Below are 111,379 nucleotides of genomic sequence, written 5' to 3' on the forward strand. Positions count from 1 at the left end.
GCACCGAGCCACCAGCGGCGCACGGATCGGACAAGGTCGCACCGTGCGAGTCCGGCGACCCCCACGACCACACCGGACAAGCACGCTGTACCCCCCGAGCAACACCGCGCCCACCGAGCAACACCGCACCCGCCGAGCAACGCCGCGTCACACACCTGGCGACTCCAGGGTGCCGTGCCTAGGGTGGCGAGGTGAGCACTCCCCGCGTGTACGTCATCCACGAGAACCCCGAGTGGTTCCCGCCGCTCGCCGCTGCCTTCGAGGCCGAGGGGGTCCCCGTCGAGGAGATCCTCCTCACCGAGGGCCAGATCGACCTTGCCGCCGATCCCGAGCCGGGCGTGTACTGGTCACGGATGTCGGCGAGCTCCCACACCCGCGGGCACGAGCACAGCAAGGAGTACACCCGCGCGGTCCTCGGCTGGCTCGAGCGGGCCGGCCGGCAGGTCGTCGGCGGCAGCCACGTCCTCGAGCTCGAGGTCTCGAAGGTCGCCCAGCACGGACTGCTCCGGAACGCTGGGTTCGACGTCCCCCGCACCACCGCCGTCTTCGGGCGCACGACGCTCAAGCAGGCGGCCCACGACTTCACCGGCGGCCAGGACGTGCCCTTCATCACGAAGCACAACCAGGGCGGCAAGGGCCTCGGCGTCCGTCGCTTCGACTCGCTCGCCGAGTTCGACGCCTACGTCGACAGCCCGGAGTTCGAGGAGCCGGTCGACGGCATCACCCTGCTGCAGGAGTACCTCACCGCCCGCGAGCCGTTCATCACCCGCGTCGAGTTCGTCGGCGGCGAGTTCGTCTACGCCGTCCGCGTCGACACGAGTGCCGGCAGCTTCGAGCTCTGCCCGGCCGACGCGTGCGAGGTCCCGCAGGTCATCGCGGGTGCGGTCTGCGACGTGCCCGGCACCGAGGCCGTCGGCGCACCTCCGGCGTTCAGCGTCCGCACCGAGGTCACGCCCGAGCACCCGCTCGTCCAGCAGCTCCGCACGTTCCTCGCCGATCAGCGCATCCAGATCGCGGGCGTCGAGTTCATGGAGACGACCGACGGTCGCACGGTCGTCTACGACATCAACACGAACACGAACTACAACCCCGCCGTCGAGGAGACCGCGCCGGCCTCCGGCCCGCGCTCCATCGCGCGGTACCTCGGTGGCCTGCTGGAGACGCAGTACGCGGCGCACCTGACGGCCTGAGAACGCAAGACCCACCGGACTGGAGGCGCGGTGCGGGCCCGCCCCGCGCCTCCAGGCCGTCAATCCCCACCTCCCCAAGGAACTCACCCCGTGCGATTCGGATACTGGACCCCGCTCTTCGGCGGCTGGCTGCGCAACGTCGACAACGAGCACATGCCGGTCACCTTCGACTACGTCAAGCGACTGGCGCAGCGCGCCGAGCGCATCGGCTTCGACCTGACGCTCGTGCCGGAGCTGAACCTCAACGACATCAAGGGCACCGCGGCACCGAGCCTCGAGGCGTGGGCGCTCGCCGCCGGGATCGCGGCGACGACCGAGCGCCTCGAGATCATGGCGGCGATGCGGCCCGGGTACCACCTGCCCGCCGTCACCGCGAAGCAGGCCGCGACCATCGACGACATCTCCTGCGGCCGGTTCACGTTCAACGTGGTGAGCGCGTGGTGGGCGGAAGAGGCCAAGCAGTACGGCGGGATCTTCTCCGAGCACGACGACCGGTACAAGCGCACGGCGGAGTTCGTCGAGGTCATGAAGGGGCTCTGGCGGGAGACGCCGTACTCCTTCCACGGCGAGTACTACGACATCGAGAACAGCCACCTCGAGCCGAAGCCCCGGGTCACCCCGCGCATCTACGCCGGCGGGGAGAGCGAGGCCGGCAAGGCGGCGATCACGGGCTACGCGGACGCGTACGTGACCCACGGCGGCACGGTCGAGGAGCTCCGGACGAAGATCGCCGAGATGAAGCAGCGCCGGGTCGACGCCGGGCTGCCGCCGTTCGAGGCGTTCGGCATGGCCGCCTACGTCATCGTCCGCGAGACCGAGGAGGAGGCGCAGGCCGAGCTCGCCCGGATCACGGACGTGCAGCACGGCCACGCGTACGAGTCCTACCAGGACTTCATCTCGAAGTCGCAGCTCGAGCACGTCCCGTCGCTCGAGGACTACTCGGTGTCGAACCGCGGCCTCCGCCCCGGCTTCGTCGGCACGCCCGAGCAGGTCGCCGCGCGGATCCGGGAGTTCGAGGACGCCGGGGTCGACACGCTGCTGCTGCAGTTCTCGCCGCAGCTCGAGGAGATGGACCGGTTCGGCGAGCAGGTCATCCCCCTGGTCCGCCCCGCGGTGACGGTGCCGTCCGGGGCGGGCGCCTGATGGGGGCGACCGAGGACGACTGGGCGTTCGAGACGCGGCAGATCCGCGCCGGCTACAAGGCCGACCCGGGATGGGGAGCCAACGTCCCGCCGATCGCCCAGAGCGCCGCCTTCGTGTACCCGTCGGGTGAGGACGCCGCCGCCCGGTTCCTGCTCGACGCACCGGGGCACACCTACTCGCGGGTGAACAACCCGTCCGCGGCCGCGCTCGAGCGTCGGATCGCCGACCTCGAGGGCGGTGTCGGCGCCCTCGCACTCGCGTCCGGGCAGGCGGCGACGTCGCTCGCGGTGCTCGGACTCGCCCGTGCTGGCGACCACGTGGTGTCGAGTACGTCCCTGTACGGCGCGACCTACACGCTGTTCCACTCCACGCTGGGCGACCTCGGCATCTCGTTCACCTTCGTGCAGGACCCGACGGACCTCGACGAGTGGGCCGCGGCGGTCCGACCGGAGACGAAGGCGTTCTTCGGCGAGTCGATCCCGAACCCGCGCGGCGACGTCCTCGACTTCGAGGGGGTGGCCGGCGTCGCGCACGAGCATGGCGTCCCGCTCATCGTCGACAACACGATCGCGACCCCGTACCTCGTCCGGCCGATCGAGCACGGTGCGGACATCGTCGTGCACTCGGCCACGAAGTACCTCTCCGGGCACGGCAGCGCCATCGCCGGGCTCATCGTTGACAGCGGGAACTTCGACTGGGCGGCACACGCCGAGCGGTACCCGCAGCTCACGACGACCGAGCGGTCCGGGTTCGCGGGCACGAACTTCGCGTCGAAGTTCGGCCGTCGCGCGTTCATCCAGCGCACCCGGTCGAAGCTGTCCGCCGACCTCGGACCGGCGATCGCACCCTTCAACGCCTTCCTGGTGCTGCAGGGCATCCAGACGCTCTCGCTCCGCATGGAGCGGCACGTGTCGAACGCCGCCGCGGTGGCCTCGTGGCTCGACGCGCACGACCAGGTGCTCGGCGTGCACTACGCCGGACTGCCGACGTCGCCCTGGCACCACCTGGCCGAGCGGTACGTGCCGGCGGGACCGTCCGCCGTGCTCGCCTTCGACCTCGACGGCGGCGTCGACGCCGGACGGCGGTTCGTCGCGGCGCTCGAGCTGTTCGACCACGTCTCGAACATCGGCGACGTGCGCTCCCTCGTCGTGCACCCCGCGTCGACGACGCACGTGCAGATGACCTCGGCGGAGCGTGCGGCCGCGGGCGTCGGCGACGGGCTGATCCGCCTGTCGATCGGGCTGGAGCACGTGGACGACATCCTCGCGGACCTCGCGCGCGGCTTCGCGGCTGCGTCGGGATAGGTTGGGGGCATGACCACGTTGGCCGCACCGACCCGCGTGCGGACGCGCGCCCCCGGGAAGATCAACGTCTACCTGTCGGTCGGCGCCCTGCAGGACGACGGCTACCACGACGTGGCGACGGCGTACCAGGCGGTCTCGCTGTACGAGGACGTCTCGGCGGAACCGGCCGACGACTTCTCGGTGACCTTCACCGGATCCATCGACACGCGCGCGGTGCCGGTCGACGAGTCGAACCTCGCGATCCGTGCCGCCCGGCTCGTGGCCGACGCCGCCGGGTACCGCGGGGGCGTCCGGTTGACCATCGACAAGCAGGTCCCGGTCGCCGGCGGGATGGGCGGGGGATCCGCCGACGCCGCCGCGACCCTGCTCGCCGTCGACACGCTGTGGGGGACGGCGCTCGGGCGTGAGGAGCTCCTCCGGCTCGCCGCGCAGCTCGGCGCCGACGTGCCGTTCGCATTCGCCGGCGGCACCGCGGTCGGCACCGGTCGCGGCGACGAGCTGAGCCCGGCCCTGGCCAAGGGCGAGTTCCACTGGGTCCTCGCCCTGAGCGACGCCGGCCTGTCGACGCCGGCCGTGTACCGCGCCCTCGACGAGCACCGCGAGCGCTACCGCGCGGACATCGCCCCCGCGCCGACGACGCCCGTGGTCGAGGCGAACGTTCTGCAGGCCCTCCGCGCCGGCGACCCCGACCTCTTGGCGGACTGCCTGCACAACGACCTGCAGGCCCCGGCGATGCGCCTGCAGCCCACGCTCGCGACGACGCTCGAGATCGGCGAGAAGGCCGGTGCCCTCGCCGGACTCGTCTCGGGCAGCGGGCCGACCGTGGCGTTCCTCGTCGCCGACCGCGACGCGGCACTCGAGGTGCAGGTCGAGCTCAGTGCCGCCGGCATGGTCGCGGTGCGCGCCGCCGGTCCCGTGCACGGCGCCCGCCTCCTGCACTGACGGGCAGGCGCTCGGGCACGCGCTCGGCGTCGATCAGCTGCGGACGTACTCCGTGATGACGACGGTGCCGGTCTTCCAGTGCTCCTTCGCGGTGAACCCGTGCTCCGCGAGCACCGCGGCGGTCTCGGGCTCGATGTTGCGCGCCTTCACGGTCCCGCCGACGAACCACACCGTGTCGATGTCGCCCAGGCGGCTCGGGATCGTGGTGGCGAGGTCGCCCGTCTGGTTCCAGAGGACACCCGACTCGGTACCGAGCTTGCGGACGCCGAGGTCCGTCATGCCCGTGAACGCCGTCGGGTACGAGATGCGGATGATGTCGGCCGTGGTGCCGGGGTGGCCGTAGACGCTGCCGAACACGACGCCCTCGTCGGCGTCGGCGCGGTTGCTGCTGCGCTCGGCCGAGATGATCGCGGCGGCACGGGCCCAGGTGGAGTCCTGCTTCGCGAGGGGCTCCTTCACGGCGACGGCCGTCGGGACGGACAGCACGAGGACCGCGGCGACGACGGTGGCGAGCAGGGCCTTCGGACGGACGAACGTCAGCGCGAGGGCGATGAGCAGCGCGACGAACGGCAGGCTGAGCGAGGCGTACTTCGGGGAGTACAGGTGCTTGCCCATCGCCGTGGCGAGGACCAGCGCGGCGGTCGGGATCACGACGAGCGGCAGGGCGACCCGGACGGCCTGAGCGCGCACGAGGGTCCGGACGGTCGCGGACCGTCGGTGTGCCTCGACCAGGACGAGCACCGTGCCGACGAGCATCAGGGCCCAGGCGCCGGCGGCGTACACGTCGACACCGCCGAACCACGCCGTCGCGAACACCTGGGCGACGGTCCGTTCCCCGATGCCGGCGATCCACGCGACCTGCTTCGACTGCGACGCCACCTCGACGACGAGGGGCGAGACGGCCACGGCGGCGATCGCGGCCGCGATCGCCCAGCGCACGACGACCCCGCGGGTCACGAGTGCCGGGCCGAGGGCGGGGCCACCGCGGGACACCGTTGCGCGGCGCACGGCGGAGCGTTGGGCGAGGAGCGTCCACAGCAGGGTCACGGCGTGCGCGACGACGGCGAGCGACAGGTAGACGTTGAAGGTGACCGAGACGAGCGCGAGTGCCCCGTAGGCCGCCCACCAGTGCAGGCTGCGCCCGGTGCGGGTCCGGCGGACCGCGGTCAGGCCGACGAGGGTGAGGCAGGCGGCGAGGGTCGTGATCGTGGCGTAGGGGCGCCCCTCGGACGCGGCCCACTGCACCCGCGGCAGCGCGATGAACACGAGACCGGCGGTGATGCCGAGCCGGCGCCCGCCGAGTCGACGGCCGAGGGCGACGAGGAGTCCAGCCGCCACCCCGATCGCGAGGGCGCTCGGGAAGCGGAGCGTGAAGGGCGTGTACCCCACGAGCCAGAACCAGACGTGCATCAGCGCGTAGTACAGGCCGTGCACGGCGTCGACGCTGTGCAGCTCGGCCCAGAGCTGGGGCCAGCTCCTTGTGGCGCTCGTCACCGTGGCGGCCTCGTCATACCAGAGCGACGGCACCCAGGCGAACGCCGCACCCACGAGGACGCCGAACGCGCCGACCGTCAGCTCCGGCGTGCGGACGACGGCGGCACCGGCGCTCGACGCGAGGCCGCGCAGGCGCGTCCGGAAGCGGGCACGGACCGGCGCGATCCCCGGGGAGCGGGGAATGCTGATGGTGCCGGTCCGTGGTGCAGTCACGGTGAGGACGGTATCCGTGGCGGCTGAGCAGGTGCCCGGCGTCCCGGCAGGCGAGACTGAGAGTTCCCCATACCGGTATCGTGCCGAGGACCATGACGAAGCTCCGCATCCGCGACGCCGCGCGGTACCTCGGCGTCAGCGACGACACCGTCCGACGGATGGTGGACGCCGGTGTGTTCATCCGGTCGACGGACGGCTCCGGCCGGACGGTCGTCGACGGTCGCGAGCTCGCGACGCACATCCGCGGGACCGCCGCCCAGCTCGACGACCCGTCCGGTGCGAGGAGCTCGGCCCGCAACCGGTTCGTCGGGATCGTCACCGACCTCGTCGTCGACGGGGTGATGGCGCAGGTCGAGCTGCAGAGCGGCCCGCACCGCGTCGTGTCCCTGATGAGCGCCGAGGCCGTCCGCGACCTCGGGCTCGAGGTCGGCACCGTCGCGGTGGCCTCGGTCAAGGCGACGATGGTGTCGGTCGAGGTGCCGGCGGAACCGGCCGACGCATGACCGACGACCGACGCCGGCTGCTGTCGCGCACCGCAGCGCTCGCGGGTGCCGGTGACCGGGCCGTCCGGGCGCTGGCCGAGGCGAGCGTCCTCGTCGTCGGGGCCGGCGGCCTCGGCGCACCCGTGCTGACCTACCTCGCCGGGTCGGGGCTCCGCCGCGTCAGCATCGTCGACCTCGACGTCGTCGACACGTCGAACCTCGCACGGCAGACGCTCTTCGCCCGGGCGGACGTCGGCCGTCCCAAGGCGGAGTGCGCGGCCGAGCGCGTCCGTGGCGTCGACCCGGAGCTCGAGGTGGTGGCGATCGCCGAGCCGTTCCGCCCGGAGCACGTCAGAGGGCACGACGTGGTCGTCGACGCCGCGGACAGCGTCGAGGTCACCCGGGCGATCTCGGACGCCTGCGCCGCGGCCGGGATCCCGTTCGTCTGGGGGACCGTGCTCGGGACCGACGGGCAGGTGTCGGTGTTCCACGACGCCGGCCCGGAACCGATCGACTTCCACGACCTGCACCCGGACGCCCTGCCGGACGAGGGGTCCTGCGCGCTCGACGGCGTGCTCCCCGCGCTCTGCGGTGCCGTCGGCAGCGTGATGGCGGCGCAGGTGACGGCCCTCGTCGCCGGCATCGGGGAACCGTTGACCGGTCGCGTGCTGACGGTCGACGCCCGGCGCTGGCGGTGGACCGAGAGCACGCTCCGCCGCGGCCCCGGGTCCCGCCGCCCGGCCCCGACGGTCGACGACGCCCCGCCCCGGATCGCACCGGCCGCCCTCGCCGCGCGACTCGGCCGGTCGGCCGACGGAAGCGCGAACGACGGCAGCACGAGCGACGGCAGCACGAGCGACGGCAGCACGAGCGACGGCAGCACGGACGACAGCCGGTCGGCCGACGGCCGGTCCGGCGCGACCGTCCTCGTCGACGTGCGCACCCCGGCCGAACGGGCCACCGGCATCGTCCCCGGCAGCCTCCGTCCGGAGGACCTCCCCGCGGACGACGACCGGCCCCTCGTGGTGGTGTGCGCGAGCGGCGTCCGCGCGACCGCCTGGGCGCGCACCGCCCGCGCCGCCGGGCTCGACGCGACCGTGCTCGACGGTGGCATCCAGGCGTGGCAGCGCGAGGGACTGCCGATGACCATCCCCGCATCGGCCGCAGATGCGGGTACGATCGGGGAATGACGACGCACGTGCGGAACGCCGCCCTCCTGTTCGCCGCTGCCGCACTCGCGGCCGTCGGCCTCGCGGGATGTGCGACGACCGGCACGGCCGCCCCGAGCGCGAGCGCGCGCACCGCGTCGTCCGGCAGCGCGTCGGCGGGTCCGACCGGCACGATCACCGTCTTCGCGGCGGCGTCGCTCCAGAAGACCTTCACCACCCTCGGCGAGCGGTACGAGGCCGCGCACCCGGGGACCACGATCACCTTCTCGTTCGCCGGGTCGAGCGACCTCGTCAGCCAGATCCAGAACGGCGCCCCCGCCGACGTCTTCGCCTCGGCGGACGAGGCGAACATGCAGAAGCTCGTGGGGACCGACGTCGCCGACGGCGCCGCGCACGACTTCGCCACGAACGTCCTCGAGATCGCCGTGGCACCCGGCAACCCGAAGGGGATCACCGGCCTCCGGGACCTGACGGCGTCGGACGTGCAGCTCGTCACGTGCGCGACCCCGGTGCCGTGCGGCGCCGCGACCGCGAAGGTCGAACGGGCGAGCGGCGTCGACCTCCGCCCGGTCAGCGAGGAGCAGTCCGTGACCGACGTCCTCGGGAAGGTCGAGTCCGGGCAGGCGGACGCCGGACTCGTCTACGTCACCGACGTCGAGGGCGCAGGCGGCAAGGTCGACGGCGTGCGCTTCGACGCCGCGTCGAAGGCCGTGAACACCTACCCGATCGGTGTCCTGCGGGACGCGGCGAACCCGCGCCTCGCCGAGTCGTTCACCGCGTACGTCCGCTCCGACGCCGGCCGGGAGGTCCTCACCGCCGCCGGCTTCGGCGCCCCCTGACCCGTGCCCGAGGCGACCGAGCCGACCGGTGACGCCGGCCGCACCCCCGACCGAGCGGTCCGCGCCGCCGGGCCGCGGGCGGTCCGCGCCGTCCGGACGCCGGTGCCGTGGTGGCTCCCGCTCCCGGCGGTGCTCGGCGGCCTGTTCGTCGTGGTCCCGGTCCTCGCGATGGTCGGCCGCGTCGACTGGGGCTCCTTCGGCGCACTCGTCACCTCGCCCGCGTCGCTGACGGCCCTCGGGCTGAGCCTCGGCACCGCGGCCGCCGCGACGGGGATCGCGTTCGTGCTCGGGTACCCGCTCGCCGTGCTCTTCGCCCGGTCGACGTCGCGGTGGATCGGCGCGGCCCGGGCACTCGTCCTGCTGCCGCTCGTGCTCCCGCCGGTGGTCGGGGGACTGGCGCTCCTCGCGGCGTTCGGTCGACTCGGCGTGGTCGGCGCGTGGCTCGACGACCACGGCCTCCGCATCGCCTTCACCACGACCGCGGTCGTCATCGCCCAGACCTTCGTCGCGATGCCGTTCCTGGTGTCGTCCATCGAGGGGGCGCTGCGCGTCGGCGGCGACCGGTTCGAACGGGTCGCCGCGACGCTCGGCGCGTCCCCGACCCGGACGTTCCTGACCGTGACGACACCACGCGTACTGCCGGGGATCCTCGCCGGCCTCGTCCTCTGCTTCGCCCGCGCGCTCGGCGAGTTCGGGGCCACCCTGACCTTCGCCGGCAGCCTGCAGGGCGTCACCCGGACGCTGCCGCTCGAGATCTACCTGCAGCGCGAGATCGACCCGGACACGGCGGTCGCGCTGGCCCTCGTGCTGGTCGTCGTCGCCCTCGTGGTCATCGGCGCGTCCGTGGTCCGCACCCGGACGGTGATCGCATGACGAGCGACCACCCGGGACACGGCGGCCTCCGCGCCCACGTCGTGGTGCCGGACCGCGGCGTCGACGTGCGACTCGACGTCGCCCCGGACGAGTGCGTCGCGCTGGTCGGTCCGAACGGCGCGGGCAAGTCCACCGTCGTCGAGACCCTCGCCGGCCTGCTGCGGGTCCGGTCCGGCGCGGTCGTCCTGGGCGGGCGCGACCTGACGGGCGTCCGCGCGCACCGTCGCGGCGTCGGCCTCGTCGCGCAGCGCGCCGACCTCTTCCCGCACCTGTCGGTCGCCCGCAACATCGCCTACGGACCGCGAGCGACCGGTTCCGGCGGCCGGGAGGCGCGACACCGGTCCGACGCGGCCCTCGCCGCCGTCGGCGTGGCCGGGTTGGCGGACCGCGCCCCGGGGACGCTCTCGGGCGGACAGGCCCAGCGCGTCGCGATCGCCCGGGCACTCGCCACCGACCCCGTGCTCCTGCTCCTCGACGAGCCCACCTCGGCGCTCGACGTCGACGCCCGCGCCGAGGTCCGGACCGCCCTGGGCACCGCCCGCACCGGTCGACCGACGGTCCTCGTCACGCACGACCCGCTCGAGGCCGTCGGCCTCGCGGACCGCATCGTCGTGCTCGCGGGTGGCCGGGTGGTCGAGCAGGGACCGACCGCCGCCGTCCTCGGTCGTCCGACCAGTGCGTTCGCGGCGTCCTTCTCGGGGCTGACGCTCGTCGGCGGCACCGCCACCCGGGGTGGGATCGCACCGGTCGACGGCGGCGAGCTCGTCTCGACGACGCACACCGTGCCTCCCGGGTTGCCCGCCCTCGCCGCCTACCACCCGACGGTCGCCGTCGTGACCCGCGACGGCGCCGGACCGACGCGCCGGGTGACCGCGCTCGAGCCGCGGGACGGACTCGTCCGGGTGCGGGCCGGTGCCCTCGTGGCCGACGTCACCGTGGCGGTCGCGGCGACCCTCGGACTCGTCCCCGGGGACGTCGTGCGCATCGCCGTGCCGCCGGACGAGCTGACGGTCTACCCGCCCGCCTGACCCGACGCTCTGCGCGGGACGGACCGGTTCAGCCGCCGGCGAAGGGCGGCATCACGTCGACGACCGCCACGCCGTCGAGCCGGGTCGACCGGTCGCGCGTGGTCACCCCGTCGACGAGGTAGGAGCACCGTTCCTGCAGTGCCCGCCAGCCGTCGGGGTCTTCGGCCGTCACCGACCGCAGCGCGTCGTCGAGCGCCGAGGCCCGCACGGTGACCTCGTCCGCGCCGACCGCAGCACGGGCCGCCGCGAAGAACCGGATCGTCGTCACGCTCAGCCCCCGATCGCGCTCATGCCGCGGGTGGGGTGCACGAGGTCGTCGCTGTCGTCGCCGTGGTCGCGGGGCTTCGCCCACATCGCCCGACGCCAGAGCTCGGCGACCTCGTCGTCGGAGGCACCGGCGCGCATCGGACCGAGGACGTCGGTCTCGTCGTCCGAGAACAGGCAGCTCCGGACGTTGCCGTCGGCGGTCAGGCGGGTGCGGGTGCAGTCGGCGCAGAACGACTCGGTGATGCTCGCGATGATCCCGATCGTGCCGAGTTCGGCACCGACACCGCCGTCGGCCGTCCGCGCGAGCACGCGGAAGCGCTCGGCGGGAGCACCGTCGCGGGGTGCCTCGTCCGGCACCAGGGCGAACGTGTCCGACAGCATCGCGCGGGTCTCGGCCGCGGTCACCATCGACGTGCGGTCCCAGGCGTGGTCGGGGTCGAGCGGCATCTGCTCGATGAACCGGAGCTCGTAGCCACGGTCGAGGCACCACTGCATGAGGTCGGGTGCGAGGTGGTCGTTCACGCCGCGCAGCAGCACCGCGTTCACCTTGATCGCGAGACCCGCTGCGCGAGCGGCCTCGAGCCCGGCGATGACCTTGTCGAGGAACGGGCGCCGGGTGACGGTGGCGAAGACGTCCGGGTCGACGGTGTCGAGCGACACGTTCACGCGTCGGAGGCCGGCGTCGTACAGCGCGGCCGCGCGGTGGGCGAGCCCGATCGCGTTCGTCGTGAGCGAGAGCTCGGGGGCGTCGGGCAGGGCCGCGCAGCGGGCGATGACGTCCACCAGGTCGTGGCGGAGCATCGGCTCGCCGCCCGTGAACCGGACCTTGCGCACGCCGAAGCGCTCGGAGCCGAGCCGGACGAGGCGCTCGATCTCGGCCGCGGTCATCAGCGCGTCGTCGGGGGCGAACGGCAGGCCCGCCGCCGGCATGCAGTAGGTGCACCGGAGGTTGCAGCGCTCGGTCAGCGACACTCGCAGGTCCACGGCGCGCCGTCCGAACCGGTCGAGCAGGCCGTCGGAGGAGCCGAGCAGGGTCGCTGGTGCCATGGGCGTCAGCGTACGTCCTCGGCGGCCCCGGCACCTGACGACTGCGCGATCGCGCGTTCCCGGAAGGCGAGCCGGCGACCCCAGCGCCCCCAGTCGGCACGCCGGGTGCGCACCAGCGTGACGACCACGATGACGGCGATCGCGCCGGCGAGCCACCACCGGTAGGCGTCCGCCGACGGCCACACCCCGCGCAGGGCGATCGCGAGTCCGATCGACAGCCACTCCCAGCGGCCCGAGAGCACCACGAACGGGATGAGGAGCAGGGCGTACCAGGGGTAGCGCGGGGTCACCGCGAGGAACGTGACGCCGATCATGAGGACCTCGCCGGACCAGGGACGCGACGGGTCGGACAGGCGCCAGGCGACGAAGGCCGCCGCCAGCACGAGCAGGCCGACCACGATCGTCGCCGCGTCGCCGTGGAACACGAGCGAGACGAGGGCGAAGCGGGAGCCGTCCTCGTAGCCCTCCTCCGACAGGTACCCCGGCAGGTAGCCGAGGACGTCGAGGCCGGTCGACAGCACGTACGGCACGTAGAGCAGACCGAAGAACGCGATGCCCACCGGGATCGCCCACCAGTGCCGCCACCGGCCGAGGAGGGGCGGGTACACGATCGCGGGGATGAGCTTCGTCGCCGTCGCCGCGCCGAGGGCGATCCCGCCCCAGATCGGCCGACCGAAGACGACGAGCACGGCACCGGCGGTCGCGAGGGCGGCCCCGAGTGCGTCGACGTGCGAGTTCGTCACCGCCTCGGAGGCGACGAGCGGCGACCAGGCCCAGAGCGCCGCCCACCAGGTCGGACGACCGAGCTTCCGCAGCACCGCGACGAGCCCGACGGTGACGCCGAGCGACACGACCAGCCCGGCGACCTGGAACGGCATGTACTGGGCGGTGGCCGGTACGAACGCCCGGACGAGGGCGAACCAGAGCTGGGCCATCGGCGGGTAGATCGTCACGACGTCCGGCCGGTTGATCGCGACGCAGTGCCCGTCGGCACCGTCGCCGAGCCCGCGGAAGCGCGGTTCGAGCGGCTTGCACGTGCCGTCGACCTTGTCCGGGAACAGCCAGTCGGGGCGCAGACCGGACAACGCCGTCGACTGGGGCGTGTGCGCGTACGGTGAGATCCCGGCGTGCTGCACGATGCCGTCCCAGGCGTAGCGTGCAGAGTCGGTACTGGTGTTCGGCGGCCCGGCGATGGCGGCGAGCCCCACGACCAGACCACCTCCGACCACCAGCCATGTCATCCACTTCGCCGGCACGAACCGCAACGCGAGCACCGCCGCGGCGAACACCGCCCAAGCGATCAGGGTCCACGCAACGAATGGGGAACGATGACCGGACCGGAGGAACCCCAGATGCGTGACGCCGAAGGCGATGACGCCCGCAAGGGCGAGCACGCCGACCACGGCCAGCACGGTCGGCAGGAGTCGGCCGGGGCGACGTCGTTCACTCATGGTCCGTCGAGGCTATCCATGGTCCGCGGGCTGCTGCTGGATGCACGATCCGTGATGGCGTCCCCGAACCGGAACGCGCGGTCGGCGGTCGTGCTCGGGCGGCTGCTCGGCATCGCCTTCCTGGTCTGCTTCGGGACCGGTGTCTTCAGCTACTTCCTGCAGGAGCCGCTGTCGTGGATGCGCTTCCCGACCCGGCCCGTGCAGCTCTACCAGATCACGCAGGGCGTGCACATCACGGCGGGCATCGCGATCATCCCGCTGCTGCTCGCGAAGCTCAACACGGTGATGCCGGCGCTCCTGCAGACCCCGCCGGTCCGCGGGCCGCTGCACCTGCTCGAGCGGCTGTCGATCGCGGTGTTCGTCGCGTCGGCGATCGTGCAGGTGACCACCGGCCTGCTGAACACCTACCAGTGGTACCCGTGGCCGTTCCCGTTCAAGCAGGTCCACAACGCGCTCGCGTACGTGCTCATCGGGTCGCTCGTGCTGCACATCGGCGTGAAGCTCCGCCTGATCACCCGGTACTGGCGGAAGCGGGACTCGTACGACGAGCACGGACGCTTCGTGGTCGATCCCGACGCGGGGAGCGAGCTGCTCCCGCCGGTCCTGGCGCAGCCCGCCGCATCGGCTCCGGGCGCGCAGCCGGGCACCCGGTACCCCCGCGGCCTCACCGGCCGCGTGCTCCGCTGGGTCGACGGCGTGCCGGCCGGACCGCCCGTCGGCCCGCCGTCCGACGCGGCGGAGCCGAGCCGCGCCTCCCGGACCACCGCCGGGCAGGCGGACGGACGCCGCCAGCGGGTCGCACGTCGCGGGTTCTTCGCCGGGGTCGCCGCGGCGACCGTCGGGGTCGTCGCACTGACCGCCGGACAGTCCTCGGTGCTCGCCGAGCCGTTCAACGTCTTCGGTGCCCGGCAGCGGCACCGCGGTCCGAACGACCTGCCGGTGAACCGCACGGCCCGCGCAGCCGGCGTGTTGGCCACCGCCACCGCGGCCGACTGGACCCTGACCGTCGTCGGCCACGACGTCAGCCGCACCTTCTCGCGGGCGGAGCTCGTGGCGCTCGGCGGGGCCGTCGCCCGGCTCCCGATCGCCTGCGTCGAGGGCTGGAGTCAGATGGCGACCTGGAAGGGCGTGCGGATGGTCGACCTGCTCGCGGCCGTGCAGGCGGCGCCGGGATCGCACGTGCGGGTGACCAGCCTCGAGCGGCACGGCGGCTACCGGATCATGGACATGGGCCCCGAGTACGCCGAGGACCCGACCACGCTCATCGCGCTCGAGCTGAACGGCGCGACGCTCGACCTCGACCACGGGTTCCCGGCGCGGATCATCGCTCCCGGACGACCCGGAGTGCTGCAGACGAAGTGGATCGAGGAGATCGAGGTGATCGCATGAGGGCCGCACGCATCGTGCTCGTCGTGGTCGGCGTGCTCGTCATCGCGTTCGGGGCGTACGTCCTCGTGACGACCGTCCGGCCGAACCGGATCTGGGGGCTGGCGACCTGGCTCCTCGGGGCCGTGGTCCTGCACGACGCGATCCTGTCGCCGTTCGTCGTCGGCGCGGGACTGCTGCTGCGCCGGACCGGGCGGACGATACGGGCGTGGGCCCTCGTCGTGGTGCAGGCGGTCGTCGTCCTCGGGAGCGTGCTCGCCCTGGTCGTCCTGCCCGAGATCGCGGCCAAGGCGCACGGGCAGAAGAACCCGACCGTGCTGCCGTTCGACTACGGTGCCCGGCTGCTCATCGTCGAGGGGGTGCTGCTGCTCGTCGTGGTGGCGGTGCTCGTGGTCGCAGCGCGGCGTCCGGCCCGACCCCGCGTGACCACTGGTTGAACCGACAACCTTTCGGTAGGGTGGGAGCATGACCGACGACACCCCGTGGCTCACCCGCGACCAGCTGCGCGCGTGGATGAAGCTCGTCGCGGTCATGGAGCTCCTGCCCGCAGCGCTCGACCAGCAGCTCCAGCGTGACGCCGACCTGACGCACTTCGACTACATGGTCATCGCGATGCTCTCGGAGACCGACTCCCGGACGCTCCGGATGTCGGCGCTCGCCTCGGCGACGAACGCCTCGCTGCCACGGCTGTCGCACGTGGTGTCCCGGCTCGAGAAGCGCGGACTCGTCTCGCGCTGCCCCTCGACCGACGACCGGCGGGCGACCGACGTGCGGCTCACGGACGCCGGCTACGCGACCATCGTCGACGCGGCGCCGGACCACGTCCGGACCGCTCGCCGCATGGTGATCGACGCGCTGAGCGACGAGCAGGTCGGGCAGCTCGACGGCATCGCCGCGGCGCTCCTCAGCCGGCTCGACCCCGAGGGGCGCTTCGCCGCGCTGACCTACCCGCGCGACGACGACGGTCCGGCCATCTGCGAGGCCAGACTGACCGGCACGGCGACCGACTGACGCCACCGTCACGCACGCCTGCGGGCCGCGGGCGTTGCAATAGGCTCGCGGCATGACCGAGTCCGCCGCGCCGTCCGACACGTACTCCTACCTCGGACCCGCCGGCACCTTCACCGAGGCCGCGCTCAAGCTCGTGGACGCGGCGGCGGGCAAGCCCTGGCGGAGCGTGAACAACGTCGGCGAAGCGCTCGACGACGTCGTCAGCGGCCGGTCGATCGGCGCCGTGATCGCGATCGAGAACAGCGTCGACGGCGGTGTCAGCGCGACGCAGGACGCCCTCGCGCGGATCCCCGGCGTCCGCATCGTGGGGGAGTACCTCGTCCCCGTCGACTTCGTGCTCGTCGCCCGGCCCGGCACCGCGCTCGCCGACGTCCGGACCGTGAACGCCCACCCCGTCGCGTACGCCCAGACCCACCACTGGCTCGAGGCGAACGTCCGCGGACACGGGCACATCCCGGCGTCCTCGAACGTCGCCGCCGCGGCCGCCCTGCTCGACGAGCACCCCACCGCCGACGCCGCGGTGGCGCCCCCGGGGATCACCGACCACTACGCGCTCGAGGTGCTGGCGTCGTCCATCGGGGACAACGCCTCGGCGGTCACCCGGTTCGTGCTCGTGTCGAAGACCCTGGCGCTGCCCGCCCCGACCGGCGCCGACAAGACGAGCGTCATCGTCGAGCTGCCGGCCGACCACCCCGGCGCCCTCGTCGACATGCTCGAGCAGTTCGCGACGCGGGGGATCAACATGGGGCTGCTGTCCTCGCGGCCCATCGGCGACGAGCTCGGGCGGTACCGGTTCGTCATCGACCTCGACGGGCACGTGCGGGACGAGCGCGTGGCCGACGCCCTGCTCGGGTTGCGGCGGTTCAGCCCGCGCGTGACGTTCCTCGGGTCGTACCCGCGGGCCGACGGGGTGCGCCCCGAGGTGCCCGCCCGCTACTCGGACGTCGCGTTCGTCGAGGCGCGCGACTGGTTGCGCGCGATCGTGTCCGGCGAGCCCCAGGCGGACTGAGCCGCGCGGCGGCCACGGCGCCACCCGGGCGCCGCCTCAGCGCCCGTGCTCGCGCGGCGGTTCGCCCTGCTCACGCACAACGCAAGTCACGCCAAACCGTGCCACAGCACGGTTCGGCGTGACTTTGGTTGTGCGCTCCGGCCAAGGGCCGGAGGCGACCGCGCGCCGGGCGTCAGCGCCGGCGACCGCGCGCCGGGCTCGGCTCGACGTCGGGGACCCGCACGTCGAGCGACCCGGGGTCGATCCGCGCCCGGAACGCGACGATCTCGCCCACCGGGTCGCCGTCGATCTCGAACTCGTCCGGCTTCGACAGCCGCAGCGTGAACTCCTCGCCGCGCATGTACCGCAGCGGGCGCTCCTGCTTCGCGGCCGTGGTGATCCGGCGGCCGATCAGCGTGTCGGACAGGGCCGACCGACGGAACGACCGCAGGATCGCGTTCTCCCAGAAGACCCGGGCGCCGATCCGGACCCAGCCGAAGAAGCCGCGCGGGCGCATCACGACGATGTCGAACACCCCGTCGTCGATCTCGGCGTCGGGCAGGAGCATGGCGTTGGCCTGCAGCATGCCGCAGTTGCCGACGATGACGGAGTGCGCCCGGACCGAGCCGTTGCGCGCCGACTCGTCCAGCCGGTACTTGAACTCGAAGCCGTCGGCGTCCCGAACCGAGCGGAGCAGCGAGTCGAGGTACGCGAGCCACCCGACGCGCTTCTTCAGCTCGGGCCGGGTGTTGGCGATCATGCGGGCGTCGAGCCCGAGACCGGCCATCACGACGAACCCGTACTTGTCGCGGGACCCGTCCGGACGTTCGACGCCGAGGAGCCCGAAGTCGATCGGCCGGTCGTGCCCGACGAAGATCGCCTTCGCCATCCCGCCGAGGTCGTCCAGCGGCAGCTTCATGTTGCGCGCGAGGAGGTTGCCCGTGCCACTCGGCAGCAGCGCGAGCGAGGCGTCCGACCCGTGCACCACCTCGGCGACGGCACGGACGGTGCCGTCCCCACCGGCGGCGGCGACGACGTCGGCTCCGGCCTCGAGCGCTGCGCGGGCCATCCCGCCGCCCGGGTCCTCCTCGGTCGTCTCGAACCAGAGGGTCTCGGCCCAGCCGGCCTCCTGCTGGTGCTTCTCGACGGTGCGCTTGAGGGTCGGCAGGTGGACCTTGACCGGGTTGTAGACCACCGCGGCCGTCCGCTGCTCGGTCTGGAGGGCGTCCTGGCCCGCAGACGCGGTCTCCGATGGGGTCGACATGCTCCAACGGTACCGATCGGATGCTGCGAGGGGATGCCGGGATCGACCCGTCGCGGGCCTGGAGGCGCGGGGCGGGCCCGCACCGCGCCTCCAGGCCGTCTCGCACCCACCTCGGACCCGCCTCGCACCCGGCCCGCAACCGGCGCTGGCTAGGATGATCCGGTGATCGATCCCCAGCTCCTGCGCGACAACCCTGACGTCATCAAGGCCTCGCAGGAGGCGCGCGGCGCCTCCGTCGCCGTCGTCGACGAGGCCGTCGCCGCCGATGCGGCCAGGCGGAGCGCGATCACCTCGTTCGAGTCCCTCCGGGCCGAGCAGAACGCCTTCGGCAAGACCGTCGCGAAGGCCCCGAAGGACGAGAAGGCCGCGCTCGTGCAGCAGGCCCAGGCGCTCGCCGCGCAGGTGAAGGAGGCGCAGGCGACCGTCACCGCAGCCGAGGAGTCCTTCAACGCGGTGGTCCGGAGCATCCCCAACGTCGTGCTGCCGGACGTGCCGAAGGGCGGCGAGGACGACTTCGTCACGCTCCGCACCGTCGGCACGAAGCCCGAGTTCGACTTCGAGCCGAAGGACCACGCCGACCTCGGCGAGCACCTCGGCATCATCGACATCCCGCGTGGCGTGAAGGTCTCCGGCTCGCGGTTCTACTTCCTGCGCGGCCTCGGCGCCCGGCTCGAGATCGCCCTGATGTCGCTCGGCCTCGACCGCGCGATCGCCGCCGGGTTCGAGCCGCTCATCACCCCGACGCTCGTGCGCCCCGAGACCATGGCCGGTACGGGCTTCCTCGGCGACCACGCGGCCGAGGTGTACCGGCTCGAGGCCGACGACCTCTACCTGACCGGCACGAGCGAGGTCGCCCTCGCCGGCTTCCACGCCGACGAGATCCTGTCGTTCGACGACGGCGACGGCCTGCGCTACGCCGGCTGGTCGACCTGCTACCGCCGCGAGGCGGGGTCGGCGGGCAAGGACAACCGCGGCATCCTGCGCGTGCACCAGTTCAACAAGCTCGAGATGTTCGCGTACGTCCACCCGGACCAGGCCGAGGCCGAGCACGCCAAGCTCGTCGGGTACCAGGAGCAGATGCTGCAGGACCTCGGGCTGCACTACCGCGTGATCGACGTGGCCGGCGGCGACCTCGGCACGAGCGCCGCGCGCAAGTACGACATCGAGGCGTGGGTCCCGACGCAGGGCACCTTCCGCGAGCTCACCTCGACGTCGAACTGCACGACCTTCCAAGCGCGTCGCCTCGACATCCGGTACCGCACCGAGAGCGGGAAGACCGCGCCCGTCGCGACCCTCAACGGCACGCTCGCGACCACCCGGTGGATCGTCGCGATCCTCGAGACCCACCAGCAGGCCGACGGCTCGGTCGTCGTGCCCGAGGTCCTCCGTCCGTACCTCGGCGGCGTCGAGGTGATCGAGCCCCGATGAGCACGCAGGGTCGGTTCGTCGACGGCGCGGCCGGTGCGGGAGCGCCCGCCCGCACGAAGCGCTGGCTGGTGGCGCTCGACATCGACGGCACCACCATGCGCGAGGACGGGGTCGTCACCGACGCCGTGATCGCCGCACTGCACGCTGCCGAGGCCGCCGGGCACGAGGTCATGCTCTCCACCGGTCGCAGCGAGGGCATGACCGTGCCGCTGCTGGACACGCTCGGCATCGAGCCGAAGTACCTCGTCTGCGCGAACGGTGCGCTCACCCTCGCGCGCCGCCCAGACGGTTCCTACGAGCGGGTGCACGTCGAGCAGTTCGACCCGAGCGAGGTCCTCCGGACGATCCACGGTGCCCTCGAGAACGCCGCGTTCGGCGTCGAGGACCAGACCGGCCACTTCCTGCTCTCCGGCAACTTCCCGGACGACACGATGACCGTCGCCGGGGAGCACGTACCGTTCGAGCAGCTGCTCGGCGTCGAGGCCACCCGCGTCGTCGTCATCTCCCCGGGTCACGACACCGAGGACTTCCTGCAGGTCGTCGAGCAGATGGGGCTGCACAAGGTGTCCTACTCGGTCGGCTGGACGTCGTGGCTCGACATCGCACCCTTCGGTGTCACCAAGGCCACCGCGATGGAACGCGTGCGCGAGTGGCTCGACATCCCGCGCTCCCGGGTCTTCGCCGCCGGGGACGGCCGCAACGACATCGACATGCTGCGGTGGGCGTCGACCTCCGGCCGCGGGGTCGTCATGGGCCAGGCGCCCGACGACGTCGTCGACGCGGGCAACGAGATCACCGGTGGCGTGACCGACGACGGCCTCGCGGCCGCGCTCGACTCCCTGCCGCGCTAGCCCGGTAGACTTCCCGGGACGCGATCACGTCTCGCCACGTGGTCGCGTCGCTGGAGGGTTGTCCGAGCGGCCGATGGAGCCTGTCTTGAAAACAGGTGGGCAGAGATGTCTCGTGGGTTCGAATCCCACACCCTCCGCCATGGACACACGCCTGCGGCTCATCAGCGTCCACGACGCTGGGACGCTCGCTGCCGTGGTCACCGCGAGTGCCGAGCACCTGCGGCCGTGGGAACCCACGCGTGCGCGGTCGTACTTCACCGAGGCGGGGCAGCACGACGTCATCGTCCAGGCGCTCGCCGCCGAGCGCGCCGGCACGTCCGTCCCGTTCGTGATCGAGTCGGGTGACGGTGAACTGCTCGGCCGGATCACACTGAGCGGCATCACCCGCGGAGCGCTGCAGTCGTGCGCGATGGGCTACTGGATCCGCGCCGATCGGCTCCGTCAGGGACACGCCTCGCGAGCGGTCCGGGCCGCGGCGGCCCATGCGTTCGAGGTCCTCGGTCTCCACCGGGTCCAGGCCGAGACACTGCCCGAGAACCTGGGCTCCCAGCGGGCGCTGCTCGCTGCGGGGTTCGAGCGCTACGGCCTCGCGCCCGAGTACCTCCGGATCGACGGGGCGTGGCGGGACCACGTCATGTTCCAGCTCCTCGCCACAGGCGCGCGGGGCACGTGACGACGCCGGGTGATCCGGTACGCTCGCGAGAGCTTGCTGGTGTGGGCGCGGGAGCACGAGGTGCGGGTTCGAGGGTGGGGCGCTGTGCGGCTTGGGAGACGTGATCGGGGCGGAACGCCTCGCGCCCTGCGGCGGATCGTCGCCGTCGGGCTCGCGATCGCCCTGGCCGCCGGGGTCGTGGTCGGGGTCGACGCGATCGCCGGACCGCCGGAGACCGCCGTCGGGTCCGCGGCACCGCGGCTGACGGTCGTGCAGGTCACCGCGACCAGCACCGCCACCGCGACCGGCACCACGGTCCGCACCGCGGTGACCGTCGAGAACACCACCACGGTGCGGAAGCCGGCGGTCGACGCCTGGCTCGCACTGACGGCCGGGAGCCGCAGGTACACCCTCGGTCACGTCGCGGTCCGGTCGCTCGCACCGGGTGCGAGTGCCACGCTCCGGGCGACGCACACTGCTCCGCAGCGCGTGCCGGCCGGGACGTACGCCGTCCTCGCCTGCACCGGGGTCTTCTCACTGCCCGACTGCCGGGCCTCGGCTCGGAGCGTCACGACGACGCGCACGACCGGCGCACGCCCCGAGACCGGCGTGATGCTCGACGTCGCTCGCGCGTACTACCCGGTGCCGCTCATCGAGCGGTACATCGACCTGCTCGCCGACCACGGCGGCCGCTTCCTGCACCTGCACCTCACCGACGACCAGAACGTCGGGATCGAGAGCGCGGTCCTCGGGCAGACGCTCGCGGACGCCGACCTCGACCACGGTGTCTGGACGAGTCGGGTCACCGGGCGACCGTTCCTGAGCGTCGCGCAGGCACGGGCGATCTCCGCGCACGCCGCGCGCCGGGGCATCGCGATCGTGCCCGAGGTCGACACCCCGGGCCACATGGCTGCCGCGTTCGCCCTCCTCGAGGCCCGGCACGGGAAGGCGTTTGTCGACCGGCTCCGGGCGGGTGCGAGCGAACTCGACACGTCGGCGCCGGAGAGTTCCGCGCTGGCGGCCCGAGTCATCGCCGAGGTCACCCGGACGTTCCCGTCCAGCCGGACCGTGCACATCGGCGGGGACGAGTGGGGCGATGACGTCACCGCCGCACAGCGGGTGCGCTGGCTGAACACGATGGCCGCCGCGGCCGGCGACCGGCAGGTCTGGGCCTGGAACGACGGGATCGACCGGACGGCCATCGGCCGGCTGGACCCCCGCATCCACGTCACGTACTGGAGCTTCGACGGCGACACCGAGGACCAGGCGGAACGGCGCGAACGGCGGGAGCGGCGAGCGTCGGCGCCCGACCTGGCCGCGGCCGGGATCGACCTGCTGAACTACGACTCGTACTACCTCTACGAGGTGCCGACGGACCTGGACCCGGCCGACAGTCGGTACGCGGCCGAGGATCTCCGTGCGCACTGGTCACTCCGCGACTGGGACGGGGACTCCGGGAAGCGCCTCGCCGCTCCGATGTCCGGTGCGGCCGTCGCGATCTGGGGCGAGGACCTCGAGCACCCGCCTGGCGCGGCACTCCTGCGCTGGAGCACCCCGCACGTGGTCGCGATGCTCGAGACCGCCGCGCGCTAGGACTCCGCTCGTGCGGCGAGCCCGGTCACGACGTCGTGCACCACCCGGGCGGCACGGGCCGCCGCGTCGTCCAGGTGTTCCTTGAACTCGTCGCCGTCCGGCGCGCACAGGTCGCTGATGCACCGCACCGACACGAACGGCATGTCGTGGACGTGGGCGAACTGCGCGATCGCCGCTGATTCCATGTCGACCGCGGCGACAGACGGGAACGCGGTCCGGAGCGCGCGGGCACGACCCTCGGTGACGAAGATCTCGCTCGAGCCGATCGTCGCGGCGCGGAGGCGGTCCCCGGTGTCCGACGCGAGGGCGAGCGACACGAGCCGGTCGTCGGGTGCGTACCCGGTCGGCATGCCCGGGACCTGGCCGAGCGCGTAGCCGAACGCCGTGGCGTCCGCGTTGAGGTTGACGTAGCGGTCGCCGACGATCACGTCGCCGATCTCGACGCCGCGCATCAGCCCACCTGCGGTGCCGACGCTGATCACCGGGATGCCCGAGCCGAAGTCGTGGAAGGCGTGCGCGACCGCGGAGGTGGCGTTCGTGAAGCCGATCCCGCTGCGTCGGACCGCGACCGTCGCACCGGCGACGTCGAGCAGGTGGTGCTCGTCGTGGCCGCCGACCGGACCGTCCAGGATGGGGACGCCACCGAGGAGGCCGGCGAACGCCGAGACCTCTTCGCTCATGGCGGCGATGACGATCGCGACCGGGGGAGGGAGTTGCACTGATCGATCCTCGCACGCCGCGCTGACCGTCGGGACACCGGTGCGCGTACCGTGCTCGGTGCACGCGGAGACGAGGGAGCGGTGTGGTCGAGGTCGTCGAGTACCGGGCGGAGTGGCCGCGGCGCTTCGTGGTGCTCCGGACCGCGTACACCGGTGCTCTCCTCGCCGCGGGTGTCCCGCACCGGATCGAGCACGTCGGGAGCACCGCTGTCCCCGGGCTGGCCGCGAAGCCCGTGATCGACGTCGACGTGGTCGTCGACGAGTCCGCCGTGCCCGCTGCCGTCGAGGCGCTCGCCGCGATCGGGTTCGTGCCCCGCGGCGATCTCGGCATCCCCGGTCGTCAGGCGTTCCGGACGCCCGAGCGCTTCGCCCCGAGCAACACCTACGTGGTCGCAGACGGGTCGCTCGCGCTCCGGAACCACCTGGGCGTGCGCGATGCCCTGCGCGCGGACGACGGCCTCCGCGACGAGTACGCCGCCGTGAAGCGCCGGGCCGCGGCCGAGGCGTCGGACATCGACGCGTACCTCGTGCAGAAGTCCGCCGTCCTCGACCGGGTGCTGCGCCGGGCGGGGTTGTCAGCGTCGGAGCGCGCCGCGATCGCAGCCGACACCGCGGGGATCACCAGCCGCGGCGCACACGGGTGACCCGCGGTGCCCGCGGCTGACCCGAGGCGTGGGGCGGGCCGCATCCTTCCGCGGGCGTGACCGTTCCGGTTCACCGATCGCGGGTTTCGTGAACCGGAACGGTCAGCGGTCCCGCAGAGCGCCCCGTCCCGCGGAACACCCCGTCCCGCGGTGGTGACGAGGCAGTGCCCCGGACTGTCCGGCTCCCCGCGCGTCGTCGTCGGCGTGCGGAGTCGGCGAGTGCCCGGCGTGCGGAGTCGGCGAGTGTCCGGCGTGCGGAGTCGGCGAGTGTCCGGCGTCCGGAGTCGGCGAGTGCCCGGCGTGCGGATTCGGCGAGTGCCCGGCGTGCGGATTCGGTCAGCGCCCGGCGTGAGAGCCGGCCAGTGTCCGGTGTGCGGAGCCGGCCGGCACAGCATCAGGCGGTCGCCAGCGCCGGGTAGAGCGCAGCGAGCGGGGCGCTCAGGCCGGCGCGGACGTCGCGGCTGATCTGGTCGGCGAGGACCTCGTGCTCGCCGGCCTCGAGGGCGTCGTAGATCGCCGCCACGATGTCCGCCGGGTCGGCCTTGTCGACGTCGAGGTCGGCGGTCATGCCGGTGTCGGTGTAGCCGAGGTGCGCCCCGACGACCTGGGTGCCCTGCGGGGCGAGCTCGAGCCGCAGGGAGTTCGTGATCGACCAGAACGCGGCCTTCGAGGCGGAGTAGCCCCCGGCCAGCGCGATCCAGCTGAGGACCGAGTGCACGTCGACGAGGGCGCCTCCGGCCAGTGACGGCGCGAAGGCCTTGGCGACCCGCAGCGCGCCGAAGACGTTCGTGGCGAAGACCCGCTCGACGTCGTCGACCGAGGTCTCGAGGAGCGGCGCGGAGCCGCCGATGCCGGCGTTGTTCACGACGATCGTGGCGTCTGCCGCCGCACGTGCGGCGGCGTCGACGCTCGCCTGGTCGGTGACGTCGAGGACGAGCGGCACGATGCGCTCGTCGTCCCAGGTGCGCGGGGAACGGGCTGTCGCGTAGACCTTGGCGGCACCACGGTCGAGGGCCTGCTGAACGAACGCGGTGCCGAGGCCTCCGTTCGCTCCGGTGACGAGGACGACGGCGTCGGTGAGGGTGGTCATGGGTTCTCCTGTCGAAGGTTGAGTACGGAAAGTGAACCTAGCACGATTGTCTGGATTCCGAACCCAGGTAGGATGGACCCATGCTCGGCATCCTCGGCGGCGACGAGCGCTGCCCCATCGCGCGGTCCCTCGACGTCCTCGGCGAGAAGTGGACGCTCATGATCGTCCGCGACGCCCTCGCCGGCGCGACCCGGTTCAGTCAGTTCCAGCAGAGTCTCGGGATCCCGCGCGAGGTCCTCACGGCGCGCCTCGGGTCCCTCGTCGAGGGCGGTGTCCTCGAGCGTCACGCCTACAAGCCGGACGGCGGCCGCGTCCGTGACGAGTACCTCCTCACCGACGCCGGCCGGGACCTCTCGCTCGTGCTCCTCGCCCTCGGCGGCTGGGCGGACCGGCACCGGCCGTGCGAGCGGTCGTCCGACCTGCGCTTCGTCGACGCGGGCACGGGCGACACCGTCGAGTCGGCCGCGGTCGTCCCCGCGACCGGACGCATCGTGCCGCGCGACCAGCTCGCGGCGGCACTGGGCTGACCGCGCTGCTCCGCACGCGCTCTGCGACGACGCGCGCGTCGATCGACGCGCGCGATGTCGGCGGTACGGTGCGGTCCGTGGACGGGACCGCCGTCGGACGGGAGGCGCGGGTCGGGCCCGCACCGCGCCTCCCGGACCGCAGGCGGGTGCGTCAGCGACGCACGTCGCACCCGCAGCTCGCGCCGAGCACCAACTCGGCGGGGACGAGGTCCCGGTGCCACTGGTTGTCGAGGTCGAGTCCGAGCACCCTGTCGACCGCGGCGACCGCCATCGTCTCGATCGGCTGCCGGACCGTGGTGAGCTGCGGGTTCGTCCAGTCGGACTCGGCGGCGCCGTCGAACGACACGATCGCGACGTCCTCCGGCACGCGGAGCCCGAGCTCCCAGAGGGCCCGCATGAGCCCGATCGCCTGCATGTCGGAGCTGACGAAGACGGCACGCGGGCCGGCGCCGTCGCCGAACATGCGGAGCCCGGCCTCGTACCCGCCGCGGCGGGTGAAGTCGCAACGGACGATCGGGCCGTCGGGGCGACCGGCATCGCGGAGTGCCCGCATCCAGCCCTGCTCGCGCAGCTCCAAGCCGCCGGCGTGGCCCATCACGAGCCCGATCGACGGGTAGCCGTGCTCGATGAGGTGCCGCGTCCCGTCCTGGGCGCCGCGGAGCGCGTCCACGCCGATGCTCGCGTAGTCGGGGACCTCGAAGAAGGTGTTGAGGAGGACCATCGGGATGCCCGGGTCGGAGACGGTCGACAGGTCCGGGCGCGTCATGATGCTCGTGACGATGATCCCGTCGACCTGCCGGGCGGAGAGCGTGCGGAGCCGGTCCCGTTCGCCGGCCGCGTCACCGTCGCTGTTCGCGAGCAGGACGTCGTAGCCGCGCGCGGTCGCCGCGTGCGTGACCGCGACCGCGAGCTCGGACCAGAAGGGGTTGTCGAGCTCGGGGACGATCAGGCCGAGCATCTTCGAGGACCCGGTGCGGAGGGCCTGGGCGCTGGCGTTCGGCCGGTACCCGAGCACGCGGATGGCGTCGCGGACCCGGGCGGCGGTCGCGGCCGCGACGGGGCGGGGGCCGTCGTGCACGACGTAGCTGACGACCGAGGTGCTGACGCCCGCGTACCGGGCGACGTCCGCGCGCGTGACCGCCCTCGGGGTGGTCGGGCTGGTCACGGACGCCTCCTCGATGGCGTTCGGGTGCCGGTCCACACGGACCGGCACCCGAACGACGGTTGTTGCTGGAATCCTAGACGGCAGCGGTCGGACCCCCGGCACCGGTCGCGCCGCCGGACGCCGCCGCGCCGGACGTCGTCGCGTCGGCCGGGGTCGGGGCGTCGCCGAAGTCCGGGACCTCGAGGCGGACCCCGCCCTGCAGTGCGGACTGGTGGGCGACGATCCCGGGCAGGGTGAACCGGGCGGCGGTCCAGGCGTTCACCGGGGGCAGGGTCCGGTCGACGACGGCGCGGACGAAGTCGTCGGCGAGGAACTGGTGGCTGCCCTCGTGTCCGGTCGGCACCCCGGCGTACTCGGCCGGCAGACGGTCGGTGTCGTGCACGGCCGCGTAGCCGGAGACGAACGCGTCGCGCAGCGAGGGGTCGACCCCGGCGAGGCGCGGGTCGTCCAGCTCCATCGTCGCCTGGGTGTCGATCTGGTCGCTGATGTCGTGCGAGTCCTCCTTGTCCTGCCACACGCTGACCTTGGCGAGCTGCTCGAAGCTGGCCTCGGTGCCGAAGTAGCGGAACCGCGACTCGCGGATGTGCGACGGGTACCCGACACGGCGCATCTCGTTGATCCGCATGACCCCGCCGTTGTCGAGCTCGAACAGGGCGGTGGCGTTCGAGAAGTCGTTGTCGAACTGGCTGACGTCCTTGTCGAAGACGCCGTCGCCGCGGTCGTCGCGGACGCCGATGCAGCTGACGCTGACCGCGTGCCCCGGGATCGCCCCGAGGACCCCGCCGACCGAGTGCGTCGGGTAGAGCATGGGCGGGTAGCTGGCGGTGCGCTTCCAGTCGTCGCCACCGCTGAACTGGTAGGCGGCGTAGAAGCCGAGGTCCATGTCGTGGACGTAGTCGCCCTCGGCGTAGAAGACGCGTCCGAAGGCACCCTCGGCGACCTTCGACCGGGCGAACACCGTCGCCGGGTTGTAGTAGCTCGTCTCACCCATCATGTAGGTGAGCCCGGTCTCGCGGACGGCCTCGATGATGGCCTGGATCTCCTCGACGGAGATCGCCATCGGCACGGCCGAGTAGACGTGCTTGCCGGCGCGGAGTGCCTGCAAGACGAGCGGGCCGTGGGTCCAGCGCTGCGTGAAGATCGCGACGGCATCGACGTCCGAGGCGAGCACCGCGTCGAAGTCCGGGAAGGTGCCGTCGAGGTGCTGCGACTCGACGAGGTCCGACGCGCGGTCGTCGACGAGGTCGGTGACGTAGACGCGGTCGACGTCCGGGTGCAGCTTGAACAGCTTGGCGAACTGGGGGGCGAACTGGCCGGCGCCGACCATTCCGACAGAGATCATCAGTGACCTTTCCAGGTGTTGGATGCGTCGCCGGGCAGGTCGCTCCGATGCGAACGGTCGTCATCCTGACACGGAAGGTCTACACGTGACAACCCCCGAATGTTCCTGCATCGGAACCTCTTGCCAGCAGCAGTCCCCACGTGTAGATTCCCGGCTCACGGACTGCCGCACGCCAGTCCACCGCAGACGAAGGAGTCGCGATGGCCACCGAGAGCCCCGTGTCGTCACCCTTGACGACGGCCAGCACGAGACGCAGGAGTCGGTCCGCCGACCTCGCTCGTGCCGGCACCACCTCCCCGCGCCGCCGACCGAGGAACGACCTCTGGTTGGCGCTGGTCTTCATCGCCCCGGCCAGCGTCGGCTTCGCGGTGTTCCTGCTGTGGCCCACGGTCCGCGGCATCTACCTGAGCTTCACGACCTACAACCTGCTGACGCCGCCGGTGTTCACCGGCCTGCAGAACTACGTCCGCCTCGTGCAGGACTCGATCTTCTGGCACTCGATGGCCGTGACGGTCGAGTACGTCCTGCTCAACATCGGCTTCCAGACGATCCTCGCGCTGTTCATCGCCGTGATGATGCACCGGCTCACCAAGTCCACCTTCGTCCGCGGGATCGTCCTCGCGCCGTACCTGGTGTCGAACGTCGTCGCCGCCCTCATCTGGCTCTGGATCCTCGACACGCAGCTCGGCATCGGCAACGAGATCCTGTCCGCGATCGGCGTCGGCCGCATCCCGTTCCTGCAGAGCGACTTCTGGGGCATCCCCACGATCGCGTTCATCAACGTCTGGCGGAACGTGGGCTACACGGCCCTGCTCATCTTCGCGGGGCTCCAGGCGCTGCCCGAGCAGGTCTACGAGGCCGGCCGCATCGACGGTGCGAGCGAGTGGAAGATGTTCTGGCGCATCACCGTGCCGCTCCTCCGCCCGATCCTGTCGCTCGTGCTCATCATCACGATCATCGGCTCGTTCCAGGTGTTCGACACCGTCGCCATCGCGACGCAGGGCGGCCCGGCGAACGCCACGAACGTCGTGCAGAACTACATCTACAACCTGGCGTTCGGCCGGTTCCAGTTCGGCTACGCGTCCGCCGTCTCGGTGGCCCTCCTCATCGTCCTCAGCATCATCACGGTCATCCAGTACCGACTCTCGCGCTCCGGCGAGAGCGACCTGGACTGACGGCCAAGCGCACACGGAAGCGAGTCGAAGATGACCAGCACCCTGCCCCCGGTGGTCGAGCCCCAGACCACCCGCGCGATCACCACCCGCGGCACCCGCCCGCCGCGCCGGAAGCCCTCGGTCGGCCGCGTGATCGCCTGGATCGCGATGATCGCCGTCATCGTCGTGACCCTGTTCCCCTTCTACTGGATCCTCCGCACCGCGCTGTCCTCGAACGGCGCGATCTCGGCCGACCCGACCTCGTTGCTGCCGACCGGCTTCAGCCTCGGCGGGTTCGAGCGCGTGTTCGGTCTGCAGTCCACCAAGGAGGCCCTGGCCCAGGGAGGCTCGGGCGCCGCGATCGACTTCTGGCGCTACCTCCTCAACTCGGTGGTCACGGCGACGATGATCACGGTCGGCCAGGTGTTCTTCTCCGCCGGCGCCGCGTACGCCTTCGCACGCCTGCGGTGGCCCGGACGCGACCGGGTCTTCGGGGTGTTCCTCGCCGGCCTCATGGTCCCGACGATCTTCACGCTCCTGCCGAACTTCACCCTCATCAAGTCGCTCGGGCTCGTCGACACCCTGCTCGGGATCTCGCTGCCGTCGATGCTGATGACCCCGTTCGCGGTGTTCTTCCTCCGCCAGTTCTTCCTCGGCATCTCGCGCGAGGTCGAGGAGGCCGCGCTCATCGACGGCGCCGGCAAGGTCCGGGTGTTCTTCCGCCTGATCCTGCCGATGGCGTCCGCCCCGATCGCGACGCTCGCCGTGCTGACGTACATCACCGCCTGGAACGACTACTTCTGGCCGCTGATGGTCTCGTACACGGACAGCTCCCGCGTGCTCACCGTCGCGCTCGGCGTCTTCAAGTCGCAGTCCCCGCAGTCCGGCACCGACTGGGCCGGTCTCATGGCGGCGACCCTCGTGGCGGCGCTCCCGATGATGCTGCTGTTCGGCCTCTTCGCCAAGCGCATCGTCAACTCCATCGGCTTCTCCGGCATCAAGTAGGGACCAGCTCATGACGAACTCCATCACCCGCCGGTCCCTCTTCGCCGGCGGCGCCTCGGCCCTGGCCCTCGGAGCGCTGGCGGCCTGCTCGAGTCCGAGCACGCCCAACCCGCGGAGCGGCGCGACCGGCACCGTGTCGTACTGGCTCTGGGACGCGAACCAGCTGCCCGCCTACCAGGCCGTCGCGAAGGCCTTCGAGCGGGAGAACCCGGGCATCCGGATCAAGATCACCCAGCTCGGCTGGGCCGACTACTGGACGAAGCTCACCGCCGGGTTCATCGCCGGCACGGCGCCGGACGTGTTCACCGACCACCTGTCGAAGTTCCCCCAGTTCGCCGACCTCGACGTGCTCTACCGGCTTGACGAGCTCGAGGCGACGAGTTCCATCCGCGACGACGACTACCAGTCCGGCCTCGCCCAGCTCTGGAAGGGCCGGGACGGACACCGCTACGGGTCGCCGAAGGACTGGGACACGATCGCGATGTTCTACGACCCGAAGGTCGTCGCGAAGGCCGGGTACAGCGCCGACGACCTCGCCGGACTGTCGTGGAACCCGGACGACGGCGGTACCTTCGAGCGGGCGGTCGCGCACCTCACGATCGACGGCAAGGGCCGTCGCGGGGACGAGCGCGGTTTCGACAAGGACGACGTCGCCGTCTACGGGATGAGCGCGAACGGCAGTGGCGGCGACGGCTTCGGGCAGACGCAGTGGTCGCCCTTCACCGGGTCGATCGACTGGTTCTACACGAACCGGAACCCGTGGGGGAACCGGTTCCGCTACGACGACGCTGCGTTCCAGAAGACGATCTCGTGGTACTTCGGGCTCGCCGAGAAGGGCTACATGCCGAAGTACGGCGTCTTCTCGACGACCACCGGACCGGACGTGCAGCTCGGCTCCAAGAAGGTGGCGCTGTCGTTCAACGGGTCGTGGATGATCGGCACGTACGCGAACCTGCCCGGCATCGACGTCGCCATCGCGCCGACCCCGGCCGGACCCGTCGGGCACCGCGCCTCGATGTTCAACGGCCTGGGCGACTCGATCACGAAGCAGGCGAAGCACCCGGAGGCCGCGGCGAAGTGGGTCGCGTTCCTCGGCGGCGCGACCGCGCAGGAGATCGTCGGCCGGGCCGGGATCGTGTTTCCCGCCCGGCGGTCCGGGACCGACGCGGCGGTCGCCGCCTACGCGAAGCGCGGGTTGGACGTCACGGCGTTCACCGAGCAGGTCGACGATGGAACGACGTTCCTGTTCCCGGTCACGCGGAACCCCGCCGACGTGCAGGCGCTCGTCCAGCCGGCGTTCGACTCCATCTACGCCAACGGGGCGCCGATCTCGTCGCTCACCGGGGTCAACGAGCAGGTCAACACGCTGCTGGGCCTCACCTGAGCCGTCCCGCGGGCGCGGTCGTCCACGGGTCCGGTGCGGTCCGTGGACGACCGCGTTGACGGCGGTTCCACTGTGGAACGAGACTGACGCCGATGACCTCGCTCGAATCGCTCGTGTACATGTCCGTCGGCGTCGACGACCTCACCGACGACCAGCTCGTCGCCATGCTGCGCGAAGCGCGGCTCCGCAACGAGGCGCTCGGCGTCTCCGGTCTGCTGCTCGCGAAGGGCGGCCGGTTCATGCAGGTCCTCGAGGGGCCGGCGTGGAGCGTCGAGGACCGCTTCGCCGCGATCGAGCGTGATCCCCGCCACCGCGACGTCAGGTCGCTGTCCCGCGAGCGCATCGCCGCCCGCCGGTTCGACGGCTGGGCGATGGCGTTCGGCAACCCCTCCGACCCCGAGGTCCGCGCCGAACCCGGGTTCAGCACCTTCCTGTCCGAGCGCACCGGCCTGCCGGCCGGGGTGGCGGGCTCGCCGGCCGACTGGTTGCTCCGCTGGTTCCGCGGACGCGAGCTCCGGGACGTCCAGGAGGCGCGGATCACCCTGGCCAGGCACGCCGCCTGACGGGGTGGCCGGCTCCGCGGGCGGCTAGCGCTCCGGCGCCTGGTGGAACCCGATCTCGAGGAGCAGGTTCGCGTGTGAGCGCTGGTCACCCGTCGCGATGACCAACCCGGTCTCGGGGGCGCGCACCGCCTCGTAGAACCCGAACCGGTCGAGGGTGCCGAGCGGCACGTCGGCACCGAGGATCCGCCGGTAGCCCTCGTGCGCCTGGACGACGGTGTCGACCGGCGGCTCCATCACCGTCGCCGCCTCGACCGGCACCGCGTCGAGGAGCGTGGTGAGGACCTCGTCGACGTCGAGCAGTCCCGGTCGGAAGTTGAGGTGCACGAGCGCGGCGCCGGGGCGCATCGCGGTCGCGAACGGGTAGTTGCCGTCGGCGATCAGGACCTTCGAGCCGTGCCCGAGCGACGCGAGCGCGCTGAGCGTCGGTTGGTGGGTGAGGGTGTAGCGCAGCATCATGCCTCCGTGGCGGTGACGGGTCCGGTGGGGAGTCGGGCGACGGATCCACCGGCGACCAGACGGGGGCGGACGACGACGTCGACGGGCGCCTGGTCGTCGTCCGGTGCGGTCAGCCGCGAGCGGATCAGGTCCGCCGCCCGGACCGCCAGCTCGTGCGTGGGCTGCACGATCACGGTGAGCTTCGGGACGGTGACCTGGGCGAGCTCGAGGCCGTCGAACCCGAGGACCGAGAGCTCCCGGCCGAGGGTGAGACCGGACTCGTTCAGCGCGATGACGGCGCCGAGGGTGAGCTCGTAGTTCGCGCAGAAGACCGCCGTCGGACGATCGGGCAGCACGAGGAGCCGCTGCATCGCCGCCTGGCCGTGGCGCACCGTGAGGGGCCCCTCGACCACGGCGTCCGGGGCGAGCACGCCGCCGTCCCGCTCGATGACCGACCGGAAGCCCGCGGTCCGTTCGCGCATGGTCGAGATCGTCGGGTCGCCCGCGACGACGCCGACGCGGCGGTGGCCGTGGTCGAGCAGGTGCCGGGCGGCGAGCGCGCCGGCTCCGTGGTTGTCGAGGAAGACGCCGTCGGTGCCGAGGGCGTCCGCGCGCCAGTCGATCTGCACGACGGGGACGCGCTCGGCAGCACGGGACAGTGCCGCGACGTCGTGGTCGGACGGCACCGCGATGATCCCGTCGACCATCCGGCGCAGGAGCAGGTCGACGGCGCCGGCTCGTGCGTCCGGGCTCGACGAGACGATGACGCTCATCCCGTGGTCGCGCAGGGCGCTCTCGACGCCGGCGATCACGGTGAGGTGGAAGTCGTTGTCGAGCGCCGGCAGCAGGACCCCGATGGTGCCGGACCGCCGCGACCGCAGGCTCCGCGCGAACCCGTTCGGACGGAACCCGAGCGTCGCCGCGGCCGCTTCGATGGCGTGTGCGTTCTCGTCGCGGACGGTGCCGCCGTTGTAGAACTTCGAGATCGTCGCGAGCGAGAGGCCGGTCGCCCGCTGCAGGTCCTTGTAGGTCGCCGTCACCCGGCCCTCCCGGTGACCGTGCCGTCCTCGTCCCACAGGTCGTGCCAGCTGTCGGCGCCCGACCAGAGGAACACCTGCCCCTTGATGAGCCGTGCGCCGCGGTCGACGTCCGCCATGGCGGCGAGCTCGTCGGCGGTCAGCGGGTCCGCCGACGCCCCGGCGAGGTTCGCGCGGTACTGCTCCGGCTTCACCGCGAAGGGGATCGGGACCTGCCCGCGCGCGACGGCCCACTTCAGGCAGACGATCGCCGGGTGGACGCCGTGTGCTTCGGCGATGCGTCGGACGACCGGGTGGTCGACGTCCACCGGGTCGTCGTCCTCGCGGTCGCGCTCCGGGCGGGACGGTGACCCGAGCGGCGAGTACCCGACGGGCTGGATGCCGTTCGCGCGGCAGAAGTCGAACAGCTCGGGCTGCTGGAACGTGGGGTGGAGTTCCATCTCGTTGAGTGCGGGGAGGACCCGCGCGTCGTCCAGCAGCAGGCGCAGCTTCGGGATCGTCGTGTTCGACGTGCCGAGGTGCCGGACGAGGCCGGCGTCGACGAGGCCTTCGAGCGCGCGCCACAGTGCGAGGTAGGCGGCGTGGTCGTAGGGGCGGGCGGATCCGTCGCGGTCCTCGACCGAGGCGTGCGGCGCGTGGTGGTTCGGGAACGGCCAGTGCACGAAGACCGCGTCGAGGTGGTCGAGCCGGAGGTCCCGGAGCGACCGTTCGACGGAGGTGACCGCGTCCGCCGGGTCGTGTGCGTCGTTCCAAACCTTCGACATCACGAAGAGGTCCCCACGCGGGACCCCGCTCGCCGCGATGGCCGCCCCGACCTCGGGTTCGTTGCCGTAGACCGAGGCGCAGTCGACCAGCCGGTAGCCGGCGTCGAGGCCACCGCGCACGGCCGCGGCCACCTGGTCCGGGGTGTACCGGTCCGAGCCGAAGGTGCCGAGCCCGATCGAGGGGATGTGCGCGCCGGTCCGCAGGGGTCGGCTCGTCAGGACGTCCACGGTGTTCCTCCTCCTGCGCGACGTCGCGCATCACTGAACGTTTCACCCATCGGGCTCGGATGCACGCTACCGTAGAACCGTCCCCAGGACGAAACGTTTCGCTCGACTCGAGGAGGAGTCATGCCCGAACCACACGACCTGCCACGGCTCGACCCGACAGCGCTGCCGGAGCCGGTCGACGTCAGCGACAACACCGCGGCGCTCGCCGCCGTCGCCGCGGTCGTCGCCACCGGTCCGTACGACGCCACCTGGGAGTCGCTCCGCCGGTACACGCCGCCGCGCTGGTACGAGGACGCCAAGTTCGGCGTCTTCCTGCACTGGGGCGTCTACTCGGTGCCCGCGTTCCGGAACGAGTGGTACTCGCGGGACATGTACCGCGAGGGCACGCCCGAGTTCGAGCACCACGTCGCCACCTACGGGCCGCAGTCCGAGTTCGGCTACAAGGACTTCATCCCGTCCTTCACGATGGAGCACTTCGACCCGGGTGCCTGGGCGAACCTGTTCCGTCGGGCAGGCGCGCAGTTCGTGGTCCCCGTTGCCGAGCACCACGACGGCTTCGCGATGTACGACACCGACCGCTCCCGGTGGAGCGCGGCACGGATGGGCCCGCAGCGCGACGTGTTCGGGGACCTGATGACGGCCGTCGACGACGCGTTCATGGTCCGTGGGGCGTCCTCGCACCGGGCCGAGCACTGGTTCTTCATGAACGGCGGCGCCCGGTTCGACTCCGACGTCCTCGACCCCCGCTTCATCGACTTCTACGGCCCCGCCCAGCGCGAGGAGACCGCGCCGAACGAGCGGCACCTCGAGGACTGGCTCCTCCGGACGGTCGAGGTCATCGACAAGTACCGGCCCCAGGTGCTGTGGTTCGACTGGTGGATCGAGCAGCCCGCGTTCGAGCCGTGGCTGCGCACCCTCGCCGCGTACTACTACAACCGCGCCGCCGAGTGGGGGCGCGAGGTCGTCATCAACTACAAGTGGGAGGCGTTCGCCGACGGTTCCGCGGTCTACGACATCGAACGCGGTGCGATGGGGGAGATCCCGCCCGTGGTCTGGCAGAACGACACGTCGGTGTCGAAGTCGGCCTGGTGCTGGATCGAGGGGCACGACTACAAGACGACCCGCGACCTCGTCGCCGAGCTCGTGGACGTCGTCGCGAAGAACGGCGTGCTCCTGCTCAACGTCGGTCCGAAGCCGGACGGCACGATCGCCGAACCCGAGCAGCGGCTGCTCGAGGCCGTCGGACGGTGGCTGGTCGTCAACGGCGAGGCGATCTACGGCACACGTCCCTGGCGGGTCTTCGGCGAGGGGCCGACCCAGGTCAGGGCGGGGTCGTTCGTCGACGGCGAGGCCCCGGCGTACACGGCCGAGGACGTCCGCTTCACCACCCGCCGCGACGTCACCGGCGAGTACGTCTACGCCGTCCTGCTCGCCGACCCCGAGGACGGTGTCGCCCGCGTCCGCGCGTTCGGCAGCGGGGCGAACCTGCTCGGGCGGGCCGTCCGCAGCGTCGAGGTGCTGGGCGTCGACGGCGAGGCGGAGTGGACGCAGACCGCCACGGCACTCGAGGTCGTCGTCCGTGGGGAGACGTCCGGTGACTCCGGCCCGGTCGTCAAGGTCTGGCTGCGCCCTGCGGAGCGGCAGGAGCGGCACGACTCGCTGCACGGTTGAGCGAACGCGAACGCGAACGCGAACGCGGACGCGGACTCCGGGCGCGGTGCGGGGCCGCACCGCGCCCGGCGTCCGCGACACTGGACCCGTGGAACGACGCACACAGATCCTGGAGGCCGCCGCTCGTGAGTTCGAGCGCGTCGGCTACGCCGCCACGACGGTCGCCGCGGTCGCCCGCGGCGCGGGGGTCTCGCAGGGCGCCCTGTACTTCCACTTCCCGACGAAGCTCGCACTCGCCCTCGGGGTGATCGACGAGCAGAACGTGCGGACCTTCGACGTCGTCAGCCTGCACGACACGTCACCGACCCAGGCGCTCGTCGCCGCTTCCCGCGGCATCGCCGGTATGCTGCTGACCGACCCCGTCGTGAGTGCGGGCATCCGGCTGTCGCTCGAACGCGGCGAGTTCGCTGCCGCGACCGCGGCGTTCTACGACCGGTGGATCGGCGGCATCAGCGACCTGTTCCGACTCGCCGTCGCGAGCGGTGAGCTCCGGACGGACCTCACCCCCGAGCAGCTCGGTGCGACCGTGGTCCCGATGTTCACCGGCGTGCAGCTCGTGTCCGCGGTGCGCACCGGACGGCAGGACCTGTTCCCCGCGGTCGCGACGATGTGGCGGGTCGTCCTCACCGCGGTCGCGGACCCACGGCACCGACCCCGTCCGCTGGGGGTCGTCGAGGACGCGTTCGGCACGGCGGACTGACGCCGTCCGGGGTGCGGGTCAGCGGTCGTGGAGCTCGCGGTCGCGGAACCACTTCAGCAGCCACGCGGCGCTCGTGCGGTCGAACGACGGCGGGAAGTCGATGCCCTCGGTGAGGAACGGGCTGAAGCCCTCCTCCGACGCGACGTCGGCGTCGTCCAGCGCCCGGTACGCCATCGACCACCCGTCGAACCGGCGCCGGTCGATGTCCTCGCGGACGAGCGACTTCAGCTCGGCGTGGCGCGGGTCGCGGGCGATCGCGGCGAAGCGGTCGTCGACGCTCCACGCCGGACCCTCGAGCAGCTGCATGAAGCGGCCGTTCTTCGCGAGCAGCAGACCGGAGACACCGAGCGCCTCGTTGCGGAGCCGTGATGCACGCAGGAGCTCGGCCAGGGCGGCGTCGTCGAAGGTGGTGGCCGCCCGGCTCATGTAGACGATGGAGACGAGCACGCTCCCATCCTGGCGTGGGGCACGCGGGACACGAAATGGTGTCCGCAACGCGTAGTCCGCCGGTGCGGTCCCCGTGCCGCTCAGTCGGCGGACGGCGTCGGAGCGGGCACCGGTGCCCGGCGCACCTCGGGGACGACGCGGGCACGGGTGGCCGGCGCGGCGAGCAGCGCCACGACCAGGAGCCCCGCGGGGACGAGCATCGCCGCCTGCAGGCCGAGGTGCTCGCCGAGGAACCCGAGTGCCGGGGGACCGGCGAGGAAGGCGACGTAGCCGGCGGTCGCGACGACGGACACGCGCCGGTCGCCGTCGGTCGGGTGGTCCCCGGCGGCCGAGATCGCGAGCGGGAACCCGAGGGCGATCCCGAGGCCCCACACCCCGGCGGCGGCCGCGGTGAGCACCGGGTTCGGCGACACCACGACGAGCAGCACGCCGACCACCCCGACGGCCGCGCACACCCGGACGACCGGCGCGCGCCCGAATCGGGCGACGAGGGGCGTGCCGGCCGACCGTCCGACGAACATCGCGAGGGCGAACCCGGTGAAGACCAGGGACCCGACGGCCTCGGGGGCGCCGTGGTCGGTGGTCATGAGGAGCGGGAGCCAGTCGCTCGCGGCACCCTCGGCGAAGGCCATCGCGAGCGTGATCACGGCGATGAGCAGCACCTGCACGGTCAGGACCGCGCGGAGCCGCGGGACCGGCGCACCGGCGGTCGTCGGCTCCGGCGCGTCGCGGGGGACCGGACGGAGGCCCACGGCGGCGAACGCGGCGAGGGCGGCCATCACGATCGTGGCGCCGACCAGGTGCACGAGGACGGGCGTGCGGGCCGCGGTCACCGCGATGCCCGCGACACCACCGAGAACCGTGCCGAGGCTGAAGCAGGCGTGCAGGACCGGGACGACCGGCCGGCCGATCCGCCGCTCGACCGCCGCCGCTTCGACGTTGAGGCCGATCTCGGCGACCCCGGACCCGAAGCCGATCAGGAAGAGCCCGCCCCAGACCCCGACGGCGAGCTGCGCGGGGGTGGACAGGGCGACGAGGAGCATGCCGGTCACGGGCAGGGCGCCGCCGAGCACGACGAGCGGCCGGGTGCCGAGCCGCCGCACGAGCACGCCGGCGCCGAGGATGCCGATCATCGAGCCGATCGAGAGCCCGAGGATGACGATGCCCATCGCCTCGATCGAGGCACCGAGCTCGTCACGGATCGCGGGTGTGCGGGTGATCCACGACGCGATCCCGAACCCGGTCATCGTCGACGTGGCGAAGAGTGCCGCGCGGTGGCGCCCGATCATGGGTCCATCAGAACGTGCCACCAGGGCCACGTCAAGGGAACGACACGGAACCCGCGGACGCCGTCAGCGCAGCATGCCGTGGGAGCGCGCCGCGGACACCGCCGCCGTCCGCGACGCGACCCCGAGCTTGGAGAAGACGTGCACGAGGTGCGACTTCACCGTGGCCTCGCTGATGTGCAGGCGTGCTGCGACCTCGCCGTTCGCCGCGCCGTCGGCGACGAGCCGGAGCACCTCGATCTCCCGCGCCGAGAGCGACACCTGCGGGGTCCGCATCCGGGCCATCAGGCGCCCGGCGATCGCCGGCGCGAGCGCACTCTGCCCGGACGCCGCCGCCCGCACGGCCGCGATCAGCTCGTGCGGCGGGGCGTCCTTGAGCAGGTACCCGCTCGCGCCGGCCTCGACCGCACCGAGGATGTCGCCGTCGGAGTCGTAGTTCGTGAGCACGAGGACGTACGGCGCGGCGTCGAGCGCGCGGATCCGCCGGGTGGCGTCGGCACCGGAGGTGTCCTGGCCGAACTGCAGGTCCATCAGCACGAGCTCGGGGGACAGCGTCGCGGCGAGGTCGACCGCCGCTCCCGGTGTCGCCGCCTCGCCGACGACCTCGATCCCGTCCTCGCCGTCCAGGAGCGCGCGGAGGCCGGCCCGCACGACCGGGTGGTCGTCGGCGATCAGGACCCGGATCACGGCACCTCCAGGACGGCGACGAGCGTGGTGCCCCGCCCGGGGGCCGAGTCGATCTCCAGGCGGCCGCCGAACTGGTCCACGCGGTCCTGGGTCGCGCGCAGCCCGAACGAGTCGGACGAGCCGGCCCCTGCCGCGGCGGTGACCGGGTCGAACCCGACGCCGTCGTCGGCGACCGTCAGTCGCGCCTCCTGGCCCGTGACCGCAAGCGACACCGTGAGGTGCGTGGCGTGCGCGTGCTGCACCACGTTCGCGACCGCGCCCTGGGCGATGCGCAGCAGCGCCGTCTGGACGTCCATCGGCAGCGCGACGTCGGGGACGTCGACGGTCACGGTGAGACCGTCGCCGGACCACTGCTGCTCGGCGAGGCGGCCGAGCGCGGCGGGCAGCCCCCGGTCGAGCGACGGCGGCGTCAGCTCGCGGATGAAGCGCCGGGTGTCGGCCAGGCCGTCCGCCGCCGTCGCACGCGCGAGCCGGATGTGCTCGACCCCGGGCCGGTCGCCGTCCGCACGCTCGGCGGCGTGCAGCAGCATCTGGATGCTCGACAGGCCCTGCGCGACCGTGTCGTGGATCTCGCGGGCGAGCCGCGCCCGCTCGGCGAGGACGCCCTGCTCGCGCTCGGTCGCGGCGAGCCGGTCCCGGGTGGCGAGGAGTTCCGCGACGAGCGCCTCGCGCTCCGTGGCCTCGCGCGCGAGGGCGCGGTACCCGAGGCCGATGAGCAGCGCCACCCCGGCGCCGACGAGCGGTCCGACGACCCCGCCGACGGTGAAGCCGCCGTGCAGCCCGAGTGCGACGACCGCGACGAGGGTGGCGACCACCACCGCGACCGGACCGACGACCCGGGGCAGGACGTGCAGGTACAGGAAGAACAGCGGGAAGACGAGGTAGGCGGCCTCGGGCACGACCACCAGCAGGGCGATCCACACGAGGCTCAGCGCCACGAGCCAGAGCGCGCCCGCGACCCGCCGACGACGGGGCGCGGTGCGGGCCGCGACGGCACCGAGCAGGTAGACGCCGGCGAAGACGACGCTCAGCCCGAGCGGCACCCACGGGCGGGGTCCGTCGCCCACCAGGATCCGGACCACCACGAGGGCGAGGAGCGCGGCGGACAGCACGTGCAGGCCGGTGCGGAGACCGACGAAGACCGGGGTGAGCGTGCTGTGGACCATGTCCCTCCCAGCGTACGGAGCCGGCAGCGGGACCGGATCAACCGAAAGTTCGATCCGGGGACCAACCCCGTCGGCGATGCCCGGGACGAGGGCCGCGGCGAGGCTGGGTGCGAGGTCACGGACGGTCCGCGACCTCGGGAAGGAACACCGTGTTCGTCGCCTGGCGCGATCTCTGGTTCGCTCGCGGACGCTTCGTGCTCATCGGCTCCGTCGTCGCCCTCATCACGCTCCTCGTGGGCTTCCTCGCGGGGCTGACGGGCGGACTCGCCGCCCAGAACGTCTCCGCCGTGCTCGCCCTGCCGGGCGACCGACTGGTCCTGCAGCAGCCCGCTCACGGGCAGCCGTCCTTCGGCGAGTCCACCATCGGCCGGGAGGCGCGGGTCGGCTGGCAGGACGCGGCCGGCGTCGACGAGGTGGTCCCCGTCGGCATCGTGCAGGGTCGGGCGACGTCGGCCCACGACGACGGGTCGGCGGTCGGGGTGGCGCTCCTCGGGCTGCCGTCGGCCGGCGACCACGCCGGGACGGTCGCCGCGCTCGCACCGGCGCAAGACGACGAGGTCGGGCTCTCCACCGGCGCCGCGTCCGACCTGGGCGTCGCGGTCGGTGACCACGTGACGATCACAGGCACGACCTACCGGGTCGCCTCGGTCGGTGGGGACGCCTGGTACAGCCACACCCCGGTGCTCGCGATGACGCCGGACGCCTGGTCGGCCGCCGACCGTCGGCTCGGGGGCGACGGGGACCCGACGGTGCTCGCCGTCAGCGGGTCGCCGGACTGGGACGCCGTCGCCGCCCGCACGGACACGTCGGCCGCCTCGCACCTCGGATCGCTCACGGCGCTCGAGACCTTCCGCTCGGAGGTCGGTTCGCTCGCCCTGATGATCGCCATGCTCTTCGGCGTCTCCGCCCTCGTCGTCGGCGCCTTCTTCACGGTGTGGACGATGCAGCGCGCGGGCGACGTCGCCGTCCTGAAGGCGCTCGGTGCGAGCACCCGGTCGCTCGTGGGCGACGCTCTGGGCCAGGCGCTCGTCGTGCTCGTCGTCGGCATCGGCGTCGGGACCGCGGCGGTCGTCGGACTCGGGGCGCTCGCCGGGGGAGCGCTGCCGTTCCTCCTCAGCCCGCTCACCACCGTGGTGCCGGCGACCGCGATGGCACTCCTCGGCCTCGCCGGGGCCGCCGTCGCCCTCCGGACCGTCACCGCAGCCGACCCCCTCACCGCACTCGGGAGCAACCGATGATCACCCTCGACGACGTCACCCTCACCTTCCCCGACGGCGACCGCCGCGTCACCGCGGTCGACCACGTGTCCCTGACCGCCCGCGCCGGCGAGGTCACCGGCATCACCGGCCCGTCCGGGTCCGGCAAGTCCTCGATCCTGGCGGTCGCGGCGACGCTCATCCGGCCGGACTCCGGCCACGTGCACCTCACCGACGCCGCGGGCGCTCGGGTCGACGCCGCCGCAATGTCCCGCGACGAGGCCACCGCGCTCCGCCGCGAGCGGATCGGCATCGTGTTCCAGCAGTCGAACCTGCTGCCCGCGCTCACCGCCCGCGAGCAGCTCCTCGTGATGGCGCACCTCGGCGGGCCGCGCGTCGGACGCCGGGCGGCGGAGCTCCGGCGCCGGGCGGACGACCTCCTCGACGCCGTCGGGCTGGCCGGGCACGCCGACAAGCGGCCGGCCCAGCTGTCCGGGGGCCAGCGGCAGCGGATCGCCATCGCCCGTGCCCTGGTCCACGAGCCCGCGGTCCTCGTCGTCGACGAACCGACGAGCGCCCTCGACCAGGAGCGCGGCGCGGCGATCATGGCGCTCATCGCGCAGCTGACCCACGAGCGCGGCACGGCGACGATGCTCGTGACGCACGACCTGGTGCACCGGGACGCGCTCGACTCGCTCGTCACGGTCGTGGACGGACGGGTGCTGTCCGACCGGACGACGAGCGAGCGGTCGATCGCCGCCTAGGATCGGGCACATGGCGACCGTCCTCCTCGTCCGGCACGGACGCACCACCGCGAACGCGACCGGCGTCCTCGCCGGACGGACGGCAGGGGTCGCGCTCGACGCGGTCGGCCGCGAGCAGGCGGCGCGGACGGCCGAGCGCCTCGCCGCCGTGCCGCTCGCCGCGGTGGTGTCCAGCCCGCTCGAACGGTGCCGGCAGACCGCCCGGGCGGTGCTCGGACGGCAGACGGGCGAGCCGGGGACCCGCATCGAACGGGCGATCACGGAGTGCGACTACGGCGACTGGCAGGGCCGGAAGCTCCAGGACCTCGCGCAGGAGCCCCTCTGGCGGACGGTGCAGGCGAACCCGAGCGCCGTCGTGTTCCCCGGCGGCGAGTCCATGCAGGGCATGCAGTCCCGTGCGGTCGCGGCGATCCGTCGGATCGACGCCGAGGTCGAGGCCGCGCACGGCCCGTCCGCCGTCTGGGTCGCGGTCAGCCACGGCGACGTCATCAAGTCGGTGCTCGCCGATGCCCTCGGCATGCACCTCGACCTCTTCCAGCGGATCGCGGTCGGACCGGCCTCGGTGTCCATCGTGCGCTACGGCGAGCACCGCCCCGAGGTCGTCGCGTCGAACACCGAGTCGGGCGACCTCGCCTGGCTGGCCGCCGCGCCCGCGCCGACCGGGGACGCCGCGGTCGGGGGCGGCGCCGGTCACGACGACGCCTCGTCCGGAGCCGCTCCCGCCGGAGCCTGAACGAGTGTCGTCCGGCCCTCCTACAATGCGGGGTATGCCCACCATCGTGCACGGCTTCGACTGGCCGGACCGTCTCGTCGTCGGGACCGTCGGCCGCCCGGGCGAGCGGTCCTTCTACATCCAGGCGCGCGACGGCCGCCGCGTCACGAGCGTCGCGCTCGAGAAGGAGCAGTCGGCCGTCCTCGCGGACAAGATCGACGAGCTCCTGGACGAGGTCGCGACGGTCGAGGACAACCGCTTCAGCGTCCCGCCCACCGCTCCCGCCGAACTCCGCGACGGCGGACCGCTCGACCAGCCGGTCGAGGCCGAGTTCCGCGCCGGTGCGCTGAGCCTCGGGTTCGACCCCGCGACCGCCCAGGTCGTGATCGAGGCGTACCCGATCGACGACGAGCTCGAGATCGTCGCCGAGACGGGCGAGGACGGCGACGAGATCGAGGCCGTCGTCGAGATCCCCGAGCCTGCCGAGCTGTTCCAGGTGAAGATCCCTGTCGGCACCGCCCGCGCGTTCGTCGAGCGCACCCGGGAGATCGTGGCAGCCGGCCGCCCACCAGGGGCCGCATGAGCCACGGATCGGTGTCCATCCGGGCACGCATCCGGGAAGCCTCGAACGCCACGTTCCTCGCCGACCTCGACGGCGAGGCGGTCGTCTACAAGCCGATCGAGGGGGAGCGACCGCTCTGGGACTTCCCGGACGGCACGCTCGCCGACCGCGAGGTCGCGGCCTACCTGGTGTCCGAGACGCTCGGGTGGGACGTCGTGCCCCCGACGTGGATGGGCGACGGACCGTTCGGTCGCGGCATGCTCCAGCGCTGGCAGGAGGTCGACCCCGAACAGGACGCCGTCGACCTCGTCCCCACCGAGGACGCCGACGCCGACCCTGCTGACGCCACGACACCCCGGTGGCTCCCGGTGCTCGAGGCGATCGACGAGCAGGACCGCCCGGTGACCCTCGTGCACGAGGACACGACGGCACTCCGGCGGATGGCGGTGTTCGACGTCGTCGTGAACAACGCCGACCGAAAGGGCGGTCACGTCCTCGCGATGCCGGACGGCCACCGCTTCGGCGTCGACCACGGCCTGACCTTCCACGTCGAGCACAAGCTGCGCTCGGTGCTCTGGGGGTGGATCGGCGAACCGCTCGACGCCGACGAGCTCGAGGGCATCGACCGGGTGACCGAGGCGCTCGACGGCGACCTCGGTGCGGCGCTCCACGAGCACCTCACCGTCGCCGAGGTCGACACGCTCCGGGCCCGCTGCGCCGCGCTCCGGGCCGTCGGGGTGTTCCCGCCGCCGCCCGGACACGGGCCGGCCGTGCCCTGGCCCCTCTTCTAGCGAGCAGCGGGCGACGACGGTCCCAGCGGACACGTCCTGTGCTGCGTCGGACTCGGGTCGCGTCGGTCCCGGGCGCACCGGGAGGGATCGGGTCGGCGGGCTCCGTCGGGTCCGGAGCCCACCGACCCCACCGCGTCCCGCCTGCCGGGACGCGGATGCCCGCGAGGTCGACCGAACCGCGCCGTTGCGTTCCGGGACCCCACGGGGGTCGACCGGCCGAGGACGGATCAGGTGCACTCGGACGGCCGACACCACCCGGCCGACGATGTCGGTCTGGTGGAGCGGTGATGGGCGGCCGAGGTCCGGGGCAGCTGTGACGTCAGCATACGACGACGGGTGCCCTGCTGACCAGGGCCTTCCCGTCAGATCGTCCAGTCGTCGCGGGGGAACGCTCCGCCGCGACGCGACCCCAGGTACGACCCGACGACCGCGACGCCGAGGTCGTCGTTCTCCGGCGCGACGACCGTGCCGTCCACGCGTTTCGCCATGGCGTCGACGAAGCGCGCCAGCCCCGGGTCGTCTCCGAGCCGGAAGAACGTGGTCTGCGCGCCGAGTCGTCCGGCGTTCTCCAGCTCGCGGACGGACAGCGCGATCGTGATCGGGTCCGGCGGGTACCCGAACCACACCTGGCCGTTCGGCTCGAGGTGCGACGTCGGTTCGCCGTCGGTGACGATGAGCAGCACGGGCTGGGCGGTCGGGTGCTTCCGGAAGTGCCGGTTCGCGAGGAGCAGCGCGTGGTGCAGGTTCGTGCCCTTGTCCCACATCGCGTCGAGGCCGACGAGCTGCTCGATGTCCATCACCTCGGCCTCGCGTCCGAAGGCGATGAGCTGCAGGTCGTCGCCGCGGAACCGGGTCGACACCAGCGTGTGGAGCGCGAGCGCGGTGCGCTTCATCGGCACCCAGCGGTCCTCCATCGCCATCGAGAACGAGGTGTCGACGAGCAGCGCCACGCATGCCTGTGTCCGAGCCTCGGTCTCCTGCACCTCGACGTCGTCGATCTGCAGGCGGACCCCCGGGGCCGTCCGGCCCGAAGCCGCGGTGCGGGTGAGCGCGTTCGTGATCGACCGGGTGACGTCCCACGGTTCGGTGTCGCCGTACTGCCACTGCCGTGTCGCGCCCGATGGTTCCCCGGACGCGCCGGACCGCCGGAGGTCCCGGGCTCCCTGGCGACCGGACATCCGCTCGGCGACGTCGCGGAGCAGGCTCTTCCCGAGCTGCCGCATGGCCTTCGGTGTGAGCCGCAGCTGCCCGTCGGCGCCGCGGCGCATCGCCCCGGAGTTCCGCAGGGCCTTCTCGAGCCGCTGCAGGGTGGTCGCGTCGACGACGGCGTCGTTCCCGAGCTGACGGCCGAGGGCGTCGAGGTCGAGGTCGTCCAGGTCGGAGCCCGGTCCGGCCTGTGCGATCTGGTCGGCGAGGGCGTCGAGGTCGGCGATGTCCTGGAACACCCCGGTGCCGTCGCCGAGCCCGAGTCCCTGCTCGCCCTCCATCCGCTCGGACCCGCCCCAGTCCTCGCCCGGCCGGAGCGAGCGGAGGGTGTCGTCGAGCTGGGCGAGCTGTCCCATCAGGTCGGGGGAGCCGAACGCCTGCTGCGCGAGGGCGTCGAGTTCGTCGCGCTGTTCCCGGGTCATCGAGTTGCGCATCCGCTGCGCCGCGGCCGCCCGGGCAGCGAGGTCGTCGAGCAGCTCCTCGACGTTCTGCGGGGCCGACGGGAAGTACCGGCCGTGCTCGGCCATGAACGCGTCGAACTGCTCCTGCGTGTCCGTCCCCGCACGGTGGTCCTCGAGCAGCGCGGTGAGGTCGCGCATCATCGCGGCGACGTCCTCGCGGTCCTGGTCCGTGGCGCCCTCGAGCGCCTGCTTCATGCCGGCGAAGCGCTGGTCGAGCACCTCGCGGCCGAGCAGGTCCTTGATCTCGTCGAACTTCTGCCGCGCGGCCGGACTCGTCCAGTCGTAGCCGTTCAGCTCCTGGACCGCGGTGGCCGGCGACGGCGAGAGGCTGTCGAGCTGCATCTCGGCGAGGGCCCGGTCGCCGTCGTCGATCTCGGTGTCCCGGGCGAGCTGTCCGCGTTCGGCCAGCACGGCTTCGTCCAGCAGCTGCTTGACCTGCTGCAGGGTGCCGTCGAGGTTGTGCTTCGCCGTCAGCTCACGCCGTCGCTCGGCCACGCGGCGTGCCAGGTCGTCGAGGCCGCGCTGGTCCCGACCGCCCCGGCGCAGGTACTCCCGGAGGGCGCGCTCGGGCGAGGTGCCGCCCATCACGTCCTCGCCGATGGCGTCGAGCGCCTCGGCCAGGTCGACCGGGGGAGCGAGCGGGTCCGGCCCGTCCTCGTACTTCCCGTAGCGGGCGTCGCGGGTCAGGCGCCGGTTCGCCCTAGCCATAGACGGCTTCGCCCCCGCCGGACTCCTTGCTGATCCGCCGCGCGAGGTAGAGCCCCTCGAGCGCGAGTTCGATGGCCCCGGCACGTCCGCCGTCGTCGGTCGCACCGAGTCGTTCGCCGATCTGGTCGTACAGGTCGGACTCACCGATCGACGGCAGGCCCTCGAGGAAGGTCCGGGCGCTGACCTGCTCGCCCGTGGTCACCATCGTGCCGCCGTCGAGGGCCTCGACGAGGACCGCGAAGTCGAGTCCGCGGAAGCGCGCGCGGACGGTCTCGGCGGTCGCGGTCCGGAGCAGGTGCTCGAGCACCTCGTCGGCGCGGTCCTCCTCGCCGTTCTCGAACTCGATCTTGCCGCCGAGGACGTCGACGGCGGTCTCGAGGTCGATCGGCCGTGCGACCGCGTGCTCCTCGCCCTGCCGTGCGGCGCGGTGCACCGCGGCGGCGGAGACGGTCTCGGCGCCGGCGATCGCGAAGCGGGCGCTGACGCCGCTGCGCTGGTCGACCGCGCTCGATGCGCGGAGCGCCCGCGTGAACCGCGCGAGGATCTCGACGAGCGCGTCCGGCACGTCGGCGGTGAGCCGCGCCTCCTGGCGGATGACGGCGATCTCGTCCTCGAGCTCGATCGGGTAGTGGGTCCGGATCTCGGCGCCGAAGCGGTCCTTGAGCGGCGTGATGATGCGGCCGCGGTTCGTGTAGTCCTCGGGGTTCGCGCTCGCGACCACGAGCACGTCGAGCGGCAGCCGCAGCACGTAGCCGCGGATCTGCACGTCGCGCTCCTCCATCACGTTGAGCATCGCGACCTGGATGCGTTCGGCGAGGTCGGGGAGCTCGTTGATGGCGACGATGCCGCGGTGGCCGCGGGGGACGAGCCCGAAGTGGATCGTCTCCGGGTCGCCGAGGCTGCGTCCCTCCGCCACCTTCATCGGATCGACGTCGCCGATGAGGTCGGCGACGCTCGTGTCCGGCGTCGCGAGCTTCTCGACGTAGCGGTCGTCCCGGTGGCGCCAGCTGATCGGCAGGGCGTCACCGAGGTCCGCCGCCCGCCGGATGCTCGCGGTCGTGATCGGTTCGTACGGGTGCTCGCCGAGCTCGGAGCCGGTGATGACCGGCGTCCACTCGTCGAGCAGGCCCTGCAGCGTGCGGAGCAGGCGTGTCTTGCCCTGGCCGCGCTCGCCGAGCAGGACGACGTCGTGCCCGGCGATGAGGGCGCGTTCCAGCTGCGGGATCACGGTGGTCTCGAAGCCGTGCAGGCCGGGCCACGGGTCGCGGCCCTCACGGAGGGCGCTGATCAGGTTGTCGCGGATCTCGGCGCGGACCGTCTTCTGGACGTGGCCAGAGGTGCGGAGCTCGCCGACCGTTCTGATGGTGGGTCGGGTCACCTGTCCGACGCTACGCCCTTCGGGCCGGGAGGCGCGGTGCGGGCCCGCACCGCGCCTCCCGGCATCCTGCTTGTGAGTTTTCATAGCAATTGCAATGATTGGGACTCCGGCATCGGAGCCGGATTCGATTAGGGGGATCCGGCTCCGGGCCCGGAACCCGTTCGTTTCCGGATCTGAACCATCTCGTCGATCTGGGCGTACGTTCCCCTCTCGTGAGCAGCACGACGAACGGGGCGATCAAGAGCCTGGTCCCCGCCAGGATGGACAGACTGCCGTGGACACGGTTCCACTGGAGCGTCGTGGTGGGACTCGGCGTCTCGTGGGTCCTCGACGGCCTCGAGATCCAGATCGTGTCGAACGCCGGCTTCCAGGCGGACCTGGACCTGTCGACGCAGCAGGTGACGTCGCTCGGCACCATCTACCTCATCGGGCAGGTCGTCGGCGCGATCGTCTTCGGCCGGATGTCCGACCGGTTGGGGCGGCGGAAGCTCTTCATCCTCACGCTGGCCATCTACCTGATCGGCTCCGGCATCGCCGGGCTCGCGCAGGACTTCTGGTTCCTCGCGGCCTTCCGGTTCGTGGCGGGTCTCGGCATCGGCGGCGAGTACGCGGCCATCAACTCGGCGATCGACGAGCTCATCCCGGCGAAGTACCGCGGGCACGTCGACATCGCGATCAACGGCACCTACTGGGGCGGCGCGGCGCTCGGCGCGTTCGCGAACATCTACCTGCTCGACACGGCCAACTTCGCCGAGAACATCGGCTGGCGCATCGGCTTCTTCCTCGGCCCGGTGCTCGGCATCGCGATCATCTTCCTGCGGCGGCACATCCCGGAGAGTCCCCGGTGGCTCATGACGCACGGACGCGAAGAGGAAGCCGAGGCGACGGTCACGCAGATCGAGGAGTCGGTCGAGCACTCCACCGGGCACCGGCTGCCGGAGGTCGACCAGTCCAAGGCGATGACCGTCACCCCGACGGACAACGTGAAGTTCCGGACGATCGTGAAGGTGCTGTTCCGGCAGTACCCGACCCGGACCCTCGTCGGCGCGACGATGATGATCACCCAGGCGTTCCTCTACAACGCGATCTTCTTCACCTACGCCCTGGTGCTCACGAACTTCTTCGGGCTGAAGACGGCCGAGACGAGCGTGTACTTCTTCCCGTTCGCGATCGGCAACCTGCTCGGCCCGATCATCCTCGGGCGGTTCTTCGACACGTGGGGTCGTCGGCAGATGATCTTCTCGACGTACCTCGTCTCGGGTCTCGTGCTCGCCACCTCGGCGTTCCTGTTCCAGGCCGACGCGATCAGCGCCACCGTGCAGGTCGTCTTCTGGTGCGTGTCGTTCTTCTTCGCCTCGGCGGGGGCGTCGAGCGCCTACCTGACCGTGTCGGAGATCTTCCCGCTCGAGCTCCGGTCGCAGGCGATCTCGTACTTCTTCGCGCTGGCGCAGATCTTCGGTGCCATCGCCCCGCTGATCTACGGTGCGCTCATCGGCGACGGGTCCTCCCGCGAACCGCTGTTCTGGGGGTACCTGCTCGGTTCCGCGGTGATGATCGCCGGCGGGGTGGTGGCGCTGATCTTCGGGGTCGACGCGGCCCGGAAGGGGCTCGAGGACGTCACCCAACCGCTCTCGGTCCTGACCAAGGAAGCGGACACGGCTCGGAAGTAGTATTCCGTATGCGGAGTGTTTAGCGCCGAGTTGCGGGGTCTGTCATCGTCCTCGCATGGCAGTCCTCCACAGCACGACAGTGTCCCGCACGGTCCACGGTCCGACCACTCGCGAAGCCGGCGGCGTGGGCCGTGCGTGATCCTGGCGCCATGGAGCGAGTACAGCACCGGCCGGGTCGTGACGACGACGACCCGCTCGGCATCCGACGCAGTCTGCTGCGCGACGCCGTCTTCGCCCGACTGCTCGACAACGTGCTGCGCGGGGTGTACCGGCGTGGGCAGCGGATGCGGTTGGACACGATCGCGGCGGACATGCGGGTGTCCCGGACGCCCGTCCGCGAAGCCCTCGTGCCGCTCGAGAACCTGCGGCTCGTGTCGGTGCAGCGGTACGTCGGGGTCGTCGTCGCGCACTGGACCGTCGACCACATGATCGAGCGCATCCGCATCGCGCGGACGATGATCACCGAGCCCTCGGCGGGGTCGGCCCGGAGTGCGGACCGGTTCGACGTCGCCTGGCTGCGGACGTGCGCGACCGAGGGTGGTGTGTTCGTCGAGATCGGTTCGTGGTGGCTGCGCCGGAGCGGTGCGGCGGTCAGTGCTGACTGGCTCCTGTCGCAGCGTGCCGTGCTCGACGCGTTCTTCACGGACGAGGTGGCGCTGGCGAACGGCATCGACGCCGTGGTCGCGCGGCGGGAGCGGCGGGTGCTGGCGGATCGGGCGACCGTGGCGGCCGAGCGGGATGCGCTCGACGAGTGTGCGGCGGTGCTGGTCGAGCTCGCTGACGCCCTGATCGCGCTGCCGGAGCGGTTCCGGGCAGCCGCCTGACGGCTCCCGCGCGCGCGCCTGTGCGCCCGCGCGGACGGCTGGTGCGGCTGGTGCGCCGCGCCGGCGGGCGCTGCCGCGCGCCGCGGTTTCGCGCTCACCGACAGTTCACGGGCGTTCCGGGCCGTGAGCTGTCGGTGAGCGCGAAACGGCAGGCGGGCCGGAGCCGGGAGCGCGCCGGCAGCCGGGAGTGCGCCGGCAGCCGGGAACGAGCCGGACGAACGCGGGCCGCACCAGACCGAGAGCGGGGGCGCGGTGGTGGGCCGCGCCCCCTGGTCACTCCTCGGTCTGAGCCTCGCGCGATCGGGCGCGCGTCGGGCTCGCCGCCCAGGAGCGACGTCGGTGCTGTGTCGCGGCGACGGGGTGGAACCCGGAATGTGATGGCCGCGCCTCGACGATGCTATTGACCGGGGTACGGGCGGACAACCTCCGGCCGTCCCCACTTCGGGGGACCCCACTGCGCGCTCGGCACAAGGACGGTGTCGAGACCGTGCCCGACCTCCTGTATGGTGGTGGGAGCGCTCGCGAGAGTGCTTGGAGACGTCGCATAGTCCGGCCGAGTGCACCACCCTGCTAAGGTGGAGTCCCCTTTGAGGGGACCGAGGGTTCAAATCCCTCCGTCTCCGCACACGAGAAGCCCCTCCGATCCGCAGCAGCACGCGGAACGGAGGGGCTTCCTCCGTTTCACGAAGCGGCAGAGTCCCACAAATCGAACACATCTGCCGCACGAGCCGCGTCGTCGATGCCGTCCGCCAGCGCCGTCAGGTCGTCGTCGAACAGGTCCGCGTACACGTCGAGCGTCATCGCCGCGGAGGCGTGACCGAGCATCCGCTGCACCGCCTTCACGTTCGCGCCGGAGCTGATCGCCAGCGACGCAGCCGTGTGCCGGAGATCGTGCGGGGTCATAGGGTCCAGGCCGCACTCCGCGAGCGCGGTGACGAACCACGACTTGCTGCCCTTCGACGCCCTCGTGCGCCGCATGTAGGAGCCGTCTGCGGCGGGGAACACCAGATCGTCCCGGCCCTTGCCCTCGCACGCCTTCGCGAGCGCCGGCACGAGCAGCTTCGGGAACACCAGCGTGCGACGCTTGTGGGTCTTCGGTGTGCCGACCTCCATCGTCCCGTTCACCTCGACCGCGTTCTCGACGACCGACAGCCGCCGGCGCAGCATGTCCAGGTCGCGCACCCGGAGACCGATCGCCTCACCCCAGCGCAGCCCGGTGTAGCCGAGCACGGCGACGAGCACACCGCGCTCGCCGGATGCCCGCACCAGCGCCGCAAGCTGCTGCTGCGACAGGTACGTGTGCGGCTTCGACACCTTCCGGGGGAGGTTCACCCCTCGAGCGTGGTTCACGCTGACGCGGCGGTCCTTCACCGCGACGTCGAGGATGCCCGCCAGGACCCCGTACGCCCGGAGCACTGTCGTCGCGCCGCGCTCGCCGGCGAGCCCCGACACCCACGCCTGCACCGCTGAGTGGCTCACGGCACCGACGGCAACCTTCCCCCACCGCGGTTCCACGCGCACCCGCCAGGACGTCTCGACGGGCCGCAAGGACGAGGGCTTGAGGTGCGTCTGCCCTGCCAGCCAGGCGGTCGCGAGTTCGCCGATCGTGGCCTTCGCATCCGACGGGTCGACGTACTCGCCGCGGTGCTTCGACACCTCGATCGTCGCCCGGTACGTCTCGGCGTCGCGCTTGCGAACGAAGCCCTTCTTCTCGCGCTGCTTCCGCTCGGGGGTGCGATAGCGCACCTTGTAGCGCGTGCCTGCCTTGGTCTCGTAGGCCTCAATGCTCGCCATCGTCAGCCCTCATCTCCTTCCAGCGCTCGAACGATCTGGTGAGGAGCTCTGTCGGCTCCATGTCGAGAGCGATCGCGATCTTCCCGACGTCGGCGACGGCGATCTTGCGCTCTCCGGAGATGAGCCGAGCGAGGGAAGCGGACGACATGTTCAGACGGGCGGCGAGCTGCCGCCCAGAGATCCGTCGGACGGCCATCTCCGCCCGCAGCGTCGCGGCCGTGGCCTCGTTGATGTCGCCCAGCTCGTTGTCCATGTGGGCCAGCCTAGTTGCATTGCGTCGATCCGCGGAGTACTGTCCCGATAAGCGAGACAAACACCACAGAAATCGAAACTGAGAGGCAAGCATGGGTTTCCAGATCGAACAGCGCGAGCGACTGCTCACGTCCCAGGAAGTGGCGGAGTGGGTCGGCATGACACCGTCCGCGCTCTCGCAGCTCCGCTACCGAGGCAGCGGCCCGAAGTTCCGCAAGCTCGGCCCGAAGACGGTCCGCTACGCCGCGTCCGACGTGCAGGCATGGATCGATGCCGCGGGACAGACCCAGACCGGCGAGCTGCAGGAGGTCGGCTAGCGATGCGCGGGCCAAGGGCCCGCAGGCAAGAAGAAAGGCCCCGCGCCAACGGGGCCTCAGTCCAAGCACCAGCACAGCACTCGAAGGACGTGAACCGATTGAACACCACCAGGACCACCACCCGCAACCGTCGCCGAGACGCCCGCTCCGCAGCACGCACGATCACGACCCGCTTGCGCGCCGAAGCCCGCAGGCAGGGGACGGGTGTCATCCGTCTCCACCAGAAGACCGGCCTCGACCGCCTCGCGACTCTGCGCATCTGGTTCGGCATCAACCCCTCCGCATGGTCGATCGAACGGTGCCGCGAGGTGCTCGGCCTCAGCATCGAGCAGGTCTGGGAGGTGCGCTAGATGTTCTCGTTCGCACCGTCCGCCGCGGAGCGGAGGAAGTACGCCGATCACACCGTCGAGTTTCGGCGAGCGCAGCGGAATAGCGTGCATGTGACCGTTGTGAACGGCACGGTCATCCGCTGGACGCACCAAGTGCACCGCATCCCCACCGAGCGCATGTTCGTCGTCTGGGTCTACCAGGGTGCGACCGACCGCGAGATCGAGGACATTCGACGGGCCTGTGCTCTCCTGCCTGTGGGGGAGTGGGCCCGGTTCCCCGACCACTGGCGGCGCTCGGCGTACCGCAGGACGGGCCGATGCTTCTACCGGCAGAACCGCGGTGTCATCGCGGACGACCCGTTCGCGCAGCTCGAGCTCGAGTTCATGATCGACGCGAGCAGTGAGGTGACGGTCTGATGGACCCCACGACGACCGCCCGGTGCCGGCAGCGCGGCTGCGTGAACTACGGGCTCTGGCACTCGGCACGGGACACCTCGCACCGGTTCCGGACCGTGCACACGGCGCTCGCCGCGGTGACGGTCGAGAAGGTCGAGGAGTCGGACCCGTGGACGGTGTGGATGGCTCCGCACGGGGAGGCGAAGGTCGGACCGCTCCTGGCACCGCCCGTGGCCGCCCCGGGGACATCCCATGAGGACTACATGGAGCTCCGGTCGGCCGTGAACTACGCACTGTCGACGGCGACCAGGTTCAACGCCCCCTGACGCAGAAAAGGCGGGGCCGTCCGCACACGGCCCCGCCACCAAGGGAGGTGATCCCATTCTCGCACCCGCCACCGACAACGCCCCTCGACCCGCCTACCCCGCGCACATCGTTCTCAGCGGCGACGCAGAACGGTACCTCACCCGCCTCGGGGAAGACCTCGCCACCGGAACCGTCGACTACCAGCAGCTCCCCGCCTCGCTCCGACAGTTCTACGTCCTCGCCTACGAAGCCGGCCGCGCCTCCCAGCAGCCCGCACTCGACCAGGCCAACCACGACGCCGATCGCCTCTACGCCGAGGTGTGCCGACGCCCACCCTCTCCCGACCACCGCACCCTCGACGAACACCTCGCAGCGCAACGGCACCGCGGAGCCGAAGCAGCCCGACAGCGAGCAGCAGCCCTCCGCGAGTACATGGGCGGATCCGCCACGGACCGCTACCCCATCACCAACGACCCCAAGGAGCACATGGATGGTCGACTCACTCAGCCCCGCGTCTGACGGTTCGGACGGTTCGGACGGTCTTGGCGGTTTCTCCGCAGGGGGTACCCCCGTCCGTTTTGACGGTTCGGACGGTTCCGCCGGTTCTGGCGGTTCGAATCTGGGGGTAGCCCTGGACAACGTCCGCGACTGGCTCGGCCGCTTCATCAGCGTCACCGACCACCGCGACCTCGACATGCTCACCCTCTGGGTGGCACACACCCACGCCGCGTTCGAGCTGTACTCCACGCCCCGGCTCATCATCGACTCGTCCATGCCCGGCAGCGGGAAGACGACCGTGATCGAGCACCTCTACCGCCTCGGACACAAGCCCGTGCAGGCAGCCTCCCTGTCCTCCCCGGCGCTCATGTCGCGGATGCTCTCCAAGGGCATCCGTACGATCCTCATCGACGAAGCCGACCGGTCCCTCGACCCGAAGCGCCCCGGTGTCGAAGAGTTCATCGCGATCATCAACAGCGGCTACAAGCGGGGCGCTACACGGCCCGTCCTGGTCCCCTCGAAGGGAGGGGAGTGGGAGGTATCCGAGATGCCGACGTTCGCCCCCGTCGCCATGGCCGGCAACTCCCCGCACCTTCCCGATGACACCCGCTCCCGCTCCATCCGGCTGCTGCTCATGCCCGACCTCGACGGGACCGTGGAAAGCTCCGACTGGGAAGAGCTCGAACCCGACGCCGCCGACCTCGCCGAAGCACTCAGCCAGGCGATCGACGAGGTACGCGACACCCTCCGCACCATCCGACCCGTCATGCCCGCCGACTGCGTCGGACGCTCCAAGGAACGCTGGGCACCCCTCATGCGGGTCGCGGCGCTCGCCGGAGGGCGCTGGCCGACGACCACCGTCGACCTGATCGAGCGGGACCTGCGGGAGATCCAGCAGGAACGCGAGGACGGGCTGGCGAACGTGCCCCCCGCGGTCACGGTCCTCCGTGACCTCGCCGACGTCTGGCCCACCGCCGAGGAGTTCACCCGGTCCACCGACCTGGTCGAGCGGCTCGTTCAGCACAACCCGGAGAAGTGGTCCGAGCTCAGCGGCTTCGGCAAGCGCCTCACCGTCCAGCGCCTCGGTCGGATGCTCTCCCAGAGCTTCAAGGTGTTCTCGACCAAGAACAGCACCGGGGCCCGCGGGTACACCCGCAGCGACCTCGACAAGCCGTGGCGGCAGTTCAAGGTCACCCCCGAGGTGGAATCGCCAGCACCGTCCGAACCGTCTGAACCGTCCAAGATCGGCCCCCGTACCCCTGGGGTGAAACCGCCTGAACCGCCGGAACCGTCCGAACCGTCCAACTCGTGCTGGGTGTGCGGTGCGCCGACCACCGGCTCGCTCTGCGACGCGAACGACGCCGCCCACGCCGAGGCACGGGGAGGCACGGCATGAAGCCCGACCTCCGCACCCCGGCTGGCGCGTCCGTCTACATCCGACGCACCCGGTGGCACAGCCGCATCACGATCGACCGCTGGCCGATCGCCGACGCCACCGAAGCGCAGTGCAACGCCGTCTACGACCTGTTCGTGCGGGAGTACACCGACCAGATCGCCAACACCCGCTCGCAGCACCGCAACGGCATCGCGTTCCTCGCCCAACCGTCCATCTGGGAGGGCACCGTCCGCCGCGAACGTGAAGCCGACGTCCTCGAAGCGCTGTACCGCATCGAGGCCCAACCCACCGGACCCGTGCTCATGACCTTCACGGACGAGCCGCGGACCACCGACCCCAAGAGCCCGGCGCGCGCAGCACACCGCGAGCGCCGCCGGCGGCCCAAGCGCCGCTGACCCCGCAAGAGCACCACCGACCAGCGAAAGGCTGAGCAATGCCGACCGAAGTGAGTCACGACGAGTGGGTGCGCCGCACTCGTCACCAGAAGAACATCATCGCTCGACAGAACACCGTGCTCCGCGACCTCCGAGCCGACGTCGCAGCGATCCAGCGCCGACTCGACCGCGCCCTGAACTACACCACCACCCCACCACCAACCGGAAGGACTCCTGACCATGACCACCACCGAAGACACCTCGACGACCACGACCGGCGAGCAGCAGCAGGGCCAGCAGACGCCCCCCGAAGCCCCCGCAGCGGGCGGCGGCAACGCAGAGGCCGCGAAGTACCGCCGCGAGCTGCGCGACACCCAGGCCGAGCTCGCCACCGTGAAGGAGCAGCTGATCACCATGCGCCGCGTCGAGGTGGAACGCCTCGCAGAGCCTGAGGGCGTCAACGGAGCAGCACTCTGGGCGTCCGGCGTCGAGCTCGACGACCTCCTCAACGAGGACGGCACCCCGAACACCGACGCCGTCACCGCGGCCGTCAGCAACGCCCGGACCGCGTTCGGCATCCAGGGCAAGCCCGCCACCTCCTCCGCCGAGGGCCAGGGCGCGGTCGGGGAGTCGATCACCGGCCCGAAGGAGCAGACCGGCTGGGCCGGCGCGCTCCGCGGAGACGCCTCCTCCGAGTAACCCCCGATCGCAGCGCCCCTGAGCTAGACTGATCCCGTCGCGGACAGTCAGCCCAGGGGCGCTGTCGTCGACACGAACGCTCCAGGTGAGCACCCGGTAGAGGCAGAGCCTCCCGAGGAACCAACGCCACCTCTCTTTGGAGCTACCTCTCATGGTCATGAAGACCCCCAACGCCAACCAGGCCTTCCTCCCGGAGCAGATCGGTCAGCTGATCGTCCTGCCCGTCACCCAGCAGTCCGTCGCCATGCAGGCCTCGACCGTCATCCAGACCGCCGAGGGCGAGCACGAGTTCCGCGTCCCGCTCGTCAGCGATGACCCCACCGCGGCGTGGACCGCCGAGGGCGAGGAGATCAACGCCTCCGACGCCGTCCTCGACGAGGCCTCCACGGGCTACTACAAGCTCGCCGGCCTCACTGTCATCACCCGCGAGCTCGCCGACGACTCGAGCCCCGACGTCGCCGAGCAGGTCGGAGCCGGCCTCGCCCGCGACGTCAGCCGCAAGCTCGACGCCGCCTACTTCTCGGAGGCGGCCACCGGAGCCAACGCCCCCGCTGGCATCGGCTCCCTGGACTCCACCGTCGTCGCCGCCGGGACGAAGTTCACCAACCTCGACCCGTTCAACGCCGCCGTGTTCAACGCCGAGACCCTGGGGGCGCAGCTCACCAGCTTCGTCGCGAACCCGGCCGACGCCCTCGCCCTGGCGCAGCTCAAGGAGTCCACCACCAGCGCCCGGGACCTCCTGCAGCCCGACCCGACCAAGCCCACCCAGCGCACTATCGCCGGGATCCCGCTGCTGACCTCGCCCACTGTGAAGGCCGGCACCGTGTGGGGCATCCCCAACAGCCGCTCCCTGATCGCCCTGCGCCAGGGGACCACGCTCGACGTGGACCGGTCGGTGTTCTTCACCAGCGACAAGGTCGCCATCCGCGCCACCTTCCGCACCGGCTTCGTCTTCCCCCAGCCCAAGGCCATCCAGAAGATCAAGCTCGGCTCCTAAGCCCGGCACCCCCGGTCCAGCAGACCCGGCTACCCGCCCGCCTGCTGGACCGGGTGGGGTACCGGCTACCCGCCCGGGTACCAGGCACCCCACCCACCACCGCGTGCAGGGCAGCCGCGCACAGCAGCAGCCACCATGCACGCGCACACATCAGCCTCACGCACGAGGCACAGCAGGGGTAGGCAGCACACGCCCACCCCGCACGCTCGGCAGCAGCAGCACCGAGCACAGACCAAGGGACACAGCATGGGCAAGCAGTGGGAAGGCAGCGACCGACGCGAGCGACTGCCGCGCGACTGGGAACACCGACGCAACATCGTGCGCGACAACGCAGGCGGACGCTGCGAGGCGACGATGCGCGACGGCTCGCGCTGCACTGAGCGTGGAACAGACTGCGATCACATCGTTCGAGGTGACAACCATGCTCTCTCGAACCTCCAATGGCTGTGTGGCTGGCACCACAACAAGAAGACGGCACGCGAAGCACTCGAAGCGCGACGCAGCACCAGCCGTCCGTTAGCCCGCAAGGCGACCGAGCGGCACCCCGGACTCAGGTAGACCCAGCCGCGACGAACGCGCCGCAGACAGCCGCACACGGCCACCCCGTCCACCCCCTCCCCCCGGGTCGCGTCAGACCTTAGAGGTGCTGTGGCTCCGGCTCTGTGCATTGCACATCATCCGAATTCTGGACGCCGAGGAGGCGCTCATGGCCCGCAAGAAGACCGAGGAGCCGGCAGGGGAGGCCCTGCGCCGGCAGTACGACGCCGCGCTCGGAGACGACAACGAGTGGGACGAGAAAGACCTCGTCGTGCTCGAGCTCGCCGCCCGTCAGGCCAACGACATCCAAGCCCTCGAGGCCGTGCTCGCCGCCGAGGGGCCGACGACGCTCGGCTCGGCCGGGCAGACCCGACTCCACCCCGCGATCGTCGAGCTCCGGCTGCAACGCCTCTCGCTGGCCCGCATCCTCGCGCAGATCCCGCTCCCCGACGAGTTCGGGCAGCCGAAGAAGAACCCGACGAAGCAGCGCGCGTCCCGACGCCGCTGGGACCGCGTGCAGGCACGCAAGGAAGGCCTCTGATGCCCCGCAAGAAGACCACGACCACCACGGCGTCGATCAGCGTCCGGCAGGCGCTCCGAGCGAAGTGGCAGCACCGCGCTGACCGGTGGGGGCACATCCCCGGATCGCCCTACCCGAGGCTCGTCGCCAAGCTCGACGCCGGCGACTCCGTCCTCGTCACGTACGTGGACCTGCTCGGCACCGGCGCAGAGGCCATGAGGGACTGCCGCTACCTGCTGCACGCCGACGGCACCCTCACCGAGGACCACTACAACGACCGGCCCGAGCCCAAGGCCTCCTGACAGCTCCGATCCCGGATTGGAGATGGGTCCCCATGATGCGGGGACCCATCTCGCGTTTCAGACGCGGAAGTAGCTCGGGGCGGTGTTGCCCGGGCGATCGTCGCTCGTCGCGGTCACCTCTTCGAGGAAGATGTGGCGACCGATGTCGAAGTGGCCGTGGTTGTCGTCGCTGTACCAGACGTCGACGACCCGGAACCGCTTGTAGTCCTGCTTCGCGACGATCAGCCCGTCACCCTTCTGCACGGGCCAGTGGTAGTACTCGTCCTGCCAGGCCCACTCCCCGTCCACCCAGTAGTTGTTGATCCACGGCTGTGCGTCTTCTACCTTCATGAGCCCTCCTCGGCGTCGGTGTCTTCCGACGGTACAGTCCGACCATGAGCTACGCGATCGAGCACGAGAACGAACGCCCCCACGAGGCGGATGGCCCCTACCGGACTGGCGTCTACAACACCGTCGCCGAAGCGAAGGCTGCGGGGGAGCGAGCAGCCAAGAAGGACGGCCTCACCAACGTCATCGTCCGCGATCGCGGCGACGTCGTGAGCATCTTCGCCGGGAACATCGTCTCGGAGCTCGTCGAGGGCGTCTGGCACGACCGGGGAATCTTCGACGTGCAGAACTGGTGGCCGAAGCTCGACGCGGAGACGCGCGCGTGGCTGCTCGAGCACGCAGAGGGTGAGATTCCTGCCGACGTCCTGCACCGCATCGTCGCTGCTGGTGGAGTGGTACCTGGCACGAAGTGGGAGACCGACGCCGACTACCGCTTCCGGCTGCCCCACGAAGCGGTCGACTGGATCGTGACGCAGCGGGACTGACGCGGACGCGAGCCACACACATCGCACACACTTTGCGGAGAACCGCCCTCATCCAAGAGTGCATCTGAGACGTGCGAAGCCCGGAAGTGCGCGGCATCGTCGCATCTGAGACGCAGTGCGACATCTCTCGGCATGGTTCAAATCCCTCCGTCTCCGCGGCATCGAAACCCCGGTCCTCCTGGACCGGGGTTTCGTCGTTCCCGAGGAACACCGGAACACCGGGAGCACCGAGGGCACCGGGAGCACCGGGAGCACCGGGTGCATCGAGTGCGAGGCGCCACCACCGCCGGACGGGAGGCGCGGTGCCAGCCCGCACCGCGCCTCCCGTCCGTGCGTGGGTGCGCCGCGACGGCCGCGAACCTCGTGAGCAGAAACGGTCGGGTGTGCGCACGTGACCCGACCATTCCTGCTCACGAAACCTCGCGGAGCGCCCCGCGCCCGCGCGTCAGACGGTCGCGACGCTGCCCGTCGACACCGCGCCGCGCGCGTGGCGGCGCCGTGCCGCGCCCGCGGCGACGGCGGTGAGCACCACGGCGGCCGCGGTGATCCCGGCGCCCGCCCAGATCGGCGACGTGTAGCCGAGCCCCGCCGCGATCGTGAGGCCGCCGATCCAGGCGCCCAGCGCGTTCCCGAGGTTGAACGCCGCGATGTTCGCCCCGCTCGCCAGGGTCGGTGCGTGGTCGGCGTACTGCATCACCCGCGTCTGCAGCGCCGGTACGGTGGCGAACCCGAACGCCCCCATGAGCACGAGTGCGATCACGGTGAGCACGGGCGAGGCCGCCACTGCCGCGAACACGGCGAGCACCACCGTGAGGACGACGAGCACCACGAGCAGCGTGCCGTCGATCGAGCGGGACGCGAGCTTGCCGCCCGCGAAGTTGCCGACGAACAGCCCGACGCCGAACACGATGAGCAGCCACGGCACGGCGCTCGACGAGAACCCGGACACCGAGGTCAGTGTGTACGCGATGTACGTGAAGGCGCCGAACATCCCGCCGTAGCCGAGCACGGTGATGCCGAGCGAGAGCCACACCTGGCCGGAGCGGAAGGCGCCGAGCTCCCGGCGGAGCGAGGGGACGGCTGCGTCGGCCGAGCGGACGGTCGGGACGAGCACGGCGACGCCGACGAGCGCGACCACACCGATCGCCGCGATGGTCCAGAACGTGGCGCGCCAGCCGAGTGCCTGGCCGAGGAGGGTGCCGAACGGGACGCCGAGCACGTTCGAGGCGGTGAGCCCGGTGAACATCAGAGCCACCGCGGATGCCCGCTTCTCCTTCGCGACCATGTTCGACGCGACCACGGAGCCGATGCCGAAGAACGCCCCGTGGCAGAGGGCGGCGATCACCCGGCCGAGCATCATGACGCCGTACACCGGCGCGACGGCGGACAGGGTGTTGCCGATCACGAACAGCACGAGCAACCCGATGAGCACCGGTTTGCGGGGGAGCCTGGTGGTCGCGGCGGTGAGGCCGAGCGCGCCGACGATGACGGCGAGGGCGTACCCGGTCACGAGCCACCCGGCGGTGGTCTCGGTCACGCCGTAGTCGGCGGCGACCTCGGGCAGGAGCCCGGTGATGACGAACTCGGTCAGGCCGATGCCGAATCCGCCGAGTGCGAGGGCGATGAGTCCCGCGGGCATGGATGTCCTTCCGTTGTGCGGTGCAGCTGGCCCGCGTACGCTGGTTGTTGCAGACGCGGGACATTGATAGTTGCACACGCGGGGTATCCGCGCAAGCAACCGATCCTGCCCAGAAGCACACCTGGAGGCACCCATGTCCGTCGACGACTCGTCCGTCGCCGTCCGCGCCCACGGATGGCGCACCCTCGCCGCCCTGCACGGCCTCATCGAGGCGCGGCTCGAGCGGGCGCTCCGCGCGGTCGACCTGTCGGTGGTCGAGTTCACCGTGCTCGACGCACTCCGCCGCCAGGACGGCTTCCACATGCGCATGCAGCAGCTCGCCCGCGCGGCCGCGCTGAGCCCGAGCGCGACCACCCGGCTCGTGAACCGGTTGGAGGAGCGCGCGCTCCTCACCCGCGTGCTCTGCGCCGACGACCGTCGGGGGCTCTACACGGAGCTCACGCACGCCGGTCAGCGGCTGCTCGACGAGGCCACGCCCGTGCACGCCGCCGCGCTCGAGGAATCGCTGGCCGAAGCGCGCGGGGTCCCCGAGCTCGAGGAGCTCGCCGTCGCGGTCGACCGGCTCGAGGGCGCCTCCGTCTGAAGGCCGGGAGGCGCGGCCCGCTCCGCCCCGCACGCTACGGTGAGCGCATGGTGCGGCGGACGGGGCTCGTGGTCGGGATCGCGGTCGTGGTCGCGATGGTCACGGGCGGCTGCGCCGCGACGCAGGCATCCGACGCCGACCTCGCCGTCGAGGCGTACGTCGAACCCGGGGACGGGTCCGCGGCCACGGTCTCGGACGCGTCCGGACGTGCGGCGACGATCGGGATCGACGGCGTCACGATGACGGACGACGGCGCCGGGCTGAACGACCTGCCGGCCGGCGTCGGCGCACTCGCCCGGACCGCGGAGGACGGTGGAGCCGCCCCCGAGCTGCTCGTCAGCAACTTCTCGGAGTCGATCGGCGACTTCTCGCCCGAGGTCGGCACCGCCTTGCTGTCCGACGCCGCGAACCGGTCGCGGGTCGCCGGGCGCCTGGCGGACCTCGCGTCCGAACAACACCTGCGCGGCGTGCAGATCGACCTCGAGTCGCTCCGGAGCCGCGACCGTGCCGGGCTCGTGGCGTTCGCGGCGGCCCTCGAGGACGCCGTCCACGAGCGGCTCGGCCGGGACGCCGAGGTGTCGATGGCGGTGATGGCCTCGACCGGCGAGCAGGGCTACCGCGCCACCGGGTACGACCTCCGCGCGCTCGCGGACCACGTCGACCGGTTCGTCCTGATGACGTACGACCAGCACGGGCCGTGGAGCGGCGCCGGCACGATCGGGTCCCTGCCGTGGGCGGAGCGCGTGGTCGATGCGGCCGAGCGCTCGGGCGTCCCGGCCGACCGGATCGACCTCGGGATCGCCGGCTACGGGTACGTGTGGGGCGGCTCGGGGGACGCGCAGGTGAGTCCGGCGCGGGCGCGGGAACTCGCGGGTGACGACGCCCGGTGGTCGGAACGCACCGGGGAGTGGTCCGCGATGCTCGACGACGGCCGCGAGCTGCACTGGTCCGACGCGCGGTCCTACCGGGTGCGGGTCACGCTCGCCGACCGGCTGGGGCTGCACGGCGTCGCGCTCTGGTCCCTGAACACACTGGCACTGCCGCGCTGACGGCGCGCGCGGGGCGACCCCGCACCGGACGGGAGGCGCGGATCACGTGGGCCGACCGGCGCACGTGATCCGCGCCTCCAGTCCGCCGCCGTGTGTCCGGCGACGCAGTCGGTGACGCATCCTCCGGTCCCTGTCACCGGGCCGTTGTAGCATGCACGACACCTGTCCTGAGCCGAGGAGGCCTGCGTGCCGGAACCGACCGACCCCGCCTTCCCGATCGACCGCATCCGGGACGTCGGCGACGACATCATCGCCGCCGTGTCCACCGTCGTCGACGGGAAGACCGAGGCCATCCGCACCGCCCTGACGGTGATGCTGGCCGAGGGGCACCTGCTCGTCGAGGACGTTCCCGGCGTCGGCAAGACGGTGCTGGCCAAGGCCCTCGGCGCGTCCGTCGGCGGATCCGTGAACCGCATCCAGTTCACGTCGGACATGCTGCCCTCGGACGTCACCGGGGTGAACATCTTCGACCAGTCCTCCGGCACGTTCCGCTTCTCGCCGGGACCGGTATTCGCGAACGTCGTCATCGGCGACGAGATCAACCGCACCAGCCCGAAGACCCAGTCGGCGCTCCTCGAGGCGATGGCCGAGGCGCAGGTGACGGTGGACGGCGTGACGCGCAAGCTGGACAGCCCGTTCATGATCGTCGCGACGCAGAACCCGATCGACATGGAGGGCACGTACCCGCTCCCGGAAGCCCAGCGCGACCGGTTCATGGCCCGCCTGACGATGGGGTACCCGAGCGCCGACGCCGAGCGGCAGATGCTGACGAACCGCGGCGGCGGCGACCCGCTGGCGCACCTCCGTCCGATCGTCGACGTCGACGTCCTGCGCGACCTCATCCAGTCCGTGCGGACGGTGCACGTCGCGCCCGACGTCGAGGCGTACATCGTCGCGATCGTCCGGGCCACCCGCACGCACCCCGACATCGTCCTCGGCGCCAGCCCGCGGGCGACGCTGCACCTCGCCCAGGCCGCCCGCGCCCACGCGGCCCTGCTCGGCCGTCCCTTCGTCACGCCCGACGACGTCGCCACGCTCGCTCCGGTGATCCTCGCGCACCGTCTCGTCCCGGTGGCCCGCGGCCTCGGCGGCACCGGTGACGACACCGTCCGCGACATCGTCGTGCGCATCGTGTCCGACACCGCCGTGCCGTTCACGGCGACCCCCGTCCGCTCCTGATGTCCGGGTCCCCGGCGCCGACGTCGCTCGCCCTGCGTGCCGGTGCGGTGCGTTCCGGGGCGCTCCGCTACGGACGGCGTGGACTGTCGCTGCTGCGCCGGACGCCGTTCCCGAGGCCGACGGTCCGCGGCTGGACCGTGATCGCGGTCGGCATCGGACTGGTCGGCGGCGGGCTCGTCGGGACCACGAGCGTCGCCGTCTCCGCGGGCCTCCTGCTGCTCGTCCTCGTCGTGCTGGGCATCGTGATGGCGTTCGTCGTCGCCGCACCGCTGCGTGGCAGCCGGAGCACGGCACGCGCGATCGTCCAGGTCGGCGAGGTGTACCGCGAGCGGATCACGCTCGGCGGGACGAGCCTGCCGATCGGCCCGCGGTCGATGCTCCTCGTGCGCGAACAGCTCGACGACGCGCTCGTGAGCATGGACACCGCCGAGACCTACGCCGCGGTCGGTCCGAACCTGCCGCCGGCGGTGCTCGACGTCGAGGCCCTCGCGATGCACCGCGGGCGGAGCGTCGTCGGTCCGGTGACGATCCGCGTCGAGGACCCGTTCGGCCTGCTGCGCATCGACCGCCCGGTCGTCGCCGCCGAAGAGGTCGTCGTCGTGCCGGCGTCGACCCCGCTCGGGACGCTCGACGCCGGAGCCCTCGCGGGTGCGGTCTCGGCCGACGAGGGCCGGGTGGGCCAGGGTGGCTCGGCGGACGACAGCGAACTCCGCCCGTACCGTCCCGGCGACCCGATCCGCCGCGTGCACTGGGCCCAGAGTGCCCGACGCGGCGAACTCCACGTCCGGCAGACCACCCAGGCGCAGCCGCCCGAGGCGGTCATCGCGCTCGACGTCCGGCGGGAGTCCTACCAGCGGCTCGGGCGCGACGACCTCGCGGAGCTCTCGGACCTCGGCGGCGACGCCGCGTTCGAGCACGCGGTCGTGGTCGCCGCGAGCGTCGCACGGGCACTGGCCGCGCGGACCTCGCGCGTCGTGCTCGTCAGCGACGGACCCGCCGGCAGCACCCGGCACGCGGGGGACGCCGGCGGACTGACCGACGTGCTCGTGGGGCTCGCCGACGTCCGGGTCCGCTCCGACGCCCGCGAGGTCACCGAGGTCCTGCCCGACGTGCGGGGCCGCGACGTGCACGGCATGACGGCCGTCGTCACCGGCAACTGCACCGCCGAGCAGGCCGCCGAGCTCGTCTCGTCGACGACCGGCTCGAGCCGGGGGATCCTGGCGACGATCGTGCCGCCGGACCCGGTCGTCCGCGGGATCCTCGACCGTGGTGGCTGGCGGACCCTCGTCGTGCCGGTGGCCGGCGCCCACTCGCCCGGGAGCATCCGGTGAGCGGCGTCGCCACCCGTCCGGCACCCGCCCGGGGCGATGCCCGTCCCGACGCCGACCGTCGTGTCGACCGCCCGGACTCGCCGAGCCCGTGGGTCGTGGCGCTCGCCCCGGTGCCCGTCCTCATCGCCGCCCTCGCCATGCGCCCGCTCGTGCAGGGCATCGCCTGGTGGGTGTCCGGTGTCCTCGTCGCCGCCGTGCTCGTCGGCACGGTGCTCGCCGTCCGCCGTCGTGCGCCGGGCGTGCGGTTCGTGGCGCTCGTCGTCGCCCTCGTGGTCTGCTCCTGCGCCGCGGCGGTCGTGAACGACATCCAGCCGCTCGGCTGGCTCGACCGGAACGGTGCCCTCGGCGAGACCCTGGCCGCGATCCGGCTGAACCCGGCGCCGCTGCCGCAGTCCGACGCGATCCGCCTCATCGTCACGGTCGCGATCGGCTGGGTCGCGGGCGTCTCGCTGTTCCTCGCCGCCGTCGCGCCGACCGCCGCGCTCGCGGCCGCTCCGGCGCTCGTGATCCTCATCGTCCCCGGCATCGTCACCGGGGCCCCGGCGGCGCCCGGACTCGTGATCGCCACCGGCATCGCCTTCCTCGTCCTGCTCTGGCTCTCGGTCCGGCCCGTCCAGCGAGCCCTCCCGGCCGCGGTCGTCGGCGCGATCGGACTCGTGGTCGCCGTCGGGCTGCCCGCCATCGTGCCGCTCAACGCCAGCTGGTTGTCCGGCGTGACCGGGGCGATCCAGTCGCCCGTGCAGCCCGGACGGCCCGGCACCCTCCTCAACCTCGGGCAGGACCTCCGGCAGCCGAACGAGCTCGAGGTGTTCCGCTACCGGTCCTCGGACGGGCGTCCGGAGTACCTCAAGCTCGCGAACCTCGACGAGTTCGGCACCGGGGACTGGGTGCCGACGACGACCGACGCGGCGAAGTCCGAGACGGCCGACCAGCAGCAGTGGGCGGTCGGCATCAACCTCCGCCTGTCCAGTCGCGGCGACGTCACGATCCGGGTCACCGGCCTGTCGAGCAATTACCTGCCGGTCCCGTCCGGCGCGGTCTCGATCGAGTCGCGGTCGACGAACCTCGACCTGTCGCAGTGGCGCTGGATGGGGGAGTCGAGCACGGTGCGCTCCACCGGCCCGGCGACCCCGCGCGGTGCCACCTACGAGGTGTACGGCGCCTCGACGTGGTCCGGTGAGTACCTCGACGCGATCGCCAGCTCCGGCCTGCTCGGTCGGGCGGACGGTCGCGGGTTCGCCACCCCGTCGGCGAACCAGCTCCGCATCGACCGCGAACTGCCCGACAAGCTGCCGACCAGCATCGCGCGGACGGCGCAGCGGGTCGCGGGCAGCGCCGGCTCGGACTACGAGAAGGCCCGCGCGCTCGAGCAGTGGTTCCGGAGCGACCTGTTCACCTACTCCGAGACCGCACCGGTCGAGCAGGGCTACGACGGCGACAGCATGGACGTCGTCGCGAAGTTCCTGCAGGTCCGCGAGGGCTACTGCGTGCACTTCTCGTCGGCGATGGCCGTGATGGCCCGGACGCTCGGCATCCCGTCGCGCATCGCGGTCGGCTACCGGGCGGGCACGACCCAGGCCGACGGCGAGTACACGGTGTCGAACCGGCAGCTACACTCGTGGCCGGAGCTCTACATCAAGGGCGCCGGCTGGGTCGCGTTCGAGCCGACCCCCGACTCCGACGCAGCGGCCTCGCCCGCCACCGAGGCCAGCGCCACCCCCTCCGCCGCCGCTCCGGAGACGCCGCTGCCCGCACCCGGCGAGTCCGCTCCGGCCCAGACCGCCACCTCGACGCCGAGCGCCTCCGCCGCGCCGAGCGCCACCGGGTCGACCGGCGGCGGGGGCAACGGCCCGCTCGGACTCGCGGTCGGGCTCCTGCTGGCGGTCGCACTGCTCGTCTCGCCCGCGCTCGTCCGGACCCTCCGCCGTCGGACCCGGCTGGCGGCGGTGCACTCGGGTCGGTCCCCGGCGGTGAACGCCTGGCGCGAGACCCTCGACGACGTCGCGGACCACGGGTACGCGCCGGGGTTGGCGCCGCCGGGAGACGCGGCCGCCGCAGCGCGCACGGCACGTGCGGTGCTCGGTCGGCTCCGGGCGTCGGTGCCCGCGACGGTGTTGCCGCACCTCGAGGCGATCGTCGACGCGGTCGACCGCGAGCGGTTCGCCGCGGGCGGTGCCGCGACGGTGGACTCCTCGGCGCTCCTCGCCGCCGTCCGGGAGGCGCGGGTCGCCCTCGACGCGTCGGCCTCCGGCGCGCGAGTGGTCAGGTCCCGGCTGCTGCCGCCGAGCCTGCTGCCGTCGTCGGCGTGGTCGCACGAGGGGCGGCGCGCGCGGCGCAGCGCCGCGTAGCGCGGCGCTGCCGCAGCGTGCTGGCGGCGCGCTGGCGCTGGCGCGCGGTGCGCTGGCGCTGGTGTGGTCGGGCTATCCGCACGGTGCTGCGTTGTTCGGTCGCCTCGGGGTTGGTGGCTGGGTGCGCCGCTGTAGCGGCGCACGGAGCAACCGGGGTCGCGCGGAGCGGCGCACCTCGCACGGTGCGTGCCGCTTCGCGGCGCGCTGGTGCGGCCCGTGGGGCCGCGCCGCACGGTGCGGTGTTGTTCGGTGGCGGCGGGGTTGGTGGCTGGGTGCGCCGCTGTAGCGGCGCACGGGGCGGGCAGGGTCGCGCGGACTGGCGAACTTCGCACGGTGCGTGCCGCTTCGCGGCGCGCTGGTGCGGCCCGTGGGGCCGTGCAGCACGGTGCGGTGTTGTTCGGTGGCGGCGGGGTTGGTGGCTGGGTGCGCCGCTGTGGCGGCGCACCCAGCGGGCAGGGTCGCGCGGAGCGGCGAACCTCGCACGGTGCGCGCCGCTGCCGCCACGCCGCGCGCTGGTGGGGCCCGTGGGGCCGTGGGGCCGAGCCGCACGGTGCGGTGTTGTTCGGTGGCGGCGGGGTTGGTGGCTGGGTGCGCCGCTGTAGCGGCGCACCCAGCGGGCAGGGTAGCGCGGAGTGGCGAACCTCGCTCGGGGCGGGCAGGGTCGCGCGGACTGACGAACCTCGCACGCTGCGCGCCGCAGCCACCGCGCCCCGCGCTGCGCCGCCGCGCGGCGCGCTAGCGCTGGCGCACGACCGCCTCGACGAGGGCCGCGACGACCTCGCCCGGGTTCACCCCGGGCAACGCCGCCGAGTCGAACACGATCCCCACGTTCGCCCCGATGAGCACCCGGGCGAAGTCCGCCAGCGGCATCCCGGCATCGATCTCCGGGTGCGCCCCGAACCACAGCTCCACGAGCTCGAGCACCCCGTCCTGCAGCTCCCGCCGCTGGCGCACGAACTCGGGCAGGAACTCGGGTCGGCGCATCGCGTACCCACGGAACTCCGAGAGCAGGGCGAACTGCGCGGTCTGGTCGTGTCGGCCGAACGCTGCCCGGACGACGTCGCCGATGTCCACGGCCGCGATGTCCGCACGCACGAGTTCCCGCAGCGAGCCGAGCACGAGGTTCGTCTGGCGCTGCATGACCTCGGCGACGAGGTCTTCCTTCGACGAGAAGTTCGAGTAGACGGCACCCTTGCTGAACCCCGCGCGGGCGGCGATCTCGTCGAGCCGGGCCTCGTGAACGCCCTGCTCGGCGAAGACCTGGGCGCCGGCGACCAGCAGGCGCTCGCGCACCTCGGCTCGTGGGGTGCGGGGCGTGGGCGGCCCGGTGACGGAGGAGCTGGGATCGGAGGCGTCGTCGCTCATCGGTTCCTGATTCGACGGGGCCCGCCGTGATCCGTCGGGTCCGGCTTCGTCGGGCTGGCGTGAGGGTGGGTCACGACCATTGTGCTGGAGGCAGGGTGCGTCGGGAGACCTGCCGCGCCGCGCGTCTGATCCCGCGCGGCATCAGCGAAGCCCCCAACCACAGGTCCGTTCGGAACCGGCGCGTTCGGGTCGCGTCGGTGCTCCAGCGGACCATGGATGCCGGGTCGATACCCGGCGGTACCGATTGTACGACCGAGGACCGACAGATGACAGCCCCTCGGCGCGTTCAGCCGTCCGACGGTTCGACGGACCCCGACCCCGACCCGGACCCGGACCCGGACCCGGACCCGGACCCGGATCCGGACCCGGACCCCGACCCCGGTCCGGATTCGAGCCCGAACCCGGACCCGGACCCGGACCCGGACCCCGACTCGTTCTCGTGGTGTACGCTCCCCGCGCCGGACCGTCGGCCCGGTCGTCGGAGCAGTCGGATGGCGTCCGGACGCAGCTTCCGACCCCGCTGGAGCAGGGAGCCGAGGGTGGACTTCGGCTGCCAGTCGCGACCGTTCGGCAGGCCCCACCCCCGTCGGACGGCACCCCACCGCAGCCCGAGGGAGAGCACGATCGCGGCGATGATCCCGATCGACGGGGACCCGAGGTGGGACGCGACGACCATCACGGCGGACGCGGCGACGGCCACGGTGGCGTAGAGCGCGTTGCCGCCGAACACGGCGGGGACCCGACGGAGCAGCAGGTCCCGCATCGCACCGCCGCCGACCGCCGTGATCGTGCCCATGATGATCGCGGCCGGCCAGTCGAGCCCGGCGTCGAACGTCCGCTGCACCCCGACGACCGACCAGAAGCCGATGACCGCGGCGTCGAGCACGGTGAACAGCCGGTCCCAGGTCAGCTCCGAGAACGACACGAAGAAGGCGATGAGCGCACCGGCGATCGCGACCGGCGCGTACAGGGGGTCGACGAGCGCGACGGGCGGCCCGTTCTGCAGCAGGGTGTCCCGCAGCATGCCGCCGCCGAGGCCGGAGACGAACCCGACGACCAGGAAGCCGAAGAGGTCGAAGTCCATCGTCCGGGCGAGCGAACCGCCGAGCAGCGCCGACGCGAACACCCCGGCGAGGTCGAGCACGTTCGTGACCGACGCCAGGCCATCGACGGACAGCAGGTTCATGAGAACCATCAAACCCCACGCCGGACGACTGGCGAGCCGGGCGGCGGTTAGGTTAGCCTCACCTTCGTCATGCTCGCCACTCTCGTCATCGGCCTCCGCGAAGGCCTCGAAGCGACCCTCATCGTCGGCATCATCGCCGCGTTCCTCCGTCGCAACCGCGTCCCCCTCGCCCCCATGTGGCTCGGCGTCGGGGTCGCCGTGGTGCTCAGCGTCGCCGTCGGCTTCGGCCTGCAGGTCGTCGAGCAGGCCCTGCCCCAGGCCCAGCAGGAGGGCATGGAGGCGATCATCGGCATCGTCGCCGTCGTCTTCGTCACGGGCATGATCGTCTGGATGCGCTCGCACGCGCGGAGCCTCACGACGGAGCTCGAGGCGAGTGCGACCGCGGCGCTCGGCCGCGGCACCGCCTGGGCCCTCGCCGGCATGGCCTTCCTCGCCGTCCTCAAGGAGGGCTTCGAGACCGCGGTCTTCCTGCTGGCGACGTTCCAGGCCTCGTCCGACACCGGGCTCGCGGCACTCGGTGCGGTGATCGGCATCGCGGGCGCCGTCGTCGTCGGGTACGGCATCTACACCGGCGGTGTCCGACTGAACCTGTCGAAGTTCTTCACCGGCACCGGGATCTTCCTCGTGTTCGTCGCCGGCGGGCTCGTGCTGACCGTGCTCCGCCGCGCGCACGAGGCCGGTTGGGTCGTCATCGGGCAGCAGCGCACGGTCGACCTCGGCTGGCTCGCGCCGAACGGGTCCGTGCAGGGCGCCCTCGTCACCGGCGTCCTCGGCATCCCGCCGGACCCCCGGGTCATCGAGGTCCTCGGCTGGGTGCTCTACGTCGTCCCCGTCCTCGCGATCTCGCTGTGGCCGCGCGCCTGGCGGCCGTCCCGCACCCGGGTGCCGGCCGTCCGGACCGCCGTGGCCGCCGTCCTCGCCGTCGCCGCCGCGACGCTCGCGATCGCCGTCCCCACGGGCAGCGTCGACCTGCCGCACACGACCGCCGTCACGGGCGGCGCCGGCTCCGTCACCGCACAGGTCGACGGGGCGACCGCGACCATGCGCACCAGCGGCACGGGCCGGGAGGCGCGGGTCGCCTTCCCGGCGTCGACCCACCGGAGCGTCACCCGGCAGGGCGTGACCGCCGACCGCTGGCGGCGGACCGAGGACGGGTCGGCCGCGCAGCGGCCGTCGAGCCTGACGCTCGATGACCTGGTCGACCTGTTCGGGCGCGTCCCCGTCGGGGTCTCGCCGAGCACGAACCCCGGGCCGTTCACGGCCCGCTGGGTGGTCCGCGACACCGTCACCCTGTGGACGGTCCGCGGTGGGGTCCTGGACGCGAGCCGCACCGAACGCACGGTGCTCACGATCGCCGGTGGGGGCCTCCCGTCCGCTCGCACCACGACCCTGGACCGCACCGTCTGGGCGGTCCCCGCCACGCGTGTCGCGCAGTCCGCGACGGCCGTCGCGTCCGCGGACAGCCGCACCGCGGAACTGCTGCTCTGGAAGGCCTGGCTGCCGATCGCCCTCGGCGTCGCCGCCGCTGCCCAGGCGCTGCTCGCGCTCCGCGATCGCCGTCGCCGGCCGGCCCCCACGACCCACACCCCCGAAACCGACCCGTCGCGCGGCCCACCCGCGGACGACCCCACGAGGAGCCCTGAGTATGCCGTTCGGTAGGACTACCCGCCCCCTGACCACCCTCGGCGCCCTGGGCGTCGTCACCGCCCTCGCCCTGACCGGCTGCGCGAACTCGTCCACGACGGCCGGTGACGGTGCGAGCAGCTCCGGCACGGTGTCCCGCGTCTCGGTCACGCTGACGAACGACGGCTCCGACACGTGCGCCGTGTCGACCACGAAGGTCCCCGCCGGGCCGGTCACGTTCACCGTCAAGAACGAGTCGTCGACCGCGATCACCGAGGTCGAGCTGCTGCAGGACCAGCGGATCCTCGGCGAGAAGGAGAACCTCGCGCCCGGGCTGGCCGCCGTGACGTTCACGGCCACGCTCACCGGCGGCAAGTACCAGGTGTACTGCCCCGGGGCCGACCGGGAGCTCACCGACTTCACCGTCACCGGCAAGGTGACCTCGACGGCGAACAGCAGCGCCGCGACCCTGCTCGACGAGGGCACGAAGGGCTACGCCGAGTACGTCGACGGGCAGGTCACCGACATGGTCGCCGCGGTCGAGCAGCTGCAGAAGGACGTCGACGCGGGCGACCTCGCCGCCGCGAAGACCGACTACGCGAACGCCCGTCCGTTCTACGAGCACGTCGAGAGCGACGTCGACGGCTTCGTGAAGAAGGGCTACAAGGCCACCGACAACGCCGGCAACCTCGACTACCTCATCGACATGCGGGCCTCGAACCTCGACCCGGCCGTCGGGTGGAGCGGGTTCCACGCGGTCGAGAAGGACCTGTTCCAGGCCGGCGCCATCACCGCGTCGACCAAGAAGACCGCCGCCGACCTGACCGAGAACGTGCAGCTGCTCGCGAAGCTCGTGCCGACCCTCGACTACAAGCCGGAGGACCTCGCGAACGGTGCCGCCGGCCTGCTCGAGGAGGTCCAGTCGAACAAGATCACCGGCGAGGAGGAGGCGTACAGCCACATCGACCTCGTCGACCTCGCCGCCAACGTCGAGGGTGCCCGCCAGGCGTTCGCGTACCTCAAGCCCGGCCTGACGAAGCTCGACCCGACGCTGACGAAGCAGATCGCGACGCAGTTCGACCGGACGAACACGCTCATGGACGGCTACCGCGACGCCGACGACCTGGGCGGGTTCGCCACCTGGGACGCCGCCACCAAGGCGTCCGACGCGAACACCATCTCGCAGCAGGTCCAGGCGCTGCAGGACCCGCTGTCCCGCCTCGCCGAGAAGGTCGCCACGGCGTGACGACCCCGCACGACGCGACGACCCCGCACGGCGCGACAGCCCCGGACGCCGTGACGACCCCGGACGACGTGACGACCACGCCCGACGAGCAGCCCCGCGACCAGGCGCGCCCGGCGTCGTTGTCCCGGCGCGGGCTCTTCGGCGCCGGCGTGACCGCGGGCGTCGCGGCGGCCGGAGCCGGCATCGGCGCGGCGGCTGGGGTGGCCGGGGCGACCGCCGCGACCGGGGTGAACCCGTTCACCGCGGCGACGAACGGCGACGAGTCGATCGACCTCTCCCAGAGCCACCCGTTCTACGCGACCGCCGCGCGGCAGCCGCAGGGCGGTGTCCGGACCGCGCCGCAGCGCTACTGCGTCTTCATGACGTTCGACCTGTCGTCGACCGTGACGACCGACCTGCAGGTGCTCCTCGCCAGGTGGTCGGCGTCGATCGCGCAGCTGCAGGCCGGCAAGACCGTCGGCAGCGTCGAACCCGCGCACGGCGACGGCGTCGGCGCGGACACGGGGGAGGCGCTCGACCTCGGTCCCGCGTCCCTGACCGTCACGGTCGGCCTCGGCCCGGGGCTCTTCGACGAGCGGTTCGGCCTGGCGTCGAAGCGACCGGAGCACCTCGCCGCGATCCCGACCCTGCCGAGCGACAACCTCGACGCCGGCCTCACCGGTGGGGACCTGTCCCTGCAGGCCTGCGCGGACGACCCGCAGGTGGCGTACCACGCGGTCCGCGACCTCGCCCGGATGGCAAGGGGCACCGCGACCGTCCGGTGGACGGTGCTCGGCTTCGGCCGGGCCTCGGCCGGTCCGGACCAGTCGACGCCCCGCAACCTGATGGGCTTCAAGGACGGCACCCGCAACATCACCACCGACGAGGACTACGACCGCTTCGTCTGGCTCGACGAACCGGGTCCCGGCGCCGGGTGGATGCGGGGCGGGACGTACCAGGTGGTGCGGAAGATCCGGATGAACATCGAGATCTGGGACGCGGACGTCGTCAGCGACCAGCAGCGCGTGTTCGGACGCACGAAGATCGAGGGCGCTCCGCTCTCGGGCGGCACCGAGCACACCACGCCGGACTTCGACGCCGCGCACCGGGACGGCACGACCAAGATCGACCCGAAGTCGCACATCGCGCTCGCCGCACACGAGGCGAACGGTGGCGTCAAGATCCTCCGTCGCGGCTACAACTACACGGACGGGCTGAACCAGTACGGGCAGCTCGACGCCGGGCTGCTCTTCGCCGCGTACATGAACGACCCTGCGCACTTCACGACGCTGCAGCGGAAGCTCGGCGCCTCGGACCGGCTGAACGAGTACGTGTCGCACATCGGGAGCGCGGTGTTCGCCGTCCCTCCGGCGCCGCGCAAGGGCTCGTACATCGGCGAGCAGCTCTTCCGCTGACGACGTGAGATGGGTGCCCTCCGTCGTTTCCCTGGAGACGGAGAGCACCCGCGTCGCGGAGTCCCCCGGTCGGAACCACCGTCCGGGATGAGAGGCGACCCAGCGCGACGCGTCGCGATGCGACAGGGCTGAGCGTACCCCGCAGATCGCCGGTCCAGCGGGGAACCACCGTGATGGGACACGTTGTCCCGGCCGCCCGCGGACCGTGTGTCGGTCCTGCGGGCCGGAACCGTGCCTCCTGGACCCACGAGAGCGGGTCGCCCCACGTGGGTGGGACGACCCGCTCGATGGCCGGGAGGCGCGGCGTCAGTCCGTCAGGTCCGTCGCCTCCGGCTCGGCGCGCTTCCGGCGGACGAGCGCCAGCGCCGCGAGACCCGCGAGGAGCAGCAGGCCCGCCGCGACGGCCGGGGCCACGATGTCGGCGCCGGTGAAGGCGAGCGCGCCACCGGCCTTCGCCGGGACCGCGCCGTCGACGATGCCGTCACCATCGGTGTCGCCACTGACCGTGTCACCCGTTCCGCCGCCCGCTCCCGGGGTCCCAGGGGTGCCGGGGTCGGTGGGATCGGTCGGGTCCGTCGGGTCCGTCGGGTCGACGGCTGCGGCGACCGGGATCGTCACCGCGAGCGTGATCGTCTGCCCGTCCGGCAGCGTGACGACGAGCGGCTCGTCGGTCGTGGCCGCCGGGGCGACGGCTGCGGCGAGGGTGGTCGTCGCGGCTGCCCGGCCGAGCGCGGTCGCGGGGGTCGCGGTCGCGCCGGGGACGAGGAACGACAGGGTCGCCCGTCCCTGCTCGTCCGTGGTGTCGATGATCGTCGTGTCGATCGCCGCGCGGTCGAGTTCCTCCCCACCCGCGCTGACCGTGACGGTGCCGCCCTGGTCGGGTTCGTTGCTGAACGTCAGCGAGGAGAGCTCGATGGTGACCCGGTCGCCCGGCTGGAACCCACCGTCGGGCGTCGCGGTCGTCCGGACGCCGGTCGAGCGCTGGTCGTCCGCGACGACCACCGAGGGGTTGGCCCGGAAGTACTCGACCTGTGCCTCGAGGTCCACCGTCCCGCTGTCCTGCTTGGCCGCTGCCCGCGTGAACGCCGCGAAGTTGTCGCCGCCCCCGGCGAGGAACGAGTTGACCGTGACCTTGTACGTCGTGTCGGCCACGATCGGCTCCCCGTCGAGGGTCATCGTCGTGACGTGCGAGCCCGCGGCTGCGTCCGGGTCGTAGGTGTACCCGAAGCCGTCCGAGGCGCCGAGCTTGAGGAACGGCCGGCTCGACCCGGTCGGCTGCCACTGCTCCTCGAGCGCCTGGCGGATCTGCGCGCCCGTCAGGTCGAGGACCACGAGGGTGTTGGCGAACGGCTGGACGACCGCGGCCTCCTTGTAGGTGACCGCGCCCGATGCGATGTCCGCGCGGAGCCCGCCGGGGTTCATGAACGCGAGTTGCGAGCCCTGTCGGGTGGTCGCGGCGCGCTGCACCTCGGCGACGAAGTTGCCCATGGTGGACTCGCCGCCGCGGTTCTCCGAACCGTTCGACTGGACGGCGCGCTTGAGGTCCCGGTCGACCGTGCCGAGCTCGACGGCACCGAGCTCGTCGGCCTCGGCCACGGCAGCGGAGACGGTGGCCTGCACGTCGGCGTCCGGTGTGAAGGTGCCGTCGACGAGCCGGATGTTCTCGGCCACGGACGGGGTGACCGTGCCGTCGGCCGCGACCTGCAGCTGCACGTGCCCGAGGTTGAAGCCGTACGAACCGGTCTGGATCACCGGACGCTCGACGTCGCTCCCCGTCGGGGCGACCCAGTGCACGTACGTCTGGTGCGTGTGGGCGGACAGGATCGCGGAGACTCGCGGGTCCACGCCCCGCACGGCCTTCGCGAACTCGGAGTCGCCGTCGAGGTCCGTCGCGGCGCTGCTCTCGGCGCCGTCGTGCACGAGCAGGACGAGGACGTCGGCCTCACCGTTGCCGTCGAGACCGTCGGTGAGGTCGGCCGCGACCTTGTTCACCTCGGTCGTGATGTCGCCCATCTCGAGCCCCTGGATGCCGTCCGGGCTCACGAGGCCCTGCCCGACGAGGTCGACCGTGGCGCCGATGAAGCCGACGCGCTTGCCGCTGATCTCCTCGATGGCGTAGGGGGCGAAGGCGGGCTCGCCGGTCGCCTTGTCCAGGATGTTCGCGGAGACGTAGTCCCACTCGGCCTTGCGTACACCCTCGCCCTGGCCGCCGATCACGCGGTCGCGCAGGTCGTCCTGGCCCTTGTCGAGCTCGTGGTTGCCGATCGCGCTGACCGACAGGTCCATCTGGTTCAGCACGTCGATCGTCGGCTGGTCGTCCTGGATGAAGGACTCGAAGGTCGAGCCGCCGATGTTGTCGCCCGCGCTCACGAACGCGCTCGTCGTGGGGTCGTCGCCCCGGAGCTCGTCGAGCGCCCCGGCGAGCACGGCCGCGCCCGCGGCGTCGCCGTCACGGGGCGGCGTGCTGATGGACTGCGCGATGCGGCCGTGGAAGTCGTTGACGTCGTAGAGGTCGATCGTGGTGTCCCCGTCGGCGGCCAGCGCGGCGGACGGGACGGACAGGGCGACGAGCACGCCGGCGGTGGCGAGTGCTGCGCCACCGACGAGGCGCCGTCGTCGGCGCGAGGAGGTGTGAGCGTTCATCGCCCACGAACCTATGAACTCGTACAGCGACGCGCCAGGGTGTGCCGCAACACGTCACGTGGTGTTCACACACGCAACACGCGGGCCGCACGCCGCTGGAGGCGTCAGGCGTCAGGCGTCAGGCGTCCCGCTCGTCACGGGATCTCCCGCCACGTGCCGTCGGCAGCGCTGCCGACCACGGCGTCGATGACGTGCGCGGCCCGGGCCCCGTCCGCGAACGTCGGGAGCCCGTCCGGCCAGCCCTCCGGGTCGGGCCCGCTCCGGACCGCCTCGTACGTGTCCGCGACGAACGCGGCGAACGCGTCGAGGTAGCCCTGCGGGTGCCCGGCCGGGACGACCGCCAGCCGGCGCTGGTCCGGGACGCCGAGCGACGGGTCCCGCACGACGATCTGCGCACCCCGCTCGTTGCCGAACCACGCCGACTCGGGCTGTTCCTGGTCGAAGGCGGCGGACCCGCGGGTGCCGTCCACCTCGAACCACAGCCGGTTCTTCCGACCGGACGCGACCTGCGAGATGACCACGTTGCCGATGCGCCCGGCGCCGGTCCGGAAGGTCGCGACGGCGGTGTCCTCGGTCGTCACCTCGGCGCGCTGCGAGGCGTCGGCGACCGGGTCGGGATCGGGGGAGCCGGAGAACGACGGACCGGACGCCGCCGGCCTGGTCGGGTAGACGATGTCGGTCGCCGCGGACACCGACGCGAACCGCTCACCCGTGACGAACTCGACCAGGTCGCACCAGTGCGACCCGATGTCGGCGAACGCCCGCGAGAGGCCGCCGGACCCCGCGTCGACCCGCCACGAGGACGCGTCCTCGTCGAGCATCCAGTCCTGCAGGTAGTGGCCGTGCACGGCGAGGAGTCGTCCGAGGTCGCCGTCGGCGATGCGACCGCGGATCTCGCGGATGATCGGGTGGTAGCGGTACACGAACGGCACGGTCGCGACGACACCGGCCCGACGAGCGGCCTCGACCAGTTCGTCGGCCTCGGCGGTGTCCATCGCGAGCGGCTTCTCGCAGACCACGTTGATGCCGGCGGAGACGACCGCGAGCGCCTGCGGGTGGTGCTGGTCGTTCGGCGTGCAGACGTGCACGACGTCCGGAGCGTCCGCGATCACCTCGTCGAGCGACGCGTAGCCACGGGGGAGGTCGAGCTGCGCGGCGACCTGCTCGGAACGGGACGGACTCCGGCCGAGCACGCCGAGGACCTCGGCCCCGGCCGCGCGGGCAGCCCGCGCGTGGACCCCGGCGATCATGCCGGTCCCGACCACGGCGACGCGCAGGCGTCGCTCTCCGTACCCACTGCTCATGGTGCTCCCTCGCGCCGGACTGGACCCACCGTACCGACGACTCCCGGCCACACGCCGGAACGCGTGAGTACGTTCTGGGGCATGTCGAGCCTCCAGACCTCCCTGCTCATCCTCGGTGCCAGCGGCGACCTGTCAAAGCGACTGCTGCTGCCGGGCCTCGCCACCCTCCTCGAGGTGAAGGACGACTGGGACGTCCAGCTCGTCGGCGCCGGTGTGGAGGACATCTCGGACGCCGACTGGAAGGCGCAGGTCCGGACGTCCTTCGAGAACGCGCAGGCGTCGAAGAACGAGGAGGACGAGGGGGCTGGCGACGGCGGCGAGCACCTCAGCAAGCGGCTCCTCGACGTCATCGACGCCTCGAGCTACCGCAAGGCCGACGTCACCGACGCGGACGACCTGCGCGCCCTGCTCGGCGTGTGCGAGCACGACCCCGCGATCTACTTCGCGCTGCCGCCCGCCGTGACCGAGAAGAGCTGCGAGGTGCTGAAGGAGCTCGACCTGCCGTCGGGGACCCGCCTGGCGCTCGAGAAGCCGTTCGGCACCGACGCCCAGAGCGCCGAGCACCTGAACGACGTCCTGCACTCGTTCCTCCCGGAAGAGCGGATCCACCGTGTCGACCACTTCCTCGGCCGCTCCACCGTCCTGAACCTGCTCGGCCTGCGGTTCGCGAACCGCATCATCGAACCGCTGCTGTCGTCCGCGCACGTCGCCCGCGTCGACATCGTCTACGACGAGACGCTCGGCCTCGAGGGGCGTGCGCGCTACTACGACAAGGCGGGCGCGCTCGTCGACATGATCCAGAGCCACCTGCTGCAGGTGATGGCCGTGGTCGCGATGGAGGCACCCGCCTCGATCGACGCGGACGACCTGCGCACCCAGAAGGAGCTCGTGCTCCGTGCCGTCCGCCCGTGGGGCGGTGACGTCGTCGCGGCCGGCAAGCGTGCCCGGTACACCGCGGGGACGATCGGCGACCGCTCGCTGCCGTCGTACACCGACGAGGACGGCGTGGACCCGGACCTCGGCACCGAGACGCTCGCACAGCTCACCCTCGAGATCGCGAACTGGCGCTGGGCCGGCGTGCCGTTCACGCTCCGCTCCGGCAAGGCCCTCGCCGCGCAGCGCCGCGAGATCGTCATCACCTTCAAGGACTCGCCGCACGTGCCCGTCGGTCTCACCGGCGCCGAGCTCCCGGACCGGCTCCGGATCTGGATCGCCCCCGACGAGATGCAGCTCGAGCTGAACGTGAACGGGGCCGGCGACCCGTACTCGATCGACCACACGAGCCTCGACGTCACCTTCAACCCCGGACGGCTGAGCGCCTACGGCGAGGTGCTGGCCGGCGTGCTCGAGGGCGACGCGACCCTCTCCGTCCGCGGGGACAGCGCCGTGCAGGGGTGGAAGGTCGTCGAGCCGTTCCTGCAGGCGTGGCGCAGCGGGAAGACACCGCTGGACGAGTACGCCGCGGGCTCCGAGGGACCCGTTTCCTGGGACAACATCGACTGCTGACGGTCCGCGCGGCGTAGGTTCCGAGGCGTGACCACGATCGACGACGTCCTGCAGACCGTTCCAGAACCCGCCGGAGCCGACGTGCGCGTCGACGCCGTCCGCTACGACCACGAGGGCACCGCGTTGCTCGGCGTGCTGGCGAAGGACGCCGCGATCGCGGGCCGACGCCCGGCCGTCCTCGTCGTGCACGACTGGCACGGCGTGAACGAGCACGTCGAGGCCCGCGTGACGATGCTCGCCCGGCTCGGGTACGTGGCGTTCGGCGCCGACGTCTACGGCGAGGGCGTCCGGCCGGGCGACGACACGGCTGCCGAGGTCGCAGGGTCGTACTACCAGGACCTCCCGCTCATGCGCGCCCGCGTGCAGGCCGGCCTCGACCGTCTGCTCGAGGACCCCGACGTCGACCCGACCAAGGTCGTCGTGATGGGGTACTGCTTCGGGGGATCCGCGGCCCTCGAACTCGCACGCACCGGAGCCGACCTCCTCGGCGCGGTGTCGTTCCACGGTGGCCTCATCGTGCACGACCCCTCCGACGCGTCCGCGATCCGCGCGAAGCTGCTGGTGCTCACCGGTGCATCCGACCCGGTCGTCCCCGACGAGACCGTCGTCGCGTGGGAGGACGAGATGCGTGCAGCACCCGAGGTCGACTGGCAGCTCGTGAGCTACGCCGGCGCCATGCACGCCTTCGCGGTGCCCGGGACGGACGCGCCGGACCACGGTGCCCAGTACCAGGCACGCGCCGACCGCCGCTCGTGGCGTGCGCTCGAGGTGTTCCTCGCCGAGGTCTTCGACGAGGAGCTCGCCGCGCACTGAGGCCGACACGCCGACGGGGGCGCTCGGGCGGCCTCGATTGGCGCCCGAGCCGCAGCTGTTGTAGAGTCTTCCACGGCCGCAAGGCCACGCGCTCGTAGCTCAATGGATAGAGCATCTGACTACGGATCAGAAGGTTGGGGGTTCGAGTCCCTTCGAGCGCACAGCATCACCGAACCGATCGAAGGCCCCGTCGCACCGCGACGGGGCCTTCGTCGTTCCGTCGGACGGCCTACCCGCCGTACTCCGCGCAGCTGTCGGTGCCGCTGAAGCAGGCGGGGACGTCCCTGCGGGGACCGTCGGAGTCGTCCGGAAGGTGCCACCGGCCCTGCGGCACCTGGCCGACGTACCCGGCGGCGAGGACGATCGGCACCATCACCAGCGCGACGACGACCACGACGCGCCGACCCCGTCGGACCCCGGTGACCAGCGCGGCGAGGAACGCGACGACGCCGAGCACGAGCAGGCCCTCGTACGTCCGGATCGCAGCCGGTCCCTCGACGTTGTCGTCGAAGAGCCGAAGGGTGGAAACGAGGTTCACGAGCAACGCGACCGGGACGGCGCAGAGGACCAGGACGGCGCCGAGCGCGACCCGACGCTCCACGCGCGCGCCCCGACCCCGTCGACGTTCCTGCTCGAGCCGTGCGTACTCCTCGGCCACCCGTTCACTCGCCCGCGTCACGAGCTGAGTCTCGCACGGCCGTGTGCCGTTCAGGCCAGCGGCTCCGGCAACCGGAGGGAGTGCGCCGAGGTCCTCCCGCACGAACGTCGCGAGGGCAGCTGGGCTCTCGAACCCGCCAGCGGGGTTCGAGTCCCTTCGAGCGCACAGCACCACCGAACCGAATGAAGGCCCCGTCGCACCGCGACGGGGCCTTCGTCGTTCCGCCGCGCACTTCGTCGCGGACGGACGGGAGGCGCGGTGCCAGCTGGCACCGCGCCTCCCGTCCCTCAGCAGAGCGCGTCGACTACGCGGCCTGCGCGCGCGCCTCGGCCAGCGTCGGGTAGTCGGTGTAGCCCTCGGCCGTCGCGCCGTAGAAGAACTCGGGACGCGGCTCGTTGAGCTCGGTGTCCTGCTCCCAGCGGTACGCGAGGTCCGGGTTCGCGATCGCCGCACGACCGACCCCGACGGCGTCTGCGTGACCGCCCTCGACGAGGGCGATCGCCTCGTCGCGGGTCGTCAGCGCGCTGAAGCCGGAGTTGGCGACGAGCGGAGCGCCCGCGGTCCGGCGGATGTGCTGCACGAGGTCGCCGGTCGGCTCGGCGTGCAGGACGTCGACGAAGGCGAGACCGAGCGGTGCGAGGCCCTCGGCGATGGCGGTGTAGACCGCGCGGACGTCAGCCGGGTCGCTCTCGAGGACACCCTGGATCCCGTGCTCGGGGGAGAGGCGGATGCCGGTGCGGTCGGCGCCGACGGCCTCGGCGACGGCCGTGGTGACCTCGATCGCGAAGCGGGCGCGGTTCTCGGGCGAGCCGCCGTACTCGTCGGTGCGCGTGTTCGACGCTGCCGACATGAACTCGTGCACGAGGTAGCCGTTCGCCCCGTGCACCTCGATGCCGTCGAGTCCGGCGGCGATCGCGTTGCGGGCGGCGCGGACGAAGCCCTGCACGGCCTCGTGGACCTCGTCGGTGGTCAGGGCGTGCGGGACGGGCATGTCGGCCTTCGAGCCGTCCGGCAGGTGGGTCTGCCCCGGAGCGGCGATCGCCGACGGCGCGACGATGCGCGGGGTGGCGGAGATGGCGGTGTGGGAGACGCGGCCACCGTGCATGAGCTGCATCACGATGCGGCCGCCCTCGGCGTGCACGGCGTCGGCCACGCGGCGCCAGCCGGCGATCTGCTCGTCGGTCTCGATGCCGGGCTGGCCGGGGTACGAGCGGCCTTCCTGCACGGGCCAGGTGCCCTCGGTGACGATGAGGCCGAGGCCGGCGCGCTGGGCGTAGTGCTCCACGAGCAGGTCGTTCGGGACGCCGTGCTCGCCCGCGCGGGTGCGCGTGAGGGGCGCCATGACGATGCGGTTCGACAGGGGGAGTGCGCCGAGTTCGGCGGGTTCGAAGAGCTTCACGCGGGGATGGAACGAGGTGTTGCCGTGTGCAATTCCCGCTCCGTGCGGATCGTCAGGATCTGGGGCACACGAGCGTCGACGAGCGCACCTGGCCCTCGGGTCGGATCACCTGGTGCAGCGAGAGGGGCTGGCCGCAGATCGGGCAACCGCGGTCGACGGTGCGGTCGTCGACGCCCTCGGGGTGCCCGGCGCCGATCTGCGACGGACCCATCTTGGCGATGAGGGTGCTGTTCCATCGTTCGTACCACTGCCCGAAGCGACCCATGGTCATCCCTTTCGTTCGTACACGAACCATTGTGCCACGAACGGCTGCGGAGCACATCGCCGATCCCGGGATCGGTCACACCGCGTCGACGCGCTCGAGCAGTTCGGTGAGCTCGTCCTTCAGCGCTTCGAGGCGTTCCAGCGGCCAGCCGAGGCGGTCGGCGACTGCGAGGGGGACCGCCCGGGCCTGTTCGCGCAGGGAGCGCCCGGCGACGGTGAGGGAGACCTCGAGCTGGCGCTCGTCCGTGGTGCTCCGGATGCGGCGGACGTACCCGGACGCCTCGAGGCGCTTGAGCAGCGGGCTCAGGGTCGCGGAGTCGAGGCGGAGTTCGCGGGCGATCTCGCGCACCGATCGCGGGTCCTGCTCCCACAGGGCGAGCATCACGAGGTACTGCGGGTGCGTCAGGCCCATGGGCTCGAGCAGGTCGCGGTAGAGCCCGATGACGCTCCGGCTCGTGGCCGCGAGCGCGAAGCAGAGCTGGCGGTCGAGGGCGAGCGGGTCGACGTCGGTCTCGGTCATCCGTCCACTGTACCGTTCGTGCGCGAACGAGTGGGCGGTGCGGGGCTGGTTGCGTGAGAGGGGGGCGCGCGTGCAACCTGCGACATCGTCGGCGTCGTACGACATCGGTCCTGTCGCTCGTGGGCGGACGCAACTGTTGCACGCGCGGAGTGACGACATCGTCGCTGTCGTGCGACATCGGCGATGTCGTTCCGGCTCGGCAGACGGGCGCCGGCCGCGACGCACAGGAGGCGCGGGTCGACCCGTGTGGGTCGACCCGCGCCTCCTGGGTGGTCGCGCCGTGACTACGCGCGGTGCGCCGGCGGGTGCCCGGACTCATGCGCGTTCGCGTCCGGCTCCACCGGCAGCGCGTGCGAACCGGTGTGGGTGCTCTCGCGCCCGCCGGTCGGGTGCGACCGCTCGAGCTTCGCGCCCTCGACGTCGACGTCCGGCACGATCCGGTCGAGCCACTTCGGGAACCACCACGCGCTCTCGCCGAGCAGGTGCATCGCGGCCGGGATGAGCAGCATGCGGACGACGAAGGCGTCGATGAGCACGCCGAACGCCAGCCCGAAGCCGATCGGCTTGATGGTCGAGGAGTCCGAGAAGATGAAGCCCGCGAACACCGAGATCATGATGATCGCGGCCGCCGTGACCACCGCGCGACCGGCGTGCAGTCCGCGCTGGACCGCGACCTTCGCGCTCGCGCCGTGGGCGTACGCCTCGCGCATGCCCGACACCAGGAAGAGCTGGTAGTCCATCGCGAGTCCGAACAGGATGCCGATCTCGATGATGGGCAGGAAGCTCAGGATCGGTGCGGGGTCGTGCACCCCGAACACGCTGCCGAGCCAGCCCCACTGGTAGATCGCGGTCAGGCCACCGAACGACGCGAGGACGGACAGGATGAAGCCGGCCGTCGCGGTGATCGGCACGAGGAACGACCGGAACACGATGATGAGGATGATGAGCGAGAGCCCGACGACCACCACGAGGTAGAGCGGCAGCACGTTCGAGAGCTTCTCGGACACGTCGATGTTCGCGGACGCGTTGCCGGCGACGCCGAGCGTGACCTTGCCGTCGTCGGTGGAGACGGTCTGCTCGCGGAGGTCCCTGACGAGGGTCTCGGTGGAGACGCTGTCCGGACCGCCGGCGGGCTTCACCTGGAACGCGATGATGTCACGGTCCTTCGAGGCGCCGATCGGCAGGACGGCCGTGACGTCGTCGTTCTTCGCGATCGCCTCGCCGATGGTGACCTCGGTCGCGGTGACGTCGTCCTTGCTGACCGCGTCCGGCAGGGTCGCGACGACGAGGAGCGGGCCGTTCTGGCCGGCGCCGAACTCGTCGTCGAGGGCCTTGTAGGCCTTGTACTGGCTGGAGTCGACCGACTCGGACGCACCGGTCGGCAGGCCGAGGCGCATCTGCGTGGCGGGGAGCGCGATCGTGCCGAGCACCGCGACGCCGGCGACGAGCGTGATGACCGCGCGCCAGGTCGACATCGGCTTGTTCGGCACCCGGGTCGAGTCGGTGTTGCCGATCTTCGCGCGCTCCTTCTTCCGGAGGATCCGCATGCCGATGAGGGACAGCAGCGCCGGGGTGAAGGAGGTCGCGATGAGGATCGCGAAGAACACCGCGACCGCGCCGACGGTGCCCATGAGACCGAGGAACGGGATGCCCGTGATGTTCAGCGCGAGGAGCGCGACGATGACGGTCGCGCCGGCGAAGACCACGGCGTTGCCGGAGGTGCCGTTCGCGAGCCCGATGGACTCGTGCACGCCCATGCCCTGCTTCAGCTGGGTCCGGTGTCGGTTCAGGATGAAGAGCGAGTAGTCGATGCCGACCGCCAGGCCGAGCATCACCCCCAGCACCGGCGTGACCGAGATGAACTCGACGAGGCTCGAGAACGACAGGGCCGCGAGGGACGCGACGCCGACGCCGAGCACGGCGGAGACGAGCGGGACGGCCGCGCCGATGATCGTGCGGAGCATGAGGAACAGCACGATCGCGGCGATGATCACGCCGCCGATCTCGCCCGGACCGAGGATCGACGGGACGCCCTGGGCGATGTCGTTCGAGACGTACACGTCGACGCCTGCGATGTCGGCCGACTCGGCGTCGTCGGCGATCTGGGTCTTCGTGTCGGCGGGGACCTCGTAGGTCGACTTCGTGAACTGCACGGTGCCGATGACGGCGCTGCCGTTCGACGACACGAAGCGGATGTCCTTCGACAGGTCGAGGAGCTTCGAGCCCTGTTCGAGCTCCTGCTCGCTCGCGTCGAGCTTCTTCGTGTTCGCGTCGATCTGCTGCTGCGCGGCCTCGAGCTGCTGCTCGCCCGAGGTGATCTGCTGCTGCTGCGCGTCGATCTGCGCCTGCGCCTGCGCGAGCTGCGCCTGGGCGGCGGCCGCGGCGGCGGCTCCGGCTGCCTCGGCCTGGGCCTTCTTCGCGTCCAGCTGGGCCTGCGCGCTGGCGATCTGCTCCTTGGCGGACGCCAACTGCGACTGCTGCGCGTCGAGCTCCTTCTGACCGCTCTCGATCTTCGCGCGGCCGTCGGTGATCTGCTCGCGGCCGTCGACGATCTTCTGCCGCTGGTCGTCGAGCTGCTGCTGCGTGTCGAAGCCGCTCGTGGCGCCCTTGACGCCGTCGAGCTGCTCGACCTTCTGCAGGAAGTCCGCGACGTCGGACTTCTGGGTGTCCGTGAACGCCTTGCCGTTCGTCGTCTCGAAGACGATCGTGCCGGTGCCGCCGTTCGCCGACGGGAACTTGTCGGCGAGCTCGTCCTGCACCTGGCTCGTCTTGGTGTTCGGGATCGTGATCGACGACGAGATGGTGCCGGCGAACAGCGAGTACGTGACACCGGCGATGCCCATGATCACGATCCAGGCGATGATCACGAGCCAGTGGCGTCGCGCGGAGAACCGTCCGAGACGGTAGAGGAGACCGGCCATGCGGTTGCCCCGATCCTTTCGTTGTCAGCTGCTGTGGTGCGGGGTGCGCCGGTGGACCCCTGGGGAGGGAGGTGTCAGTCGTCGGCCATGTAGCCGCTGCGGACGCTGTGCACGAGTCGTGCGAGCAGGGCGTCCCAGGCGTCGATCGCGTCCGGGTCGAGGCGGGGTCCGGTCGTCGTGAGCCAGTGGTCGGCGATCACGACGATCCCGCTCATCAGGGACTCGACGAGGAGTGCGGCGTCGAGTGCGTCGGCGGCCGGGTGGCGTCGGGCGACCTCGTCACGGAGCCGTTCGGTGACCCGTGCGAAGGCGGTCTGGGTGAGCACCGCGGCCTTGGGGTCGTCCTTGCCGGGGTCGCCGAGGATCCGGTACATCCCGGCGATCGCGGGCGCCAGGTCGGCACCGCGCGCGGCGGACTCGAGCTCGTCGAACATCGACGAGCGGCTGCCGTCGCCGACCGGGGTCTTCGCCATGTCGGCGAGGAAGCGGTCGATGATGACCGAGAGCTCCTGCTCGCAGACGGCGAGCAGGACCTCGTCGAGAGACCCGAAGTGGTTGAAGACCGTCCGGCGAGCGATGTCGGCCCGGGACGCCAGGTCGTCGACGCTGAACTCGCGGCCACCGCGCTCGTCGATCAGGTCGCGAGCGGCCCGCAGGATCGCCGCGCGGTGCTTCGCCTTGAGGGCAGCGCGGCGGTCGATCGACAGGGTCACGACGACGACACTAGGTGCATCGATGCACTCGGTGCAACGATCTGGAGTGCATCCTCAGGGACGTCCCCCGACACGGAAACGCGGTTCTGAACCGATGTGCACGTGGTTGACTGGGCCGAGCACCTCCGCCGTACGAAGGAGTACCGATGCCCGTCCGCCTGTCCCCGGAGACCCTCGACGAGATCGCCGCGAGCGGTGTCGCCGTCCCGACCTACGACCGCGACGGGATCACGGCCGGCATCGTGCACTTCGGCGTCGGCGGCTTCCACCGGGCGCACCAGGCGATGGTGATCGACCGGCTGCTCCAGCGGGGCGAGGGCCGCGAGTACGGCATCTGCGGCGTCGGCGTCCTCGAGCAGGACCGCCGGATGGCCACGGCGATGGCCGAGCAGGGCGGGCTGTACACGCTCGTCCTCAAGCACCCCGACGGCACCCGCGAGTCCCGCGTGATCGGCAGCATCGTCGACTACCTGCTCGCCGTCGACGACCCCGACGCCGTCGTCGAGAAGATGGCGCACCCGGACACCCGGATCGTCAGCCTGACCATCACCGAGGGCGGCTACAACTTCGACCACGTCACCGGCGAGTTCGTCGCCGACGAGCCGGGCGTCGCAGCCGACCTGCGCGGCGACGGCCCGCCGCACACCGTGTTCGGACTCGTCGTCGAAGCCCTGCGGCGCCGGCGGGACCGTGGGCTGGAGCCCTTCACCGTGATGTCCTGCGACAACATCCAGGGGAACGGGCACGTCGCCCGCGAGATGTTCACCGCCTACGCCCGGCTGCAGGACCCGGCGTTCGCCGACTGGATGGACGAGCACGTCTCGTTCCCGAACTCGATGGTGGACCGGATCACCCCGGTCACCGCCGACGAGGACCGCGCCTGGGTCCGCGACGAACTCGGCATCGAGGACGCCTGGCCGGTCGTCGCCGAACCGTTCTTCCAGTGGGTGCTCGAGGACGACCACCCGGCAGGCCGCCCGCCGTACGAGCAGGCCGACGTCCAGATCGTCGACGACGTCGAGCCGTACGAGCTCATGAAGCTCCGACTCCTCAACGCCAGCCACCAGGGCCTGTGCTACTTCGGGTACCTGTCCGGGTACCGCTACGCGCACGAGGCCACGCAGGACCCGGCGATCGCGACCTTCCTGCGCCGCTACATGGACGAGGAGGGCACCCCGACCCTGCACCCGGTGCCCGGCATCGACCTCGAGGACTACAAGTCCACCCTCATCGAGCGCTTCCAGAACCCCGAGGTCCGCGACACCCTCGCCCGCCTCTGTGCCGAGTCGAGCGACCGCATCCCGAAGTGGCTGCTGCCGGTGGTGCGCGAGAACCTCGCCGCCGACCGACCCGTCACCCTGTCCGCGGGCATCGTGGCCTCGTGGGCCCGCTACGACGAGGGCACCGACGAGTCCGGCGAGCCGATCCGGATCGTGGACCGGCTGGCCGACGAACTGCACCGCATCGCGCTCACCCAGCGGGACGACCGGCTCGCCTTCATCCGGAACCGGCAGGTGTTCGGGGACCTGGTGGACGACGAGCGGTTCGTCGCGGCCTACCGCGACGCCCTCGACGGGCTGATCGCGGACGGCGCGCACGCGACGGTGACGCGCCTGTCGCGTTCCTGAGACGCGACCGTCCACGGGCCTGGAGGCGCGGTGCCGGCCCGCACCGCGCCTCCAGGCCCGTCCCGTGGTGCGTCCAGGGCGCTAGGGTCGCGTCGTGAACCGGACCGACCGCCTGTACGCGCTCGTCGAGGAGCTGCGCGCGGCGGCACCCGGCCGGCGGAGCGCCCGTCGCCTGGCCGAGCACTTCGGGGTGAGCGTCCGCACCGTCGAGCGGGACCTGCGCGCGCTGCAGGAGGCCGGCCTGCCGATCTGGTCCGAGCCGGGACGCACCGGCGGGTACACCATCGACGCCCGTGCGACGCTCCCGCCCCTCGGGTTCACGGTGGACGAGGCGCTCGCCGTGGCGATCGGCCTCGGGACCCTCGGTGCGAGCCCCTTCCGCGACGCCGCCAGGAGCGCGGCGCGCAAGGTCACCGCGGTCCTCGCCGAGGACGACGCCCGACGGACGGCCCGACTCGCCGCACGGGTGCTCCTGCTCGAGGCGGGGGACCGGACTCCGGGACCCGTCGCCCTCGCGGGGGCGCTCACGAGCGGACGCGTGGTGCGGATGCGGTACCGCGACGCGAGCGGCACCGAGACCGACCGCACGGTCGAACCGCTCGGGTACGTCGGCAAGGGGGAGGACTGGTACCTCGTCGCCTGGTGCCGACTGCGCGACGGGGTCCGGGCCTTCCGCGGGGATCGGGTGCTGGCCGTCGAGGAGACCGACGAGGCCGCGCCGCCGCGGGTCGTCCGGATCGAGGAACTCGACATCCCGCACGGGGTGCTCCGACCCGTCCTCGGAGACTGACGGACCGATCTGCCGGAACACCGACAGGACGGTGTCGCGGACGCCGAGGATGCTCGTCCCCGGGTGGCCACGGAGGTCACCCGGGAAGGCACACCGTGGAGTTCGCATCGATCCGCATCATCACCGAGGATCTGGAGGGGATGGTGGCGTTCTACGAGCGCGTCACCGGCACCACCGCCCGACGTCCGGCCCCGGTCTTCGCCGAGATCGTGACCGGCGGCCTCGTGCTCGCGCTCGCGACGCCGGCGACGGTCGCGATGCTCGGCGTCGACGCGCCACAGGCTGGTGTCGCGGGCAGTGCGATCGTCGAGTTCCTCGTGGCGGACGTGGACGCCGCCTTCGGTCGCCTGCAGGACGGGCTCGGCGACGTGGTGCTGCCGCCGACGACGATGCCGTGGGGCAACCGGTCCGCGCTCGTCCGGGACCCGGACGGCACGCTGGTGAACCTGTTCAGCCGTCCCGCGTGACCGTTCCGGTTCGGGGATCCCGGGGATCGCGAACCGGGACGGTCAGCGCTCGTCGTCGTCCCACGGCACCGGCGTGGTCGTGCCGGTCTCCCAGTCTCGCCGGAGCACGCCGTAGCCGACGGACGCGACGGGGTGTCCACCCTCGACTGGCCAGCCCTCGCGGTAGTGCGCCTCCTTCACCCAGCCCGCACGGACGAACACGCGCCGCATCGCGACGTTGTCCTCGCGCGTCTGCCCCTCGAAGCGCGTGACGGCGGGCAGGGTGGTGAACACGTGGTCCGTCGTCGCACGGAGCGCGGGCACACCGAGGCCACGGCCGCGGAACCGGCCGGCGATGCGGAGGTCGAAGAGCGGCACCGGGTCCTCGAGGTCCTCGAGCCGGACGATCCCGACCCGCCCGAGCTCGGCGTGCTCGAGCCAGTACGTGTCGTGCTCGCCGTCACGGTAGGCGCCGGCGTCGACCGCGGCCTCGGCGTCGGCGCGGGCGATGGTGCGCCGGACGTGGAACGGGAACTCCTCGCTCGTGAGGAACGCGATCAGGTCGGCGCGGTCGGCGCCGGTCGGGTCGAGACGGACGAGCGTGACGGCGGTCATGCAGGCCACGGTAGCGGCGGCTCGGTCAGCGGGGGAGGGACGCCGCCCAGCGGTCGATCGCGTCGTACGCGTGCTCCCGGACCTCGGGGACGGAGAGCACGACGTCGTGCAGGGCCCCGTGCAGTCGGCGGATCGTGACCTCGCTGCCGAGGGACAGGGCCCGGTGTGCGACGACATCGACGTTGAGGGCGACGTCGGCCCGTGCCATGCCGTCGTCCCACCGGGGTTGCAGCATGCTCTTGTCGCTCAGGAGGACGAGCACGGGCACCTCGATGCCGAGGCCGTCCTCGACCGTGGCCTGCCCGTCGAACACCGCCGCGAGCCAGTTCGGGTGCAGGGGGAAGCCGCGGTCGGGTCGCCACTGCTGGTCGTACGTCCACGAGCCCTCGCCCGCGGCGGACACCGTGCGGGTGTAGAAGCCCGGGTCGACGGCGGGCATCGGCGCGAGCGGGTTCCGTCGGGCGCCGAGCCGGACGACCGGGGCGACGAGGGCACGGCCGACGGCCTTCGCCTGGAACTCGAGCCAGGGGCTGTTCAGGACGAGGCCGTCGACCCGGTCGGGGTGCCGTGCCGCCCAGAGTGACAGGGTGAGTCCGCCGGTGGAGTGTCCCATCGGCACGAGCCGACGACCGGTCTCGCCGTGGTGCTCGGCGGCGATGGCGTCGAGCGCGGCGGCGATGTCCTCGTCGTAGGTGGCGAGGTCGTCGACGTTCCCCGGGGTCTGCCCGGGCCGCAGGCTCCGCCCGTACTTGCGCAGGTCGAGGGCGTGGAACCGGGCGCCGAGCCGCTCGATCCGATCCGCGAGCTCGACCTGGAAGAAGTAGTCCGACCAGCCGTGCACGTACAGCACGTCGACACCGTGCAACGGGCCGTGCGCGTGCAGCAGGAGATCCGCCGGCGTGCGGCGTCGGCGGACGAGCGTCGCCACGACCGGTCCCTCGTGGTCGTCGCCGAGCGGGAGTTCGAGGCGTTCGAACGGCGCCCCGAGCACGTCCTCGCGCCAGCCGTGGTCCGCCATCCGTCGAGCGTATCCGCCCGCCTTCCGTAACGATCCGTACCGCCTCGGGACCTTCCCAGCCGCTCTGGTGGGATTCCCCGGCGAAGTCCCGGGAGTCGTCCGAACACGGCTGGGAGGGTCCGGGGACCGCAGCAGCGGGGATCCACACGAGGGGGAGGCCCAGGGGATGACGTTCAGACGTGCAGGAGGAGCCGCGCTCGGCTTCGTCGGCGGGAGTGTGCTCGCCGGTTTGTTGGTCGGGGTCGGCGTGACGCCGGTGCTGGCGGTGGCCGGGGTGGGGACGACCTCGGCGATCGGGGTGTTCGACTCGATGCCCGAGTACATCGAGATCGGCGAGCTGCCCCAGCGGAACGAGGTCTGGGCGTACCGCGGCGGGAAGCCCGTGCACCTGGCGAACGTCTGGGCGCAGAACCGTCAGGAGCTCAGCCTCGACCAGATCAGCGACACCCTCGAGCACGCGGCGGTGGACGGCGAGGACAAGCGCTTCTACGAGACCGGCGGGGTCGACGCGACGAGCATGGTCCGGTCCCTCGTGAGCGTCGTCGCCGCGGGTGGCAAGGGCGGCTCCGGCGGGTCGACCATCACGATGCAGCTGGTGCGGAACATCAAGATCCAGCAGGCGAGCGAGCTCCCGACGGCCGAGGAGCGCGACGCCGCCTACGAGGAGGCGACGAAGCGTTCCGCTCAGCGCAAGCTCGCCGAGATGAAGCTGGCGATCGGCCTCGCGAAGGAGTACTCGAAGCAGGAGATCCTGTCGGCGTACCTCAACATCGCGTACTTCGGCGACCAGACGTACGGCGTGCAGGCCGCCGCGCAGCGCTACTACGGCAAGGACGCCACCGACCTGTCCCCGGCCGAGGCCGCGTCGCTGATCGCGATCGTGCAGTGGCCGGAACGGCGGGACCTGTCGCGCCCGAGTCACTACGCCGACAACGTCGCCCGCCGTGACGTCATCCTCCGGTCGATGCACGAGCAGGGGCACCTGAGCCGTGCCGAGCTCACCGAGGCGCTCGCGACGAAGCCAGCCGACTACGTCCGTCTCACGCCCCCGCAGCAGGGGTGCGAGGCCGTCGCCCGCGGCGCCGAGTTCTTCTGCCAGTACGCGGTCGAGGTCGCGAGGCAGCTGCCGCAGCTCGGCCCGACCGAGGACCGCCGCGACGACGCCTGGCGAAAGGGCGGGTACCGGGTGCAGACGACGCTCGACCTCGACCTGAACGGCCAGCAGAAGGCGCTGCTCGACCGGTACGACCCGGCAACCGAGTCGCGGTTCGCCCTCGGCGCGACACTGGACACGGTCGAGGCGGGGACGGGCCGTGTCCTGACCATGGCGCAGAACAAGGACTACGACCGTTCGTCGGACGCCCCGGCGAGTGCGACCTCGCTGAACTACGCGACCGACGAGGACAACGGCGGCTCGACCGGGTTCCAAGTCGGCTCGACCTACAAGATGTTCACGCTCCTGCAGTGGCTGGCCGCGGGCAGGAGCCCGGACGCGGTCGTCGACGGCACCAAGCGCGGCCGGAGCACCTGGACGCAGTGCGGGCAGACCATCGACTCCTACTGGAACCCGAAGAACGACTCCCCGGGGCAGACCGGCCCGTTCACGGTCCGGCAGGCCACGGCACAGTCGGTGAACGCCGCCTACGCGTCGATGGCCGAGCAGCTCGACCTGTGCGACATCCGTGACACCGCGGCGGCGCTCGGCGTGCACCCGGCCACCGGTGGCACCCTCCCCGCGAACCCGGCTGCGGTGCTCGGCACGACGAGCATCGCGCCGCTCACCATGGCGGCCGCGTACGCGGGTGTGGCGAACGGCGGGGTGTACTGCGCGCCGATCGTCATCGACCAGGTGACGTCGCGGGACGGCGAGGAGCTCGGTGGGCAGCCGCGGGCGTGCCGGCAGGCCGTGCCGACCGCCGTCGCGACCGCCGCGTTCGAGGTCATGCAGGGAGCGTTCCGCGGCGGCACCGCGAGCGGCGGGCAGACACCGGACGGCGCGACGCTCTTCGGCAAGACGGGCACGACCGACGCCGCCGACCAGATCTGGCTCGTCGGCGGGACGACCCGAGCGGTGACCGCCTACTGGCAGGGCAACACCGACGGCGGGAAGGCGAACCTGCGGCACTTCGCCAACGTCGAGGGGACGTACGCGAGCACCCGCGCAGCCGTGTGGCGGCAGGCGCAGACGGCCGTCAACGCGGCGGTGCCGGTGGGGTGACGGACTGACGGATCCGACGGACGGGAGGCGCGGTGCCAGCTGGCACACCTCCCTCGCAGGCTCGGTCAGCGCGCCCCGCGTGACGCTGGCGCGTCACCGCTGAGCGGGGCGCGCTCCCGTCCGTCGGCAGGTGCGGACTAGGACAGCTTCTTGCTGTCCTGGAGCCAGCCCGCGAGCTGCTGCATGTAGGCGGCCTGCGAGGTGTAGTCGAGTGCGGGGAAGGTCCAGCTGTGGACCTGACCCGCTTCGAGGGCCGCGTTGTCGGCGAACGTCGGCTGCTTCTCGAGGTCGGCGACCTGGTAGCCCTGCTGCGAGAGCAGGATCACGTCACCGGAGATCTGGCCGGCGTTCTCCCACGAGTAGATGCCCCAGTAGAAGCCCTTCGGCTTCGGGTTCACGAAGTCGACGCCGAACGAGGTGTACATCTGCAGCGTCGGCTCGTCGGTCGGCCGCGTCACGTAGGCGCCGTCGCCGTCGGCGTACATCGAGACGACCGAGAGGTCCGAGTCCTTCGCGACCTTCTCGAGGTCGTCCGCGGCGGTCTCGAAGCGGTCCTCGGCCTTGTCGACCGTCGACTCCTTCGCGCCGAGCGACTCGGCGAGCTTCGCGATCGTCTCGATGACGTCCTCGCCCTTGCCGCCCCACTTGACCTGGACCACCGGAGCGATCGCCTCGACCTGCTTCTGCTGCTCCTTGTCCTTGAACCCGTAGCCCGGCTGGGTGGTGTCGAGCGTGCCCTGCTCGTCGGTCGGGTAGACCGAGGTGACGACGAGGTCGGGCTTCAGCGCGGCGAGCTGCTCGAGGTCGATGTCGCCGTAGGCGGCGCCGAGCTGCGTGATGCCGTCGGTGTCGAGGTCGTCGAAGCGGGCGTCCTTCGCCATGGTGAGCTGCCCGAAGGTGCCGACCGGCTTGAGCCCGTACTCGATGAACGAGATCGCGATGTCGTTGAGCACGACGACGCGCTTCGGGGTGTGGTCGACCTTGATGGTCGTGCCGGTGGCGTCCTTGTACGACCAGGCGCCGTCGGCCGCGGCGCTGCTGCCGCTGCCGGCGCTGTCGTCGGAGCTGTTCGTGCTGGAGCAGCCGGCGAGGAGGAGGGCCGAGACGGCCACGGAGGTCACGAGGGCGGCGCGGAAGGAGCCGCGGCGGATGATCTTCACGTTAGGAGAGGCTAACCTAAGTTACGGGTGCCCGCCAGTTCGGATTCCGGACGGGTGGTGCCGGCCGGCGTCGCCTCGGCCCGGACCACGTCGTGCTCGTCGGCCTCGGGCACGATCATCGGCGCACCGGTCACCGGGTCCGCCACGACGCGGGCGTGCAGGCCGAACGCACGGTCCAGCAGCTCCGGGGTGAGGACCTCGGCAGGCGTGCCGTCGGCTGCGATGCCGCCGTCGTGCAGGACCACGAGCCGGTCCGAGTAGCGGGCTGCGAGGGTCAGGTCGTGCAGGACCATGACCACGGTCGACCCCTGCTCGCGGTTGAGGCGCCGGACGAGCCGGAGGACCTCGAGCTGGTGCGCCAGGTCGAGGTACGTCGTCGGTTCGTCGAGGAGGAGGGTGTCGGCCTGCTGGGCGACGACGAGGGCGATCCACGCTCGTTGCCGCTGGCCGCCGGAGAGGCTCGCGACGTCCCGGTGGGCGACCTCGGTCAGGCCGGTGGCCGCGATCGCCTGCTCGGCGATGTCCGCGTCGTCGGCCGTCCAGGGCTTCGCCCACGACTGGTGCGGGTTCCGGCCGCGCATGACCAGGTCGAGCACGCTCGTGCCGGCCGGGGCGACGGGGGACTGCGGGAGGATGGCGAGCTTCTTCGCGACCGCCCGGTTCGGTTCGCGGCGGATCGGCACGCCGTCGAGGTGGACCTCGCCGGACTGCGGCTTCAGGACGCGGCCGAAGGCCTTGAGCAGCGTGGACTTCCCGCAGCCGTTCGCACCGAGGAAGGTCGTCACCGTGCCGCGTTCGATCCGCAGGTCGAGGTCGGCGAGCACGGGGTGCCGGTCGTAGCCGACGGCGAGTCCGCGGGCCTCGAGCACGGGGACGGCGGTGCCGGGCTGGGTGTCGGTGGTGCCGGGCCGGCTGTCGGTGCGGGTCATCGGGACATCTCCTTGCGGTGACGGATGAGGAGCCAGATCAGGTACGGGGCGCCGATCACGGTCGTGATGATGCCCACCGGGACCTGCCAGGGGAACGCCGAGCGGGCGAGCAGGTCGGCGGCGAGGACGAGGGCGGCGCCGAGCGCTCCGGCGAGCAGCAGGGGCGGACGGTTCGTGCCGGCGAGCCGGAGCCCGACCTGCGGGACGACGAACGCGACGAACCCCACCGGGCCGGCTGCGGCGACGGCCGCGGCGGTGAGGACGACCGCGAGCGCGATGACGACGAGCCGGTGCCGCTGGACGGCCAGGCCGACGCCGGTCGCGACCTCGTCGCCGAGCTGCCCGACGCCGAGGGCGGCGCTCGTGGCCAGCGCCAGGGGGACGGCGACCGCGGCGACGATCAGCAGCGGCCAGACGCTCGACCAGGACGTGCTCGACAGGCTGCCGACGAGCCACTGCGAGGCCGCGGCCGCGGCGGTGATCTTCGCGCGGACGAGCAGGTAGCTCGTGACAGCGTCGAGCGTCGCGCCCACCCCGATGCCGACGAGGATCAACCGGTAGCTCTGCACCCCGCCGCGCCACCCGAACCCGTACACGGCCGCAGCCGCGAGGAGCGCGCCGATCGTCGCGGCGACCGGGATGCCGCCGCCGAGGACGACCGCGGAGACCGAGTACGACCCGCCGCCGAGCACGATCGCGGCCACCGCTCCCACGCTCGCGCCGGAGGTCACCCCGATGATGTCCGGCGTCCCGAGCGGGTTCCGCGTGAAGGTCTGGGTCAGGGCTCCGGCGACCCCGAGCGTCAGGCCCACCAGCGCGCCCGTCAGCACGCGGGGGAGGCGCAGGGTGGAGACGATGAAGGCGTCCGGTCCCGACTCGAGCCCGAACAGCGACCGGATCACCGTCACCGGGGCGATCCAGGTCGACCCGATCGCGACGCCGAGGACGATCAGGACACCGACGGCCCCGAGTGCGGCGACCGTGTACCAGAAGACCCGGGGGCGCCAGGCGAGCCCGACGGGGCCGATGACGACGCCGCGGCGGCCCGCGGCGGTGTGCGTGCGGGGGTGCGTCTCCGTGCGCGTCTGCGTCTGCGCGTCCGTCTGGGTCTGCGTCTGCGCGTCCGTGCGCGTCTGCGTCTGCGCGTCCGTGCGCGTCCGCGCCTGCTCCGCCGCGCTCACAGCGACACCAGCGATCGGCGGCGTGCGACGGCGACGAACACCGGGCCACCGATGACGGCGAGGACGATGCCGACCTCCACCTCGGCGAAACCGCCGATCAGGCGGCCGACCACGTCGGCGAGGACCACGAGCGCGGCCCCGACGAGCGCGGACACCGGCAGGGTCCAGCGGTGTCCCGTGCCGACGAGGGCCCGGGCGACGTGCGGCACGGTCAGCCCGACGAACCCGATCGGTCCGGCGGCGGCGGTCGCCCCGGCGGCGAGGAGCGTGATGCCGCCGAGTCCGACGAGTCGCGCGACGAGCACGTTCTCCCCGAGGCCCTTCGCCAGGTCGGTCCCGAGTCCGAGTGCGTCGAGCGCCCGCACGTTCAGCACGGCGAGCACCAGCCCGGCCACCAGGAACGGCCACACGGCTCCGAGGACGTCGAGTTGCCGTGCCGCGAGCGACCCGACGACCCACAGGCGGTACGCGTCGAGCGAGTCCTGGTCGGTGAGCACCACGAACGACGTCAGGGCGCCGAGGAGTGCCGACACCGCCGCGCCGGCGAGGGCGAGGGGAACCGGACTCGCGGTCCCGCTCCCCGCGATCGTCACCGAGAACACGACGACGCTCGCCACGAGGGCCCCCACGAGCGCGAACCACACCGTGGCGCCCGTGCTCGTGATGCCGAAGACGTAGACGCCGATCACGACCGCGAGGCCGGCGCCCGACGAGACACCGAACAGGCCGGGGTCGGCGAGGGGGTTCCGGGTGTGACCCTGCATGAGCAGCCCGGCGATCCCCAGGGCGGCGCCGACGGCCGCGCCGATGAGTGTCCGCGGGATGCGCGAGCCCCAGACGATGGCCTCGTCCGTGCTGCTCCCGGTGCGCAGGAGCCCGTCGAGCACCCGGTCCGCGCCGATCCGGTTGCTGCCGAGGAGCAGGCTCGCCAGCGCCACGAGCACGACCACCACGACGAGGCCGATGATCACGAGCGCCCGCCGCCGGAGCGCGGTGCGGTGCACACCGAGCGCGTCCGACGGACGCGCTCGGGGGGACTGCCGGACGGGAGCCGGAGCGGAGATCGGGGCTGGCACGGAAATCATCTTAGGTTAGCCTTGCCTCATGGCGAAGATCCCGCGGCTCCTGCCCGAGAACCCCCGGCTCTTCCGTGCCCACGTCGTGGGCAGCGCCTGGGTCACCCCGTCGATGCACCGCGTCACGATCACCGGGGACGACCTCGGCGAGTTCCGGTACCTCGGGTTCGACCACTGGTTCCGCCTCTTCGTGCAGCGCCCCGACCAGGACGCGTTCCGGATGCCCGAGCTCGACGGCACGAAGTGGTGGCCGACCTACCTCGCCATCCCCGAGGAAGTCCGGCCGCACTGTGCGAACTACACCGTCGCCGCCTTCCGCCGACTCGACGACGGCACGGCCGAGCTCGACGTCGACTTCGTCGTGCACACCGACGACGACGGCACCCCTGAGGGCCGCGCCGCGATCTGGGCCTGCGGTGCACGCCCCGGTGACGAACTCGCCCTGCTCGACCAGGGCTGCATCTTCGACTGCCCGCCCGACACCAGCGAGGTCCTGATCGCCGCCGAGGAGACCGGGCTCCCCGGGGTCGTCGGGATCGCGGCGTCGCTGCCGAGGGACACCGTCGGCCGCATCATCCAGGAGGTCCCCACGGCGGCCGACGTCCGCGCGCTCGACGCCCCGGCCGGGGTGCGCGTCACGTGGATCGTCCGCGACGAGGTCGACGAGCACGCGGTCCCGGGGCGGGCGGCGCTCGCCGAGCTCCAGCGGCACGTGCCGACCGACGACCGCGGCTACGCCTTCGTGGTGGGGGAGTCGACCCTCGCGACCGAGGGGCGTCGACACCTGCACCGGGCCGGGCTGCCGAAGTCGCGGATCACCTTCTCGGGCTTCTGGAAGCACCAGGCGCGCGAGACCGTCCCCGCCTGACGCACATCCCCTCGCCTCAGGGTGTCCAACCCCGGGGCACCACGAACGCGTCCCACAGCGCTCGCCCCGACCGGTCCGCGGTGCTGACGTCGAGCACGATTCCGTCCGCGTCGGCGGGCACCGTGATGGACAGCCGCGTCGTGGCGCCGCAGACGATGTCGCCCTCGTCGAGGACCGAGCGCGGGTTCGTCGACTCGCCGCCGTGCTCCTTCCGGGCGGTGAAGTCGCGGATCGTCAGGTGCACGATCGCCGTCGAGCGGCACACAGCGAGGACGTCGTACGGGCCGGAGAGGTCGTACTCGAGCGCGGCGGACCCCGTGACCGCTCCACGCTCGTCGTCCTCCACGAGGAGCTGCCCGCCGGCTCCGCCCGCTGCACTCTCGCCACCGCCGAGGAGCGAGGACATCCGGTCGAACCACGCGTGTCCGTAGTCCTTCGGGAACGCGTCGTGGCCCGAGCAGCCGGTCAGGGTCAGCATGACGCCGGTGGCGGCGATCGCGGACAGCAGCCGCCGGCGGGTCTTCAGCACCCCGCGATCATCCCGGAACACGCAGCGGTCCGGCGACCCCTCGTCCGGGGTACCGACAGGCGGACAGGAGGCGCGGTACCAGCTGGCACCGCGCCTCCCGTCCGTCCCGGGGTCGCGTCAGCGTTCCCGCTGGCTACGCCCGTTCCGACCGGGCGAGCGGGCGGTACCTGGTCGATTCGGGCGTACTGCCCCGAACGTTCCGACCAGGTACGCCCGTTCCCACCGGCTACGCCAGTTCCCGCCAGGTACGCCCGTTCCCGCCGGGTACGCCCGTTCCGACCGGGCGAGCCCGCGGTACCTGGTCGATTCGGGCGTACTGCCCCGAAAGTTCCGACCAGGTACGCCCGTTCCCGCCGGGTACGCCCGTTCCCGCCAGGTACGCCGATCCGGCCGCTCCGCACCGCCCCGCCCCGGGCCGCGGGACCCCGCGACCAACGACCGTCGTGCGAGCCCGCCCGCTCGACGGACGGGTAGCGTCCGCGGCATGAGCAGCCGACTGAGCGAACTCGTCCTCAACTGTGCCGACCCCGAGGCGTTGTCGCGCTTCTGGTGCGCGGTCCTCGACTACGTCGAACTCGCAAGGGACGAGGACGGCATCGAGATCGGCCCAGCCGCTGGGTTCGGCGGCGCGACCCCGACGATCATCCTCGCGAAGGTCGAACACGCGAAGACGCAGCCGCTCCGGTTCCACCTCGACCTCAGCCCCGTGGACCGCGACCAGGACGCCGAACTCGATCGGCTGCTGGCGCTCGGAGCGCGGCCGGCCGACGTCGGACAGACGGGGGAGGAGTCCTGGCACGTCCTGCAGGACCCGGAGGGCAACGAGTTCTGCCTCCTCCGGACGCGGCTCGCGCCGCTGTGAAGGAGCCCCCTCGCGAGGCGCGACCCGTAGACGGACAGGAGGCGCGGTGCCAGCTGGCACCGCGCCTCCCTCGCAGGCTCGGTCGGCGCGCCCCGCGCAACGCTTCGCGTTGCCGCTGAGCGGGGCGCGCCCGTCCGTCCTGTGGTGGCGTCAGCCCTTCAGGCCGGACCCCGTCACGCCCTCGACGATCTGCCGCTGGAAGATCAGGTAGAGGATGATCAGCGGCAGCGCCGCGAGGATCGCTCCGGCCTGGATGTCCGCGTAGCGCTGGCCGAAGCTGCCCTGGACCGTGGCGAGCCCGACCGGGATCGTCATGAGGTCCGGGTTCGACAGCACGAACAGCGGCAGCAGCAGGTTGTTCCAGACCCCGACGAACGTCAGGATCGTCACCGCCGCGATCACCGGACGTGACAGCGGCAGGATGACCGACCAGTAGACCTTCCAGATGCCGGCGCCGTCGATGCGGGCGGCCTCCTCGAGCTCCCGCGGGATCCCGTCGAAGAACTGCTTGAAGATGAACACCGCGATCACGGCGGGCACCTGCGGGAAGATGACCGACCAGTAGGTGTTCAGCAGGCCGACGGAGTTGAGCTCCTGGAAGATCGGGATGATCAGCACCTGCGTGGGGATCATGATCCCGAGGATGATGAGCAGGAACGCGACGTTGCGCCCGCGGAACACGAGTCGCGACAGCGCGAACGCGGCCATCGACGCGAACAGCACCGTCAGGAGCGCGGTGACCACGCTCGTGATGCCGCTCGCGAGGTACCAGTTCCAGATGTCGCCGGCCTGGAACAGTGCCGCGTAGGAGTGCAGCGTCGGGTTCCAGTTGGACAGGATGGCGTTCGCGCCGAGGGCCGCGACGCCGTTGTCGGACAGCGACGTCTTCAGGGCGAACAGGCTCGGGATGAGCCAGATGATCGCGAACACCGTGAGGATGATCGCGGCCGTGATGTTGAACCCCTTGCCCGAGACGCCGATCTTCGCGGCGTTCGCGGGTGCCGCGGCGGAGACGCCGGAGCGGAAGCGGGGGCGGTCGGTGGTGATGCTCTCGGTGGCGGTCATGTCAGGCCCCGATCTCTCGCTTGGCGGCAGCGCGCTCGACGAGCTGCCGGATGACTGCGATCGCGACGATCACGATGAACAGGAGCACCGATGCGGCCGAGGCGGCACCGAGTCGGTTGTCGGTGAAGCCGACGCCCGTGATGAGCTGCAGCGAGACCTGGGTGGAGATGCCCGGTCCGCCGTTCGTCATCAGGTACACCTGGTCGAAGATCTTCAGGCTGGCGATGATCTGCAGCAGGATGACCAGCGTCGTGGTGCGCCCGAGCAGCGGCAGCGTGATCGACTTGATCTGCTGCCAGCTCGACGCCCCGTCGACCGCGGCGGCTTCGTACAGTTCGCGCGGGATCTCCTGGAGCCCGGCGAGGTAGAGGACGAAGTTGAACCCGAGCGTCCACCAGACGGTGGCGATCGCGACGCCGATCATCGCGGTGTTCGGGCTCGCCAGCACACCGGCGCCCGGCGTGATGCCGATCGCCTGCTGGACGGACGCGAACAGACCCGTCGCCGGGGTGAAGATGAACACCCAGATGAGCGAGATCGTCGCCGACGGCAGGATGAACGGCAGGAAGAACGCCAGGCGGAAGAACCACTGGCCGCGGTTCATCCGGTTCGTCAGCACGGCGAACAGGAACGCCAGGATGACGAGCGGCGGCGTCGTGTACAGCGTGAACTGCAGCGTGTGCCAGAGCGACGACCAGAAGTCGGCGCGGCCGAGCATCTCGGCGTAGTTGGCGAACCCGGCGAAGCTGCCGAGCCCGGTGCGGACGGTCGAGGTGTTGAAGAAGCTCGAGACGATCATCCAGATCGTGGGGCCGAGCAGGAAGGCCAGGTAGAACAGGCCGAACGGTGCGAGGAAGAGCCACCCGCTGCGGCCCTGGCCGCGCGTGAGGCTGGTCCGGTAGGTGCCGGTTCGTCGAGGAGCGGTGGTCGCCTCCGTGGGACGGGTGAGGACTGGTGCTGCAGTCACGTCATCGTGCCTTTCGCGCGGTGTTCACGGTGGGGACGTGCCCGGTCACAGCGGGCTCGGGGTGTTGAGGTAGGTCGCGAGCTGGTCCTTGATCGCCGACATGGCCTGCGCGGGGGAGCTGCTGCCCTGCTGGACGAGGGCGAGCTGGGCGCCGACGGTGTTCTCGAACGTCGATCCGGAGCCGCCGTACCAGGCCGGGTCGTCGAACACCGCGCTCTCGGCGGCCGAGGCGTAGTTCGACTGCGGCGTGAGCTTCTTGTACGCGGTGCTGTCGTACGTCGGCAGGTACGCCGGGACGTGTCCGCCCTGGGCCCAGGTGAGGCTCTGCTCGAGCATCTGCTTGATGAAGAGCATGTGGGCCTTCCGCTGCTCCGGCGTCCGGTCCTTGCGGGGCAGGATGAACGTGTGCGAGTCGGCCTGCGTCGCCGGCTTGTCGAAGAGCTGCGGGATCGGCGCCATGCCGAACTTCAGCCCCTTGATCGACTGCGCCGTGCTGATCTCCCACTCGCCCTGCATGAAGAAGCCGGCCTTGCCGGTGAACATCAGCGTCTGCGCCGTGGCGTAGTCGAGGCCCTTGTTCAGCCAGCCGTTCTTGACCCACTTCTGGGTCATGTCGGTGACCTTCGTGTAGGCGTCCTCGTTCACGGTCAGCTTCGAGCCGCCGTCGCTGATGAACGGCGTCGCCCCCTCGATCTGGTTGTACATGGTCCAGAAGAAGCGCCACGGGGTCGCGACCTCGCTGACGTTGGCGACGTTGAGGGCCGTGCCGCCGGTGACCTTCGCGACCGCGGCCAGCGCGCTCTCGAAGGCGTCGATCCCGGTGAGGTCCTTGAGCTTGCCGTCGCCGTCGATCAGGCCCGCCTTCTGGCAGATGTCAACGTTGTAGAACAGGACGAACGGGTGGGTGTCGAGCGGGATGCAGATGTTCTTCCCGTCGGTCTTCTGCGCCGTCCAGGCCTTCTGGTTGAAGTCGCTGGCGCTCAGGCCGACGCTCGCCAGGTCGTCGCTCGTGATGGGGTCGAGCAGGTCACCGTCCCAGAGCGGCTTCGCACGGGTGAGGTGGGCGATCGCGACGTCCGGCGGCTTGTTCCCGACGGTGGCCAGTGTGACCTTCGAGTAGTACGGGTTGCCCCACGCGAAGGTGGTCGCCTGCAGGGACGACGAGCCGCCGTGCTGCTTGGCGTAGCCGGCCTCCATGTCCTGCATGCGGACGCCGTCACCGCCGCCGAAGAGGTTCCAGAAGACCAGGGTCTCCGGGTTGAGCGGGGCACCGGCGATGCCGGCGGCGAGGGGGCTGGAGCAGGCCGCGAGCGGCAGCACCGTGGCGGCGGCTGCACCTGCGGCGAGGAGGCTCCTCCGCGTGAAGGCACCGCCTCGTGGGTGCGAGGTGGGTACGGGGATACGGTTCGGCATGGCATCACTCCATCGGGACGGGCCGAGTCGGAGCAGGGTCGGTGCTCCGTGAGCGCTCACGTTAGCGCGCGTCCCGGCGTGCCGCCACCCTTTCGGTGCGGCTGGCGGCCGATCCGTGATGTTCGCGGGCGCCCCCTTTCGTGTCGCGCGGAAAGCCGCTAGCGTTTCGGGAACGTGAGCGCTCACTTTCGTCGAGCGCAGGCAGCCCCACGATCGAAGGAGATCCATGCCCCGCACACACCTCGTCCTCGATGCCGCGTTCACCGTGGGGCCGGTGCGACGTCGCCTGTTCGGCGGGTTCGTCGAGCACCTCGGACGCCACGTCTACGACGGCATCCACGAGCCGGCGCACGAGACCGCTGACGAGCACGGCTTCCGCAAGGACGTCGTCGAGCTCGTCAAGGAACTCGGTGTGTCCGCGATCCGCTACCCCGGTGGCAACTTCGTCTCCGGCTACAAGTGGGAGGACGGCGTCGGCCCGGTCGAGCAGCGTCCCCGTCGTCTCGACCTCGCCTGGCACTCGACCGAGACGAACGAGGTCGGCCTGCACGAGTTCCAGCACTGGCTCGACCAGGTCGGCTCGGAGCTCATGCTCGCCGTCAACCTCGGCACCCGCGGCACGCAGGAGGCCATCGAGCTCCTCGAGTACGCGAACATCGACGCCGGTACCGCGCTCAGCGAGTACCGGAAGTCGAACGGCCGTCAGGAGCCCTTCGCGATCTCGATGTGGTGCCTCGGCAACGAGATGGACGGCCCGTGGCAGCTCGGCCACAAGAACGCCGAGGACTACGGCAAGCTCGCCGCGATGACCGCCAAGGCCATGCGGCAGATCCAGCCGGACCTCGAGCTCGTGGCCTGCGGTTCCTCCGGAGCTTCGATGCCGACGTTCGGCGAGTGGGAGCGCACCGTCCTCGAGCACACCTACGACGACGTCGACTACATCTCCGCGCACGCCTACTACGAGGAGGGCGACGACCTCGCCTCGTTCCTCGCCTCCGGCGTGAACATGGACCACTTCATCAAGACGGTCACGACCGCCGCCGACCACGTGCAGGCGCAGAAGAAGTCCGACAAGCGGATCGACATCTCGTTCGACGAGTGGAACGTCTGGTCCATCTCGAAGTGGAACGAGCAGCAGAAGACCTTCGAGCTGCAGGACTGGCCGGTCGCCCCTCGCCTGCTCGAGGACGTCTACACCGTCGCGGACGCCGTCGTCGTCGGCGGCCTGCTCATCTCGCTGCTCCGCCACGCGGACCGCGTCGCCTCGGCGTCGCTCGCGCAGCTGGTCAACGTCATCGGCCCGATCATGACCGAGCCCGGCGGCCCGGCCTGGCGCCAGACGACGTTCTTCCCGTTCTCGCTGACCTCGCGCCTGGCCAACGGCACGTCGCTGCAGGTCAAGTCCTCTGGCGACACGGTCGACGGCGGCAAGTACGGCGAGGTCCCGGTCGTCGACTCGGCCGCCACCGTCGGCGAGGACGGCAAGGCCGCGGTCTTCCTGGTCAACCGGCACCCGTCCGAGTCGACCTCGGTGACGATCGACCTCGCCGGCCTGTCCGTCGAGGGTGACGTCCGCGCCGAGGGCGTCTGGGACGACGACCTGCACGCGGTGAACGACCTGGCGAACACCGAGCGCGTCGGACTGCGCACGAACGACACCGTCCGCCGCGAGGGTGACACCATCACGATCGAACTGCCGCCGGTCTCCTGGACCGCCGTGTCGATCGGCTGAAGCGCCTCGGCGCACGCTGCGGCGGGCGTCGAGTGAGCACAGAGGGCGTCGGGCCGCTTCGCGGTGCCGGCGCCCTCTGCCGTGCGCGGGGCATGTGGGGCGGCGTAGCGGCCGGCCGGCCGGGTGCGATGCCAGTTCACGGGGTGGGCGACAGTTCACGCGGTGGCGGGCGCGTGAGGTGTCGGTGAGCGCGTGAGGCGCGTTGCGGTGGTCGGGAGGCCGCTTGGCTGCGGCCGGGAGGCACGGGGCGGGCTGGTGCCGCGCCTCCCGTCCGCCGCGCGGTCGCGTGTTCACGGCGTGGGCGACAGTTCACGCGGTGGCGGGCGCGTGAGGTGTCGGTGGGCGCGTGAGGCACGTTGCGGTGGTCGGGAGGCCGCTTGGCTGCGGCCGGGAGGCGCGGGGCGGGCTGGTGCCGCGCCTCCCGTCCGCCGCGCGGTCGCGTGTTCACGGCGTGGGCGACAGTTCACGGGGTGGCGGGCGCGTGAGCTGTCGCTGGGCGCGTGAGGCGCTTGGTGGTGGCCGTGAGGCGCGTGGCGGTGGCCGGGAGGCGCGGGGCGGGCTGGTGCCGCGCCTCCTGTCCGGAGGGCGGTTGCGTGTTCACGGGGCGGGCGACAGTTCACGGGGTGCCGGGCGCGTGATGTGTCGGTGGGCGCGTGAGGTGCCCGCGACGGCGCGAGGGCGCGGCGGCGGGGCGGCGCAGCAGCGCGACGCCTCAGGCGGGCGGCGGCGGGGTGCAGCGCACGGCCCGGGCCCGCCAGGTGATCTCCTCGACGAAGGCGGCCGTGTCGGGGCCGAGTGGATCGTCCGGCGCGTCCTCGACCAGCAGTCCGAGCGCCGGGGCGAGCAGGAAGGACGTCGTCGTGGTGCTCCCGAAGGCGTCGACGGTCGGGACCGCCACGGTGTCCGCGAGTCCGGCGTGCGCGAGCGCTGCGGCGTAGTCCAGGACGGCGTCCGCTGCCTCGTCCGAGGTCAGGACGGCGCTCAGGCCGTACACGATGTTCTTCATGATCCGAACGCGCCGAGGTGGGGAGATGAGGACCGCAGCGGTGGCTCGTCCTCCGGACACACGGAAGTGGCGCACACCCGGGGCCGGGACAGCAAGCCGGCTTCGTGTGCACGGTACGCCCCGCTCGCTGACCGTGTGACGTGCAGCCACACCCTGCCCGGCGTCAGGCGGGCGGCGGCGCCGTACTCGAGCGGACGACCAGGCGCACCGGGACGAGATCGGCCTCGTTCCGGACGGGCTGCCCGTCGATCTGGGACAGCAGGTTCGTGACCGCACGACGACCGACCTCGTCGAAGGACTGGTGCACGGTGGTGAGCGGCGGCCAGAACGAGTCGGACTCGGGGGAGTCGTCGAAGCCCACCACGCTGAGGGTCCCGGGCACGGGTCGCCCGGCCTCGTGCGCCGCCCGGAGGACCCCGAGCGCGGTCTGGTCGTTCGCGGCGAACACCGCGGTGATCTCCGGGCGCCGGGCGATCTCCTGCCCGGCGCGGTACCCGGACTCGGAGCCCCAGCCGCCGCGGAACACCGGCGGGACGGGCCGCCCGGCGGCTTCGAGCGTGGCCTGCCAGGCGGCGAGCCGTCGGGCGGCCGAGTAGGACGACTCGGGCCCGGCGACGTGCCAGACGGTCTCGTGGCCGAGGTCGAGCAGGTGCTGCGTGGCCCGGCGGGCGCCGTCGGCCTGGTCGGTGTCGATCGCGGGGTGCTGTGTGGTGCCCGTGGAGTCGACCACGACCATCGGCACGCCGTCGGGCAGGACGACCTCGGCCGTGTCGATGATGTGCGACTCGATGATGATCACCACGCCGTCGACGGCCTGCTCGTGCAGTCGCGAGAAGGCCGAGCGGACGCCTTCCTCGGTGCGTGAGGCCATCGGCAGCAGCGTGATGGTGAAGTCGGCGGCACCCGCTGCGTCGGCGATCGCCTCGAGGGTGCGCATGTTGCCGAACGACGCGAGTGTGAACATGATCACGCCGATCGTGCGGAAGCGCCCGGAGCGCAGTGCCCGGGCGGCGCGGTTCGGCCGGTAACCGAGGTCGTCCATCGCACGCCGGACACGGTCGCGGGTGTCGGGGGAGACGTTGTCGAACCCGCGGGCGACCCGGGAGACGGTCTGCATGGAGACCCCGGCGGCTTCGGCCACGGCGGCCATCGACGGGGAGCGACGTGCGGCGGCCGCAGCCGCCAGTTCGGTCGTCACGATGCCCCTCCGGTTCCGGGCGATCTGCCCTGCAGTCCCCAGACGGTAGCGCATGTTGACGTTGCCATGCTATCGTCGCGGCGTTCGATGTTGACGTCAACATCGACGGACCGGAACACCGCACGACAAGGGAGTCACATGAGCACGCTGGAAGCGCGCGCAGCCGGATCCACCGCGCCGGCCGTGCCACCGCGGCGCCGCGCCAGGCCGCGCGGCCGCTACACGGGATGGCTCTTCGTCGGCCCCTTCGTCCTCGTGCTCGTCGCGATGCTCATCGTGCCGATCGGGTACGCGCTGTGGCTCAGTCTGTTCCGCGACCAGCTCATCGGCGGCAACCAGTTCGTCTGGTTCGCCAACTACGTGCAGCTCTTCCAGGACGCCAAGTTCTGGTCGGGCCTCGGCCGCGTCGCGGTGTTCCTCGTCGTGCAGGTCCCGATCATGCTCGGCCTGGCCCTCGTCGCCGCCCTCGCGCTCGACAGCGCCCGGCTCTGGGGGACGTCGTTCTTCCGCATCGCGGTGTTCCTGCCCTACGCGGTCCCCGGTGTCGTCGCGGCGCTCATCTGGGGCTTCATCTACGGCAACCAGTTCGGCCTCACCGGCACGGCGAACCACGCGATGGGCATCGACCTGCTGCAGCCGTTCAGCCCGGACTGGGTCCTCACGTCGATCGGCAACGTGGTCACGTGGGAGTTCCTCGGCTACAACATGCTGATCTTCTACGCCGCGCTCCGCACCGTGCCCGGTGAGCTGTACGAAGCCGCCGAGCTCGACGGCGCGGGCCCCATGCGCACCGTGTTCTCGATCAAGCTCCCGGCGCTCCGCGGCCCGATGGTGATCGCCACGATCTTCTCGATCATCGGCAGCTTCCAGCTCTTCAACGAGCCGAACCTGCTGAAGACGCTCGCCCCGAACGTCATCGGCAGCGCCTTCACCCCGAACATGTACGCCTACTCGCTGTCCTTCAGCGGCCAGCAGTTCAACTACTCCGCCACCGTCGCGATCGTCATGGGCGTGATCACCGCGGTGATCGCCTACGTCGTCCAGGTCCGCGGCACCCGCGAGGAGAACCGATGAGCACCCTGCAGCACCCGGCGACCGGCGCGACCGGCCCGGCCACCGTGACCGAGGCGACCACGACGCTCCGTGACCCGCGCACCCGGTCGACCCGCGCCTCCCGGCGTGCCGAGCGGAAGGCCGAGCAGCACGTCGACGGCCGCAGGCCGAAGCGCTCCGGCCTCCTCACCGCCGTGATGATCGTGTTCGTCGTCTACTCGTTCGCGCCGCTGTTCTACCTGCTCGTGAACAGCACGAAGACGCAGGCCTCGCTCCTGTCCACCTTCGGTCTGTGGTTCGGCGGGAAGTTCAACCTCTGGCAGAACATCGTCGACACGCTCACGTACAACGACGGCATCTTCGTCCAGTGGCTCGGCAACACGCTGCTCTACGTGGTCGTCGGCGCCGGCGGTGCGACGCTCCTCGCCACGATCGCCGGCTACGGCATGGCGAAGTTCCAGTTCCCCGGCCGCCGCGCGGTGTTCGCCGTGGTCCTCGGCGCGATCGCCGTCCCCGGCACCGCCCTCGCCGTCCCGACGTTCCTGCTCTTCTCGCAGTTCGGCCTGACGAACACCCCGTGGGCGATCATCCTGCCCTCGCTCATCAGCCCGTTCGGCATGTACCTCATCTGGACCTACGCGGTGGACGCCATCCCCGCCGAACTCCTCGAGGCCGCCCGCATGGACGGCGCCGGCGAGTTCCGCATCTTCTTCACGATCGCGCTCCGTCTGCTCGCTCCCGGTGTCGTCACCGTCCTGCTCTTCGCGGTCGTCGCCACCTGGAACAACTACTTCCTGCCGCTCATCATGCTGAGCGACCCGAAGTGGTACCCCCTGACCGTCGGCCTGAACCAGTGGAACGCGCAGGCCACCGGGTCCGGTGCCGAGCCGATCTACAACCTCGTCGTCACCGGATCGCTCCTCACGATCATCCCGATCGTGGTCGCGTTCCTCTTCCTCCAGCGCTTCTGGCAGTCCGGCCTCGCGGCCGGGTCCGTCAAGGCCTGACCCGTCAGGCCGGGAGGCGCGGGGCGACCCCGCCACGCGCCTGCCGGTCCGGCACACAGCAGCTCCACCCCCTCTCCACGAAGAAGTGAAAGGCACCTCCATGAACAAGCGTCTCCGGCGCGGCCTCAGCGCCGTCGCCATCGGCGTCACCGCAGCCGTCGCCCTCGCCGCCTGCGCCTCCGGCGGCTCCTCGTCCGGCGGTTCGTCCGACGACATCTCGAAGGCCCTCAAGGACGGCGGCACGCTGACCTACTGGTCCTGGACCCCGTCCGCCAAGGACCAGGTGGCCGCGTTCGAGAAGGCCTACCCCAAGGTGAAGGTCAAGCTCGTCAACGCCGGCACCGGTGCCGACCAGTACACGAAGCTGCAGAACACGATCAAGGCCGGCTCCGGCGCCCCGGACGTCGCCCAGGTCGAGTACTACGCGCTCCCGCAGTTCGCCCTGTCCGACTCGCTCCTCGACCTGTCGTCGTACGGGTTCGGCGACCTGAAGGACAAGTTCGC

At 71.9% G+C, this 111,379-nt stretch carries 108 protein-coding genes and 3 tRNA genes (1 of these 111 cut by a window edge); 67 read left to right on the forward strand and 44 right to left on the reverse strand.

What is annotated here, in order from left to right; all coding sequences use genetic code 11:
- The first annotated feature begins 191 nt into the window (after positions 1–191).
- The 4 genes from ACQXVK_RS09895 (at position 192) to ACQXVK_RS09910 (ending at position 4,579) form a co-directional block, all read left to right on the forward strand.
- Complete coding sequence (locus ACQXVK_RS09895) at positions 192–1,190, forward strand: ATP-grasp domain-containing protein (protein ID WP_430853447.1); 999 nt, start codon at positions 192–194, stop codon at positions 1,188–1,190.
- Positions 1,191–1,280: 90 nt separating this feature from the next.
- Positions 1,281–2,333 (forward strand): LLM class flavin-dependent oxidoreductase, encoded by a 1,053-nt coding sequence (locus ACQXVK_RS09900; RefSeq protein ID WP_416393083.1) that lies wholly within the window; start codon positions 1,281–1,283, stop codon positions 2,331–2,333.
- Positions 2,333–3,637: an O-acetylhomoserine aminocarboxypropyltransferase/cysteine synthase family protein gene (locus ACQXVK_RS09905; protein WP_430853448.1), complete on the forward strand. Its 1,305-nt coding sequence runs from the start codon at positions 2,333–2,335 to the stop codon at positions 3,635–3,637. The genes ACQXVK_RS09900 and ACQXVK_RS09905 overlap by 1 nt, the downstream gene beginning before the upstream one ends.
- Before the next feature lie 9 nt (positions 3,638–3,646).
- On the forward strand, positions 3,647–4,579 hold the full coding sequence (locus ACQXVK_RS09910; protein WP_416393081.1) for a 4-(cytidine 5'-diphospho)-2-C-methyl-D-erythritol kinase: 933 nt from the start codon (positions 3,647–3,649) through the stop codon (positions 4,577–4,579).
- Positions 4,580–4,612: 33 nt separating this feature from the next.
- Here the strand turns inward: ACQXVK_RS09910 and ACQXVK_RS09915 are convergent, their stop codons facing one another.
- Positions 4,613–6,286, reverse strand: coding sequence for a glycosyltransferase family 39 protein (locus ACQXVK_RS09915; RefSeq protein ID WP_430853449.1), 1,674 nt, complete (start codon positions 6,284–6,286; stop codon positions 4,613–4,615).
- Positions 6,287–6,378: 92 nt separating this feature from the next.
- Between ACQXVK_RS09915 and ACQXVK_RS09920 the strand changes: the two genes are divergently transcribed.
- The 5 genes from ACQXVK_RS09920 (at position 6,379) to ACQXVK_RS09940 (ending at position 10,677) form a co-directional block, all read left to right on the forward strand.
- The gene (locus ACQXVK_RS09920; RefSeq protein WP_430853450.1) at positions 6,379–6,789 is read left to right on the forward strand and encodes a TOBE domain-containing protein; all 411 of its coding nucleotides are present in this window, start codon (positions 6,379–6,381) and stop codon (positions 6,787–6,789) included.
- On the forward strand, positions 6,786–7,958 hold the full coding sequence (locus ACQXVK_RS09925) for a ThiF family adenylyltransferase (protein WP_430853451.1): 1,173 nt from the start codon (positions 6,786–6,788) through the stop codon (positions 7,956–7,958). The genes ACQXVK_RS09920 and ACQXVK_RS09925 overlap by 4 nt, the downstream gene beginning before the upstream one ends.
- Positions 7,955–8,776: a molybdate ABC transporter substrate-binding protein gene (gene modA / locus ACQXVK_RS09930; RefSeq protein ID WP_430853452.1), complete on the forward strand. Its 822-nt coding sequence runs from the start codon at positions 7,955–7,957 to the stop codon at positions 8,774–8,776. Before ACQXVK_RS09925 ends, modA begins: the two co-directional genes overlap by 4 nt.
- 102 nt (positions 8,777–8,878) lie before the next feature.
- Positions 8,879–9,649: an ABC transporter permease gene (locus ACQXVK_RS09935; protein WP_430853769.1), complete on the forward strand. Its 771-nt coding sequence runs from the start codon at positions 8,879–8,881 to the stop codon at positions 9,647–9,649.
- Complete coding sequence (locus ACQXVK_RS09940; protein ID WP_430853453.1) at positions 9,646–10,677, forward strand: ABC transporter ATP-binding protein; 1,032 nt, start codon at positions 9,646–9,648, stop codon at positions 10,675–10,677. Before ACQXVK_RS09935 ends, ACQXVK_RS09940 begins: the two co-directional genes overlap by 4 nt.
- Positions 10,678–10,705: 28 nt before the next feature.
- Here the strand turns inward: ACQXVK_RS09940 and ACQXVK_RS09945 are convergent, their stop codons facing one another.
- Genes ACQXVK_RS09945 through ACQXVK_RS09955 form a run of 3 tightly spaced genes read right to left on the reverse strand, consistent with a single transcriptional unit; the run spans position 10,706 to position 13,442 of the window.
- Complete coding sequence (locus ACQXVK_RS09945; protein WP_430853454.1) at positions 10,706–10,945, reverse strand: MoaD/ThiS family protein; 240 nt, start codon at positions 10,943–10,945, stop codon at positions 10,706–10,708.
- 2 nt (positions 10,946–10,947) lie between these two features.
- A complete protein-coding gene (gene moaA, locus ACQXVK_RS09950; protein WP_402267596.1) occupies positions 10,948–11,991 on the reverse strand; it encodes a GTP 3',8-cyclase MoaA in 1,044 nt (347 codons plus the stop codon).
- A gap of 5 nt (positions 11,992–11,996) precedes the next feature.
- On the reverse strand, positions 11,997–13,442 hold the full coding sequence (locus ACQXVK_RS09955) for a glycosyltransferase 87 family protein (RefSeq protein ID WP_430853455.1): 1,446 nt from the start codon (positions 13,440–13,442) through the stop codon (positions 11,997–11,999).
- Between the two features lie 54 nt (positions 13,443–13,496).
- On the opposite strand from ACQXVK_RS09955, the gene ACQXVK_RS09960 reads away from it, so the two are divergent.
- From ACQXVK_RS09960 to pheA, 4 genes are read left to right on the forward strand one after another with little or no spacing between them, the layout of a single operon-like run.
- Positions 13,497–14,831, forward strand: a complete 1,335-nt coding sequence (locus tag ACQXVK_RS09960; protein WP_430853456.1) for a molybdopterin-dependent oxidoreductase — start codon at positions 13,497–13,499, stop codon at positions 14,829–14,831.
- The gene (locus tag ACQXVK_RS09965) at positions 14,828–15,265 is read left to right on the forward strand and encodes a hypothetical protein (RefSeq protein WP_022906313.1); all 438 of its coding nucleotides are present in this window, start codon (positions 14,828–14,830) and stop codon (positions 15,263–15,265) included. Before ACQXVK_RS09960 ends, ACQXVK_RS09965 begins: the two co-directional genes overlap by 4 nt.
- 28 nt (positions 15,266–15,293) lie before the next feature.
- On the forward strand, positions 15,294–15,839 hold the full coding sequence (locus tag ACQXVK_RS09970; RefSeq protein WP_430853457.1) for a MarR family winged helix-turn-helix transcriptional regulator: 546 nt from the start codon (positions 15,294–15,296) through the stop codon (positions 15,837–15,839).
- Positions 15,840–15,891: 52 nt separating this feature from the next.
- The gene (gene pheA, locus ACQXVK_RS09975) at positions 15,892–16,848 is read left to right on the forward strand and encodes a prephenate dehydratase (protein ID WP_402267585.1); all 957 of its coding nucleotides are present in this window, start codon (positions 15,892–15,894) and stop codon (positions 16,846–16,848) included.
- Positions 16,849–17,020: 172 nt separating this feature from the next.
- On the opposite strand, the gene ACQXVK_RS09980 is transcribed toward pheA, so the two are convergent.
- Entirely contained in the window at positions 17,021–18,091 is a 1,071-nt protein-coding gene (locus ACQXVK_RS09980) for a diacylglycerol/lipid kinase family protein (protein WP_402267582.1), read from the reverse strand.
- 162 nt (positions 18,092–18,253) lie between these two features.
- Between ACQXVK_RS09980 and serS the strand changes: the two genes are divergently transcribed.
- The 5 genes from serS to ACQXVK_RS10005 all read left to right on the forward strand — a co-directional run bounded on the left by serS (position 18,254) and on the right by ACQXVK_RS10005 (position 22,615).
- Positions 18,254–19,519: a serine--tRNA ligase gene (serS, locus tag ACQXVK_RS09985; protein ID WP_430853458.1), complete on the forward strand. Its 1,266-nt coding sequence runs from the start codon at positions 18,254–18,256 to the stop codon at positions 19,517–19,519.
- Positions 19,516–20,370, forward strand: a complete 855-nt coding sequence (locus tag ACQXVK_RS09990) for an HAD family hydrolase (RefSeq protein ID WP_402267576.1) — start codon at positions 19,516–19,518, stop codon at positions 20,368–20,370. Before serS ends, ACQXVK_RS09990 begins: the two co-directional genes overlap by 4 nt.
- Positions 20,371–20,422: 52 nt before the next feature.
- A tRNA-Ser gene (locus ACQXVK_RS09995) sits at positions 20,423–20,510 on the forward strand.
- Complete coding sequence (locus ACQXVK_RS10000; protein ID WP_430853459.1) at positions 20,510–21,043, forward strand: GNAT family N-acetyltransferase; 534 nt, start codon at positions 20,510–20,512, stop codon at positions 21,041–21,043. Before ACQXVK_RS09995 ends, ACQXVK_RS10000 begins: the two co-directional genes overlap by 1 nt.
- 84 nt (positions 21,044–21,127) lie before the next feature.
- Positions 21,128–22,615 (forward strand): family 20 glycosylhydrolase, encoded by a 1,488-nt coding sequence (locus tag ACQXVK_RS10005; RefSeq protein WP_430853460.1) that lies wholly within the window; start codon positions 21,128–21,130, stop codon positions 22,613–22,615.
- Here ACQXVK_RS10005 and mtnN read toward each other — a convergent pair.
- Positions 22,612–23,334, reverse strand: coding sequence for a 5'-methylthioadenosine/S-adenosylhomocysteine nucleosidase (gene mtnN, locus ACQXVK_RS10010; RefSeq protein WP_430853461.1), 723 nt, complete (start codon positions 23,332–23,334; stop codon positions 22,612–22,614). The genes ACQXVK_RS10005 and mtnN overlap by 4 nt on opposite strands.
- Before the next feature lie 83 nt (positions 23,335–23,417).
- Here mtnN and ACQXVK_RS10015 point away from each other — a divergent pair, with 83 nt between their 5' ends.
- On the forward strand, positions 23,418–23,978 hold the full coding sequence (locus tag ACQXVK_RS10015; protein ID WP_430853462.1) for a GrpB family protein: 561 nt from the start codon (positions 23,418–23,420) through the stop codon (positions 23,976–23,978).
- A 394-nt stretch (positions 23,979–24,372) separates the two neighbouring features.
- Here the strand turns inward: ACQXVK_RS10015 and ACQXVK_RS10020 are convergent, their stop codons facing one another.
- Positions 24,373–25,068 carry an SDR family oxidoreductase gene (locus ACQXVK_RS10020; RefSeq protein WP_402267515.1) on the reverse strand — a complete coding sequence of 232 codons (696 nt, stop codon included), beginning with the start codon at positions 25,066–25,068 and terminating at the stop codon, positions 24,373–24,375.
- An 80-nt stretch (positions 25,069–25,148) separates the two neighbouring features.
- Here ACQXVK_RS10020 and ACQXVK_RS10025 point away from each other — a divergent pair, with 80 nt between their 5' ends.
- Complete coding sequence (locus ACQXVK_RS10025; protein WP_430853463.1) at positions 25,149–25,595, forward strand: winged helix-turn-helix transcriptional regulator; 447 nt, start codon at positions 25,149–25,151, stop codon at positions 25,593–25,595.
- A 151-nt stretch (positions 25,596–25,746) separates the two neighbouring features.
- Here ACQXVK_RS10025 and ACQXVK_RS10030 read toward each other — a convergent pair whose 3' ends face one another.
- Both ACQXVK_RS10030 and ACQXVK_RS10035 read right to left on the reverse strand, forming a co-directional pair.
- A complete protein-coding gene (locus tag ACQXVK_RS10030) occupies positions 25,747–26,760 on the reverse strand; it encodes a LacI family DNA-binding transcriptional regulator (RefSeq protein ID WP_402267510.1) in 1,014 nt (337 codons plus the stop codon).
- A gap of 73 nt (positions 26,761–26,833) precedes the next feature.
- Positions 26,834–28,105 (reverse strand): Gfo/Idh/MocA family protein, encoded by a 1,272-nt coding sequence (locus tag ACQXVK_RS10035; protein WP_430853770.1) that lies wholly within the window; start codon positions 28,103–28,105, stop codon positions 26,834–26,836.
- A gap of 227 nt (positions 28,106–28,332) precedes the next feature.
- On the opposite strand from ACQXVK_RS10035, the gene ACQXVK_RS10040 reads away from it, so the two are divergent.
- From ACQXVK_RS10040 to ACQXVK_RS10055, 4 genes are all read left to right on the forward strand, one after another.
- Complete coding sequence (locus tag ACQXVK_RS10040) at positions 28,333–29,277, forward strand: carbohydrate ABC transporter permease (RefSeq protein WP_402268011.1); 945 nt, start codon at positions 28,333–28,335, stop codon at positions 29,275–29,277.
- 30 nt (positions 29,278–29,307) lie between these two features.
- Positions 29,308–30,261, forward strand: a complete 954-nt coding sequence (locus tag ACQXVK_RS10045) for a carbohydrate ABC transporter permease (RefSeq protein WP_402267504.1) — start codon at positions 29,308–29,310, stop codon at positions 30,259–30,261.
- Between the two features lie 10 nt (positions 30,262–30,271).
- Positions 30,272–31,645 (forward strand): ABC transporter substrate-binding protein, encoded by a 1,374-nt coding sequence (locus ACQXVK_RS10050; RefSeq protein WP_430853464.1) that lies wholly within the window; start codon positions 30,272–30,274, stop codon positions 31,643–31,645.
- A gap of 92 nt (positions 31,646–31,737) precedes the next feature.
- Positions 31,738–32,208 (forward strand): BLUF domain-containing protein, encoded by a 471-nt coding sequence (locus tag ACQXVK_RS10055; protein WP_430853465.1) that lies wholly within the window; start codon positions 31,738–31,740, stop codon positions 32,206–32,208.
- Positions 32,209–32,232: 24 nt separating this feature from the next.
- Here ACQXVK_RS10055 and ACQXVK_RS10060 read toward each other — a convergent pair whose 3' ends face one another.
- From ACQXVK_RS10060 to ACQXVK_RS10070, 3 genes are read right to left on the reverse strand one after another with little or no spacing between them, the layout of a single operon-like run.
- Positions 32,233–32,661 carry an RbsD/FucU domain-containing protein gene (locus tag ACQXVK_RS10060; protein ID WP_416393057.1) on the reverse strand — a complete coding sequence of 143 codons (429 nt, stop codon included), beginning with the start codon at positions 32,659–32,661 and terminating at the stop codon, positions 32,233–32,235.
- On the reverse strand, positions 32,661–33,683 hold the full coding sequence (locus ACQXVK_RS10065) for a LacI family DNA-binding transcriptional regulator (RefSeq protein ID WP_430853466.1): 1,023 nt from the start codon (positions 33,681–33,683) through the stop codon (positions 32,661–32,663). Before ACQXVK_RS10065 ends, ACQXVK_RS10060 begins: the two co-directional genes overlap by 1 nt.
- On the reverse strand, positions 33,680–34,672 hold the full coding sequence (locus ACQXVK_RS10070; protein WP_430853467.1) for an aldo/keto reductase: 993 nt from the start codon (positions 34,670–34,672) through the stop codon (positions 33,680–33,682). Before ACQXVK_RS10070 ends, ACQXVK_RS10065 begins: the two co-directional genes overlap by 4 nt.
- A 120-nt stretch (positions 34,673–34,792) precedes the next feature.
- Here ACQXVK_RS10070 and ACQXVK_RS10075 point away from each other — a divergent pair, with 120 nt between their 5' ends.
- Positions 34,793–36,343, forward strand: coding sequence for an alpha-L-fucosidase (locus ACQXVK_RS10075; protein WP_430853468.1), 1,551 nt, complete (start codon positions 34,793–34,795; stop codon positions 36,341–36,343).
- 88 nt (positions 36,344–36,431) lie between these two features.
- On the forward strand, positions 36,432–37,043 hold the full coding sequence (locus tag ACQXVK_RS10080) for a ScbR family autoregulator-binding transcription factor (RefSeq protein ID WP_430853469.1): 612 nt from the start codon (positions 36,432–36,434) through the stop codon (positions 37,041–37,043).
- 18 nt (positions 37,044–37,061) lie between these two features.
- Here the strand turns inward: ACQXVK_RS10080 and ACQXVK_RS10085 are convergent, their stop codons facing one another.
- From ACQXVK_RS10085 to ACQXVK_RS10100, 4 genes are all read right to left on the reverse strand, one after another.
- Positions 37,062–37,490 (reverse strand): BLUF domain-containing protein, encoded by a 429-nt coding sequence (locus ACQXVK_RS10085; RefSeq protein ID WP_022907696.1) that lies wholly within the window; start codon positions 37,488–37,490, stop codon positions 37,062–37,064.
- An 80-nt stretch (positions 37,491–37,570) separates the two neighbouring features.
- Complete coding sequence (locus tag ACQXVK_RS10090; protein ID WP_430853470.1) at positions 37,571–38,779, reverse strand: MFS transporter; 1,209 nt, start codon at positions 38,777–38,779, stop codon at positions 37,571–37,573.
- A 63-nt stretch (positions 38,780–38,842) separates the two neighbouring features.
- Positions 38,843–39,463, reverse strand: coding sequence for a response regulator (locus ACQXVK_RS10095; RefSeq protein ID WP_416393050.1), 621 nt, complete (start codon positions 39,461–39,463; stop codon positions 38,843–38,845).
- Entirely contained in the window at positions 39,460–40,629 is a 1,170-nt protein-coding gene (locus ACQXVK_RS10100; protein ID WP_430853471.1) for a sensor histidine kinase, read from the reverse strand. The genes ACQXVK_RS10095 and ACQXVK_RS10100 overlap by 4 nt, the downstream gene beginning before the upstream one ends.
- A 149-nt stretch (positions 40,630–40,778) precedes the next feature.
- Between ACQXVK_RS10100 and ACQXVK_RS10105 the strand changes: the two genes are divergently transcribed.
- The 5 genes from ACQXVK_RS10105 to ACQXVK_RS10125 are packed head-to-tail and all read left to right on the forward strand — an operon-like array spanning position 40,779 to position 44,654.
- Positions 40,779–41,867 (forward strand): FtsX-like permease family protein, encoded by a 1,089-nt coding sequence (locus ACQXVK_RS10105; RefSeq protein ID WP_430853472.1) that lies wholly within the window; start codon positions 40,779–40,781, stop codon positions 41,865–41,867.
- Positions 41,864–42,589 carry an ABC transporter ATP-binding protein gene (locus tag ACQXVK_RS10110; protein ID WP_430853473.1) on the forward strand — a complete coding sequence of 242 codons (726 nt, stop codon included), beginning with the start codon at positions 41,864–41,866 and terminating at the stop codon, positions 42,587–42,589. The genes ACQXVK_RS10105 and ACQXVK_RS10110 overlap by 4 nt, the downstream gene beginning before the upstream one ends.
- Positions 42,590–42,599: 10 nt before the next feature.
- Entirely contained in the window at positions 42,600–43,322 is a 723-nt protein-coding gene (locus ACQXVK_RS10115) for a histidine phosphatase family protein (RefSeq protein WP_022907701.1), read from the forward strand.
- A gap of 34 nt (positions 43,323–43,356) precedes the next feature.
- A complete protein-coding gene (locus ACQXVK_RS10120; RefSeq protein WP_022907702.1) occupies positions 43,357–43,884 on the forward strand; it encodes a DUF3090 domain-containing protein in 528 nt (175 codons plus the stop codon).
- Positions 43,881–44,654: an SCO1664 family protein gene (locus tag ACQXVK_RS10125; protein ID WP_430853474.1), complete on the forward strand. Its 774-nt coding sequence runs from the start codon at positions 43,881–43,883 to the stop codon at positions 44,652–44,654. Before ACQXVK_RS10120 ends, ACQXVK_RS10125 begins: the two co-directional genes overlap by 4 nt.
- A gap of 362 nt (positions 44,655–45,016) precedes the next feature.
- Here the strand turns inward: ACQXVK_RS10125 and ACQXVK_RS10130 are convergent, their stop codons facing one another.
- Together ACQXVK_RS10130 and ACQXVK_RS10135 are read right to left on the reverse strand one after the other, a co-directional pair.
- Positions 45,017–47,029: a vWA domain-containing protein gene (locus tag ACQXVK_RS10130; RefSeq protein WP_430853475.1), complete on the reverse strand. Its 2,013-nt coding sequence runs from the start codon at positions 47,027–47,029 to the stop codon at positions 45,017–45,019.
- Complete coding sequence (locus ACQXVK_RS10135; protein ID WP_430853476.1) at positions 47,022–48,407, reverse strand: magnesium chelatase; 1,386 nt, start codon at positions 48,405–48,407, stop codon at positions 47,022–47,024. The genes ACQXVK_RS10130 and ACQXVK_RS10135 overlap by 8 nt, the downstream gene beginning before the upstream one ends.
- Before the next feature lie 212 nt (positions 48,408–48,619).
- Between ACQXVK_RS10135 and ACQXVK_RS10140 the strand changes: the two genes are divergently transcribed.
- The 3 genes from ACQXVK_RS10140 to ACQXVK_RS10150 all read left to right on the forward strand — a co-directional run bounded on the left by ACQXVK_RS10140 (position 48,620) and on the right by ACQXVK_RS10150 (position 51,524).
- Positions 48,620–50,077 (forward strand): MFS transporter, encoded by a 1,458-nt coding sequence (locus ACQXVK_RS10140; protein ID WP_430853477.1) that lies wholly within the window; start codon positions 48,620–48,622, stop codon positions 50,075–50,077.
- A 149-nt stretch (positions 50,078–50,226) separates the two neighbouring features.
- Complete coding sequence (locus ACQXVK_RS10145; protein WP_402267458.1) at positions 50,227–50,901, forward strand: GntR family transcriptional regulator; 675 nt, start codon at positions 50,227–50,229, stop codon at positions 50,899–50,901.
- Between the two features lie 533 nt (positions 50,902–51,434).
- Positions 51,435–51,524 (forward strand) — tRNA-Ser (locus tag ACQXVK_RS10150).
- A gap of 58 nt (positions 51,525–51,582) precedes the next feature.
- Here ACQXVK_RS10150 and ACQXVK_RS10155 read toward each other — a convergent pair.
- The gene (locus tag ACQXVK_RS10155) at positions 51,583–52,695 is read right to left on the reverse strand and encodes a tyrosine-type recombinase/integrase (RefSeq protein WP_430853478.1); all 1,113 of its coding nucleotides are present in this window, start codon (positions 52,693–52,695) and stop codon (positions 51,583–51,585) included.
- Entirely contained in the window at positions 52,682–52,948 is a 267-nt protein-coding gene (locus ACQXVK_RS10160) for a helix-turn-helix domain-containing protein (RefSeq protein WP_430853479.1), read from the reverse strand. Before ACQXVK_RS10160 ends, ACQXVK_RS10155 begins: the two co-directional genes overlap by 14 nt.
- A 91-nt stretch (positions 52,949–53,039) precedes the next feature.
- On the opposite strand from ACQXVK_RS10160, the gene ACQXVK_RS10165 reads away from it, so the two are divergent.
- From ACQXVK_RS10165 to ACQXVK_RS10215, 11 genes are all read left to right on the forward strand, one after another.
- A complete protein-coding gene (locus tag ACQXVK_RS10165) occupies positions 53,040–53,264 on the forward strand; it encodes a helix-turn-helix transcriptional regulator (protein ID WP_430853480.1) in 225 nt (74 codons plus the stop codon).
- A 98-nt stretch (positions 53,265–53,362) separates the two neighbouring features.
- A complete protein-coding gene (locus ACQXVK_RS10170; protein WP_430853481.1) occupies positions 53,363–53,614 on the forward strand; it encodes a hypothetical protein in 252 nt (83 codons plus the stop codon).
- Between the two features lie 90 nt (positions 53,615–53,704).
- Positions 53,705–54,010, forward strand: a complete 306-nt coding sequence (locus tag ACQXVK_RS10175) for a hypothetical protein (RefSeq protein ID WP_430853482.1) — start codon at positions 53,705–53,707, stop codon at positions 54,008–54,010.
- Complete coding sequence (locus tag ACQXVK_RS10180) at positions 54,010–54,315, forward strand: hypothetical protein (RefSeq protein ID WP_430853483.1); 306 nt, start codon at positions 54,010–54,012, stop codon at positions 54,313–54,315. Before ACQXVK_RS10175 ends, ACQXVK_RS10180 begins: the two co-directional genes overlap by 1 nt.
- 689 nt (positions 54,316–55,004) lie before the next feature.
- Positions 55,005–56,189, forward strand: coding sequence for a DUF3631 domain-containing protein (locus ACQXVK_RS10185; RefSeq protein ID WP_430853484.1), 1,185 nt, complete (start codon positions 55,005–55,007; stop codon positions 56,187–56,189).
- Positions 56,186–56,584, forward strand: coding sequence for a hypothetical protein (locus ACQXVK_RS10190; RefSeq protein WP_430853485.1), 399 nt, complete (start codon positions 56,186–56,188; stop codon positions 56,582–56,584). Before ACQXVK_RS10185 ends, ACQXVK_RS10190 begins: the two co-directional genes overlap by 4 nt.
- A 219-nt stretch (positions 56,585–56,803) precedes the next feature.
- Positions 56,804–57,262 carry a hypothetical protein gene (locus ACQXVK_RS10195; protein WP_430853486.1) on the forward strand — a complete coding sequence of 153 codons (459 nt, stop codon included), beginning with the start codon at positions 56,804–56,806 and terminating at the stop codon, positions 57,260–57,262.
- A gap of 157 nt (positions 57,263–57,419) precedes the next feature.
- Positions 57,420–58,259, forward strand: a complete 840-nt coding sequence (locus ACQXVK_RS10200) for a phage major capsid protein (protein WP_430853487.1) — start codon at positions 57,420–57,422, stop codon at positions 58,257–58,259.
- Between the two features lie 246 nt (positions 58,260–58,505).
- Positions 58,506–58,817 (forward strand): HNH endonuclease, encoded by a 312-nt coding sequence (locus ACQXVK_RS10205; protein ID WP_430853488.1) that lies wholly within the window; start codon positions 58,506–58,508, stop codon positions 58,815–58,817.
- Positions 58,818–58,965: 148 nt separating this feature from the next.
- Positions 58,966–59,337, forward strand: a complete 372-nt coding sequence (locus ACQXVK_RS10210; protein WP_430853489.1) for a hypothetical protein — start codon at positions 58,966–58,968, stop codon at positions 59,335–59,337.
- Complete coding sequence (locus tag ACQXVK_RS10215; protein WP_430853490.1) at positions 59,337–59,618, forward strand: hypothetical protein; 282 nt, start codon at positions 59,337–59,339, stop codon at positions 59,616–59,618. The genes ACQXVK_RS10210 and ACQXVK_RS10215 overlap by 1 nt, the downstream gene beginning before the upstream one ends.
- 57 nt (positions 59,619–59,675) lie before the next feature.
- Here ACQXVK_RS10215 and ACQXVK_RS10220 read toward each other — a convergent pair whose 3' ends face one another.
- The gene (locus ACQXVK_RS10220) at positions 59,676–59,948 is read right to left on the reverse strand and encodes a hypothetical protein (protein ID WP_430853491.1); all 273 of its coding nucleotides are present in this window, start codon (positions 59,946–59,948) and stop codon (positions 59,676–59,678) included.
- A gap of 44 nt (positions 59,949–59,992) precedes the next feature.
- On the opposite strand from ACQXVK_RS10220, the gene ACQXVK_RS10225 reads away from it, so the two are divergent.
- Positions 59,993–60,430, forward strand: a complete 438-nt coding sequence (locus tag ACQXVK_RS10225; protein WP_430853492.1) for a hypothetical protein — start codon at positions 59,993–59,995, stop codon at positions 60,428–60,430.
- A 445-nt stretch (positions 60,431–60,875) separates the two neighbouring features.
- Here the strand turns inward: ACQXVK_RS10225 and ACQXVK_RS10230 are convergent, their stop codons facing one another.
- Entirely contained in the window at positions 60,876–62,069 is a 1,194-nt protein-coding gene (locus tag ACQXVK_RS10230) for an MFS transporter (protein ID WP_430853493.1), read from the reverse strand.
- Positions 62,070–62,202: 133 nt separating this feature from the next.
- Between ACQXVK_RS10230 and ACQXVK_RS10235 the strand changes: the two genes are divergently transcribed.
- The 5 genes from ACQXVK_RS10235 (at position 62,203) to ACQXVK_RS10255 (ending at position 68,559) form a co-directional block, all read left to right on the forward strand.
- The gene (locus ACQXVK_RS10235) at positions 62,203–62,652 is read left to right on the forward strand and encodes a MarR family winged helix-turn-helix transcriptional regulator (RefSeq protein ID WP_430853494.1); all 450 of its coding nucleotides are present in this window, start codon (positions 62,203–62,205) and stop codon (positions 62,650–62,652) included.
- Between the two features lie 47 nt (positions 62,653–62,699).
- Positions 62,700–63,701 (forward strand): glycosyl hydrolase family 18 protein, encoded by a 1,002-nt coding sequence (locus ACQXVK_RS10240; protein WP_430853495.1) that lies wholly within the window; start codon positions 62,700–62,702, stop codon positions 63,699–63,701.
- Between the two features lie 186 nt (positions 63,702–63,887).
- Positions 63,888–64,880, forward strand: coding sequence for an AAA family ATPase (locus ACQXVK_RS10245; protein ID WP_402267452.1), 993 nt, complete (start codon positions 63,888–63,890; stop codon positions 64,878–64,880).
- The gene (locus ACQXVK_RS10250; protein ID WP_430853496.1) at positions 64,880–66,211 is read left to right on the forward strand and encodes a DUF58 domain-containing protein; all 1,332 of its coding nucleotides are present in this window, start codon (positions 64,880–64,882) and stop codon (positions 66,209–66,211) included. Before ACQXVK_RS10245 ends, ACQXVK_RS10250 begins: the two co-directional genes overlap by 1 nt.
- Complete coding sequence (locus ACQXVK_RS10255) at positions 66,208–68,559, forward strand: transglutaminaseTgpA domain-containing protein (RefSeq protein ID WP_430853497.1); 2,352 nt, start codon at positions 66,208–66,210, stop codon at positions 68,557–68,559. Before ACQXVK_RS10250 ends, ACQXVK_RS10255 begins: the two co-directional genes overlap by 4 nt.
- 735 nt (positions 68,560–69,294) lie before the next feature.
- Here ACQXVK_RS10255 and ACQXVK_RS10260 read toward each other — a convergent pair.
- A complete protein-coding gene (locus ACQXVK_RS10260; RefSeq protein WP_022907147.1) occupies positions 69,295–69,924 on the reverse strand; it encodes a TetR/AcrR family transcriptional regulator in 630 nt (209 codons plus the stop codon).
- Positions 69,925–70,210: 286 nt separating this feature from the next.
- Positions 70,211–71,110: a trimeric intracellular cation channel family protein gene (locus ACQXVK_RS10265; protein ID WP_430853498.1), complete on the reverse strand. Its 900-nt coding sequence runs from the start codon at positions 71,108–71,110 to the stop codon at positions 70,211–70,213.
- Positions 71,111–71,179: 69 nt separating this feature from the next.
- Here ACQXVK_RS10265 and efeU point away from each other — a divergent pair, with 69 nt between their 5' ends.
- The 3 genes from efeU to efeB are packed head-to-tail and all read left to right on the forward strand — an operon-like array spanning position 71,180 to position 75,373.
- Positions 71,180–72,769: an iron uptake transporter permease EfeU gene (efeU, locus tag ACQXVK_RS10270; protein ID WP_430853499.1), complete on the forward strand. Its 1,590-nt coding sequence runs from the start codon at positions 71,180–71,182 to the stop codon at positions 72,767–72,769.
- Positions 72,756–73,979: an iron uptake system protein EfeO gene (gene efeO, locus ACQXVK_RS10275; RefSeq protein WP_430853500.1), complete on the forward strand. Its 1,224-nt coding sequence runs from the start codon at positions 72,756–72,758 to the stop codon at positions 73,977–73,979. The genes efeU and efeO overlap by 14 nt, the downstream gene beginning before the upstream one ends.
- Positions 73,976–75,373, forward strand: a complete 1,398-nt coding sequence (efeB, locus tag ACQXVK_RS10280; RefSeq protein ID WP_430853501.1) for an iron uptake transporter deferrochelatase/peroxidase subunit — start codon at positions 73,976–73,978, stop codon at positions 75,371–75,373. The genes efeO and efeB overlap by 4 nt, the downstream gene beginning before the upstream one ends.
- A 306-nt stretch (positions 75,374–75,679) precedes the next feature.
- On the opposite strand, the gene ACQXVK_RS10285 is transcribed toward efeB, so the two are convergent.
- Together ACQXVK_RS10285 and ACQXVK_RS10290 are read right to left on the reverse strand one after the other, a co-directional pair.
- Positions 75,680–78,016 (reverse strand): bifunctional metallophosphatase/5'-nucleotidase, encoded by a 2,337-nt coding sequence (locus tag ACQXVK_RS10285; protein WP_430853502.1) that lies wholly within the window; start codon positions 78,014–78,016, stop codon positions 75,680–75,682.
- 134 nt (positions 78,017–78,150) lie between these two features.
- Positions 78,151–79,320 carry a Gfo/Idh/MocA family protein gene (locus tag ACQXVK_RS10290; protein ID WP_402267426.1) on the reverse strand — a complete coding sequence of 390 codons (1,170 nt, stop codon included), beginning with the start codon at positions 79,318–79,320 and terminating at the stop codon, positions 78,151–78,153.
- 81 nt (positions 79,321–79,401) lie between these two features.
- On the opposite strand from ACQXVK_RS10290, the gene ACQXVK_RS10295 reads away from it, so the two are divergent.
- The 3 genes from ACQXVK_RS10295 (at position 79,402) to ACQXVK_RS10305 (ending at position 81,800) form a co-directional block, all read left to right on the forward strand.
- The gene (locus ACQXVK_RS10295; protein WP_430853503.1) at positions 79,402–80,826 is read left to right on the forward strand and encodes a glucose-6-phosphate dehydrogenase; all 1,425 of its coding nucleotides are present in this window, start codon (positions 79,402–79,404) and stop codon (positions 80,824–80,826) included.
- 27 nt (positions 80,827–80,853) lie between these two features.
- Entirely contained in the window at positions 80,854–81,639 is a 786-nt protein-coding gene (locus tag ACQXVK_RS10300; RefSeq protein WP_430853504.1) for a dienelactone hydrolase family protein, read from the forward strand.
- Between the two features lie 88 nt (positions 81,640–81,727).
- Positions 81,728–81,800: transfer RNA gene (locus ACQXVK_RS10305), tRNA-Arg, on the forward strand.
- 68 nt (positions 81,801–81,868) lie between these two features.
- Here ACQXVK_RS10305 and ACQXVK_RS10310 read toward each other — a convergent pair.
- From ACQXVK_RS10310 to ACQXVK_RS10335, 6 genes are all read right to left on the reverse strand, one after another.
- Positions 81,869–82,318, reverse strand: coding sequence for a hypothetical protein (locus ACQXVK_RS10310; RefSeq protein ID WP_430853505.1), 450 nt, complete (start codon positions 82,316–82,318; stop codon positions 81,869–81,871).
- 283 nt (positions 82,319–82,601) lie between these two features.
- A complete protein-coding gene (locus ACQXVK_RS10315) occupies positions 82,602–83,696 on the reverse strand; it encodes an alkene reductase (protein ID WP_430853506.1) in 1,095 nt (364 codons plus the stop codon).
- Positions 83,697–83,748: 52 nt separating this feature from the next.
- Complete coding sequence (locus ACQXVK_RS10320) at positions 83,749–83,967, reverse strand: hypothetical protein (RefSeq protein WP_022905332.1); 219 nt, start codon at positions 83,965–83,967, stop codon at positions 83,749–83,751.
- A 69-nt stretch (positions 83,968–84,036) separates the two neighbouring features.
- A complete protein-coding gene (locus ACQXVK_RS10325; protein ID WP_430853507.1) occupies positions 84,037–84,480 on the reverse strand; it encodes a MarR family winged helix-turn-helix transcriptional regulator in 444 nt (147 codons plus the stop codon).
- 284 nt (positions 84,481–84,764) lie between these two features.
- Entirely contained in the window at positions 84,765–87,401 is a 2,637-nt protein-coding gene (locus ACQXVK_RS10330) for an MMPL family transporter (protein WP_430853508.1), read from the reverse strand.
- Between the two features lie 74 nt (positions 87,402–87,475).
- Complete coding sequence (locus ACQXVK_RS10335; protein WP_022905330.1) at positions 87,476–88,114, reverse strand: TetR/AcrR family transcriptional regulator; 639 nt, start codon at positions 88,112–88,114, stop codon at positions 87,476–87,478.
- Between the two features lie 146 nt (positions 88,115–88,260).
- On the opposite strand from ACQXVK_RS10335, the gene ACQXVK_RS10340 reads away from it, so the two are divergent.
- The 3 genes from ACQXVK_RS10340 to ACQXVK_RS10350 all read left to right on the forward strand — a co-directional run bounded on the left by ACQXVK_RS10340 (position 88,261) and on the right by ACQXVK_RS10350 (position 90,999).
- On the forward strand, positions 88,261–89,742 hold the full coding sequence (locus ACQXVK_RS10340) for a mannitol dehydrogenase family protein (protein ID WP_430853509.1): 1,482 nt from the start codon (positions 88,261–88,263) through the stop codon (positions 89,740–89,742).
- A gap of 94 nt (positions 89,743–89,836) precedes the next feature.
- Complete coding sequence (locus ACQXVK_RS10345) at positions 89,837–90,532, forward strand: helix-turn-helix transcriptional regulator (protein WP_430853510.1); 696 nt, start codon at positions 89,837–89,839, stop codon at positions 90,530–90,532.
- Positions 90,533–90,627: 95 nt separating this feature from the next.
- Positions 90,628–90,999, forward strand: coding sequence for a VOC family protein (locus tag ACQXVK_RS10350; RefSeq protein WP_430853511.1), 372 nt, complete (start codon positions 90,628–90,630; stop codon positions 90,997–90,999).
- Positions 91,000–91,041: 42 nt separating this feature from the next.
- Here the strand turns inward: ACQXVK_RS10350 and ACQXVK_RS10355 are convergent, their stop codons facing one another.
- Together ACQXVK_RS10355 and ACQXVK_RS10360 are read right to left on the reverse strand one after the other, a co-directional pair.
- Positions 91,042–91,593, reverse strand: coding sequence for a GNAT family N-acetyltransferase (locus ACQXVK_RS10355; RefSeq protein ID WP_430853512.1), 552 nt, complete (start codon positions 91,591–91,593; stop codon positions 91,042–91,044).
- 25 nt (positions 91,594–91,618) lie between these two features.
- Positions 91,619–92,611 (reverse strand): alpha/beta hydrolase, encoded by a 993-nt coding sequence (locus tag ACQXVK_RS10360; RefSeq protein ID WP_402267389.1) that lies wholly within the window; start codon positions 92,609–92,611, stop codon positions 91,619–91,621.
- A gap of 166 nt (positions 92,612–92,777) precedes the next feature.
- Between ACQXVK_RS10360 and ACQXVK_RS10365 the strand changes: the two genes are divergently transcribed.
- Positions 92,778–94,829 carry a transglycosylase domain-containing protein gene (locus tag ACQXVK_RS10365; RefSeq protein ID WP_430853513.1) on the forward strand — a complete coding sequence of 684 codons (2,052 nt, stop codon included), beginning with the start codon at positions 92,778–92,780 and terminating at the stop codon, positions 94,827–94,829.
- A gap of 137 nt (positions 94,830–94,966) precedes the next feature.
- Here the strand turns inward: ACQXVK_RS10365 and ACQXVK_RS10370 are convergent, their stop codons facing one another.
- The 4 genes from ACQXVK_RS10370 to ACQXVK_RS10385 are packed head-to-tail and all read right to left on the reverse strand — an operon-like array spanning position 94,967 to position 99,175.
- Positions 94,967–95,989 carry an ABC transporter substrate-binding protein gene (locus ACQXVK_RS10370; RefSeq protein ID WP_430853514.1) on the reverse strand — a complete coding sequence of 341 codons (1,023 nt, stop codon included), beginning with the start codon at positions 95,987–95,989 and terminating at the stop codon, positions 94,967–94,969.
- A gap of 11 nt (positions 95,990–96,000) precedes the next feature.
- Complete coding sequence (locus ACQXVK_RS10375; RefSeq protein WP_430853515.1) at positions 96,001–96,918, reverse strand: ABC transporter ATP-binding protein; 918 nt, start codon at positions 96,916–96,918, stop codon at positions 96,001–96,003.
- The gene (locus tag ACQXVK_RS10380) at positions 96,915–98,099 is read right to left on the reverse strand and encodes a FecCD family ABC transporter permease (RefSeq protein ID WP_430853516.1); all 1,185 of its coding nucleotides are present in this window, start codon (positions 98,097–98,099) and stop codon (positions 96,915–96,917) included. Before ACQXVK_RS10380 ends, ACQXVK_RS10375 begins: the two co-directional genes overlap by 4 nt.
- Entirely contained in the window at positions 98,096–99,175 is a 1,080-nt protein-coding gene (locus tag ACQXVK_RS10385; protein ID WP_430853517.1) for a FecCD family ABC transporter permease, read from the reverse strand. The genes ACQXVK_RS10380 and ACQXVK_RS10385 overlap by 4 nt, the downstream gene beginning before the upstream one ends.
- A 28-nt stretch (positions 99,176–99,203) precedes the next feature.
- On the opposite strand from ACQXVK_RS10385, the gene ACQXVK_RS10390 reads away from it, so the two are divergent.
- Positions 99,204–100,043 carry a siderophore-interacting protein gene (locus ACQXVK_RS10390; RefSeq protein WP_430853518.1) on the forward strand — a complete coding sequence of 280 codons (840 nt, stop codon included), beginning with the start codon at positions 99,204–99,206 and terminating at the stop codon, positions 100,041–100,043.
- Positions 100,044–100,059: 16 nt separating this feature from the next.
- Here the strand turns inward: ACQXVK_RS10390 and ACQXVK_RS10395 are convergent, their stop codons facing one another.
- Positions 100,060–100,572: a hypothetical protein gene (locus ACQXVK_RS10395; protein ID WP_430853519.1), complete on the reverse strand. Its 513-nt coding sequence runs from the start codon at positions 100,570–100,572 to the stop codon at positions 100,060–100,062.
- Between the two features lie 484 nt (positions 100,573–101,056).
- Here ACQXVK_RS10395 and ACQXVK_RS10400 point away from each other — a divergent pair, with 484 nt between their 5' ends.
- Positions 101,057–101,434 carry a VOC family protein gene (locus ACQXVK_RS10400; RefSeq protein ID WP_430853520.1) on the forward strand — a complete coding sequence of 126 codons (378 nt, stop codon included), beginning with the start codon at positions 101,057–101,059 and terminating at the stop codon, positions 101,432–101,434.
- A 150-nt stretch (positions 101,435–101,584) separates the two neighbouring features.
- Here the strand turns inward: ACQXVK_RS10400 and ACQXVK_RS10405 are convergent, their stop codons facing one another.
- Genes ACQXVK_RS10405 through ACQXVK_RS10415 form a run of 3 tightly spaced genes read right to left on the reverse strand, consistent with a single transcriptional unit; the run spans position 101,585 to position 104,879 of the window.
- On the reverse strand, positions 101,585–102,499 hold the full coding sequence (locus tag ACQXVK_RS10405; RefSeq protein WP_402267367.1) for a carbohydrate ABC transporter permease: 915 nt from the start codon (positions 102,497–102,499) through the stop codon (positions 101,585–101,587).
- A gap of 1 nt (position 102,500) precedes the next feature.
- Entirely contained in the window at positions 102,501–103,466 is a 966-nt protein-coding gene (locus tag ACQXVK_RS10410) for a carbohydrate ABC transporter permease (RefSeq protein WP_022905760.1), read from the reverse strand.
- 45 nt (positions 103,467–103,511) lie between these two features.
- Entirely contained in the window at positions 103,512–104,879 is a 1,368-nt protein-coding gene (locus tag ACQXVK_RS10415; RefSeq protein ID WP_022905759.1) for an extracellular solute-binding protein, read from the reverse strand.
- Positions 104,880–105,105: 226 nt separating this feature from the next.
- On the opposite strand from ACQXVK_RS10415, the gene ACQXVK_RS10420 reads away from it, so the two are divergent.
- Complete coding sequence (locus ACQXVK_RS10420; RefSeq protein ID WP_022905758.1) at positions 105,106–106,611, forward strand: alpha-N-arabinofuranosidase; 1,506 nt, start codon at positions 105,106–105,108, stop codon at positions 106,609–106,611.
- A gap of 712 nt (positions 106,612–107,323) precedes the next feature.
- Here ACQXVK_RS10420 and ACQXVK_RS10425 read toward each other — a convergent pair.
- Positions 107,324–107,617 carry a hypothetical protein gene (locus tag ACQXVK_RS10425; protein ID WP_022905757.1) on the reverse strand — a complete coding sequence of 98 codons (294 nt, stop codon included), beginning with the start codon at positions 107,615–107,617 and terminating at the stop codon, positions 107,324–107,326.
- 163 nt (positions 107,618–107,780) lie between these two features.
- Positions 107,781–108,767 carry a LacI family DNA-binding transcriptional regulator gene (locus ACQXVK_RS10430; RefSeq protein ID WP_402268008.1) on the reverse strand — a complete coding sequence of 329 codons (987 nt, stop codon included), beginning with the start codon at positions 108,765–108,767 and terminating at the stop codon, positions 107,781–107,783.
- A 186-nt stretch (positions 108,768–108,953) separates the two neighbouring features.
- On the opposite strand from ACQXVK_RS10430, the gene ACQXVK_RS10435 reads away from it, so the two are divergent.
- The 3 genes from ACQXVK_RS10435 to ACQXVK_RS10445 all read left to right on the forward strand — a co-directional run.
- Complete coding sequence (locus ACQXVK_RS10435) at positions 108,954–109,889, forward strand: carbohydrate ABC transporter permease (protein WP_430853521.1); 936 nt, start codon at positions 108,954–108,956, stop codon at positions 109,887–109,889.
- A complete protein-coding gene (locus ACQXVK_RS10440) occupies positions 109,886–110,875 on the forward strand; it encodes a carbohydrate ABC transporter permease (RefSeq protein ID WP_022905754.1) in 990 nt (329 codons plus the stop codon). The genes ACQXVK_RS10435 and ACQXVK_RS10440 overlap by 4 nt, the downstream gene beginning before the upstream one ends.
- 100 nt (positions 110,876–110,975) lie before the next feature.
- On the forward strand, positions 110,976–111,379 hold the beginning of the coding sequence (locus ACQXVK_RS10445; RefSeq protein ID WP_430853522.1) for an ABC transporter substrate-binding protein. The gene runs 931 nt beyond the window's last position; the window shows 404 of its 1,335 coding nt (coding positions 1–404); it begins with the start codon at positions 110,976–110,978; its stop codon lies beyond the right edge, outside the window.

The organism is Curtobacterium sp. AB451, assembly GCF_050585845.1.
Classification (GTDB): domain Bacteria; phylum Actinomycetota; class Actinomycetes; order Actinomycetales; family Microbacteriaceae; genus Curtobacterium.

What these genes read in the sequence shown, in the direction of transcription:
- ACQXVK_RS10050 (WP_430853464.1), top strand. Translation starts at nt 30,272, where the DNA reads ATGACGAACTCCATCACCCGCCGGTCCCTCTTCGCCGGCGGCGCCTCG.
- ACQXVK_RS09905 (WP_430853448.1), top strand. Translation starts at nt 2,333, where the DNA reads ATGGGGGCGACCGAGGACGACTGGGCGTTCGAGACGCGGCAGATCCGC.
- ACQXVK_RS10390 (WP_430853518.1), top strand. Translation starts at nt 99,204, where the DNA reads ATGGCGAAGATCCCGCGGCTCCTGCCCGAGAACCCCCGGCTCTTCCGT.
- ACQXVK_RS10225 (WP_430853492.1), top strand. Translation starts at nt 59,993, where the DNA reads ATGAGCTACGCGATCGAGCACGAGAACGAACGCCCCCACGAGGCGGAT.
- ACQXVK_RS10025 (WP_430853463.1), top strand. Translation starts at nt 25,149, where the DNA reads ATGCTCGGCATCCTCGGCGGCGACGAGCGCTGCCCCATCGCGCGGTCC.
- ACQXVK_RS10165 (WP_430853480.1), top strand. Translation starts at nt 53,040, where the DNA reads ATGGGTTTCCAGATCGAACAGCGCGAGCGACTGCTCACGTCCCAGGAA.
- ACQXVK_RS09965 (WP_022906313.1), top strand. Translation starts at nt 14,828, where the DNA reads ATGAGGGCCGCACGCATCGTGCTCGTCGTGGTCGGCGTGCTCGTCATC.
- efeO (WP_430853500.1), top strand. Translation starts at nt 72,756, where the DNA reads ATGCCGTTCGGTAGGACTACCCGCCCCCTGACCACCCTCGGCGCCCTG.
- ACQXVK_RS10420 (WP_022905758.1), top strand. Translation starts at nt 105,106, where the DNA reads ATGCCCCGCACACACCTCGTCCTCGATGCCGCGTTCACCGTGGGGCCG.
- ACQXVK_RS10190 (WP_430853485.1), top strand. Translation starts at nt 56,186, where the DNA reads ATGAAGCCCGACCTCCGCACCCCGGCTGGCGCGTCCGTCTACATCCGA.
- ACQXVK_RS10285 (WP_430853502.1), bottom strand. Translation starts at nt 78,016, where the DNA reads ATGAACGCTCACACCTCCTCGCGCCGACGACGGCGCCTCGTCGGTGGC.
- ACQXVK_RS10155 (WP_430853478.1), bottom strand. Translation starts at nt 52,695, where the DNA reads ATGGCGAGCATTGAGGCCTACGAGACCAAGGCAGGCACGCGCTACAAG.
- ACQXVK_RS09925 (WP_430853451.1), top strand. Translation starts at nt 6,786, where the DNA reads ATGACCGACGACCGACGCCGGCTGCTGTCGCGCACCGCAGCGCTCGCG.
- ACQXVK_RS10240 (WP_430853495.1), top strand. Translation starts at nt 62,700, where the DNA reads ATGGTGCGGCGGACGGGGCTCGTGGTCGGGATCGCGGTCGTGGTCGCG.
- modA (WP_430853452.1), top strand. Translation starts at nt 7,955, where the DNA reads ATGACGACGCACGTGCGGAACGCCGCCCTCCTGTTCGCCGCTGCCGCA.
- efeU (WP_430853499.1), top strand. Translation starts at nt 71,180, where the DNA reads ATGCTCGCCACTCTCGTCATCGGCCTCCGCGAAGGCCTCGAAGCGACC.
- ACQXVK_RS09960 (WP_430853456.1), top strand. Translation starts at nt 13,497, where the DNA reads ATGGCGTCCCCGAACCGGAACGCGCGGTCGGCGGTCGTGCTCGGGCGG.
- ACQXVK_RS10160 (WP_430853479.1), bottom strand. Translation starts at nt 52,948, where the DNA reads ATGGACAACGAGCTGGGCGACATCAACGAGGCCACGGCCGCGACGCTG.
- ACQXVK_RS10330 (WP_430853508.1), bottom strand. Translation starts at nt 87,401, where the DNA reads ATGGCCGGTCTCCTCTACCGTCTCGGACGGTTCTCCGCGCGACGCCAC.
- ACQXVK_RS10000 (WP_430853459.1), top strand. Translation starts at nt 20,510, where the DNA reads ATGGACACACGCCTGCGGCTCATCAGCGTCCACGACGCTGGGACGCTC.
- ACQXVK_RS10125 (WP_430853474.1), top strand. Translation starts at nt 43,881, where the DNA reads ATGAGCCACGGATCGGTGTCCATCCGGGCACGCATCCGGGAAGCCTCG.
- ACQXVK_RS10260 (WP_022907147.1), bottom strand. Translation starts at nt 69,924, where the DNA reads ATGAGCGACGACGCCTCCGATCCCAGCTCCTCCGTCACCGGGCCGCCC.
- ACQXVK_RS10375 (WP_430853515.1), bottom strand. Translation starts at nt 96,918, where the DNA reads ATGACCCGCACCGACAGCCGGCCCGGCACCACCGACACCCAGCCCGGC.
- ACQXVK_RS10230 (WP_430853493.1), bottom strand. Translation starts at nt 62,069, where the DNA reads ATGCCCGCGGGACTCATCGCCCTCGCACTCGGCGGATTCGGCATCGGC.
- ACQXVK_RS10100 (WP_430853471.1), bottom strand. Translation starts at nt 40,629, where the DNA reads ATGGTCCACAGCACGCTCACCCCGGTCTTCGTCGGTCTCCGCACCGGC.
- ACQXVK_RS10405 (WP_402267367.1), bottom strand. Translation starts at nt 102,499, where the DNA reads ATGACCGCCACCGAGAGCATCACCACCGACCGCCCCCGCTTCCGCTCC.
- ACQXVK_RS10430 (WP_402268008.1), bottom strand. Translation starts at nt 108,767, where the DNA reads ATGGCCGCCGTGGCCGAAGCCGCCGGGGTCTCCATGCAGACCGTCTCC.
- ACQXVK_RS10220 (WP_430853491.1), bottom strand. Translation starts at nt 59,948, where the DNA reads ATGAAGGTAGAAGACGCACAGCCGTGGATCAACAACTACTGGGTGGAC.
- ACQXVK_RS10355 (WP_430853512.1), bottom strand. Translation starts at nt 91,593, where the DNA reads ATGACCGCCGTCACGCTCGTCCGTCTCGACCCGACCGGCGCCGACCGC.
- ACQXVK_RS10110 (WP_430853473.1), top strand. Translation starts at nt 41,864, where the DNA reads ATGATCACCCTCGACGACGTCACCCTCACCTTCCCCGACGGCGACCGC.
- pheA (WP_402267585.1), top strand. Translation starts at nt 15,892, where the DNA reads ATGACCGAGTCCGCCGCGCCGTCCGACACGTACTCCTACCTCGGACCC.
- ACQXVK_RS10215 (WP_430853490.1), top strand. Translation starts at nt 59,337, where the DNA reads ATGCCCCGCAAGAAGACCACGACCACCACGGCGTCGATCAGCGTCCGG.
- ACQXVK_RS10210 (WP_430853489.1), top strand. Translation starts at nt 58,966, where the DNA reads ATGGCCCGCAAGAAGACCGAGGAGCCGGCAGGGGAGGCCCTGCGCCGG.
- ACQXVK_RS10400 (WP_430853520.1), top strand. Translation starts at nt 101,057, where the DNA reads ATGAGCAGCCGACTGAGCGAACTCGTCCTCAACTGTGCCGACCCCGAG.
- ACQXVK_RS10425 (WP_022905757.1), bottom strand. Translation starts at nt 107,617, where the DNA reads ATGAAGAACATCGTGTACGGCCTGAGCGCCGTCCTGACCTCGGACGAG.
- ACQXVK_RS10075 (WP_430853468.1), top strand. Translation starts at nt 34,793, where the DNA reads ATGCCCGAACCACACGACCTGCCACGGCTCGACCCGACAGCGCTGCCG.
- ACQXVK_RS09955 (WP_430853455.1), bottom strand. Translation starts at nt 13,442, where the DNA reads ATGAGTGAACGACGTCGCCCCGGCCGACTCCTGCCGACCGTGCTGGCC.
- ACQXVK_RS09980 (WP_402267582.1), bottom strand. Translation starts at nt 18,091, where the DNA reads ATGTCGACCCCATCGGAGACCGCGTCTGCGGGCCAGGACGCCCTCCAG.
- ACQXVK_RS10295 (WP_430853503.1), top strand. Translation starts at nt 79,402, where the DNA reads ATGTCGAGCCTCCAGACCTCCCTGCTCATCCTCGGTGCCAGCGGCGAC.
- ACQXVK_RS10145 (WP_402267458.1), top strand. Translation starts at nt 50,227, where the DNA reads ATGGAGCGAGTACAGCACCGGCCGGGTCGTGACGACGACGACCCGCTC.
- ACQXVK_RS10200 (WP_430853487.1), top strand. Translation starts at nt 57,420, where the DNA reads ATGAAGACCCCCAACGCCAACCAGGCCTTCCTCCCGGAGCAGATCGGT.
- ACQXVK_RS10090 (WP_430853470.1), bottom strand. Translation starts at nt 38,779, where the DNA reads ATGATCGGGCGCCACCGCGCGGCACTCTTCGCCACGTCGACGATGACC.
- ACQXVK_RS09970 (WP_430853457.1), top strand. Translation starts at nt 15,294, where the DNA reads ATGACCGACGACACCCCGTGGCTCACCCGCGACCAGCTGCGCGCGTGG.
- ACQXVK_RS10265 (WP_430853498.1), bottom strand. Translation starts at nt 71,110, where the DNA reads ATGAACCTGCTGTCCGTCGATGGCCTGGCGTCGGTCACGAACGTGCTC.
- ACQXVK_RS10320 (WP_022905332.1), bottom strand. Translation starts at nt 83,967, where the DNA reads ATGACCATGGGTCGCTTCGGGCAGTGGTACGAACGATGGAACAGCACC.
- ACQXVK_RS10055 (WP_430853465.1), top strand. Translation starts at nt 31,738, where the DNA reads ATGACCTCGCTCGAATCGCTCGTGTACATGTCCGTCGGCGTCGACGAC.
- ACQXVK_RS10435 (WP_430853521.1), top strand. Translation starts at nt 108,954, where the DNA reads ATGAGCACGCTGGAAGCGCGCGCAGCCGGATCCACCGCGCCGGCCGTG.
- ACQXVK_RS10130 (WP_430853475.1), bottom strand. Translation starts at nt 47,029, where the DNA reads ATGGCTAGGGCGAACCGGCGCCTGACCCGCGACGCCCGCTACGGGAAG.
- ACQXVK_RS10290 (WP_402267426.1), bottom strand. Translation starts at nt 79,320, where the DNA reads ATGAGCAGTGGGTACGGAGAGCGACGCCTGCGCGTCGCCGTGGTCGGG.
- ACQXVK_RS10060 (WP_416393057.1), bottom strand. Translation starts at nt 32,661, where the DNA reads ATGCTGCGCTACACCCTCACCCACCAACCGACGCTCAGCGCGCTCGCG.
- ACQXVK_RS10440 (WP_022905754.1), top strand. Translation starts at nt 109,886, where the DNA reads ATGAGCACCCTGCAGCACCCGGCGACCGGCGCGACCGGCCCGGCCACC.
- ACQXVK_RS10325 (WP_430853507.1), bottom strand. Translation starts at nt 84,480, where the DNA reads ATGACCGAGACCGACGTCGACCCGCTCGCCCTCGACCGCCAGCTCTGC.
- ACQXVK_RS09940 (WP_430853453.1), top strand. Translation starts at nt 9,646, where the DNA reads ATGACGAGCGACCACCCGGGACACGGCGGCCTCCGCGCCCACGTCGTG.
- ACQXVK_RS09920 (WP_430853450.1), top strand. Translation starts at nt 6,379, where the DNA reads ATGACGAAGCTCCGCATCCGCGACGCCGCGCGGTACCTCGGCGTCAGC.
- ACQXVK_RS10180 (WP_430853483.1), top strand. Translation starts at nt 54,010, where the DNA reads ATGGACCCCACGACGACCGCCCGGTGCCGGCAGCGCGGCTGCGTGAAC.
- ACQXVK_RS09990 (WP_402267576.1), top strand. Translation starts at nt 19,516, where the DNA reads ATGAGCACGCAGGGTCGGTTCGTCGACGGCGCGGCCGGTGCGGGAGCG.
- ACQXVK_RS09910 (WP_416393081.1), top strand. Translation starts at nt 3,647, where the DNA reads ATGACCACGTTGGCCGCACCGACCCGCGTGCGGACGCGCGCCCCCGGG.
- ACQXVK_RS10205 (WP_430853488.1), top strand. Translation starts at nt 58,506, where the DNA reads ATGGGCAAGCAGTGGGAAGGCAGCGACCGACGCGAGCGACTGCCGCGC.
- ACQXVK_RS10235 (WP_430853494.1), top strand. Translation starts at nt 62,203, where the DNA reads ATGTCCGTCGACGACTCGTCCGTCGCCGTCCGCGCCCACGGATGGCGC.
- ACQXVK_RS10365 (WP_430853513.1), top strand. Translation starts at nt 92,778, where the DNA reads ATGACGTTCAGACGTGCAGGAGGAGCCGCGCTCGGCTTCGTCGGCGGG.
- ACQXVK_RS10045 (WP_402267504.1), top strand. Translation starts at nt 29,308, where the DNA reads ATGACCAGCACCCTGCCCCCGGTGGTCGAGCCCCAGACCACCCGCGCG.
- ACQXVK_RS10250 (WP_430853496.1), top strand. Translation starts at nt 64,880, where the DNA reads ATGTCCGGGTCCCCGGCGCCGACGTCGCTCGCCCTGCGTGCCGGTGCG.
- ACQXVK_RS10360 (WP_402267389.1), bottom strand. Translation starts at nt 92,611, where the DNA reads ATGGCGGACCACGGCTGGCGCGAGGACGTGCTCGGGGCGCCGTTCGAA.
- ACQXVK_RS10020 (WP_402267515.1), bottom strand. Translation starts at nt 25,068, where the DNA reads ATGACCACCCTCACCGACGCCGTCGTCCTCGTCACCGGAGCGAACGGA.
- ACQXVK_RS10415 (WP_022905759.1), bottom strand. Translation starts at nt 104,879, where the DNA reads ATGCCGAACCGTATCCCCGTACCCACCTCGCACCCACGAGGCGGTGCC.
- ACQXVK_RS10340 (WP_430853509.1), top strand. Translation starts at nt 88,261, where the DNA reads ATGCCCGTCCGCCTGTCCCCGGAGACCCTCGACGAGATCGCCGCGAGC.
- moaA (WP_402267596.1), bottom strand. Translation starts at nt 11,991, where the DNA reads ATGGCACCAGCGACCCTGCTCGGCTCCTCCGACGGCCTGCTCGACCGG.
- ACQXVK_RS10195 (WP_430853486.1), top strand. Translation starts at nt 56,804, where the DNA reads ATGACCACCACCGAAGACACCTCGACGACCACGACCGGCGAGCAGCAG.
- ACQXVK_RS10120 (WP_022907702.1), top strand. Translation starts at nt 43,357, where the DNA reads ATGCCCACCATCGTGCACGGCTTCGACTGGCCGGACCGTCTCGTCGTC.
- ACQXVK_RS10115 (WP_022907701.1), top strand. Translation starts at nt 42,600, where the DNA reads ATGGCGACCGTCCTCCTCGTCCGGCACGGACGCACCACCGCGAACGCG.